General features: G+C 44.4%; 99 protein-coding genes (2 of these 99 cut by a window edge). 50 read left to right on the top strand and 49 right to left on the bottom strand.

What is annotated here, in order from left to right; genetic code table 11:
* The 3 genes from F0228_RS06985 to F0228_RS06975 form a co-directional block, all read left to right on the top strand.
* A protein-coding gene (locus tag F0228_RS06985; RefSeq protein WP_171730538.1) for an ABC transporter substrate-binding protein crosses the window boundary here: on the top strand, positions 1 to 81 show its end. Its footprint begins 810 nt before the window's first position; only the last 81 of its 891 coding nucleotides appear in the window; its start codon lies beyond the left edge, outside the window; the stop codon is at positions 79 to 81.
* Positions 82 to 184: 103 nt separating this feature from the next.
* A complete protein-coding gene (locus F0228_RS06980; protein WP_061032210.1) occupies positions 185 to 1,222 on the top strand; it encodes an iron ABC transporter permease in 1,038 nt (345 codons plus the stop codon).
* Entirely contained in the window at positions 1,222 to 2,004 is a 783-nt protein-coding gene (locus tag F0228_RS06975) for a heme ABC transporter ATP-binding protein (RefSeq protein WP_171762060.1), read from the top strand. Before F0228_RS06980 ends, F0228_RS06975 begins: the two co-directional genes overlap by 1 nt.
* A 394-nt stretch (positions 2,005 to 2,398) precedes the next feature.
* Here F0228_RS06975 and F0228_RS06970 read toward each other — a convergent pair whose 3' ends face one another.
* The gene (locus F0228_RS06970) at positions 2,399 to 2,860 is read right to left on the bottom strand and encodes a TetR/AcrR family transcriptional regulator (protein WP_061032208.1); all 462 of its coding nucleotides are present in this window, start codon (positions 2,858 to 2,860) and stop codon (positions 2,399 to 2,401) included.
* Positions 2,861 to 3,390: 530 nt separating this feature from the next.
* Between F0228_RS06970 and F0228_RS06965 the strand changes: the two genes are divergently transcribed.
* The gene (locus F0228_RS06965) at positions 3,391 to 3,690 is read left to right on the top strand and encodes a YfcZ/YiiS family protein (RefSeq protein ID WP_061032207.1); all 300 of its coding nucleotides are present in this window, start codon (positions 3,391 to 3,393) and stop codon (positions 3,688 to 3,690) included.
* A 37-nt stretch (positions 3,691 to 3,727) separates the two neighbouring features.
* Here the strand turns inward: F0228_RS06965 and F0228_RS06960 are convergent, their stop codons facing one another.
* Positions 3,728 to 4,024: a YnjH family protein gene (locus F0228_RS06960; RefSeq protein WP_061032397.1), complete on the bottom strand. Its 297-nt coding sequence runs from the start codon at positions 4,022 to 4,024 to the stop codon at positions 3,728 to 3,730.
* 122 nt (positions 4,025 to 4,146) lie between these two features.
* Between F0228_RS06960 and F0228_RS06955 the strand changes: the two genes are divergently transcribed.
* Positions 4,147 to 4,746 carry a hypothetical protein gene (locus F0228_RS06955; protein ID WP_008215701.1) on the top strand — a complete coding sequence of 200 codons (600 nt, stop codon included), beginning with the start codon at positions 4,147 to 4,149 and terminating at the stop codon, positions 4,744 to 4,746.
* A 103-nt stretch (positions 4,747 to 4,849) separates the two neighbouring features.
* On the opposite strand, the gene F0228_RS06950 is transcribed toward F0228_RS06955, so the two are convergent.
* The gene (locus tag F0228_RS06950; RefSeq protein ID WP_032498059.1) at positions 4,850 to 5,956 is read right to left on the bottom strand and encodes a 1-acyl-sn-glycerol-3-phosphate acyltransferase; all 1,107 of its coding nucleotides are present in this window, start codon (positions 5,954 to 5,956) and stop codon (positions 4,850 to 4,852) included.
* A gap of 175 nt (positions 5,957 to 6,131) precedes the next feature.
* Between F0228_RS06950 and F0228_RS06945 the strand changes: the two genes are divergently transcribed.
* Positions 6,132 to 6,758 (top strand): AraC family transcriptional regulator, encoded by a 627-nt coding sequence (locus F0228_RS06945; protein WP_116871306.1) that lies wholly within the window; start codon positions 6,132 to 6,134, stop codon positions 6,756 to 6,758.
* A 151-nt stretch (positions 6,759 to 6,909) separates the two neighbouring features.
* On the opposite strand, the gene F0228_RS06940 is transcribed toward F0228_RS06945, so the two are convergent.
* Both F0228_RS06940 and F0228_RS06935 read right to left on the bottom strand, forming a co-directional pair.
* On the bottom strand, positions 6,910 to 7,401 hold the full coding sequence (locus tag F0228_RS06940; protein ID WP_116871305.1) for a hypothetical protein: 492 nt from the start codon (positions 7,399 to 7,401) through the stop codon (positions 6,910 to 6,912).
* 22 nt (positions 7,402 to 7,423) lie between these two features.
* Entirely contained in the window at positions 7,424 to 7,945 is a 522-nt protein-coding gene (locus F0228_RS06935; RefSeq protein WP_061032204.1) for a nicotinate-nicotinamide nucleotide adenylyltransferase, read from the bottom strand.
* A 109-nt stretch (positions 7,946 to 8,054) separates the two neighbouring features.
* Here F0228_RS06935 and nadE point away from each other — a divergent pair, with 109 nt between their 5' ends.
* Positions 8,055 to 8,885 (top strand): ammonia-dependent NAD(+) synthetase, encoded by an 831-nt coding sequence (nadE, locus tag F0228_RS06930; RefSeq protein ID WP_061032203.1) that lies wholly within the window; start codon positions 8,055 to 8,057, stop codon positions 8,883 to 8,885.
* A gap of 88 nt (positions 8,886 to 8,973) precedes the next feature.
* On the opposite strand, the gene F0228_RS06925 is transcribed toward nadE, so the two are convergent.
* Positions 8,974 to 10,830 carry a hybrid-cluster NAD(P)-dependent oxidoreductase gene (locus tag F0228_RS06925; RefSeq protein ID WP_171730537.1) on the bottom strand — a complete coding sequence of 619 codons (1,857 nt, stop codon included), beginning with the start codon at positions 10,828 to 10,830 and terminating at the stop codon, positions 8,974 to 8,976.
* Between the two features lie 293 nt (positions 10,831 to 11,123).
* The gene (locus tag F0228_RS06920) at positions 11,124 to 11,897 is read right to left on the bottom strand and encodes an EAL domain-containing protein (protein ID WP_061032201.1); all 774 of its coding nucleotides are present in this window, start codon (positions 11,895 to 11,897) and stop codon (positions 11,124 to 11,126) included.
* A 237-nt stretch (positions 11,898 to 12,134) separates the two neighbouring features.
* Between F0228_RS06920 and F0228_RS06915 the strand changes: the two genes are divergently transcribed.
* The 3 genes from F0228_RS06915 to pyrC all read left to right on the top strand — a co-directional run bounded on the left by F0228_RS06915 (position 12,135) and on the right by pyrC (position 14,583).
* A complete protein-coding gene (locus F0228_RS06915) occupies positions 12,135 to 13,091 on the top strand; it encodes a helix-turn-helix transcriptional regulator (RefSeq protein WP_061016446.1) in 957 nt (318 codons plus the stop codon).
* A gap of 112 nt (positions 13,092 to 13,203) precedes the next feature.
* A complete protein-coding gene (locus F0228_RS06910; protein WP_017059962.1) occupies positions 13,204 to 13,362 on the top strand; it encodes a YqaE/Pmp3 family membrane protein in 159 nt (52 codons plus the stop codon).
* A gap of 192 nt (positions 13,363 to 13,554) precedes the next feature.
* On the top strand, positions 13,555 to 14,583 hold the full coding sequence (pyrC, locus tag F0228_RS06905) for a dihydroorotase (RefSeq protein WP_086712817.1): 1,029 nt from the start codon (positions 13,555 to 13,557) through the stop codon (positions 14,581 to 14,583).
* Between the two features lie 155 nt (positions 14,584 to 14,738).
* On the opposite strand, the gene F0228_RS06900 is transcribed toward pyrC, so the two are convergent.
* Positions 14,739 to 15,644 carry a DUF808 domain-containing protein gene (locus tag F0228_RS06900; protein ID WP_061016442.1) on the bottom strand — a complete coding sequence of 302 codons (906 nt, stop codon included), beginning with the start codon at positions 15,642 to 15,644 and terminating at the stop codon, positions 14,739 to 14,741.
* Positions 15,645 to 15,818: 174 nt separating this feature from the next.
* Between F0228_RS06900 and F0228_RS06895 the strand changes: the two genes are divergently transcribed.
* Positions 15,819 to 16,745 (top strand): M14 family metallocarboxypeptidase, encoded by a 927-nt coding sequence (locus F0228_RS06895; protein ID WP_171730536.1) that lies wholly within the window; start codon positions 15,819 to 15,821, stop codon positions 16,743 to 16,745.
* A 197-nt stretch (positions 16,746 to 16,942) separates the two neighbouring features.
* Here the strand turns inward: F0228_RS06895 and F0228_RS06890 are convergent, their stop codons facing one another.
* The 10 genes from F0228_RS06890 to xsc all read right to left on the bottom strand — a co-directional run bounded on the left by F0228_RS06890 (position 16,943) and on the right by xsc (position 29,182).
* On the bottom strand, positions 16,943 to 18,550 hold the full coding sequence (locus F0228_RS06890; RefSeq protein ID WP_105058422.1) for a BCCT family transporter: 1,608 nt from the start codon (positions 18,548 to 18,550) through the stop codon (positions 16,943 to 16,945).
* A gap of 455 nt (positions 18,551 to 19,005) precedes the next feature.
* Positions 19,006 to 19,578 carry a malate synthase gene (locus F0228_RS06885; RefSeq protein ID WP_061032195.1) on the bottom strand — a complete coding sequence of 191 codons (573 nt, stop codon included), beginning with the start codon at positions 19,576 to 19,578 and terminating at the stop codon, positions 19,006 to 19,008.
* Between the two features lie 247 nt (positions 19,579 to 19,825).
* Positions 19,826 to 20,746 (bottom strand): cache domain-containing protein, encoded by a 921-nt coding sequence (locus F0228_RS06880; protein ID WP_105058423.1) that lies wholly within the window; start codon positions 20,744 to 20,746, stop codon positions 19,826 to 19,828.
* 11 nt (positions 20,747 to 20,757) lie between these two features.
* A complete protein-coding gene (locus F0228_RS06875) occupies positions 20,758 to 22,098 on the bottom strand; it encodes a TRAP transporter large permease (RefSeq protein WP_017064290.1) in 1,341 nt (446 codons plus the stop codon).
* A gap of 37 nt (positions 22,099 to 22,135) precedes the next feature.
* On the bottom strand, positions 22,136 to 22,678 hold the full coding sequence (locus F0228_RS06870) for a TRAP transporter small permease (RefSeq protein ID WP_171730535.1): 543 nt from the start codon (positions 22,676 to 22,678) through the stop codon (positions 22,136 to 22,138).
* Between the two features lie 163 nt (positions 22,679 to 22,841).
* Positions 22,842 to 23,843: a TRAP transporter substrate-binding protein gene (locus tag F0228_RS06865; protein ID WP_171730534.1), complete on the bottom strand. Its 1,002-nt coding sequence runs from the start codon at positions 23,841 to 23,843 to the stop codon at positions 22,842 to 22,844.
* Between the two features lie 117 nt (positions 23,844 to 23,960).
* On the bottom strand, positions 23,961 to 25,427 hold the full coding sequence (locus F0228_RS06860) for an FAD-binding oxidoreductase (RefSeq protein ID WP_105058424.1): 1,467 nt from the start codon (positions 25,425 to 25,427) through the stop codon (positions 23,961 to 23,963).
* A 48-nt stretch (positions 25,428 to 25,475) separates the two neighbouring features.
* Positions 25,476 to 25,901 carry a nuclear transport factor 2 family protein gene (locus tag F0228_RS06855; protein WP_171730533.1) on the bottom strand — a complete coding sequence of 142 codons (426 nt, stop codon included), beginning with the start codon at positions 25,899 to 25,901 and terminating at the stop codon, positions 25,476 to 25,478.
* A 285-nt stretch (positions 25,902 to 26,186) separates the two neighbouring features.
* Positions 26,187 to 26,993, bottom strand: a complete 807-nt coding sequence (locus tag F0228_RS06850) for an FRG domain-containing protein (protein WP_171730532.1) — start codon at positions 26,991 to 26,993, stop codon at positions 26,187 to 26,189.
* 377 nt (positions 26,994 to 27,370) lie between these two features.
* Positions 27,371 to 29,182, bottom strand: a complete 1,812-nt coding sequence (xsc, locus tag F0228_RS06845; protein WP_061032189.1) for a sulfoacetaldehyde acetyltransferase — start codon at positions 29,180 to 29,182, stop codon at positions 27,371 to 27,373.
* A 264-nt stretch (positions 29,183 to 29,446) separates the two neighbouring features.
* Between xsc and F0228_RS06840 the strand changes: the two genes are divergently transcribed.
* Both F0228_RS06840 and F0228_RS06835 read left to right on the top strand, forming a co-directional pair.
* Positions 29,447 to 30,427 carry a MoxR family ATPase gene (locus F0228_RS06840; protein ID WP_171762059.1) on the top strand — a complete coding sequence of 327 codons (981 nt, stop codon included), beginning with the start codon at positions 29,447 to 29,449 and terminating at the stop codon, positions 30,425 to 30,427.
* Positions 30,428 to 30,430: 3 nt separating this feature from the next.
* Positions 30,431 to 32,152, top strand: a complete 1,722-nt coding sequence (locus tag F0228_RS06835; RefSeq protein ID WP_171762058.1) for a cobalamin biosynthesis protein CobT — start codon at positions 30,431 to 30,433, stop codon at positions 32,150 to 32,152.
* Between the two features lie 50 nt (positions 32,153 to 32,202).
* Here the strand turns inward: F0228_RS06835 and F0228_RS06830 are convergent, their stop codons facing one another.
* Positions 32,203 to 32,970, bottom strand: a complete 768-nt coding sequence (locus tag F0228_RS06830; RefSeq protein WP_171762057.1) for a sulfite exporter TauE/SafE family protein — start codon at positions 32,968 to 32,970, stop codon at positions 32,203 to 32,205.
* A 74-nt stretch (positions 32,971 to 33,044) separates the two neighbouring features.
* A complete protein-coding gene (gene pta, locus F0228_RS06825; protein WP_171730527.1) occupies positions 33,045 to 34,118 on the bottom strand; it encodes a phosphate acetyltransferase in 1,074 nt (357 codons plus the stop codon).
* 154 nt (positions 34,119 to 34,272) lie between these two features.
* On the opposite strand from pta, the gene F0228_RS06820 reads away from it, so the two are divergent.
* Positions 34,273 to 35,061, top strand: a complete 789-nt coding sequence (locus tag F0228_RS06820) for an IclR family transcriptional regulator (protein ID WP_008215739.1) — start codon at positions 34,273 to 34,275, stop codon at positions 35,059 to 35,061.
* 87 nt (positions 35,062 to 35,148) lie between these two features.
* On the top strand, positions 35,149 to 36,576 hold the full coding sequence (locus F0228_RS06815) for an NAD-dependent succinate-semialdehyde dehydrogenase (RefSeq protein WP_171730526.1): 1,428 nt from the start codon (positions 35,149 to 35,151) through the stop codon (positions 36,574 to 36,576).
* A gap of 240 nt (positions 36,577 to 36,816) precedes the next feature.
* On the opposite strand, the gene F0228_RS06810 is transcribed toward F0228_RS06815, so the two are convergent.
* Positions 36,817 to 39,003: a malate synthase G gene (locus tag F0228_RS06810; RefSeq protein ID WP_171730525.1), complete on the bottom strand. Its 2,187-nt coding sequence runs from the start codon at positions 39,001 to 39,003 to the stop codon at positions 36,817 to 36,819.
* A 118-nt stretch (positions 39,004 to 39,121) separates the two neighbouring features.
* The gene (locus F0228_RS06805; RefSeq protein WP_061032182.1) at positions 39,122 to 40,075 is read right to left on the bottom strand and encodes a LysR family transcriptional regulator; all 954 of its coding nucleotides are present in this window, start codon (positions 40,073 to 40,075) and stop codon (positions 39,122 to 39,124) included.
* 130 nt (positions 40,076 to 40,205) lie between these two features.
* On the opposite strand from F0228_RS06805, the gene F0228_RS06800 reads away from it, so the two are divergent.
* Together F0228_RS06800 and F0228_RS06795 are read left to right on the top strand one after the other, a co-directional pair.
* Positions 40,206 to 41,804, top strand: a complete 1,599-nt coding sequence (locus F0228_RS06800; RefSeq protein ID WP_061032181.1) for an isocitrate lyase — start codon at positions 40,206 to 40,208, stop codon at positions 41,802 to 41,804.
* A gap of 234 nt (positions 41,805 to 42,038) precedes the next feature.
* A complete protein-coding gene (locus F0228_RS06795) occupies positions 42,039 to 42,638 on the top strand; it encodes a hypothetical protein (protein WP_061032180.1) in 600 nt (199 codons plus the stop codon).
* Between the two features lie 96 nt (positions 42,639 to 42,734).
* On the opposite strand, the gene F0228_RS06790 is transcribed toward F0228_RS06795, so the two are convergent.
* Positions 42,735 to 43,127, bottom strand: a complete 393-nt coding sequence (locus F0228_RS06790; protein WP_102425312.1) for a cystatin domain-containing protein — start codon at positions 43,125 to 43,127, stop codon at positions 42,735 to 42,737.
* 205 nt (positions 43,128 to 43,332) lie between these two features.
* Entirely contained in the window at positions 43,333 to 45,762 is a 2,430-nt protein-coding gene (locus tag F0228_RS06785; protein ID WP_105058434.1) for a M9 family metallopeptidase, read from the bottom strand.
* A 420-nt stretch (positions 45,763 to 46,182) separates the two neighbouring features.
* Between F0228_RS06785 and F0228_RS06780 the strand changes: the two genes are divergently transcribed.
* Together F0228_RS06780 and F0228_RS06775 are read left to right on the top strand one after the other, a co-directional pair.
* Positions 46,183 to 47,400 carry an acyl-homoserine-lactone synthase gene (locus tag F0228_RS06780; RefSeq protein ID WP_105058435.1) on the top strand — a complete coding sequence of 406 codons (1,218 nt, stop codon included), beginning with the start codon at positions 46,183 to 46,185 and terminating at the stop codon, positions 47,398 to 47,400.
* The gene (locus tag F0228_RS06775) at positions 47,393 to 50,014 is read left to right on the top strand and encodes a hybrid sensor histidine kinase/response regulator (RefSeq protein ID WP_105058852.1); all 2,622 of its coding nucleotides are present in this window, start codon (positions 47,393 to 47,395) and stop codon (positions 50,012 to 50,014) included. The genes F0228_RS06780 and F0228_RS06775 overlap by 8 nt, the downstream gene beginning before the upstream one ends.
* A 123-nt stretch (positions 50,015 to 50,137) precedes the next feature.
* Here F0228_RS06775 and F0228_RS06770 read toward each other — a convergent pair whose 3' ends face one another.
* The 4 genes from F0228_RS06770 to kduD form a co-directional block, all read right to left on the bottom strand.
* The gene (locus F0228_RS06770; RefSeq protein ID WP_116871286.1) at positions 50,138 to 51,331 is read right to left on the bottom strand and encodes an MFS transporter; all 1,194 of its coding nucleotides are present in this window, start codon (positions 51,329 to 51,331) and stop codon (positions 50,138 to 50,140) included.
* A gap of 100 nt (positions 51,332 to 51,431) precedes the next feature.
* On the bottom strand, positions 51,432 to 52,184 hold the full coding sequence (locus tag F0228_RS25810; RefSeq protein ID WP_239930536.1) for an AraC family transcriptional regulator: 753 nt from the start codon (positions 52,182 to 52,184) through the stop codon (positions 51,432 to 51,434).
* A gap of 345 nt (positions 52,185 to 52,529) precedes the next feature.
* Positions 52,530 to 53,168, bottom strand: coding sequence for an RpiB/LacA/LacB family sugar-phosphate isomerase (locus tag F0228_RS06760; protein WP_116871285.1), 639 nt, complete (start codon positions 53,166 to 53,168; stop codon positions 52,530 to 52,532).
* A 53-nt stretch (positions 53,169 to 53,221) separates the two neighbouring features.
* Entirely contained in the window at positions 53,222 to 53,983 is a 762-nt protein-coding gene (gene kduD, locus F0228_RS06755) for a 2-dehydro-3-deoxy-D-gluconate 5-dehydrogenase KduD (protein WP_116871284.1), read from the bottom strand.
* 317 nt (positions 53,984 to 54,300) lie between these two features.
* Here kduD and F0228_RS06750 point away from each other — a divergent pair, with 317 nt between their 5' ends.
* The 4 genes from F0228_RS06750 to F0228_RS06735 all read left to right on the top strand — a co-directional run bounded on the left by F0228_RS06750 (position 54,301) and on the right by F0228_RS06735 (position 58,303).
* A complete protein-coding gene (locus F0228_RS06750; protein ID WP_171730518.1) occupies positions 54,301 to 55,632 on the top strand; it encodes an MFS transporter in 1,332 nt (443 codons plus the stop codon).
* Positions 55,633 to 55,755: 123 nt separating this feature from the next.
* A complete protein-coding gene (locus F0228_RS06745) occupies positions 55,756 to 56,637 on the top strand; it encodes a DMT family transporter (protein ID WP_171762056.1) in 882 nt (293 codons plus the stop codon).
* A 234-nt stretch (positions 56,638 to 56,871) separates the two neighbouring features.
* Positions 56,872 to 57,123 (top strand): hypothetical protein, encoded by a 252-nt coding sequence (locus tag F0228_RS06740; protein WP_171762055.1) that lies wholly within the window; start codon positions 56,872 to 56,874, stop codon positions 57,121 to 57,123.
* Between the two features lie 190 nt (positions 57,124 to 57,313).
* Positions 57,314 to 58,303 (top strand): zinc-dependent alcohol dehydrogenase family protein, encoded by a 990-nt coding sequence (locus tag F0228_RS06735; RefSeq protein ID WP_171730516.1) that lies wholly within the window; start codon positions 57,314 to 57,316, stop codon positions 58,301 to 58,303.
* Positions 58,304 to 58,427: 124 nt separating this feature from the next.
* On the opposite strand, the gene F0228_RS06730 is transcribed toward F0228_RS06735, so the two are convergent.
* From F0228_RS06730 to F0228_RS06720, 3 genes are all read right to left on the bottom strand, one after another.
* Complete coding sequence (locus F0228_RS06730) at positions 58,428 to 59,375, bottom strand: iron ABC transporter permease (RefSeq protein ID WP_102425656.1); 948 nt, start codon at positions 59,373 to 59,375, stop codon at positions 58,428 to 58,430.
* Positions 59,376 to 59,461: 86 nt separating this feature from the next.
* Positions 59,462 to 60,424 carry an ABC transporter substrate-binding protein gene (locus F0228_RS06725; RefSeq protein ID WP_171730515.1) on the bottom strand — a complete coding sequence of 321 codons (963 nt, stop codon included), beginning with the start codon at positions 60,422 to 60,424 and terminating at the stop codon, positions 59,462 to 59,464.
* On the bottom strand, positions 60,421 to 61,215 hold the full coding sequence (locus F0228_RS06720) for an ABC transporter ATP-binding protein (protein ID WP_116871548.1): 795 nt from the start codon (positions 61,213 to 61,215) through the stop codon (positions 60,421 to 60,423). Before F0228_RS06720 ends, F0228_RS06725 begins: the two co-directional genes overlap by 4 nt.
* A gap of 353 nt (positions 61,216 to 61,568) precedes the next feature.
* On the opposite strand from F0228_RS06720, the gene F0228_RS06715 reads away from it, so the two are divergent.
* The 8 genes from F0228_RS06715 to F0228_RS06680 all read left to right on the top strand — a co-directional run bounded on the left by F0228_RS06715 (position 61,569) and on the right by F0228_RS06680 (position 69,116).
* The gene (locus F0228_RS06715; protein ID WP_171730514.1) at positions 61,569 to 62,279 is read left to right on the top strand and encodes an ABC transporter ATP-binding protein; all 711 of its coding nucleotides are present in this window, start codon (positions 61,569 to 61,571) and stop codon (positions 62,277 to 62,279) included.
* The gene (locus tag F0228_RS06710) at positions 62,266 to 64,776 is read left to right on the top strand and encodes an ABC transporter permease (protein ID WP_171762054.1); all 2,511 of its coding nucleotides are present in this window, start codon (positions 62,266 to 62,268) and stop codon (positions 64,774 to 64,776) included. Before F0228_RS06715 ends, F0228_RS06710 begins: the two co-directional genes overlap by 14 nt.
* A complete protein-coding gene (locus F0228_RS06705; RefSeq protein ID WP_171730512.1) occupies positions 64,776 to 65,906 on the top strand; it encodes a lipocalin-like domain-containing protein in 1,131 nt (376 codons plus the stop codon). Before F0228_RS06710 ends, F0228_RS06705 begins: the two co-directional genes overlap by 1 nt.
* A 473-nt stretch (positions 65,907 to 66,379) precedes the next feature.
* Positions 66,380 to 66,793, top strand: a complete 414-nt coding sequence (locus tag F0228_RS06700; protein ID WP_105058445.1) for an RDD family protein — start codon at positions 66,380 to 66,382, stop codon at positions 66,791 to 66,793.
* 30 nt (positions 66,794 to 66,823) lie between these two features.
* A complete protein-coding gene (locus F0228_RS06695) occupies positions 66,824 to 67,234 on the top strand; it encodes a cytidine deaminase (RefSeq protein WP_105058446.1) in 411 nt (136 codons plus the stop codon).
* A gap of 110 nt (positions 67,235 to 67,344) precedes the next feature.
* Complete coding sequence (locus F0228_RS06690) at positions 67,345 to 67,722, top strand: DUF4440 domain-containing protein (RefSeq protein ID WP_105058447.1); 378 nt, start codon at positions 67,345 to 67,347, stop codon at positions 67,720 to 67,722.
* 57 nt (positions 67,723 to 67,779) lie between these two features.
* A complete protein-coding gene (locus F0228_RS06685; RefSeq protein WP_105058448.1) occupies positions 67,780 to 68,265 on the top strand; it encodes a GNAT family N-acetyltransferase in 486 nt (161 codons plus the stop codon).
* 125 nt (positions 68,266 to 68,390) lie between these two features.
* Entirely contained in the window at positions 68,391 to 69,116 is a 726-nt protein-coding gene (locus tag F0228_RS06680; protein ID WP_105058449.1) for a hypothetical protein, read from the top strand.
* 120 nt (positions 69,117 to 69,236) lie between these two features.
* Here the strand turns inward: F0228_RS06680 and F0228_RS06675 are convergent, their stop codons facing one another.
* The 3 genes from F0228_RS06675 to F0228_RS06665 all read right to left on the bottom strand — a co-directional run bounded on the left by F0228_RS06675 (position 69,237) and on the right by F0228_RS06665 (position 72,476).
* Positions 69,237 to 70,031 (bottom strand): endonuclease, encoded by a 795-nt coding sequence (locus F0228_RS06675; RefSeq protein ID WP_128165012.1) that lies wholly within the window; start codon positions 70,029 to 70,031, stop codon positions 69,237 to 69,239.
* A 199-nt stretch (positions 70,032 to 70,230) separates the two neighbouring features.
* Complete coding sequence (locus F0228_RS06670) at positions 70,231 to 71,478, bottom strand: hypothetical protein (RefSeq protein ID WP_116871277.1); 1,248 nt, start codon at positions 71,476 to 71,478, stop codon at positions 70,231 to 70,233.
* Between the two features lie 209 nt (positions 71,479 to 71,687).
* Positions 71,688 to 72,476: a helix-turn-helix transcriptional regulator gene (locus F0228_RS06665; protein ID WP_061032159.1), complete on the bottom strand. Its 789-nt coding sequence runs from the start codon at positions 72,474 to 72,476 to the stop codon at positions 71,688 to 71,690.
* A gap of 99 nt (positions 72,477 to 72,575) precedes the next feature.
* Here F0228_RS06665 and F0228_RS06660 point away from each other — a divergent pair, with 99 nt between their 5' ends.
* From F0228_RS06660 to F0228_RS06645, 4 genes are all read left to right on the top strand, one after another.
* Positions 72,576 to 73,469: a DMT family transporter gene (locus F0228_RS06660; RefSeq protein WP_061032158.1), complete on the top strand. Its 894-nt coding sequence runs from the start codon at positions 72,576 to 72,578 to the stop codon at positions 73,467 to 73,469.
* A 191-nt stretch (positions 73,470 to 73,660) separates the two neighbouring features.
* Entirely contained in the window at positions 73,661 to 75,283 is a 1,623-nt protein-coding gene (locus F0228_RS06655; protein ID WP_171730511.1) for a peptide ABC transporter substrate-binding protein, read from the top strand.
* 361 nt (positions 75,284 to 75,644) lie between these two features.
* On the top strand, positions 75,645 to 76,148 hold the full coding sequence (locus tag F0228_RS06650; RefSeq protein ID WP_004737700.1) for an acyl-CoA thioesterase: 504 nt from the start codon (positions 75,645 to 75,647) through the stop codon (positions 76,146 to 76,148).
* Between the two features lie 279 nt (positions 76,149 to 76,427).
* Entirely contained in the window at positions 76,428 to 76,673 is a 246-nt protein-coding gene (locus F0228_RS06645) for a hypothetical protein (protein WP_032498029.1), read from the top strand.
* Between the two features lie 587 nt (positions 76,674 to 77,260).
* On the opposite strand, the gene malG is transcribed toward F0228_RS06645, so the two are convergent.
* The 3 genes from malG to malE all read right to left on the bottom strand — a co-directional run bounded on the left by malG (position 77,261) and on the right by malE (position 80,999).
* Complete coding sequence (malG, locus tag F0228_RS06640) at positions 77,261 to 78,151, bottom strand: maltose ABC transporter permease MalG (RefSeq protein ID WP_171762053.1); 891 nt, start codon at positions 78,149 to 78,151, stop codon at positions 77,261 to 77,263.
* Between the two features lie 11 nt (positions 78,152 to 78,162).
* On the bottom strand, positions 78,163 to 79,734 hold the full coding sequence (gene malF / locus F0228_RS06635; protein ID WP_061032155.1) for a maltose ABC transporter permease MalF: 1,572 nt from the start codon (positions 79,732 to 79,734) through the stop codon (positions 78,163 to 78,165).
* A gap of 80 nt (positions 79,735 to 79,814) precedes the next feature.
* Positions 79,815 to 80,999 (bottom strand): maltose/maltodextrin ABC transporter substrate-binding protein MalE, encoded by a 1,185-nt coding sequence (gene malE / locus F0228_RS06630; RefSeq protein WP_061032154.1) that lies wholly within the window; start codon positions 80,997 to 80,999, stop codon positions 79,815 to 79,817.
* Positions 81,000 to 81,662: 663 nt separating this feature from the next.
* Between malE and malK the strand changes: the two genes are divergently transcribed.
* Positions 81,663 to 82,775 (top strand): maltose/maltodextrin ABC transporter ATP-binding protein MalK, encoded by a 1,113-nt coding sequence (malK, locus tag F0228_RS06625; RefSeq protein WP_008215804.1) that lies wholly within the window; start codon positions 81,663 to 81,665, stop codon positions 82,773 to 82,775.
* Positions 82,776 to 82,972: 197 nt separating this feature from the next.
* On the opposite strand, the gene F0228_RS06620 is transcribed toward malK, so the two are convergent.
* Entirely contained in the window at positions 82,973 to 83,173 is a 201-nt protein-coding gene (locus F0228_RS06620) for a hypothetical protein (RefSeq protein ID WP_004737706.1), read from the bottom strand.
* A 212-nt stretch (positions 83,174 to 83,385) separates the two neighbouring features.
* A complete protein-coding gene (locus tag F0228_RS06615) occupies positions 83,386 to 85,302 on the bottom strand; it encodes a methyl-accepting chemotaxis protein (RefSeq protein ID WP_008215806.1) in 1,917 nt (638 codons plus the stop codon).
* A 456-nt stretch (positions 85,303 to 85,758) separates the two neighbouring features.
* On the opposite strand from F0228_RS06615, the gene F0228_RS06610 reads away from it, so the two are divergent.
* The 6 genes from F0228_RS06610 to F0228_RS06585 are packed head-to-tail and all read left to right on the top strand — an operon-like array spanning position 85,759 to position 92,752.
* Positions 85,759 to 86,715 carry a MoxR family ATPase gene (locus F0228_RS06610; RefSeq protein WP_102425566.1) on the top strand — a complete coding sequence of 319 codons (957 nt, stop codon included), beginning with the start codon at positions 85,759 to 85,761 and terminating at the stop codon, positions 86,713 to 86,715.
* 10 nt (positions 86,716 to 86,725) lie between these two features.
* On the top strand, positions 86,726 to 87,652 hold the full coding sequence (locus tag F0228_RS06605; protein ID WP_171762052.1) for a DUF58 domain-containing protein: 927 nt from the start codon (positions 86,726 to 86,728) through the stop codon (positions 87,650 to 87,652).
* The gene (locus tag F0228_RS06600) at positions 87,649 to 88,134 is read left to right on the top strand and encodes a DUF4381 domain-containing protein (protein WP_171762051.1); all 486 of its coding nucleotides are present in this window, start codon (positions 87,649 to 87,651) and stop codon (positions 88,132 to 88,134) included. Before F0228_RS06605 ends, F0228_RS06600 begins: the two co-directional genes overlap by 4 nt.
* Entirely contained in the window at positions 88,127 to 89,119 is a 993-nt protein-coding gene (locus F0228_RS06595; RefSeq protein WP_171762050.1) for a VWA domain-containing protein, read from the top strand. Before F0228_RS06600 ends, F0228_RS06595 begins: the two co-directional genes overlap by 8 nt.
* Positions 89,112 to 91,070, top strand: a complete 1,959-nt coding sequence (locus F0228_RS06590) for a VWA domain-containing protein (protein ID WP_171762049.1) — start codon at positions 89,112 to 89,114, stop codon at positions 91,068 to 91,070. Before F0228_RS06595 ends, F0228_RS06590 begins: the two co-directional genes overlap by 8 nt.
* 2 nt (positions 91,071 to 91,072) lie before the next feature.
* Positions 91,073 to 92,752: a BatD family protein gene (locus F0228_RS06585; RefSeq protein ID WP_171730506.1), complete on the top strand. Its 1,680-nt coding sequence runs from the start codon at positions 91,073 to 91,075 to the stop codon at positions 92,750 to 92,752.
* Positions 92,753 to 92,821: 69 nt separating this feature from the next.
* Here F0228_RS06585 and F0228_RS06580 read toward each other — a convergent pair whose 3' ends face one another.
* The 5 genes from F0228_RS06580 to F0228_RS06560 form a co-directional block, all read right to left on the bottom strand.
* Positions 92,822 to 94,966: a GGDEF domain-containing protein gene (locus F0228_RS06580; protein WP_105058459.1), complete on the bottom strand. Its 2,145-nt coding sequence runs from the start codon at positions 94,964 to 94,966 to the stop codon at positions 92,822 to 92,824.
* Between the two features lie 336 nt (positions 94,967 to 95,302).
* Positions 95,303 to 96,052, bottom strand: a complete 750-nt coding sequence (gene pstB, locus F0228_RS06575; RefSeq protein WP_004737715.1) for a phosphate ABC transporter ATP-binding protein PstB — start codon at positions 96,050 to 96,052, stop codon at positions 95,303 to 95,305.
* A 93-nt stretch (positions 96,053 to 96,145) separates the two neighbouring features.
* Positions 96,146 to 97,009 (bottom strand): phosphate ABC transporter permease PstA, encoded by an 864-nt coding sequence (pstA, locus tag F0228_RS06570; protein ID WP_032498030.1) that lies wholly within the window; start codon positions 97,007 to 97,009, stop codon positions 96,146 to 96,148.
* Between the two features lie 15 nt (positions 97,010 to 97,024).
* Positions 97,025 to 97,954 carry a phosphate ABC transporter permease subunit PstC gene (gene pstC, locus F0228_RS06565; RefSeq protein ID WP_008215818.1) on the bottom strand — a complete coding sequence of 310 codons (930 nt, stop codon included), beginning with the start codon at positions 97,952 to 97,954 and terminating at the stop codon, positions 97,025 to 97,027.
* A gap of 112 nt (positions 97,955 to 98,066) precedes the next feature.
* Entirely contained in the window at positions 98,067 to 98,888 is an 822-nt protein-coding gene (locus F0228_RS06560) for a phosphate ABC transporter substrate-binding protein (protein WP_102424660.1), read from the bottom strand.
* 468 nt (positions 98,889 to 99,356) lie between these two features.
* Between F0228_RS06560 and F0228_RS06555 the strand changes: the two genes are divergently transcribed.
* Entirely contained in the window at positions 99,357 to 101,000 is a 1,644-nt protein-coding gene (locus F0228_RS06555; protein ID WP_171762048.1) for a methyl-accepting chemotaxis protein, read from the top strand.
* 99 nt (positions 101,001 to 101,099) lie between these two features.
* Here F0228_RS06555 and F0228_RS06550 read toward each other — a convergent pair whose 3' ends face one another.
* Positions 101,100 to 101,993, bottom strand: a complete 894-nt coding sequence (locus F0228_RS06550) for a lipase secretion chaperone (RefSeq protein ID WP_171762047.1) — start codon at positions 101,991 to 101,993, stop codon at positions 101,100 to 101,102.
* 38 nt (positions 101,994 to 102,031) lie between these two features.
* Positions 102,032 to 102,973, bottom strand: coding sequence for a triacylglycerol lipase (locus F0228_RS06545; RefSeq protein WP_105058462.1), 942 nt, complete (start codon positions 102,971 to 102,973; stop codon positions 102,032 to 102,034).
* 410 nt (positions 102,974 to 103,383) lie between these two features.
* Between F0228_RS06545 and F0228_RS06540 the strand changes: the two genes are divergently transcribed.
* Entirely contained in the window at positions 103,384 to 104,631 is a 1,248-nt protein-coding gene (locus tag F0228_RS06540; protein ID WP_171762046.1) for an SGNH/GDSL hydrolase family protein, read from the top strand.
* A gap of 149 nt (positions 104,632 to 104,780) precedes the next feature.
* Here F0228_RS06540 and F0228_RS06535 read toward each other — a convergent pair whose 3' ends face one another.
* Complete coding sequence (locus F0228_RS06535; RefSeq protein WP_061032142.1) at positions 104,781 to 106,112, bottom strand: DEAD/DEAH box helicase; 1,332 nt, start codon at positions 106,110 to 106,112, stop codon at positions 104,781 to 104,783.
* A gap of 361 nt (positions 106,113 to 106,473) precedes the next feature.
* On the opposite strand from F0228_RS06535, the gene F0228_RS06530 reads away from it, so the two are divergent.
* Positions 106,474 to 106,740: an Lpp/OprI family alanine-zipper lipoprotein gene (locus F0228_RS06530; RefSeq protein WP_061032141.1), complete on the top strand. Its 267-nt coding sequence runs from the start codon at positions 106,474 to 106,476 to the stop codon at positions 106,738 to 106,740.
* A 156-nt stretch (positions 106,741 to 106,896) separates the two neighbouring features.
* On the opposite strand, the gene F0228_RS06525 is transcribed toward F0228_RS06530, so the two are convergent.
* A complete protein-coding gene (locus F0228_RS06525; RefSeq protein WP_116871267.1) occupies positions 106,897 to 107,892 on the bottom strand; it encodes a L,D-transpeptidase family protein in 996 nt (331 codons plus the stop codon).
* Positions 107,893 to 108,240: 348 nt separating this feature from the next.
* On the opposite strand from F0228_RS06525, the gene deoD reads away from it, so the two are divergent.
* From deoD to F0228_RS06505, 4 genes are all read left to right on the top strand, one after another.
* Positions 108,241 to 108,951 (top strand): purine-nucleoside phosphorylase, encoded by a 711-nt coding sequence (deoD, locus tag F0228_RS06520; protein ID WP_048661021.1) that lies wholly within the window; start codon positions 108,241 to 108,243, stop codon positions 108,949 to 108,951.
* An 82-nt stretch (positions 108,952 to 109,033) separates the two neighbouring features.
* Positions 109,034 to 110,503, top strand: coding sequence for a hypothetical protein (locus tag F0228_RS06515; RefSeq protein ID WP_061032393.1), 1,470 nt, complete (start codon positions 109,034 to 109,036; stop codon positions 110,501 to 110,503).
* 186 nt (positions 110,504 to 110,689) lie between these two features.
* On the top strand, positions 110,690 to 112,159 hold the full coding sequence (locus F0228_RS06510; RefSeq protein WP_061032139.1) for a hypothetical protein: 1,470 nt from the start codon (positions 110,690 to 110,692) through the stop codon (positions 112,157 to 112,159).
* Complete coding sequence (locus F0228_RS06505; protein WP_061032138.1) at positions 112,159 to 113,739, top strand: GGDEF domain-containing protein; 1,581 nt, start codon at positions 112,159 to 112,161, stop codon at positions 113,737 to 113,739. The genes F0228_RS06510 and F0228_RS06505 overlap by 1 nt, the downstream gene beginning before the upstream one ends.
* A 96-nt stretch (positions 113,740 to 113,835) precedes the next feature.
* Here F0228_RS06505 and F0228_RS06500 read toward each other — a convergent pair whose 3' ends face one another.
* A complete protein-coding gene (locus F0228_RS06500) occupies positions 113,836 to 114,738 on the bottom strand; it encodes a DMT family transporter (RefSeq protein ID WP_171762045.1) in 903 nt (300 codons plus the stop codon).
* Between the two features lie 248 nt (positions 114,739 to 114,986).
* Here F0228_RS06500 and F0228_RS06495 point away from each other — a divergent pair, with 248 nt between their 5' ends.
* On the top strand, positions 114,987 to 115,343 hold the 5' portion of the coding sequence (locus tag F0228_RS06495) for a DUF3302 domain-containing protein (RefSeq protein ID WP_061032136.1). The gene runs 39 nt beyond the window's last position; 357 of the gene's 396 nt are visible here — the first part of the coding sequence; its start codon is at positions 114,987 to 114,989; its stop codon lies beyond the right edge, outside the window.

Below are 115,343 nucleotides of genomic sequence, written 5' to 3'. Positions count from 1 at the left end.
GGCAGTGCTTTGGTTGGTGGGCTTGGCCTAGAAAGTCTCTCTGAAGCCAAGCGTTTAAACGCACTTATCTACCCGCTATAACTCGACCACCCTATTTCTGCTATCGCTAATCCACTCCCCCTCACCACAGACTCACGTTGTTAGTAAAGGGGGTTAAAGTTAGAGATAGATATTGAGGCCCTTTATGTTGTTACGATCCGTCCCACTGAAAACATCGATGTTCGGCCTAGGTGCAACCCTAGCTTTTGTCGCACTGTACTCGATTACTGTTGGGCCAATGAACATTAGCTTAGCGGACAGCGCCACAAGCTTAATTCAACCAAACAATGACTTAGCACCTCACATCAACTTGGTGATTCAAGAAATTCGCTTACCTAGAACCATCTTGTGCATGCTGATTGGTGCAATCCTCGCCTTGTGTGGCGCAGTAATGCAGGGTTTGTTTAGAAACCCACTTGCAGAACCTGGCATCATCGGTGTGTCTGCGGGCGCAGCATTAGGTGCAGCATTGGCGATTGTTTTGTTTTCTGAGCTTTCACTTCAATACCCGGCATTCATGAACTTTGCCGCAGTGCCTGTATTTGCCTTTTTGGGTGGCGCTCTAACCACATTGCTGGTTTACAAACTTGGTACTGGCAAATTCGGCACCTCAGTGACTATCATGCTATTGGCAGGTGTGGCGATCAGCGCACTTTCAGGTGCAGGGATTGGCTTCTTAAACTTCATCGCAGATGATCAAATGTTGCGTGACCTGTCGCTATGGTCGATGGGGTCATTAGCAGGCGCTAAATGGTCAGGGATTATACTTGCTGCTGTCACCCTCGTTGGGCTATTCGTCGTTTTCTACCGCCAAGCAATGTCTTTGAATGCCTTACTCTTAGGTGAATCAGAAGCGCAACACCTAGGCATTCCAGTTCAAAAACTGAAACGACAGCTGATTCTACTGACGGCTGCAGGCGTTGGGATCACCGTTAGCCTGTCCGGCATGATTGGCTTTATCGGGCTGGTGATCCCTCATTTAGGCCGCATGTTAGCGGGTCCTGATCACCGAGTTCTATTGCCATTGTCAGCGGTGCTAGGTGCACTACTGTTAACAGCGGCAGACATGTTCTCACGCGTTGCTCTTGCACCAGCCGAATTACCGGTAGGTATTGTCACTGCGATTATTGGCGCGCCCTTCTTCTTGTACCTACTATTCCAACAGAAAGGGAGAATCCTTTAATGTTTCCTGCAGCGTTAAAAGCAACCGACATCGAAGTGAAGTTCGGCAGCAAAGTGATTTTAGATGGCGTTTCTATTGAGATTGAAGCAGGAAAGGTAACCACACTACTTGGGCCAAACGGCGCAGGCAAAAGCACACTGCTCAAAGCCTTATGCCAAGAGATATCAAGTATCGGCGACATTCAATATTTTGGGCATGCTAAAGACAAATGGCCTTCACACAAGTTGGCGAAACATCTGGCTATGCTTCCTCAACACAGTACGTTGACCTTCCCATTTTTGGCACGCGAAGTTGTCGAGCTTGGTGGCATTCCACTGCAAGAGTCAAACAAAACACTGACCAACATCGCGAACCAAAAAATGGACATCGCCGATGTATCTCACTTAGGAGAGAGGCTATACCCTTCTCTGTCTGGCGGTGAAAAGCAGAGAGTTCACTTGGCTCGAGTACTCACCCAACTCCACCACTCTGGCGATCAATGCATCTTAATGCTTGATGAACCCACCTCTGCATTAGATCTTGCCCACCAGCACAACACGCTAAAGATCGCGAGAGAACTTGCAGACAATCATAATGCTGCCGTTATCGTGGTATTGCACGACCTCAACTTAGCGGCTCAGTACTCAGACCGATTGGTGGTTCTGAAAGATGGCAACCTAGTGTGCGATGGCAGCCCTTGGGAAGCACTCAAGCCGTCAATGATTGAAGATGTTTATGGATATAAAAGCATCGTAGAAAAGCACCCTACGATGAGCTTTCCTCAGGTACACCCCGCACACTAAACTCGATTCAGATCCTGCTCATTTTGAGCACCCTCTCCTAATAACAATTAAGTCACTATAAGCTTCGATTTTATCGAGGCTTTTTATTGGCTCATAGCCTCTCTCTCGCCTTAAACTCAATTTTATTAGCAACCATAGCAATGAACTCCAAAACGCCTCACTAAGAGCGTTTGAGGCTCTATAAGTGAACATTATCAATTAGGGTTGCTTAGCTTTTCACAGTAAGGGCGAAGGAAGGGCATGAATGTAAACGGTTAAAAAGAAAAGAAATAACGACCTTGGATACAAAGAAATCAGATAAAGAAAGCGCGGTGAGTACGATGGAAAAAGAACAAGAGTACAAACGATAGGCACAAAAAAAGCTCCCGTAGGAGCTTCTTTCAGAATGCGTTGATTATTGGCTCATACGAATCAATGATTTACCAATCAACCACTCAAGTTCTTTACCGCTTGTATCGCCAAACTGAGTCTCGGTCAGCTTGTAAAGACGATCAATACCGTTCGCCGCAAATTCGTGCGCGCTTTCAGCAGTAACGATATGATGGAAAAGTAAACGTAAGATTGCTAGGAACTCCGCGTCTTCAAGCGCTTTAACCCAGCTAGCTGAAAATGCATCAAGACCATTTTCGAAATCAATGTGCTCCATGAACATCTTAAAGATTCGACCGTCTAGAGCAGCTGTGAAATCTGTTTTCTTTGGAAAGTGGTGGCTTATACCTGTACGAGAAACGCCCGTTTGCTGACTCAACGTCGTGTATGACATCTTGTCGTAACCCAACCTTAGTAACTGGTCTACAACGGCATCCATGATCTTCTGGATTGTGATTTCTGTATCTTCTTTACTACGCTTTGGCATATTCAGGCTCTTCTCTTTGTAAATCCATCTAACTCAATCAAATGAAGTCAGAATGAAAATTGTTATCAGCATTATGTGAGCAAGGCATTTTTTCGCAAGTATTTCCATTAAAATACCCGCCAGTACTTCGCATAAACAACTTTACAGTGCTGCCTCTTTGGGCACTTTGTCTAATTATTCTTCGAAAGTAACCTTACCGCTCTAAGTGGTTAATCTAAAATAACTACTTAGAATATCAAATACCCAACAATAAATTCATTGTATAAATACCTATCAAGCAATAGATAGTCTTATAAAATTAGTCACGACGCAACTAACTGAATGATATTCTAACAAATTAATGACACTGCTTTTCAACAAAACATGAGATAGATCACATACATATTTGTCGGCGCGAATGTACATATTCATTTAATCCCACAACAAACAACATAGCATACCAGTACAAATTAGTTCAAAGATTTTAATTTTTGTAGATACAGTTCAAATTGCTCGTTAGAATAACCTCAGATTTTGTAAGAGGATTATTTATGAGCCAAGATATTGGTAACAACGACGTATGTGAAGCTTGCGGCTGCGCGGGCGAAATCGGGTTCATCATCAAAGAAGGCGACGATGTTGCTGAGGTAACGGTTTACGGTAACTCAAAAGCCCTAATTGAAACTGAATTTGCAAAGTACGTAGAGCTAGCAAAGCAAGTATCTAGCAATGTTGAGTATGAAGCGTCAGAAATGACCGAAGAAAGTACTGAATTGCATGCACGCTTCAAGTTCGAAGTAAGCGCAGAAAAGATTATTTTCGAACTTAAGACTCGCTCTCTAGCGCGTTAATATAAGCATTTATGCTCTTATATAAAGACGAGTAAAATTACTCGTCTTTTTTTATTTGTATCCAAGCAAGTGCCCCATTCGTTTCAAAATCGTTTTCCGCAGCACACTGAATCACAACACCAGAGACTTCGAGTACCGCTCCAATACTGTATGCCTTGTCATCGTAATAACAAACTCGTTGCTGTTGACCGCTTTGAGTAACGACCACCGCAGCCTTCCCCGGCGTTGAAATTACTTTATTCGCATTGGCAGGCATTGAGCAAAACATTGCACTTGCTACCAAGACGCTCTTAATTATTTGTATATTTACTCTAGTCATCCATTTACCTGCCATTGTCGCTGAATTTCTGATTGGCCAAACGATTTCTATTTTATCTACCGCCAAATGGGTAAAACACTGTGCGAGAATAATTTTTCCATTATAGTGTTAACGTCTATCGTAATAAGAAGCCTGTTATGCTCAGAATAATTGCACTTATTATTGGTTCTTTAACCATAACAAATGTCAGTGCAGAACCAATCGATCACTATCAAATATTGAACCATCTGGACAATTACGGAAACTTATATCTCCGAAATAAGCCTTACACAGCGCTTCCAACCGGTTTAGTGGTCGATGGTAATCTTAATATCGAAAACACCCCGATCACACGTTTACCTAAAGGGCTTGATGTTAACGGCAGCCTCAAGGCTTCTAATAGTCAGCTAACCAGAGTAGCAAGTGGTGTAAAAATCAAAGGCTACGCCGACTTCATGGGGAGCAAAATCACCAGCTGGCCTAAAGGTGTAAGAGTCGGCGGGTTCATTAATTTCACTGACACTCCATTGCAAAGGCTGCCCAACGGCCTGCGAGTGAGAGGCGACCTCAGTGTGATTCGCACCCCTTTAACCGAACTGCCGAATGGCATTGTGATTGATGGTGACCTGTATATCGGCGGCTCAGCAATTACTGCATTCCCAGAAACGATGACGGTGAAAGGCAATATCTATTTAGGTGGCAACACCGTCACGACTTGGCCAACAAATTTAGAACTTGGCGGTGCAGTGGCGCGCTAGCCTTGCCTATGGCTTAGCCTCTTACCATCAAAAAGTATAAGTAAAAAACAAAAAAGGAGCTCAAGGCTCCTTTTTCAATTCAATCAATTAAGCGAAATCTTCGTTAACCAATGTTCTTCACTGGGTTCGCGTAGCTGTCGATCAAGTACTGACGCGCACCTTTTGGCAACGTTGCTAGCTTGTCTTCGAACTCTTTCTTAACCGTAGCTGTGATCGAGTCATCTTCTTTCTCTGCCGCCAGCAGGTTTACTGGGAACAGCTTGTAGTTATCATGGATCTGACGGTCAATCTCTTCAGCCAATGCTTCTGGAGTCTCAAAGTCTTGATCGATAACCTGACCAAATCCAACGTGGATGCGCCCTTTATTACCCACGATACCTTGGATAATGCTCTCGATATCTTCAAATTCGCCTTTTTCGTAACTGCCGTTTACATCTTTTTCAAACAGCTCGATCGCTTTAGCCGTATCACAAGGATCATTCTCATATGAGATAGAGACAGGGACAATCTTCAGTGACTTCACGTATTCAGGGAACGCCAGCTTCTGCTTACGTCCTTCAACATGAAACATTTTAAGGATTGCAGGATCAGTGAAGTCATTACCGTCTTTTGCACGGCCTTCTTTCTGAGCGATCCAGATAGAGTTACCAGTATCTAAAGAGTGCTTAATGTAAGAAGAGAGCTGGCCTAACGCTTTCATCATTTCACGCGGCCCTTTAAGCGAGCGCTTAACGATAAAGCTCTTATTCAAGCGCATCAACTCTGTCGCACACGGCTTCTTCAAAAGGTTATCACCGATCGCAATGCGACAAGTTTGGTGATTCTGTTGATGCAATGCGTAGTTCACCAACGCTGGATCCATAGCAATGTCACGATGGTTTGATACAAACAAGTATGCTTGATTCACATCCAATGACTCTAAGCCTGTGTACGTCACACCGTTTGTGGTGTTCGCTAGCGTGTCACGTAAGTACTTTTTCACTTCAATCTGAATGGATTCAACGCTAGTCAGCTTGCTCCACTTCATTTTTAAGTAAACACGTAGAATTGGGCTCATTAATGCTTGGAACCAAGCTGCGTGATTTGAAAAACGGTAGTTCAGAATCGCACTGATGAACTCTTCATCATTAATAAGACGGTTTAGTGCCGCTGGAATTTCATCATCGCCGTAAGGGCGAATATCAACATATGGATCGGTTGGAGAGGTCATTTTTTCATTCATATAATAAAAAGCTGGCTCATTCTACGCGTTGTTTTGACTTCTCGCAGCTACAGAGCCCATACTTTTGACAAGGTCAGACCAGAAACAGTGAAAATCCCCTGTTATTGTTGGCATTCTTTAAGATTAACGGTAATCTTGACGCCCCAAAATTAAGGTACTATCTATGAACTTCGCTATTGAATATACATCGGCTTACTTTTCACACTTGGTGATCACACCACGCAAGAAAGTACTAAAACATAGCCTTGTATCGGTTCAAAGTGGCTTGGTTTTGATCAAACTGGGTAAGCAAGAGTACGCTGTTGAACCTGGCCAAAGCATTTGGATTCCCTTTGACTGCTTAACTTCGTTGACTTACTTCCCAAACACTCAAGTTAGCCGTGTCGATTTCTCAGTGCGACTGACAGATGCCTTCCCGCGCCAAGCTGGTTACATCACGCAAACTAACCTCTCTTTGGCGTTGCTAGAGAAACTAGAGCTGACTCACGGCCGAGCTTCAGGTGCGAACAATACCGAGCAAGCGTGTAAAGATATGCTCTCTGTACTCAAGCAAGAAGTGTTGGCATTCAAGCCACTGCTTTGTGAAAGTGCGTTGTCTCAACGATTCAATCAGTGGAACATTGATGACTCTAACCTGCCACAAGAGCACACCTTAGTCATGGTAATGCGCGAAGCTAAGAAGCGCATGCAATCAGGTCAAAAGCGCTCTGCCGTAATCGACGACTTATTCTCAGGTAAAGAAGAAGAGTTTGAACAGTTGTGTATGCTGGTGTTTGGTGATGACCTATAGTCACTAATCAGAGCGATCGTCGCTAAGAAAAGCGAGAACCTAGATACTAAAAAGCCGCAAAAACTGAGTTTCTGCGGCTTTTTTAATTCTTAGTACTAATTCAGGTAAAATAGAAGCTAAGTTAGCAATCTTGAAGAACAATAGCGTCCTTCTAAAACGGTAACTCGACCTGCATCATCAAATCGGCATCTCTTGAATCATGCCAACGATAATCAAAGCGCATACGAGGTTGCCCTTCTACTTTCTCTCCGAAGCCAATGCTTAATTGCAAACCGTGATTCAAAAGCCACTCTTCAGTAGACATATCATATTGCGCATCTTCTAAGTCTTCAGGAAACCACATCCCTAAGCCAACATAATTTGACTCAAGGCTTTGAGTTAACAGTGGTGCATCTTTGGTTTGAAGTACCCAGTCAGACCAATAGTCTGGTGTGCTCTCGGCTTCGTCTTCACTCATACCAGTGATTTCCAGCATGCGCTCACCAAAAGACTCAATGCTCGTAGAAAGATCTAGACAGCTATTCTCATCATCAGAAGTCAGCATGATTGAATCTAAGCTAAAAAAGTCACATTCAGCCTGTGCAGGTAAACTGCATGCTGCAATGATCATCGTCGCTGGTATCGCGCGCTTTAGCATAGTCATCAGACCTCTTGAATTAGTGAATCTACATTATTGTATACAGTCCACTATCTTGCAACATCTTTGTAACTGACTTTGTGCTCAGTTTTGATACATCGCTTCCACTTATCAACGCATTACGAATGTCTGTGCTACGGATCTTCACCTTCTCTGGGCAAGCCATTACAGACCATCGCTCGGTAATCTCACCTGATTTATAGAAAGATGAGAACTTGAAGAAGTTGTCCGGTCCGATAACAAACGTGAGTTCAGCGTCACCATGTAACTTTTGTAATTCACTGAGTACAGCATAAGTTGTCACACTTTCACCGGGCGTAAACAAACTCTTTTCGATCAATGATAGTTCAACTTGATCCAATGAAAGATCACTAATAAATGCGTTAACTAACTGACATCTCGTATCAAAGTCTAGCATCTCTTTTCCCCAAGCATGGGCAATACTTGGTACCAGAAGAATCTTGTCGAAATGAGCCAGTGAATCAATCACACTTTTATGCCCTAAGCTCGGCGGATTAAACGCACTACCGAAAATGGCTATTTTTTCCATTATTAATTGCTGCCTTCTCTTTCTAAGCTTGTGCAAAGAGGTTTTTAAATCGAATGATTTAGGTATGATAACACTAGATTTTTAATTTGCTTGCAGGAAAGGAATACGAATGGAACAGTTAATTCGTGACGAAATGCGCGTACTACCTTCAATTGACCCTCACTTCGAAGTGACTCGTCGTGTGGACTTTATCAAAACGAAACTTCAGCAGTCAGGCTGCAAGTCCCTGATCCTTGGTATCAGTGGTGGCGTAGACTCGACTACCTGTGGTCGTCTAGCACAACTGGCTGTTGACAGCTTGAATGAAAACTCTGGCAGCAACGACTACCAATTCATCGCAGTTCGCCTACCTTACGGTGAGCAAAAAGATGAAGATGAAGCACAACTTGCTCTCTCTTTTATCCAGCCTTCTCAATCAGTTTCTGTGAACATTAAAGCAGGTGTTGATGGACTTCACGCGGCTTCTCACGTTGCACTTGAAGGAACGGGTCTACTACCAACAGACTCTGCGAAGATCGACTTTGTAAAAGGTAACGTAAAAGCTCGAGCTCGTATGATCGCGCAGTACGAAATCGCAGGTTATGTAGGTGGTCTTGTGATTGGTACTGATCACTCAGCAGAAAACATCACTGGCTTCTACACCAAACACGGTGACGGTGCCTGTGATCTAGCGCCTTTGTTTGGCCTGAACAAGCGTCAAGTTCGTGAACTTGCAGCAACGCTAGGTGCGCCAGAGCTATTGGTTAAGAAAGTTCCTACTGCCGACCTAGAAGAGCTTGATCCACAGAAAGCCGACGAAGCAGCATTGAACCTTTCTTACGATCAGATCGATGATTTCCTTGAAGGAAAAGAAGTCCCTCAAGATGTGTCAGACCGCTTAGTAAGCATCTACAAAGCGACACAACACAAGCGCCAACCCATCCCGACGATCTACGATTAATAGTCTAAATTAATCTCAGAATCAAAAAGGCCGTAAGTTCAGTAAACTTCCGGTCTTTTCTATTCTATGTGCGGAATAACTTAACTAGTTAATCAACAACTTCGATATCGGTTTGAGGCACACTGCAACACGCCAGTATCTGTCCCATGTTCCGTTCATGTTCTTGCAGCGCTGGTACATCCGGTTGATGAACTTGTCCTGACTCAAGGGTCACTTTACAAGCACCACAGAAACCTGCACGGCAGCTTGATGCAATAGGCACACCGGCCGACTCGGCTTGCTCTAGTAAGGTTGACTGGTTATTACCTTCGAAAAGATAGCCGTTAACACTCAGTTGTAATTGCTTCACGGCTTCTTCAGTAGCCTGAGCGACACCAAATGCTTCTTGATGATAATGCTGAGGGTTAAGCCCCATTTGAATCAGCAGTTTCTTGGCATTATCCATAAAGCCATCAGGGCCACACACGAACGCTTGGCGCTTGTGTAACTCATCAATTTTAGCGACATGAGACACGCTTAAACGACCAGACAAACCATCCCACTCTTTCGTTGGTTGGCTCAATGAATAGATCACACGTAAACCTTCATGCTCTTTGGCGATCTGGTCAATCTCTGCTTGATAAGGGATATCTTCTTCGCTGCTGCATTGATGATAGAAAACCACATCATTAATCTGACCATGGTCTGCTAAATAACGAAGCATCGACAGCATAGGCGTGATACCGCTACCCGCAGAAAGCAATAATAAAGGGTGCGTTGGGTTCTCTTCTAAGTAGAAAGCACCATCCGGGTTTTGCGCCACTAAGGTATCGCCAACTTGGAAATGGTCGTTCAACCAATTAGAGATCTGGCCATCATTGACGCGCTTCACTGAAATCGCTAAACGACCCGCGCGAGATGGGCTCGAAGATAACGTGTAACGGCGAGACACTTTTTCGCCATCAATCACCATTTCAATCGGTAGGTGCTGCCCCGGCTGATAGCTTGGTAATGAATGGTTCTCTTTCGCTGGCTCTAGCCAGAAAGTTGTAAAGTCTCGAGCGATCTCTTCACGCTCGACGCAAGTTAAGTGCAACGACTCTACCCATGTGTCTTCATAGTGCTCTTTCTCTTTGGTTTCGAGTACTTCCACCACGTCACCCGCTTTCACCAGGCCTTCATTTTTCGCTACAAGGTTCTGGCCAAAGAAAACACCACCGCGTTCATTAGCTCTGAATTTAGAAAAGGTATTGAGCGGCTCTTTTGTCGTTCTAAATTCGCCACTCTCAACATCGACTGTCGTTAAAATACAGCGCTCACAAGGCTTCACCGCTTCGAATTCAACCTCACCAATTCGGATACGCTTCCAACCGTCTTCGGCAAAGGCTTCTGTATTTGAAACAACAAAGTTAGTGCGGAACTGATCCATGGAATGCGTTTCAGGACTACGACGATTCAGCTCATCAAGAGAGGCTTGGCTGATGATTAACATTGGGTAGCCATCGGCAAAGCTCACGTTATGACCAAGTTTTTCACGAACACGATTCGATTTTTCGCCCGAAAACAGTAATTCAACACGCACGCCCAACACATCGCTGAACCAATCATCGGCTTCATCACATGTCGTGTATGCCGTGAAGCTGTCTTTCCACACCGTTGCTGGTGCTTCTTGCATCTTGAAGTTTGCATACTTGAGGCGCAGCGGCTCTTTGCCTTCGTAAGTAAAAATCAAACCATCTGGCTGCAAGCTTGAAGACACCTTGACCATTTTCGGATATTTACGCGCCGTAACCATTGAGCCGTCAGCCAATGCCAGCATGAAACGTCTGTCAAAAGTGAGACCTTGTTTTTCAACCCAAGCAGAAGAAAGCGCAATGCCGCCCACTGATTTAACCGGAAACACATTGATTTGAGATAAGGAAGGAGCTTGCTCTGAAGCCTTTCGATCTAGAGGTGACTGCGACATAACGATTCCAATGTTTTGTAGTTTGTCCCAATGCTAACAAATGGTTATAAATAGATAAACTGGCAGCTATTAAACACTTGATACTAAGTAGACATAGGTAAAATGTTAGAGTCACAATATGTTCTAGTAGATCTACAATCTTAGAAGCTAACGACGATGATGCCAGACAAACTAATATCGCCCCTTTGTTATCCAACAGCATCAATATTTTCTTGCTATAACAACCAACAAAATTCAACTTCAGCTCCAAGTCCCCTTACGGTTCAATAAACACAATGAACCCAAAACTACATTTAAGGAGATGAGCAATATGCTGTATGTTTTTTTGACAACTGATTCAGTGAGCCCGGCTTACCCAAGTAATACCCTTGGAAGTAAGCTATGCCCTGTGCCTTGGCAAAACGCAGGTCTTCATAACTTTCAATCCCTTCTGACAGCAATTCAATTTGATATTTTCGAGATAAAAACCTAAGACGCTCCCAAAAAGCCGAATGCTCACTCCTGTTTCTCATTAAAGACCTATCAATCTTTAACACGTTTGGTTTAACTACACTAAGTAGAGCTTCACCAACGTTATATCCGCTGCCATAATCGTCTAACGCAATCTTAATCCCAAGGCCTCGACATACTCCAAACTGTGAGACCATCCGTTTCTTATCTATACCTTCTGGATATTGTTCATTTTCTGTAATCTCAATCCAAAGGGTGATACCTAACTTATTGCATGCCTGCCAAATTGGGTAAATATCACGAATAAAAGTAAAGCTCAAAACATGTAATGGAGAGATATTAATCGTTAGAAACTCTATATCAGTCTTACGAGACAAAAGCTCTTTCGACACAGCGAGTAAGAATTTTTGTGTAAACCATGCAATCTTCTCAGAGTCTAATAGACAGCGGATTGACGATTCAACGTCATGCCCTCTTTCCCAACGTAATAAAACCTCAGCACCGACAGTTCCATTGCCATTAGTTATCGGTTGAAAGACAGGGTAAAACAATCCCTGGTCAACATCTTCAATAAGTGCTTCGGCTTGCAAATTTTCAGACAACATGCTCGTATTCATAAACAAACCTCTTTTTGTGATTGATCGATACTACAGAGCAATAGATGGCAATATTTAGCACGAACAAATCACATGTTGCTTTGAATGCCTATTTCCTGACACCAGAAGAGGACGAGAACACAAGCAGTTAAATGAATTTATGAGTCAGCTACCTTTAGGTATGTTACTAAAAAGACGCCATAATCCATCTTGACTAGCTATACTTCAATGAAGTCAAATTACACATAGAGATAATGGATGTTTGGTGACTATTTAAAGGAATTGAGACTCTCACTTGGCCTTACTCAGAATGAACTTGCTGTTAAGTTAAACCTTGCAGATGAAGAGTTTCGCTCTGTAGACGTAGTAACGCTAAGCCGCTGGGAAAGAGGAAGAACTAAGCCAACGCTTGCCAAGTGCCTTAGAATCTTGCGTTGCTTACAACTTGACTTGAGCGATTTTTATGAATTAATACCAAACCCAAACGAATCAAAATTATTAAATGAATTTTCTAGACTACGTTTTAATAACCAGCTGAGCAGGCTTTCATCGTCAAATTACGAAACGACGCAAAAGCCACAAGTATGTTTGATTACTGAGTTGCCACTTCTTCTGAAAGACGATGATAAAATACTATATAACCTTAAAGCTTTTTACGAAACGGCCAGCTATATTCCCAAAGGTCTATTCGACATCAATTTATACGACTATCAGCAAAACAAACGAGCTATTTTCAAAAGGTTTACGACAAAAAGTGGGCAACTTATAGGCCATTCACTTAGTTTTATCTTTGAAAGTGAATATTTTGACAAGGCAATCCATTCCAAAAACTTCAACATCAACCTAAAAAAGACTGTCAGTTATAAAAGTACGACTCCACTAGCCGTCTGTAACTATAACCGTTACTCTACTAGTTTCGAGGTGTTTAGGTGCATGTTAGTTTCTCAGTATATAAATCTAATCCGCTATTCAAATGTGCAACGTTATTACTTCTTTAATGCCCTACCTGAAAGTGGACAAATTTTAGAACAACTTGGATTCACGAAGGTAGCGTTTGATATTGAGTCAGATACCGGAGGTTTTAAATTGGGTAACCGAGCATTCGAACATTGTTTGTATGAAATTGATACTGCGACACTTCTTTCTCATCCTGAAATAATAACTCTTATAAAAACAACACAGTGGAATAATCAGAACTTAACACAAAGTAATTAAGCAAACCCAGAAAGTGCATACACTGTGATACCTACCAGATTAGAACCCCATACGTTCTATAATGTGAACACGGTTATCGCATTGAACTTTCATTGAATAAAAAGGATTTATCATGAACAAACTCGTCATTATCATTTTATGTGTACTGCTTCCGCCTGTTGGTGTGTTCTTCGCTCGTGGTGCAGGTAAAGATTTGGTGATTAATATCATTCTTACTTTCTTCTTCTGGGTTCCAGGAATGATCCATGGTCTGTGGGTAGCCACCCGCTAACCCTTATTAGCAAATAGATACCGAATAAAATATCCATAAAAACAAGCTCCTAACCCTGAAGAGTTAAAAATAGGATGAAATGAAAGTGCTTTTCCACTATCATCCTGTCGCCTAAACGTAAGCGATTGCTTTCACAGATTTCGCCGAGTTTAGGCTCCAACTACATAACACTTCAAATGGTGGGAGCCTTCAATGACACAACTTACGATTACTCGTCCTGACGACTGGCACGTTCATCTACGCGATGGCGAAGTATTAAAAGATACAGTGCGCGATATCAGCCGCTACAATGGTCGAGCGTTAATCATGCCAAACACCATCCCACCGGTAACCGATACCGAAATGGCTTTAGCTTACCGTGAGCGCATCATGGCAGAGCAGCCAAGCGAGCAATTCCAGCCTCTAATGGCACTTTACCTAACAGACAACACAACACCTGACGAAATTCGCAAAGCGAAAGAGTCTGGTGCAGTAGTGGCAGCAAAGCTTTACCCAGCAGGCGCGACGACTAACTCTGATTCAGGCGTAACGTCAGCGCAAAAGATTTACCACGTGTTAGAAGCAATGCAAGAAGTGGGTATGTTGCTGCTGGTTCATGGTGAAGTAACCACTCACGATGTTGATATCTTCGACCGTGAGAAGCAGTTCCTAGACACAGTGCTAGCGCCGATTGTGAACGACTTCCCTAACCTAAAGATTGTTCTTGAGCACATCACAACCGCTGACGCAGCAAACTTCGTTAAAAACGCGAACGACAATGTAGCGGCAACTATCACCGCTCACCACCTGCTTTACAACCGCAACCACATGTTGGTTGGCGGCATTAAGCCACACTTCTACTGCCTTCCTATCCTGAAGCGTAACACTCACCAATTAGCGCTTATCGAGGCTGCAACAAGCGGTAGCAAGAAGTTCTTCTTGGGTACAGACTCTGCACCACACGCAAAAGGTGCAAAAGAGTCAGCATGTGGTTGTGCAGGTTCTTACACAGCGCACGCTGCCGTTGAACTGTACGCAGAAGTGTTCGATTTAGAAGGTAAGATCGAGAACCTAGAAGCGTTTGCAAGCCACAACGGCCCTGATTTCTACGGTATTCCACGCAACACAGACACTATCACTCTTGTTAAAGAAGAGTGGAACGTTGCTGAAACCATGCCTTTCGGTTCAGACATCGTTGTGCCAATCCGTGGCGGCGAGACGATTGCTTGGTCTGTAAAGTAAACGCTTGGTCGGTAAAAATAAGCGCTTATATTGTAAAATAAGAGCGTGGTGTTAATTAAACACGATCCATTAGATTAAAAGGGGCACCATAATGATTATGGTGCCCCTTTTTCGTTTCGTAGAGAGATAATTTTATTAAGATCAATAATGAGAGATTACTTACCGCGAATTTTCCCAATCGCAGTCCAAACAGCAACAACGATCAATCCAGCTAAGACACCAATAACACCGTTCAATAGCGTTGGTACAACCGCTGTCGCTATCGTATGTCCACGAAAATCCATAATAATTGGCTCAATTAAGTGATGAATCGCAGGAACGTTGTGCACCACAATACCACCACCAACCAAGAACATCGCAGCCGTCCCAACCACCGCAAGCGTCTTCATTAACTTTGGCGCAAAGACAACAAGCCCATTGCCAAGCTTTGTTTTTACTGCACTACCGTTAGATGTGCGTTGAAGGTAGAAACCTAAGTCGTCCAACTTAACGATCCCTGCTACTAAACCATAAACACCAATCGTCATCACAACTGCAATTAAACTTACGACAAGAACCTGAGTAAGGATACTTGTACCTGTCACAGTACCCAGTGCTATCACTATGATTTCTGCAGATAAGATGAAGTCGGTACGAATCGCGCCTGCGACCTTTCTCTTCTCATATTCCTCTATGGATTCACCAGTACTTGTGTCCTCCCCCTTTTCATCGTCTTGATGAGCATGAGGAAAGAGCTTCTCTAAGATTTTCTCGGCACCTTCAAAACAAAGAAACAGACCACCAATCAAAAGCAAAGGCATGATCAGCCAAGGAATAAAGGCACTGATCAATAATGCCGCGGGCACCAAAATCAACTTGTTTTTAAATGAGCCTTTGGCAACCGCCCACACCACTGGGATCTCTCGTTCAGCAGAAACACCAGATACCTGCTGAGCGTTCAGCGCTAAATCATCCCCCAACACACCAGCGGTTTTTTTCGCTGCGACCTTGGACATCAGTGCGACATCATCCAGCACGGTTGCAATGTCATCCAGTAGCGTTAATAAACTTGCTCCAGCCATTTTATGGTCTCTTTTAAGGGATTAAACAATTGATAAAATGTAACACCATCAATCCACTCATCAAAGTTATGAGTCTGTAAAAAATAGAGTCACAAGTTGTGTTTTCTATTGCCGTCTCAGCTAGACAGGACTAGTCTGTCTTCATCTTTCGCGAACATAAAAGAAGAAGTATAGATGAAAAGTGAATACTCCTACCCAATTGGTGAGCCAGGACAAAAATGGCAAGAAGCAGAACGTCAAGCATGGTTCGCTCAAAGAACCGTTAAGCGTGAATACCAGCAAGAAGTCGTGCCAAAAATCCAAGCATTGGCAGACCGCTTTGACATCGAGCAATACGGCGCATTGAGCTACGATGAAGGTCGCTTCCCGCTTTTCGCAATCAAAAGCAAAAACTGGGACGCATCAAAACCAACTATCCTTGTAACCGGTGGGGTTCACGGTTACGAAACCAGTGGTGTGCATGGCGCTATCAAGTTCGCGGATACTCAAGCAGAACAATACTCAGCGCACTTCAACATTGTTGTTGCACCTTGTGTGAGCCCTTGGGGTTACGAAGTGATCAACCGTTGGAACCCAAATGCTGTCGATCCAAACCGCTCTTTCTACGACGGTACGCCAGCAGAAGAATCAGCAAACCTACGTGCGTTAGTCGCTTCTTTACCAGAAGTGTTGGTTCACGTTGATCTACACGAAACGACGGATTCTGACGAAACAGAATTCCGACCAGCACTCGCAGCACGTGATGGTATTGAGTACATTGAAGGTATGATCCCTGACGGCTTCTACACGGTTGGCGATACAGAAAATCCGCAGCCTGAATTCCAAGCGGCGGTAATTGCTTCAGTTGAAAAAGTAACGCACATTGCGCCAGCAGATGCAGACGGCAAGATCATTGGTTCTGAAGTTACTCAACATGGTGTAATTAACTACCCAATGAAGAAGCTTGGCTTATGTGGCGGTGTGACTGATTGTAAGTACGGCACAACCACTGAGGTTTACCCGGACAGCGACAAAGTGACAGACGAAGAGTGTAATGACGCTCAAGTTGCTGCGGTAGTCGGTGCTTTGGATTACGTAATTCAGCACGAATTAAACGCGTAAACTAATACCTAGCTCCCTAGAGCTAATCCCTAAAACTAAAAAAGAGCCACAAGTGACGATTCACTTATGGCTCCTTTTGTCCTTTCTGCTTGTCTCTAATTTCTTCTCAGGCATAAAAAAGCTCCCTTACACAATGCAAGAGAGCTTTGAAATCACGCTTAGCGAGGAGTCATTCACTAACTCCCTGCTTGGTTTCTTTAGTTAGCCGTTTCGCTAACGCTTGCTTGCTCTTTATCTACTTCAGTCAGTAGACCTTTCAACAAGCTGAAACAACCAATCAGAAGGATGATCGTAAACGGCAGTGCTGCAATGATCGTGATCGATTGCAGAGCTTGGATAGATTGAGTACCACCAATCCACAGCATTACCATTGCAATAGCGCCTGAGATAACCGCCCAAACCACTTTCTGTTTCACTGGTACTTCTAGTTTACCACCCGCTGTCATGCCATCAATAACAATCGAACCTGAATCCAGTGTCGTAACGAAGAACACAATGATCAGTGCAACAGCAATAACAGACAGAATGCTGCCGAACGAGTACGCATCTAACATATGGAACAAGCTTAGCGATACATCTGTGATGCCTTGGTCGAGACCGAGTTGACCCACGTGGCTGATCACCTGCTCGATAGCCACGCCACCGAAGATAGACATCCAAGCCGAGGTTACTAATGTCGGAATAATCAGTACGCAAAATAGGAACTCGCGAACCGTACGACCTTTAGAAATACGCGCTACAAACATACCAAAGAATGGTGCATACGCTACCCACCACGCCCAGTAGAATACAGTCCAGCCGTGCAACCATGTGGTGTCTTCACGACCTGAACTCTGGCTCAATGCTACGATATTTTTCACATACCCTGTTGCTGCAGTCGCGACAGAATCAAGCACAGTAGTGAAGTTAAGCACAGCAATAAGACCTAAGAACACAAATGCAATAACCATGTTTAGGTTACTTAGGAACTTAACACCACCGTCCATACCACGTAACACAGAGATGATCGCTAAGCCCATGATCAGAACGATGATAGATTGCTGAAGGAAGATGTTGTTATCCAAGCCAAACACGTGGCTGATACCACTTGCTGCTTGTGTACCACCCAAACCTAACGAAGTCGCCAAACCAAACAGAGTAACCAGTACTGTTAGCACATCGATCACATCACCCGTTTTGCCCCACACTCGCTCACCCAAGATTGGGTAAAACACTGAGCGCATAGATAGTGGTAGACCTTTGTTATAAACAAAATACGCTAGGCAAAGTGCTGTCATGCCGTAGATAGCCCAAGCATGGAAACCCCAGTGGAATACCGTTGCACCCAGCGCTAACTCACGACCCGCTTCTGTAAAAGGTTCTGCATTAAGCGGAGTACCAAACCAGTTGGTAAAGAACGCGGTTGGCTCAGCAACACCCCAGAAAATAAGTCCAATACCCATACCGGCTGCGAATAACATCGCTATCCAAGAGGCCATTGAATAGTCTGCTGTTGCGTCTTCGCCACCTAAACGAACTTTACCTAGAGGTGAGCATGCCAAAATAACAGCAAAAATTAACATGATGTTAGCTCCCCACATAAATAGGAAGTCAAACTTTGATAGAACTGCACCCTTGATGGAATCAATTGCCGCTTTGGCATCTGCTGGAGGCAGTGCAAGAAGGGTGATGATGAAGAGAAGAGATAAGCCGACTGAGGCTACGAAAACTGTGTTATGGACATCCATGCCCCATTTACTGACGTTGTCTTGACCCACTTGATAGTCAGTAGAATCAATACTGTACTTTTTTGATTTAAAACTCATAAATTATGATGTTCGCATATCCGATTCAACGAATATAAGGACGCTCTCCATATCCAACTACTACTTGATTGGCTCGCCGCACCGCCTAAATAAAAGGCAATAAAAATCACAATAGTTAGTGATAAATGGACTTACTGGCTCAATCCCAAGGCGCGCATTATAGCACAGCTCAAAGCATTTTGACTGAGATTTCGCTCAATAGTCGCCCAAACCACCGTTGATAATGATAGTTAACCTAATAAAAACAGAATAAAATAAAAGAACAAAATTATTTAAATACAATAACTTAAACCAAAAACACACACTGTAACGTCACATCCAAAGTTTCTGCATATAATTTTGATAATCGCCCAATTTACTTATAGCTCTAATAAAAAAACCCGCTATAGGGGCGGGCAAATTACCAAAGGTAAAAGAGAAATGGATGTTAGCGCTGCGTGCTGCAGCGCTCGACATTAGAGTGCGAAACAGAATCCAAGATTGTAGTCATCACCATTTTTCGCCGTGAACTCTTTATCTTCACTTGATGCATTTGGTCGGCCGCTTTCATCGCCCTTCACTAGGCTAACCCAGTGTCTGATTCCAGAAGAAATACTTGCGTCTGTTTGACCGAAGGTAGTGCATGTCTCTAGTTGGATATCTTCAATATCAACAAGCTCAAGGTTACCTGTGCCTTTCCGAGCGCCCATCGTCACTTCAACGTGCGTACCGCTTTCATCGCGAAACAGGATTGATGATGGTTTGGATTTATCACCTGTGTATGCCACAAAATGCTTAGCACGTTTCAGACCTGTGTGTTCACCATTTTTGAAGTAAACCTGAACATGTCGGTAGTCAATCTCATAGCTCACAACATCTTCATGAGAGCCCGACTCAAGAGGAAATAGAGTATCTAGCAACTGTTTCGCCATCTTCTGCTTTTCGAGTTGCTTGTCTGCTTTCACCATTTCGACGGCAAAGACAGCTTCAGCAATAAAAGTTGAATGGTTTCTGTGAAGTTCTGTTTTGTCTAGTGTCAGCATATTCATAGTCTATCCCTCGTACGGCTTTAAATTTCACTCGGGTCAAACATCCTAATTGACCCTTTTCAGATTTGTTCTTTACTGCTTGGTTTCCATGTTTTTCATACTACTGTTATTCTTGAAACAATTTCACAACAAAAATTACACACTGTGAATTTTACTAAATTGCTTTTTTACACACTCCTATTTTTAGGGGCAAAATGAGCATTAAGTCATTAATTTAAATAGACTTACACTCACCGCACTCTCATTTTTACGTCTTGTTTGATTTTGTGTAATATCCAACCCCTACCAGCTTGTTATCGATGACTCGATAGTAGGTATGCTTGGTTTCGACCTTACTCGATAATGGATTTAACCAGCGGTAGGTGTACACACCACGGCCATTTTCGCGTGCAAGATTCAACATATCGGTGAGTATCGGCTTATCATCTGGGCTCAGGATTTCGTTGTGTGATCGCCCAACTAACTCCGGTGACACGCCATGAGCTAGTAGCTTTCCAGAACTCATGTCCATCACAAACACATACAAATCTCCTTCCACAAAGCTGCCTTCAGCGTCATTGAACTCAACCAAGCTATCTTGTTCAGACTCCACTATCGCAGTCATCGCTCTCGCCAATAAATTCTTTGCCTCGGCCGCACTCGAACGTTCAGGGTAATAACCGACAGCGACAATCACATCGCCTACTCGCTCAAAGAACGTAGTTTTCGGTTCACCCATACGATCAGTCGGGTTCGTCCAGTGATATTTCACCTCGCCAAAACCGTTATGGACCGCTTTTGTGATCATTTCTCGGAAAAATGGATTGCCGTAAACATCTTGTGTGTCCAATACACTGTCGCCCACCAGCACCATGGAAGAGCCGCCACTGGCAAGAAATTGACCATCAATTCCGAGTGCAAACACGTATAACTCACCGTCTATGTACTCAGGGTCACTCATGAAATCTTTGACGCTTTCATCCCCCTCGGTTTGAACGTGGATTACCGCTTTCGCCAGCAGAGTCTTGGCTCTTCTCTCTGCCTCGCTCACCACGTGGGGCTCAGAAATATCAAGCACATTAACAGGCTTAGCTTGTTTCTCTGTTTCAGAATGTTCGGCACGTAAACTAATGCCACTCACGACAGCAAACACAGCACAGCCAATGAGAATGATTCTGGATAAATTCATGGTTATCTCTCCTAATAGCCCACTAAGGACGGAAGCCAAAGCGTAATTTGTGGGAAGAAAGCGATAACGAAAACGCCCACAACAGAAGCAAGAACAAAGGGATGGATCTTCGCGGTGATTTGCTCAACCGTGGAACCCCCTATTCCCGAGGCAACAAAGATGTTTTCGCCAAGTGGCGGCGTAGCAAAGCCTATCGATAAGGTACATACGACCACAATACCCACGTGGGTAGGATCCGCGCCTAACATGTACATGATTGGTAATAGAACCGGCACGATGATCATAATCGCGGCTAAGGTTTCCATGAACATACCGATGAACAACAGCAAAGTAATCGTAAGCGCCCACACCATGTACATGTTGTCAGTAAAACTGAGCAAAGATTCAGCCACCACCACTGGAATTTTTTGTTCAATCAACAAACGACCAAACACAGTAGCGGCAAAGAGGATCAACAACACACGCCCGGTAATCCACGTCGTGGTAGATAGCGATTTCATAACGCTTTTAAATGACAATTCGCGGTGAATAAAGACACCCACAAACAGCGAATAAAAAATTGCCACAACCGCTGATTCTGTTGGTGTGAACATACCGCTGTAGATACCACCTAGAATCAAGAATGGTGCCAGTATCGACCATAAACCTCGACGCAAGTAATGCCTTACATCACCAAATGACCACGTTTCAGTTAACCCTTTATAGCCTTCTCGCTTAGCAATGAAGTAGTTGGTTACCACCAGCGTCGATGCCATGATGAAACCCGGCACAACCCCAGCGACAAAAAGTTTTGGAATCGATAAAGAAGCAAACTGGCCGTGTTGAGCGATGGCTTCTGGCGGTGCCATTAAGCCCATCGCAGAAATACCAAAAATAACCAAAGGAATGGATGGCGGAATGATGATTCCCAAGCCACCAGATGCGGCCGTTACTGCCGATGCGTAGCTCTTATCGTAGTCACGCTTAACCATCGCGGGCACCATTAGCATTCCGACCGCGGCGGTTGTTGCAGGGCCCGAACCTGAGATAGCACCAAAGAAAAGACACGCCATTACCGTTGCCGCGCCAAGGCCGCCTGTTACGGGACCAGCTAAGCTTTCTGCGATATCCACCAGACGTTTGGAGATACCCGCCGCCTCCATCAATGCGCCCGCAAGAACAAAGGCTGGCAGTGCCATGAGCGGGAAGTTACCTACAGAGGTAAATGCGATTTGTACTAAAGCGATGGGATTTTTGTCGAGCAACATATAGGCCGCCATTGAAGCGCCGGCCAGTGATACTGTGATTGGTGCACCCAGAATTAACAGGGTTAAGAAGCCACCAAATAAAATTAGAGTTAAATAGGATTCCATTATTACATCTCTCTATTACGACTATTCTCTGTGATGACTATTGCGCTGACTTTTGTGCCGTCATTTTTCGCAGCTCTTTGACTTCTGGATCTTCGTTGGTTGCGCCTTTGCATAAACGCTCATAGTTGTTCCAGATAATTCGAATCATCATTAGGGAAAACGCGATAGGTAAAATCATGTAGAAGTACTTCATCGGGATACCTGTAGTCTGAGACTTCCAAAACAGGTTCATTTTGTTAAACACGAAGTCATAACTGAGATAGACAAAGTAACCGTTAAAGCAAAGCCATAAGAAATCAGCGATAGTTTCACTGACGGTTTGCACAATGGGCGGAAAGAATTTGAAGTGAAAGCTCACTCGGTTGTGTGCTGACATCTTGGCCGCCACAACTGCCCCTAGATAAGCGAACCAAACGAACATATAAGTAGCGACTTCATCTCCCCACGGGATAGAGTAGTCGAATAGCTGACGCGTCAGGATTTGTGTAAACAGCAATAGGACAAAGCTTGCAAGCAACAAACAACATGTATATTCCTCAATGTTGTTCAGGTGTTTTTTTATTGTTTTAGCGACTGACATATAACCTCCAATGTTGATTTTCACATGACAACCAGTCGCTCACGGTCCTAAAAGATCAGGTACAGAACAGCTCAACGAGTACAGCCATGTAAATGCCCTATCTCACTGTTCTATCGCTAGGTGATTAAGTCGCGGAGAACAGCAGATAGGGCGAATCTAATCGTTACTTTCTACCTAGTAACTCAAGAACGTCGTCTAGCTTGTCTTTGCCTCCGATGCTTGAGTAGAACTTAGGCCAAACTGATTTAGTCACCTTGCTGATCCACTCTTGCTCGTTGTCTGCTGGGTCTGTGAATACCATGCCTTTCGCTTGTAGCTCTTCGCGAATTTGATTTTCCGTGTTTTCTAAATAAGCGAAGCTGTGCTCTGTCGCTTCCTGACCAGCTTCAAGAATGATCTTCTGCATTTCAGGTGTCTGTTGTTGGAAGACCGTTTCACTCACGATGAGAGGTTCTAAAGAGAAAATGTAGCGAATGTTGGTCACGTACTTTTGTACTTCGTTAAACTTCATCGCATGCACTGTGATGTAAGGGTTATCTTGACCATCTACCACGCCCTGTTGCAGGCCAGTAAAGGTTTCAGACCAAGCCATTGGCGTTGGGTTTACGCCCCATGCTTGGTAAGAAGCAATCATGATTTCGTTACGAGGAACACGAATCACGAGCCCTTTAAGATCTTCTGGGGAAGCGACAGGCTTTTTCGAGTTAGTCAAAACCCTAAAGCCAGAATAAGCCCAACCGACAATACGAACACCAGCATCACGAATCGTGTTATCGACTAAGTCTTGGCCTACTTGACCTTGAGTCAGTAGCACAGCTTCTTCTGCGCTTTGAATCACGTAAGGCATGGTCAATAGACCAACGGTTGGAGAGAAAGGCGTCACGTTGTTGATCGCCAGTACAGAGAAGTCGAGAAGACCGATTGCCGCATCATTTACGGTGTCTTGCTCATTACCTAATTGGCCGTTCGGGAACAGATCGATTTTCACTTTACCGTCTGTTTTTTGCTCCATGAGTTCATAGAACGATGTCGCTAATTCCCACTGCGTACCACCAGCAGCATCGCCGATGGCCATTTTAAAATTCGCTGCTGCCGCGGTATGAGATAGCACCGCTGTTGCTACAATGGTGACACCAGCAATAATTTTATTTTTAATAAATTTCATAGTCTTAACCTTTCCTTTCATACAGACTTCCTGCCTGTACTTTGCTCACAAGGTGACCTGGTACAACTTTCCTGGTCGTAGTTCTATTTCCCTATTTTGGAAACAATGTTCGGGTAGTTACAGCCTTTCATCCTTTAACGAATACCACTGATAAAGGAACCGCTGCCCCATTCTTCGAAACGGCGCAAACATCTCTGATTCCACCACTTCCCTCACGTTGGGGAACGGAAGTTTTGATTCAAATATTGGTAGTTCGAGCGTGTGACCTTCGCCTGCAATCCACTGAGCAAGACGCTTACCCGCTTGAGCGGAATACATCACGCCATTACCGCCATAGCCAAGGGCGTAGAAGATGGATTGTTTTGGATTCGGTTGATAGATCCTCGGCATCATGTCGTGGCTGACGTCCACCCAACCCCACCATGAATAATCGATTTTGATCTGATCGAGAGACGGGAATTTCCGAGTCAGGTCCGCTCTCAACATGTCTTCATATTTCTTTTCAGGTGCGTTCTTGCCACTGATAGCACTGCGTGTACCTATCTGTACCCGGTTATCCGGTAACAAACGGTAGTAGTGGCGCAGAATTCGAGTATCAGTAATCACCTGATTAGTTTTGAAGTTACACGCGACGATTTCGTCTTGAGTTAGCGGACGTGTGACCATTGAGTTAGACAGTACTGGCAACAGGCGATTCTTAAGTTCTGAATGCAAGCCTTGGCTGGTATACCCACCCGTACAAACACCGACAGAACGCGCCTTCACAACACCACCTGGCGTCTTCAGGTAATGCACACCGCCACGAGTCTCCCAGCCCATAACGGGACTCGATGGGTGAACTTTAACACCGAGTGCTCGCGCCTTTCTTAAGTAACCAAACGCCAGCTTCCCAGCATGAATGCCAATCCCTTCTGGCTCATGCATCGCACCTGCCGCTTCTTGATCACCAACGTAATCACGCTTTACGGTTTCTGCATCTAAGATCTGCGCATCGTAGTCAAACGTGTCGCGCAACAATTTGGCTTCTTTCTCGAGTGTTGCCATCACTTTTGGACGGTGAGCAACATATAAATGACCGCCAGGTTGTGGGTCACAATCGATGTCTTTGATCAGTGACTTGAAGGTTTCCATGCCATCGACACATTCGCGGTGCATCTTTAGCGCCGTTTCGAGGCCCCAGCGTTCAATCCATTGTGAACGCTTCAAACGCCCTGAGGCACACTGCGCTTGACCACCGTTTCGAGTGCTGCATCCCCAGCTTGAACGGTTCGCTTCAATCACTGTCGCTTTAATGCCATACATCTCAGCAAGGTGTATCGCAGTGCTTAGGCCGGTAAAGCCTGAACCGATAATCGCCACATCGACATCCATGTCCGATGTGATTGGGCCATCGTCTTCAGGTGGGGAACCTGCAGTATCTACCCAATACGTTGGGGCGTATTCTTTACCATGACCTGGCGTTTTATCCTTCAATGGATCGTACTTTGGATCGTATCTATCTTTTGCTTGTGTACTTTCTTTTGCTTGGGTGTTTTTCACCTTTGGCTGCACATCGGCAGCCGGTTGTTCCATTACTAAACTCATAATTCGACTCTCCTAGTCATAACACGTGAACGGGTTGCGATTTCGTGTCTAGCTTTTGGGAGTCAAAAGAGGTCGTGTTTTACGGAAGGCATTTTTTACGCTGATTTTTCCACCTTTCAGAGTAAACACATCGACCATGCGAGCTTCGATAATGCTGCCATCTGGGTTCGTAGCAGAAAACGTTGATTCACTCACAGCGCGATCACCGCACACAAAGTGGACAGGGTCACTCCAAGCAGCGTCTGGAAAATTCTGCCAAACCAATTCAAAGCTATTTCGAACCGCTTCGTACCCTTCGATAGTGTTTCCAACTAAGCCTTCACCAGCCACAGTATGGAACACACAATCTTCAGTCATGAACGACATTAACGCTTCGATATCATGGTTATTCCAAGCATCACTGAATGACTGTAAAAAGGCGGTGTCGACTTGGTTTTCCAGCACGAACGTCTTTGCATTGGTTTGCATATTCATATTCCAGAATCCTTTATGTTTACGTTATTGGTTTAAATTTCAGTAGCTTTGCGCCACTTTTTTATTAGAGTTTTTAAACTAGAAACCTGATTAATTTAACAACTTGATAACAAGTCGCACAACTCTAACTTCGAGTAGTGTTATATACAATCTCTAAGCTCACAGATTTCGTATTTTTATAAATTTAATTAGTGTTCTAAGTTTATTTAAACAAGACTTCACTCTATTTAAATAATTAAAATCAGACTTGAGCGAAGCCTTAATTCTCAATAAAGATATTAGTCGTTAGTCGAAGTCAAAATCTTGATGGTACTTTCGACCATATTGTTCCAAAGTTCTATTATGAGTATTAACTTGTAATTCGATATTACTTCCATCTTTACCCATAACCTTATTTCCATCGACGTGTGATTCACTTTTCAAATCAACCAGTGTCTCTTCGTTATACTCTGTAGGTTCATTTAACACATTCATGGATATTAACTCCTTTATCAGATTTACTTTGGCTGACGGAAGAACATGAACGGATACTAGACCGTTTGAATATCCTTGCTCGTCGTACAAAGGTTGAATGGCATCATTGCAACCTTCCTTAAACGGATGAATGGAATACCATTTGTCCTTACGTTGTTCTTGCTTATCACAATCAACAACATGAAATATCTGAGTTTTCTCAACACCACATGGTGTGAAGAAATCACTAACTCTTTCAAAATCAATTGCTTTAGTAATATTAATGCAGCCTTTACTCTGGCTATGACACAAAGCCCACAGCGCACTAACCAGGTTATCGCTCCATTCAAGTAAACGAGTGGGAAATCCCTGCTTCTTTGCTAAGCACATCAGCAACCAATCATTTATGTCGTGAGAGTGCAATGAATGCCCACCATAGATACGAACCGTTAAAAGCAAATCTTGTTCGACTCGGCGTAAGTTCTTACGATTAGAACGACCCAAGCTAGGCATTAAGTTATTGTTTTCGTAATCACAAACGTTATAAATCAACCCACAAGGCTCATTGCACTCGCTAATAAAAGAATCGATTATTTGATAAAGTTCTTTGAGTGAGCTTATATAACGTTTATTGTTCATGTTTATTTTCTACCACTCACCCATATAAATAATCATTCTTAGCTAAAAAATAAAGGTTAATGACTCTTCGAATACTCATACTAAAGTCGAACAAATCCAGTGACTCATCAATAATTACTATCTTAATATTCGGTTAATAATAACTATTGATAAAACCTCAGTTTAGATAAAATATTGTGTGGAGTAATCGCTATTTGGTTAGTGCTCTAATATTAAGAGCAATGAACGTGAAAAATATCACTTAATGCAAAAAGAGTTTTCTTTCACGTTCAATTTAATATCAAAAACCACCACTTAGTTTGCTTGCCCGGCCCCGACCTCGATGGCATTCTCCTTAACACTTTCGATAATACGGTGCCGGACAAACTTCCTATTGGTTATACGTAATCTTTGTATTTATCTAGGAAACGAACCGGTTTAGACAATGCGTCTCGACGGAACGGGTCACCCAGTTCTTGAGTACACATGATCTCTATGATGGTTGTTTTACCTTCATTCATTTGCATGTCGATGGCTTTTTGTAGAGTTGGGCCAACATCTTCTAGCTTATCAACCGTGATACCTTCAGCGCCCATTGCTCGAGCGATCTCTGCAAAGCTTTGGTTATCCAGTTCACCTGCCACAAAGCGTCGGTTGTAAAAGTCGACTTGGTTCTTCTTCTCTGCGCCCCATTGACGGTTGTGGAATACTACCGCAGTCACAGGAATGTTATGACGAACACACGTCATGGTCTCCATCAGGCTCATGCCCCAGGCACCGTCGCCAGCATAAGAGATAGCAGGGCGATGAGGTGCAGCCGCTTTCGCACCAATAATGGTCGGGAACGCGTAGCCACAGTTACCGAAACTCATTGCCGCAAAGAAGCTGCGCGGTTTTTCAAAACGTAAATAGCTGTTTGCAACCGAGTTGATGTTACCGATATCCGTTGAGACCATTACATCTTCTGGCATCGCCTTTTCGAGTTCACGAAGTACTTGGCGTGGGTGAAGGTATTCGCCACCAGAGAAAGGAGTCTCATGCGAGTTTTCTTCAATCATGTCCAAGCTGAACGAGTCACGTTCGTGCGTCCACTCATCAAGCTCTTTTTCCCACAGCGCTTTTTCTGTTGCGACTGTGTCTTGGCGAGCACCTTTGTTGTCATCACATAAGAGAGCACGACCTTCCAATCTCTCGGTTAGTGCCACTGCAGCCGCTTTCGCATCACCACAAATACCGACAGAGATTTTCTTAACCAAGCCAAGCATCTTGTTGTCTGCATCAATCTGAATGATTTTCGCGTTCTTCGGCCAGTAATCCATACCGTGTTGAGGCAATGTGCCAAATGGACCAAGACGTGTACCGAGAGCAATAACCACATCCGCTTGAGCCATCAATTTCATTGCAGCTTTCGAACCTTGGTAACCTAGTGGACCACACCATAATGGGTGACTTGCTGGGAACGAGTCATTGTGTAGGTAGCTGTTTACTACTGGCGCGCCCAGTCTTTCAGCCAGTGCTGCACACTCTTGAACCGCATCAGCCATTACCACGCCGCCACCAGAAATGATGACTGGGAATTTCGCTTCAGCAATCAAGTCTGCCGCTTCGTTCAGAGATTTTTCACCACCTGGGCCACGGTCTAAGCGTGCTGGTTGAGGGATCTCAGTTTGAGTCTCACCGTAAAAGTAGTCACGTGGAATATTAAGTTGAGTAGGCCCCATCTCGCTCATTGCACGGTCAAAGCATCGACCCGTGTATTCCGCCATACGGTCAGGGTGCGTTACATGCCCTTGATACTTAGTAAACTCTTGGAACATTGGAAGTTGGTTACACTCTTGGAAACCACCTAAGCCCATTGTTTTAGTGCCGGTCTCTGGCGTCACAATAACAACAGGGCTGTGTGCCCAATACGCTGCTGCAATTGCTGTTACACAGTTACTGATACCCGGACCATTCTGGCCGATAACCACACCGTGGCGACCAGAGACTCGAGAGTAACCATCTGCCATGTGAGCAGCACCTTGCTCGTGTACCACTGGGACCAATCGAATGCCAGCCGGAGCAAAGATATCCATTGCATCCATAAATGCCGAACCCATGATGCCGAACATATCGGTGACATCATTGGCGACCATAGTTTCAACGAACGCTTCTGATGGTGTCATTGTTACTGTGCCGGAAACAACCGTACGTTTTTCTTGCTCACTCATTCTTCCATTCTCCTTGAGTTAACCTAAATTTCATTTTTCGGAATGAATTGTCTCTTTTTCGAATTCAAATTCACCTTAGTAGTAGATTTTTTGCGCGTCAACTTTTTACGTTAAAATGGAACAATTCATTCTAATTAATAAAACTGGATCACATTATTGGTAGTTTTTCGTACAAAAAGTGCCGTTAACTCCAAGAGAGAGGTTAATAATCGATAGCAGTTCAAAAATCACAGCAGTCATGGAAGCGATAATGGGGAATAAAGAATGAACAATGAGGAATTGCGACCAACGCAACAGGTAAGTGTAAGAGAGCATTTCGGCATCGATAGCGACTTAACGGTATTGGCCTTTGAGAAAGCGGGAGAGTACGTACCGAAGATCGATCCCAACTACTGTTTTGATCCTGAAGTCACGCTCGCAATATTAGCGGGCTTCACATCTAACCGTCGCACGTTGATACAAGGCACACACGGAACCGGCAAGTCTTCTCATATAGAGCAAGTGGCAGCACGATTAAATTGGCCATGTTTGAGGATCAACCTAGATGGGCACTTAAGCCGATTGGATTTCATTGGCAAAGATAGCATCGTCATTAAAGATGGAATGCAGGTAACGGAATTTAAGGAAGGCATTCTTCCACAAAGCATCCAGCAGCCTATCGCATTGGTATTGGACGAATACGACGCGGGCCGACCTGATGTGATGTTTGTGATTCAGCAACTCTTAGAGCAAGACGGCAAATACACTTCTCTCGAGCAAAACCGAGTGATCACTCCCCACCCTTCTTTCCGCCTGTTTGCTACTTGCAATACACTCGGTTTAGGTAACTTTTCCGGTTTGTACTCCGGTACTCAAGTGCTTAACCATAGCCAACTTGACCGATGGAACATCATCGCGACACTTAACTATTTAGACCCACAACATGAAACTAAGATCGTGTTGTCAAAGCGCCCTGAGCTAAACGATGAAAGCGGTCAACAGTTAGTAGAGAAAATGATCGCCACCGCTGGTTTAACGCGAAATGGATTTAGAGCGGGCGACTTATCGACGGTTATGTCGCCAAGAACAGTAATTACATGGGCTGAGAATATTCGAATATTCAACAATGTAGCCACAGCCTTTAGGCTGTCGTTCCTCAACCGTTGTGAAGATGAAGAGAAGGAGCTGGTTCGCGAATATTACTTCCGCTGCTTTGGTGAAGCTCTAGAGGATCATGCTCAGAGCTATGCTCAGTCGGAGTCTTAATCGATGGCTAATATTTCCTCCCAACAGAAAAAGATCCTCGATATTGGCGTATCGGTTGCCAGAGCGATCAGCGGTGAGTTGAACCTGAATTACCGAGGAGCGCGCCTCTACAACGGTAGTCGTCCTTGTTATCACTTATCGGCACACACCAACGATCTCACCTTTGTGTCACGCCATGAGCTCATCAACAGTAAATTATCGATGAACGGTAAAATTGACTCCTCCGCATTGAGGTTGCTGCTTTCTGATGCTGAACTTCACTATTCATTGCGCCCCAAAAATGAAGTTGAGCGTTTACTGTTCGATTTTTGCGAACAGGTACGAATCGAGTCACAAGTCCCAGCTTACCTAAAAGGCGTCTCTAAAAGTATTCAGTTCAACTTTGCGTATTGGAGCGATCAATATCATCAAAATGGCTTTACTGAATCCCGCATTGGTATTTTGTTATTCACATTAATGCAGGTCATCCACACGCGTTTAACGGGTGTCCCAGTCTCGGAGCCCATCGCTGAAACCATTGAATCTACTCGAGCAGGCATCGTGCCTATATTCGGCAGCAGTCTAAAGCAATTAAAAGTGCATCGAGCCGATCAACATCGGTTTGCGCACTATGCCAACGAGCTCGCGTCTCTGGCACATGACCTTATCAGCGAAGAACAAGAGAGTGAAAGCTCAAGCACACCGACGATCGAAGAAGACATTAAAATCCTCGCGCAACTTGCTTTAATCGTTGATGGTGACATAGAAGATGAAGAGATTGATGCGGACATCACTGGCAGTAGTAAGGTCTTCGAATTGTCAGGCGCTAATTATCAAATATTCAATTCAGAATTTGACCAAGTGATCGCCGCAGATAAGCTCGTCCGGCGTGCCCTATTATTCGAACTGAGGCAAAAACTCACTGATGACTTGATGACGAGACAAGTGAATACCCGACGCTTAGCCGCCATGCTGTCTGGTTTTGTCGCCACACCACAACGAGTTCGACACCAAGAACACCTAGAAGAAGGTATCGTCAACGCCACCTCCATCACTAAGCTCATCACATCTCCTTCAGACCGTACGGTTTTTTATCAACCTGAAATTGGCCCGTCTCATCAATGTGCCATCACGTTTTTGATGGATTGTTCAGGGTCGATGCAAAAACACAGTCATAAACTCAGCCTACTAATGGATACGATTCTCAAATCCGTTGGACTCGCTAATATCCCCTTTGAAATTATCGGCTTCACCACCAACAACTGGAACGGTGGCAAGGTCTATCGTCAATGGCTGAAACAAAACCAACCGAAACATCCCGGGCGTTTAAACGAGGTTAGACATATCGTATTTAAGGATTTTGATACGCAATGGAGGCGTGCTCGACTCGGTATTGCAAGCCTTCGTAAAGCGGACATCTTCAAAGAAGGAATTGATGGCGAAGCGGTTCAGTTTGCCAGCCAGCGATTGCAGCAGCACAGCGCACAACGAAAGATCTTATTTGTGTTTTCTGACGGTTGCCCGATGGACACCGCCACCAGCACAGCCAATGATCAATTCTATTTAGATAACCACCTCAAACAGGTGATTGATCGCGAGACGACCAAGAATAATATTGAAATCCACGGCGTAGGAATGGGGGTAGATTTAAGCCTCTATTATCGCAGCAACATCACGTTGGATACTCAAGAGAGCTGCTTGTTTGGACTATGTAGAGGAATCTTTGAGATGCTAAAGCGTGTTTAGACGGTGAAGCTTCGGCTAGCGAGTCGCTAGCCTCATTGATAGAGCGTGTATTACGAAGAGCCCAACAATGACCATGCCGACACGGCCATCAAATATCCACCAATTACCATCAATACACCAAACACCAACTTCCTCAGTTGATCATTAGACAAGGGTGGCGGAAAGCGCCGCGCAAACATGGTCACAAGCGCCACGACGGGAATAGCAATCGCAGATAGCCACAATATGCTTGCTTCCATATCGCCTGCAGCGTAAACATTCACGGTACGAGACATCGACGTGCAAGCGAACACCATCAGCAGTGTACTTCGCACCAGATCGAGCGTAAAAGGCTGCCGATAGAGATGGTAAACAATCGGTGGACCCGCCATCCCAAACAGCCCGCCCGCGAGACCAGAGCTAAAACCTGACACCAAAAAAAACAAGGTTGTAGAGCGCTGTGTTCTGGTTTTAGGTTTGAACATAAAACTCAAGCCTGCGAATAGCACCATAGCGCCCAACAAAGCTCGTAGGATATGCGTTGCAGATTCGCTCAATTCGCCCAGCAAGAACACCCCAAGCGAAACGCCAGGGATAATACCGATCACTAACACCACAAGGATTTTGAGCTCGCCAAGCAACGGCTTGCCCATCAAAGCAACCAAGCAATTGAACAAGGTCACGATACTCACCACAGCGGCAATAACATTTAGGGAAACTAGATTAAGGCTGACCGTCAAACCAATCACAATGATGCCTAATCCAAAGCCCGTGACGGTTTGAAAATAGGTGCCTAACGCAATGGTGACCAAAATGGCGAGTAAAACCGGTAACTCCATTAGCAATCCTAATTCGATACTTGTTATTTAGTGTGAGGGCGAGATCTAGGTATTCAGCTATGACCAATTAAGGCTTAATACCTAAACTCAAATCCTGATTCTTCTTTCTCTTCAACATTAGCTTCGGTATCAAAAGTTGAGTTTGCTGCTTTACCTTGCTGCGCTTGAACTGCTGTCACCGCAATCACGTTAAAAATGTCTTCCGCGCTACAGCCTCTCGACAGATCATTAGCCGGTTGATTCAACCCTTGGAGCAAAGGACCAATGGCGACCGCACCACCTAACCTTTCTGCCAACTTGTAACCTATATTGCCCGCTTCAAGGTTGGGGAAGATCAACACATTGGATTGACCTTTCACTTGGGAATCAGGCAACTTTTTAGCCGCGATTTCGGTGACAATTGCGGCATCAAGCTGAACATCTTGGTCAACCGCAATACCAGGGCAACGCTGTTTCACGATCTGCGCAGCACTGCGCACCTTGTCCACCGACTCATGTTTCGCACTACCGTTGGTGGAGAATGAAAGCATCGCCAACTTAGGCTCTTCCATTAGCAATGCCTGAGCACTTTGAGAAGCGGCTACCGCGATTGATGCCAGCTCCGTTTCATTGGGGTTAATCACCAAGCCACAGTCACTGAAAATCAGGCCACCTTTTAAGTTATGGAAAGGCTCACACAACATCATGAGAAAGAAACTCGATACCAACTCGCTATCGGGAGCAGGGCCGATGATCTGCAGTGCAGCTCGCACCACATCAGAAGTGGTATACACCGCACCATTTACCGTGCCGTCTACTAACCCTTCCCTCACCATCAAGTTGGCAAAAATAAGTGGGTCTTTAACCTTCTCCAAAGCATCTTCATACGTCATGCCTTTGGCTTTTCTTAACTCATATAGGCGCTCAGCTAATACGACTTTCAGAGCCGACGTTTGAGGTGAAACAATGTGAATACCGGCAAGATTAATATGATGCAACTGCGCGGCTTCAATAATCGCCTTCTCATCCCCCACTAGCGTGATATGGGCGAGCTGTTTGTCTATCGCTAATCGTGCTGCGGCGAGCACTCGAGGATCTTCCGCTTCGCTCAACACCACGCGCTTACGATCTAAGTGAGCCTTATCAATAATCCGTTCAATTGCCTTCATGATAAAATTCCATTTATTGAGATTAATTGTTCCATAATTTGACTTTATATTATTGAAATAATAAAAAAGGTCAAATATTATTCAGATAATTGAAGGAAATTGATTTGCTATGTACACTCTTACACATAGACATATCGCAAGGATGAATCACTGTATGCAAACAGAAACACCACAAGTTCAAGGAGATACGCCCACTCTTCGACTTTTTGCTCTATTAGAGGTAATCGCACAGAAAGACGAATTCATTTCTCTTCAAGGATTAGTCGAAGAAACCGGGCTACCGAAACCGACGTTACACCGTATGCTGCAACAACTGGAGTCAGCAGGCATCATTCAAAGAGATGGTGACGATAAGCACTACAGCTCAGGTATTCGACTCAGAAAACTGGCCGAAAACCTACTCTTCAATAGCACTATGCACAGTGCAAGACGCACGATTCTTGAAAACCTGCGTGCAGAAGTTGGCGAAAGCTGCAACCTGACAGCGCTATCAAGCGGCGAGATCATCTACCTTGACCGTGCAGAAACGGAAGCCCCACTTCGTTTCCACCTCCAACCAGGTTCTCGCGTTCCTGTGCATTGCTCGGCTACCGGCAAACTGTTTTTGGCTCACATGTCGAAATCACAGCGCAGACGACTGATCGAGAATGTGCCTCTGACGCAGTACACAGTGAAAACCATTACCGACTACTCCGTTCTAGAACAAGATATCGAAGAAGCGAAGATCCAAGGCTATGCCATTGACGATGAAGAGTTTCTTCCAGGTTTGGTGTGTATTGCGGTACTCATCCCATCACCAACCGGTCAATCCAACCTTGGTTTAGCAATTCAAGCACCTGTGATTCGAGTGAAGCCAGATGAAGCGATTAAGTTTTTGCCTGCACTGCAAAAAGCAGCGAAAGCACTAGCGAAAATCGAAGCAGACAACTGGGGCCAACAATAAAGCGTTAGAGGCTATCTGGCTCCTGGTCAGCGGTAAGTTCACTCACAAGGTCAACACGTGTTAAGTAATCATCAATAAGGAACCACAATGCTCAAAATCAACAACAAGCAATTACTCTCTTTTATGGTGACAGAAGCAGACAGCGCGGTTGCGGTCACCAACCCAGCAACCGGTGAGGTTATTGGCTATGCGCCAATCTCTACCGAAGTGGAATTAGATAACGCCATCAAGCGTGCACATAAAGCACAGAAAGAGTGGGCACAAGTGCCAGCTAAAACTCGCGCTGCGCTTTTGAATAATTGGTATAAGTTGATCCTTGAAAACAAAGATGATCTTGCTCGCTTAATGACTATGGAACAAGGTAAACCATTGGCTGAAGCCACTGGCGAAGTGGTTTACGGCGCAAGTTTTATTGAGTGGTTCGCCGAAGAAGCTAAACGTACCTACGGCGACTCGATCCCTAGTACGGCGGCAGATAAACGCTTAGTCACCATCAAACAGCCGATTGGAGTGGCCTGTGCCATTACGCCATGGAATTTTCCAGTTGCGATGATCACCCGTAAAGCAGCGCCTGCATTAGCGGCTGGCTGTAGCTTCATTGTGAAGCCTTCTGACGAAACACCACTTTCTGCGTTTGCGGTCGTTAAACTGGCTTACCAAGCTGGAATCCCTGAAGACCTTATTCAAGTGGTTTTAGGTAATAGTCCGGAACAAATCGGCGAACTGTTTACCTCACATCCATTAATCAAAAAGATCTCATTTACCGGCTCTACCCGTGTTGGCAGCATCTTGATGGCACAAGCCGCCAAAGGCATCAAACGTACCTCAATGGAACTTGGCGGCAACGCACCCTTTATTGTGTTTGACGACGCAGGCATCGACGCTGCCGTGCAAGGAGCAATGGCATCTAAGTTCCGTAATGCAGGGCAAACCTGTGTTTGTGCTAACCGGTTCTATATCCACAGCAAGGTACACGACGAGTTTGTGGCTAAGTTCGACCAAGCAGTACAACAGCTTAAGGTCGGCAATGGCTTAGATGAAGGCGTCAACATTGGCCCAGTCATCAGTGAAAGAGCAAAGCAAAATATCCAAGGCTTAATTGACCGAGCGATTGAACAAGGTGCACAGCCAGTGACACCAACTCAATTACTCGATGGCCAATTTATTCAACCCGTCATTCTTAAAGACGTGAAACATGACATGGACATCGTTCAGCAAGAGATTTTTGGCCCTGTCGCTCCAGTTATGAAGTTCGACAATGATGAAGAACTCATCGAGATGGCGAACGATACGATTTATGGTTTAGCGTCTTACTTCTACAGCCAGAATATTCACCGTGTGTGGAAGGTAGCAGAAGCGCTGGAATACGGTATGGTTGGCATCAATGACGGCTTGATCTCTACTGAAGTAGCACCATTTGGTGGGGTGAAACAGTCGGGTATTGGTCGTGAAGGGGCAAAAGAAGGCATCGATGAGTACATGGATATTAAGTATCTATGTTTTGGGGGAAATTAAGGTTTTGGTGGAACTTAAGGCTTCGGTGGAAACTAGACTTTTCTCTTCGCTCCTCTAACCCTCTAAAAACGAAAGCTAAAAAAAAGCCGCGCTATTATTGCGCGGCACCTTGGGCTCGGTTAAGGGGTGTTTCTTTTTTTAGTATTTTACATTCTCTGTTTTTATTATTCGTTCACTCCGCTATTTCAGCGGATTTGGCTTTTTGTGCTTTCGCTTATCTGCGATTCAACACTTTCCGACTCAAGCACTCTGCGCTTTCAACTTTAGACGCATCGCGTGTAACACTGGCTCGGTATAACCGCTTGGCTGAGCACAGCCTTCAAACACCAACTGACACGCTGCAGAAAACGCAATGCTGTTTTCAAAATTAGGCGCCATATTCTGGTAGCTTGGATCCCCAGCGTTTTGCTCATCAACAACAGCAGCCATGCGCTTCATTGTTTTCATAACTTGGGCTTCATCGCAAATGCCATGGCGTAACCAGTTTGCAATGTGCTGGCTTGAAATACGCAGCGTGGCACGGTCTTCCATGAGTCCTACGTTATTAATATCAGGAACTTTCGAACAACCTACACCTTGGTCAATCCAACGCACCACGTAACCTAGAATACCTTGCGTGTTGTTATCCAATTCATTTTGAATATCTTGTGCAGTCAGCTTTTGATTACCCAGTAGAGGAATAGTAAGGATATCGTCAACGTTCGCTCTCACACGCTCGCGCAGCTCTTTTTGGCGACTCGGAACACTGACCTTGTGGTAGTGTAAGGCATGCAAAGTAGCCGCGGTTGGCGAAGGAACCCAAGCGGTATTAGCACCCGCTTGTGGGTGACCAATTTTGGCATCCATCATCTTCGCCATGTTATCTGGTTCTGGCCACATACCCTTACCAATTTGGGCTTTACCTTGCAGGCCACAAGCTAAGCCCAGATCAACGTTTTGATCTTCGTAAGCGCCAATCCATGTCATGGTTTTCAATTGTGTTTTAGGTGCAAATGGACCCGCTTCCATACTCGTATGAATCTCGTCACCCGTTCGGTCCAAGAAACCAGTGTTGATAAAAACAACTCGATCTTTAGCGGCGCGGATACACTCTTTCAAGTTCACAGAGGTACGGCGCTCTTCATCCATAATGCCAACTTTGATAGTAAAGCGCTCTAACCCTAATGCATCTTCAATGCGACCAAAAAGTTCATTGGTAAATGCTACTTCTTCAGGGCCATGCATCTTAGGTTTTACGATATTGATGCTGTTAGCTGTCGAGTTTTGATAAGCACTGTTGCCTTTCAAATCGTGCATTGCGATCAGTGAAGTGATCATGCCATCCATGATGCCTTCAGGTACTTCATTCCCTTCATCATCAATGATCGCTGGGTTCGTCATTAAATGACCAACATTGCGAACAAACAACATGCTTCGGCCTTTAAGCGAGATCTCACCACCCGTTACGCTGGTGTACTGACGATCTGGATTCAAGCTACGAACAATAGTCTTGCCATTTTTTTCTAATGACTCTTGTAGATCACCTTTCATCAAACCTAACCAGTTACGGTAAGCCAGTGCTTTATCTTCACCATCGACAGCGGCTACTGAGTCTTCACAATCCATAATGGTAGTCAGTGCAGATTCCACCAGCACATCTTTAATACCGGCTGCATCAACGCTGCCGATTGGTGCACTAGGATCGATTTGAATTTCAATATGAAGGTTATTGTGTTTAAGCAGGATACAAGAAGGCGCACTAGCGTCCCCCTGATAACCAATAAATTGATTGCGGTCGATTAGCGTGACTTCTTCGCCGTTATCTAGAGTCGCGGTAAGCGTGTTGCCGATACTCACGTTACTGATGCTGTATTTAGTCACGTCTTTATGAGAAACGCCATTGAGCGGTGCGGCATCATCAAGGAAACCACGAGCATAACTCACCACTTTGGCACCACGTACCGGGTTAAAGCTGCCGCCTTTCTCGGCGCCATCACTCTCGCTGATCACGTCTGTGCCGTAGAGCGCATCATATAGACTGCCCCAGCGCGCGTTTGCTGCGTTAAGTGCAAAGCGCGCGTTCATGATAGGCACTACAAGCTGCGGCCCAGCTTGTGTTGCGATTTCAGGCTCAACATTGGCAGTCGTTACTTGGAAGTCATCGCCTTCAGGTACTAGGTAGCCGATCTGCTGTAGGAACTGTTTATATTCTGCAGCATCCAGTATTTGACCCGCACGCTCTTGGTGCCACACATCGATTTGATGTTGGAGATCTTCACGCTTGATAAGCAATGCTCGGTTCTTTGGTGCCAGATCTTTAAGGATGGTTGCAAAAGACTGCCAGAAGTCTTCTGCAAGAATACCCGTGCCAGGGATGACCTGTTCATTAACTAATTGGTAGAGGGTGCTATCTATGCTCAAGCTTCCCTGTTGAATACGACTGCTCATAAAATCTCTCTCAAGTTAATCACTGACTACTCACTTAAATTTACGTAACTGACGAAAATTTAGCTAATTTATGCAGCTTATAATGGACATTCACAAAAGAAATACCATAAAAATAGGGTTATTCTGTCACACCACTTTCGATTTCATTGGCGACACTTTTTATCAAGCGACGCATCCACTGGTGGTCTGGATTGGTTTGTAACAATGGGCTCCACGCCATCTTCACTTCAAAAGGTTCGATGGCAAAGGGAGCGGGTTTGATCAATAACTTAGGGTTGTTACGTTGCAGCTGTGCCGCTTTGGTTGGGATGGTAAGGATCAGGTTTTTCTGTTGCGCGAATAGAATCGCTGACAGGTAATGTCGAGTGAACACAGTAATGTTTCGGGTCTTACCAATACGCATTAGCGCTTCATCGATCCACCCTAACTTCTGCGCCTCACTTGGGTTAATCCCGACCCCCGTACCCATACCGGTTTTACTCACCCAAATGTGTTGCGCTTTTAAATAAGAAAGAATATCGAAATTGTCAGCTATCGGATTATCGCAGCTAAATAGGCAAGAAAAACCGTCGTGCCAAAGGCTCATCTGGTGAAAGGATTGAGGAATATCGTCGAAGCGGTTAATGATGATATCAACGGTCCCCTGCTCTACATCCTGATAACTCACGTCACTTGGCGTCATAATATCGAGTCGTATTTTCGGCGCTATCTCACTCAACCTTCTTAATAGCGGCTGGATAATGGTGGATTCAGCATAATCACTCGCCATGATACGGAACACGCGTTCACTGTCTTCTGCATTAAATTCCGTCGTCGGCTGCAAGGTCTTCTCTACATTCGCCAAGATGTTGCGAATCAAAGGTTGCAACTTTTGCGCTCTCTCGGTTGGCACCATTCCTTCACTGGTTCTCACCAACAATGGATCCTCAAATAGATCGCGTAATCGGCGCAGTCCATTACTCATTGCAGGCTGAGTAATACCTAACTGATTCGCTGCACGTGTAACGTTTCTTTCACGTAGCAACATGTCTAAATACACAAGTAAATTAAGGTCTATACGAGCAATATTCATATAAAAAATACCGAATATAATAACTATAAATTAACAAAATTATCACATGTGTGGTTATTCTTTGTCCATAGCAAAGTTTTAATCCAAGCCAATTTGGCAACCATACCCCACGTGAAACTAAGGAATAGTTATGTCGCAAATTACACAAGATATCGAAATGATAGAAGTTGCAAAAAGCGCTGCAGGTGCTCCATGGGATGCAATCAATGCTGAATCTGCTGCTCGTATGCGAGCTCAAAACAAATTCAAAACAGGTCTAGATATCGCGCAATACACGGCAGATATTATGCGTGCGGATATGGAGGCTTACGATAAAGACAGCTCTCAATACACTCAGTCTCTAGGTTGCTGGCACGGTTTTATCGGCCAACAAAAGCTGATTTCTATTAAAAAGCACTTTGATGGTAAAACAGATCGCCGCTACCTATACCTTTCTGGTTGGATGGTTGCAGCACTTCGTTCAGAATTCGGCCCACTTCCAGACCAATCAATGCATGAGAAAACGTCAGTTGCAGGCCTAGTTGAAGAGCTATACACCTTCCTACGTCAAGCAGATGCTCGTGAATTAGGTGGTTTATTCCGTGAACTAGATGCAGCTCGTGAAGCTGGCGATGTCGACCTACAAGACCGCATTCAAGACAAAATCGACAACCACGTAACACACGTAGTGCCAATCATCGCCGATATCGATGCAGGCTTTGGTAACGCAGAAGCGACATACCTAATGGCTAAGCAGATGATTGAAGCAGGTGCATGTTGTCTACAAATCGAAAACCAAGTTGCCGATGAAAAGCAATGTGGTCACCAAGATGGCAAAGTAACCGTACCTCACGCTGATTTCCACGCGAAACTTCGTGCACTTCGTTACGCTTTCCTTGAGCTAGGCATCGACAACGGCATCATCGTTGCTCGTACCGATTCACAAGGTGCAGGCCTAACCAAAGAAATCGCAGTAGTGAAAGAGCCAGGTGACCAAGGTGACATCTACAACTCTTACCTAGATGTTGAAGAGATCGATGTAGCTGACATGAAACAAGGCGACGTTTGCTTCAACCGTGAAGGCAAGCTGGTACGTCCTAAGCGTCTACCATCTGGCTTGTACCAATTCCGTCAAGGTACTGGTGAAGACCGCTGTGTATTTGACTGTATTGAAGCAATTAACGCTGGTGCCGACCTACTTTGGATTGAAACAGAGAAGCCTCACATCGGCCAAATCAAAGAGATGATGGATGGCGTTCGTGAAGTACACCCTAATGCGAAACTGGTATACAACAACTCTCCATCGTTCAACTGGACACTAAACTTCCGTCAACAAGCATACGACGCAATGGTTGAAGCTGGTGAAGACGTTTCTGCCTACGACCGTGCTAGCCTAATGAGTGCTGAATATGACGAAACTGAATTGTCTAAACGAGCTGATGACAAGATTCGCACATTCCAAGCAGATGCGTCTCGTGAAGCAGGTATCTTCCACCACCTAATTACTCTACCTACTTACCACACTGCAGCGCTGTCTACCGACAACCTTGCGAAAGAGTACTTCGGTGACCAAGGCATGCTGGGCTACGTTGCTAACGTTCAACGTAAAGAGATCCGCCAAGGTATCGCATGTGTTAAACACCAAAACATGTCTGGTTCAGATATGGGTGATGACCATAAAGAGTACTTCGCTGGTGAAAACGCACTAAAAGCAGCGGGTGAACTGAATACATCGAACCAATTTGATTAATCGCTAGCACTTTTTTGATTAATCGCTAACGCTAAAGCCTCCCCCGCCCTTCTCTCTTACTTAGGTAAGATCCGGGGGAAGGCTTTGAGATAAAGCTTGTATGGCCGGCTTTATCTCAAAGTCTCAGATTTGTGCCCTAACCCACGGTCAGCTAAGCAACATCTGTTTAAGCTAACCGTATTCATGTTTTATTAGATTCCTGTTTGTTGAAATTTCTTTTGATTGAGAGTGCCTATGACTTCAATACCTAAACACCTACAAGATGCAAAAACACTGCTATCAGAAAATGGTTTCGCAACAGGTGATACTTGGTATCACGGAACCTCTTCAGCATTAATCGCTTCCATTAAAGGCCAAGGGCTAAAACGCTCGGGCGATAAAGCACTCAACCAAGCCGCCGTAAAAACCATGGCAACCATCGGCAATAACTACACCGAATCTGTAGAGCCTGTGTTCCTAACTCAGAGTAAAGAGCTTGCGTACTACTGGGCACAACAAACGGTGAGAGAGCGCAGCGTTCGTTTTGAAGGTGAGGAACAACCTGTTGTATTAGAGGTGAATTTATCTGAAAAACAACGCGCTAAAGTAAGACCAGACGTTGGCGCAATGAGCTTGCTGATGATGAGTGTGGGCGAGCAGTTCATGGCTCATCTCGCCAAGGTTTACCAAGATAACAAGATTGCAGGCCCTGATATCGATCTTCGTACTGCAGACCGCATGGATTACCTAAATAAACTGGGTATGGCATACATCGATGAAGATATCAGCCGAGCTTGCGTTGTTGAGTTATCCGAAAGCGAAGTATCAGAACCTGAATTATCTGAGGCGGAATAAACCGTTACGAGCTTACGACAAGACACTAGTCAAAAAAATGGCTCCCAATCGGGAGCCATTTTTGTGTGAGACGTTATATTTGATAGCTAGCTTAGACTACTGACACAAACGGCCTTGCTGCGCGGCCTGAACCATTTCGATATCGCCTTGTAGAGAGCGGTATACAATCGTATTCCACACTTCACCATTATCCATTTCAAACTCAATCGCGTAATTCAAACCAGCCACCACTTGAGTTCGAACACTCAAGATTTGTTGAAGCTTTGCAGACGTGTTCATTTGGCTAAGCACGGCGTCTAGCGCTTGCTCTGCTTGTGGTGTGACTTCACTTTTCGACCAACCACCAGTTAGGTTTTTAGTACTACAGATCGGATTCGTATTCTCTTGTGATTGACTCATCACTTCACCATTCTGACTGCATCCAGCCAGAGCAACCACGCCAACTAAAGTCGCTACTCCAAGTAGTGATGTTAATCGTGCTTTCTTCATAAATCCTCACTAAATAAATCATTCAGTTTTAACAAGTGATCACACCGTTATCTCGGTGTTTCATATGCTTACAAGCTTAAACCGCTAATGTCATCACTTCATCAGAGATTATGGTGTAACTACTCTATTAACACAGAAAACTGTCAGAAAAACAAAGCCGAGCACTCATACTCGGCTTGTTATCTATATATTCGAGATTTGCGCCTTAATGAAAATAGACCAACATCTCGACATCATCACCTTGCTGTTCTGCACTTAACAAGAAATGTAAGTACCCTTCCTCAGTCACAGGTATTTGTAGATACTCATTGCTGCCACGATAATCCGACGCATAGTCATGCTGCCCAACGGTTGGCCAATATGCACCGCTTGCAAACAGATCAACATTACCTTTCTCTGCTGGATCATTATTTTGATCGATTAGCCATACGCGAACTTCTTGTACTCCCTCTGGAACATAAACGGCAGCGTAACGTTGTTGATGAACAGTAAACAGATGAGCTTTACCAGATTCTAATACCACAGGTGTTAGGTCATCTTGCTCTGGAGACGGTGGAACGGGTTGTTCTGTTTCTAACGATGCAAGCAATGTAACACCACTAAAACCGGTACGCCCAGTCACGCTCATGTAGTAACGGCCTGGCTTAATATATCCCGTTGTCTCTGGCTCAAACGTCACCAACTCATTACTGCCATTACCATACTGGCTGAACTCAAAGTCATAGTAATGCGCAGCGCGGTTGTAGCTCATGTAGAGATCAGCATCCCCTTGAGGTTTCCCTTGAATTGACACCTCAAAGTGTATGGTGTTCTCAGGGACGTCTACATAGAATAGCTGCTCACTGTATGCTTCACCGCTCAACACTAGGTTTTGGTTGGCAATAAGAGTCTTGATTTGATCACTTGGTTCTGTCGGATCCGTGGGTTCTCCAGGCTCAGGTTTATCTTCACTTGTTACCGTATCTAGCCAACGTTCAAATTCACCGTCGTACTGTTGGCCAAGCACTTTTACCTGCTTTGCCCATTCAGCAAACTGACCAGAACGAGACAGCGCCAGTAAGCTTTCCACTTCATTTGGATGCTCTTCTAGCATAAAGCGGGTCGCCAAATACCCCCATCGGTAAATACGGTTTGAATCATGAGAGTAAGTGGTCGCAAGTACATCCGATAGGCGCATCTTTCCACTATCAATTAAGCGAATTGCGGCATCATAGCCTTGCTTGTAATGCATATACTCGGCGAACCCTTCCAACCACCACACCACATAACCATGAGCCAAGTTATCATTAAATGAACCATGTAGATTGAAGCGCGCATCTAGGTAGTGCGTGTATTCATGTTCAAAATTCAGAATGGAGAGCTCATCCCCATTGTCGTAACGGTAAGCCACGAAACGCGCTACATTCTCCAAGTCGGCCGGATTGCCTTCTAAGTACTGACCACCGTTATCCGTCGTATTACCAAACAGGAATGAAGAGTAGTCAACATAACTGCCTTTACTACCAAACACCGCGATCTCAACATTATGATTGTTGTCATCAGCCACCGGTTGCTGCCCTGTATTGGCAACTTGGTGAAAGTCTGCCTCTTTAGCTGCCAATACATCACACGCCTTTGCAGCTTGTAACTCAGTTAAATCTTGAGAGCGAAGAATTGCAGGGCCTGGGCACTCGTAGCGGTTAGGTAAGATACGTTGAGCAACGTCGCGTTTCGCCTGTTCAAGATCGAGTCCGTTCAACCCCTCTGGTGCAAAATATCCCAGCATTTCTACCGCCGCTAGCCATAGTTTATCGTGCTCACTACCCAGAGGATTTTGCACTATTACATCTTGCATCACCTGCAACGCTTTATCTTTAGTCGCTTTATCTGGGCTTGCTAGCAATCTTCCCGTCTCGCGCACCGCGTTATAAACCAAAAAGCTCGCATCTGTATCCAAAGCCCAGCGATTGTCACGAGCAAACCTCGCTAGTGTATCTATATGTTGAGTGTTGTTTGCTAGGTAATTGTAGAAGTCATCTCGAGCAGCATGCCCGGCCATCGCTCTGAATAGATTATTGAGCCCATCAACCCAATGTGAGTCTTGCGCCGTTTGACGGTTGAAGTGGCTAAGTGCCGCAAGTTGTGCATCCATAGTGAGTGGAAGTTGCTTCACGTTGTCGACCATAAGCGTCAGGCTCTTCAGCGCACCAACTTGTTCTCGCCCTTGATTTAGCGAATTAGGATTAGCAAGAAATGCATTGGTTGAATGCGCAAAGCGTTCACTTAAAGCCTCAGAGAAATCTTCTTCTCGCGCGTTATAACGAACGTAATAAGCTGCACGAACAAATTCACCTAAGTTTTCAAGTTTGCGTGCTTGCTCAGCTTCGCCTCGGTAACGGGCTATCTCTAAGTTAAGTAGATTACTGATTTGGTTCAGACTAGCTTCGCTGTAGATATTGGCTAACGAATTCTTCGATGCTGAGAACCAAGATCTATAGCAACTGTTGTCTGCTAGTGAAACGGCATGAGCGAGATCAGATGACAACTGAAGCTCAGGCACCTCACACTGATTTTCAGCGAAAGAGAAAGTAGATGCACTAGAAAGTAAGCAAGCTAGCGCCAAACGGTGACGTGGGAATAAAAGAGTTTGAGACATAATTATATTTATCAATTGTATGCTTGGCTCGTCGTTATATTCCCTACAATTATAAAGGTGAATTTAGTTGCGTATTAATTATGAGATTGCTTCAAAAAATAGATATTTGGTATCAGTTTATAAAACCAAAGGTTTATGCTCGCTAGCTAAATGTTAGGCTAGATCTATGAATAGCACCTAAGTTATTGAGAAAAAACTAATTTAGCACTTCATAAACTAGAAAAAGTTCGGTTGTTAAGAAAATACGCAAGTAGTAGACTTGCGCTCGATTATGCAACTTGTTTTCATTTCATAGACACAAGCAACGTCATTTATACACAACGAAAATAACGTTACTTCAAGGCTTACATAATATAAGTGTCAGGAAATAAGTGCAGATCGAATAAAAATAATTATATAAACCTAGGCTAGATTCACACCATGAAATTACTGACGTCTTTAGACTCGCTGTTGGCTAGCGATGAGTCTATTGAAAAGAAACAACGAGTATTGATCGATCTCGTTATCAATACTTATCAGCCACAACAACGCACTACTCTTTTCCAAACCGTTACTGATTATCGCCGTAACCTCCTAGGTTCTTTGTACCCAGAGCACCAACACAAAAGTCTTTCAGTATTATTTGAGTTGATGGATTATCGGGACCTGGTTCAACGGTATCCGAGTACTTTAGCTCCTGATATGGTTCTGTTAGAAAGAGCGGCCAGCCAATTCTATATGTCTTGGTTGGACTTTTGGTGTGAATGTGAAATTGCCGCAATAAAGACAAAATCGCCGCTCAACGATAGAGCTATCTCACGTATCGAGCTACCGATTAAAGATTGCGCGTACTACGGCGCGATCATTGAACACATCGAATCCGACTCTCTCATGGTACAGACACCGTGCCACCCACAAGCGATGCCAATCAGTGATGCTATTGCTTTGAGTAACCTAGAAACCTTCATAAAAGGTGAGAAATGGTTTGAGATGCTGCCTCTGCTGCACCTTTCACAATCTGGGAAGCACTTTATCTTACTTAAGCACCCTGTTGATGAAGCCTTTCCAACGCTGGTCTCTTCAGCGCTGATTCAAGACTGGGCAAAAAATGATACTTGGTTAAGCTATGCCCCCCCCTTCAGCAACGAAAACTGGCAATACTGCTTGCCCGAGCACGGCTACCAGCAACTCTCAGAGTTACAGATTTTTACACCTTCAATACTTTCAAAGTGTTGCTCTCTGCCAGAGTTCGACAGTACCTTCCACTTACAGCTGTCGGATACTAAAGCCATATGTGAAGTATTACGCCTAACCGTCAGCGGCAATACTCAGCAAAAACTCTACTTCCTCTACCTTGCTCAAAAAGAACTCATGAGTGTACTGCATCAAGTAGGTTACAAGGCTGGCTTCACTATCATCGAGCAACCTTTCATGCTCCAGTTTTATCAAGCTATCGATCCTAAAGCCTATTTCCACTCTGGGTTCTGTGAGCTAAATAACGACGGTACCACTATTTATCGTGGCTTTTGGAATTTTGAAAAGATGGTTAACGTATTCAATGACACTGATTTTCGTGGCTACAAACACGCCGTGCGTAGCAGTAGAAAACTAAGAGTTAGAACAACGTCAAGCTCGGAAAAAAAAGATGAACATGTTTGATTTCGGCTTGGAGGCGATTGTCTACGCTAAGGCGATAACGCTTCTCGCAACCGTTGCCATCGTAGTCATGTGGTTAATCTACTATTGCTATTGTCTTAAGCAAAAAGGTAAAACCATTGCAGGGACTCACCACGTCCCGTACATCGCTTATTCGGTTTGTATTGTTGCTTGGATAAGCAGCAATGCCTACTTCCATACCGATTTATTGCTGGAACTTGGTTCGTCCGTAGCCGTGTTCGCTGCTAAATTTGCCAACCTCGCCTCTTGCTTTGCCTTTGCTTTTGCATATTTTTTCTCGTGCCAGCTTGCAGCTGAACAACGTAATGGCAAGGTACACCTATGGCAACAAGCCATCTTCGTCAGTTTTAGCGTCTATTCCTTGTTTATCAACCTTAGCCCGAACTTAACTGTTGAAGACGTCACCATTTTTGGTCCAAGTCTGTTTGTCATCGAGTTCGGCCCGCATACGCCTTACTTCTTCACTGGAATGATCAGCTTAGTGGTGTTAACCCTTTGCAATCTGGTAGCGATGCGCGCCAACAGCAGCAAACTGGTACTCGCCAAAACCAGCTATATGATCGCTGGTATCTTGGTATTCATGCTGTCTACTGCAACCATTCACCTCGGCATGACGTACTTCTTAAGAGATTTCTCACTGACTTGGTTACCACCAGCACTATCAATCAGTGAAATGCTGTTTGTAGGCTACGCGCTTTTAACCTCTCGCTTCTACAGTGTGAAATATCTTGCTTACATGAGCCTTAATGCGTTGTTGGTCTGTGCAATACTGGTAATACCCTTCGGCGCGATCTTCATCCCTCTGACTGACGATAATCAGTGGCTAATCGCAATCCCGATCTGCGCGCTGATTGGCATCACATGGCACGTCCTCTACAAGCGTGTCAGCCGCTATGCCTCTTTCTTTGTTTACGGAAACAAGAAAACACCAGTACAGCAAATACTGGCCTTAGAAGAAGACTTTAAGCTGTCGATTGATGATGCAATGCGCCGTTTAGGTCAGCTGTTGCAAATCCCTGAAGACAAACTTCGCCTTGTTAATAGCAACTACAACGAAACCTTCTACGAAGACTATCTTTCAACCAACAAGTCAGTTCTAGTGTTCGACGAGTTATCGCAAGAACTTGATTACACAGCGCCTTCCAAACTTTCGCTCAAAGCTCTCTATGACAAAATGAGCTCAAACAACACCGCTTTGGTTATGCCGCTGTTTGGACAGGGAGAATCGGTCACACATCTGCTGGTGTCGTCCCACAAGAGCAACGATCAAATGTTCTCTAATGAAGAGATCTCAGCGCTGCAAACCCTGCTTACCCGCGTTCAAAGTACTATCGAAGCTGATAGGCGCATTCGTCAAAGTAGAGCGCTCGCCAACTCCATAGCCCATGAAATGCGTAACCCACTTGCTCAAGTACAATTGCATTTCGAGGTCTTGAAACAGCACATCGAAAACCAAGCCTCAGCAAAGCAGATCCAACTTGATATTGAGAACGGACAAGCCGCAATTCAACGTGGGCGACAGCTCATAGATATCATCCTAAGAGAGGTAAGTGACAGTTCTTCTGAGCAAGGTCCTATCCTGATGACTTCTATCCACAAAGCCGTAGATCAAGCCGTCAGCCACTACGGGTTTGAGAATGAAAAGATCATCGAAAGGATTCGTTTACCACAACATGCTGACTTTGTTGCGAAACTAAACGAAACCTTATTCAATTTCGTGATTTTCAATCTGATCCGTAACGCGATTTACTATTTTGATTCGTACCCAGATAGCCAAATCGAAATCAGCACCCAGGTCGGTTCTTACGAAAATATCCTCACTTTCAGAGATACAGGACCAGGTATTGATGAGACGATCACACACAAGATCTTCGACGACTTCTTCTCTTACCAGAAAAGCGGTGGTAGCGGCTTAGGGTTAGGCTACTGTCAACGTGTTATGCGCTCGTTTGGCGGCAGAGTCGAGTGTAAGTCGAAGCTTGGTGAATTTACTGAATTCCACCTGTATTTCCCGGTTGTGCCCAATGCACCAAAAGCTGATGCGTTACGTACGCCTTATTTCAACGACTGGAAGCAAGGCCAAGTAAATATCGAAGAGACTAGCGAAGAGAACAGCGAAGCCAGCCCGCAAGTTCAGAGCACTCAAACGGAACAACACAGCGCGGACTCACTGGCAACACCAGTGACAACCAACGGGATAGCGCCAACCGTGCTCATCGTTGATGATAAAGAGGTACAACGCACCCTTGTTCAGATGTACTTGAGCAGGCTCGGTGTAAATAGCTTACAAGCTAAGAATGGTGAGAATGCAGTTGAACTGTTTAGAACCCATCAAGTCGATTTGATTCTCATGGATGTACAAATGCCAGTCATGAACGGCTTTGACGCAAGCCAGATCATCAAGGCACGCTCACCTAATACGCCAATCATCGCGCTTTCTGGTGAGTCAGGGCAACGTGAGTTAGACATGATCAATCAGTTAATGGATGGTCGATTAGAGAAACCAACATCACTAGATGCACTGCAAGTTGTACTTGATAAATGGCTGTACAAAGGTACGGCAACAGAGGCTTCCAAAGAGGCTGAAAGTGAATAGTTGGTAACTGACAAGCTCATTAATAGTTAATCAAAAATCCCCTCAAAAGTTTATTTTGAGGGGATTTTTTATGGGCAAAGTTAGATGGTTACATATTCAATGATTTATCTAACTCAAACTTGGTTAAGCGACTGGCACTTCATCCGGTTTTCGCTGACACATGTACATAATAATAATGGCGGCACAGCTAATCAGAGACAATAACCAACAGCTCAAAACCATCACCTCGTGAGTTGCTGGAACGAGGGACAAACAAAACGTAAAACCAAAGGCTCCAACCATCTGCAGTGCACCGTAAATAGCACCAACCTGCCCCTTATGACTAGGGAACAAATACAATGCCGAAACGCCAGCTATCGCAAGCAAAAATGCAGAGCCAAAAGCCATCACCGCAAACCCGAATAACATTGTTGAGTAGCTATGTAGTGAAAGGCTTAATGTTATGACAACGCAACCCATAACCTGAATCAAACCGCCATAAACTAGAGTCATATTTTCGCTGATGCGATGCTTAAGAAACTGGTTCCAAATTAATCTTGATGCGACGCTACTCGCTATCAAAAGCATTGACCCAACGCCATAATCTGCGGCCGTTAAATCAAACTGATTCTGAGCAACAAAAGAACCTGTAACTTGGAAAAGCAGTAGGCAACTTGTCCCGCTAAACATCATTGCCAAGTAACACAGGAACGGTACGTTCGATGTGATGAAAGCATAGTCTTTTAGTATCTGTTTAGGCTTAATGGCATCAGGGTTCTTGTGGCTGATCGTTTCACGCTTCATGAACTTAATAATCAATAATGTTGCAATCGATAAACACGCCATGAAGATAAAATTACCTTGCCAACCAAAGTGTTGAGTCAGGTATCCCCCAAAAATGAGCGTTAAACCTGGTAGGCTCATAAAAAGAATCCCATACCAAGCAAGTATCCCCATGAGTTCCGTTTTTTCGAAGGCATCTTGGAGTATTGTTCGGCAGAGCAGATAAAGGCCACCAACCCCCAAGCCTTGGACAACCCTACCCAGTAATAGAATATCTATGTTATCAGCTATGAGACAAGTCATTGAACCAGTGACAAAAATCACAGATGAAAGAATAGCGATGGGCTTTCGTCCATACCGCTCGGACAACGGCCCACATATAAGTTGGCTGCATGCTAAAGCAATAAAAAACAGACTCAAAGTCTGTTGTACTAGCGCCTCAGAAGTACCGAGTTCACTTTGTATATCTGGAAAGCTTGGCGTATACATGCTCGACGCAAAAAAATAGCTCGATGCCATTAAGATGCTGATAAATATATTGGTTATTTTAGACACTCGTTTTCCCGTAAACGTTAAGAACAGAGCATCATGTTAAATTGGTCTTCGAACTTAGTTTTTGGGTGAAACGCCACGATGTTTACAAATGGCGCCAAGTTTAATTCTGCGGTGATTTTTTCTGATGTTCTTTAAATGCAGTAGAGAAAGCGGATAGGCTTGAGTACTCAAGTTCGAATGCAATGTCAGTAGCACTAATTCCTTTTGCCATCATTTTCTCAGCACGGTCCATCACTACTTTTTGGCGAATCTCCCTGAAAGATGTTTTGAAACTAGCCAGAAAAAGTCGGTTTAAGGTACGAACGGAAGCCCCAGTTTGATTAGATAAATCTGAGATAGACATTTTGATGTTAGGTTTGTTTGATAGCGCTTCAATTACCATTAGCAGCCTTCTGTCCATCCCTCCCTTTGCAATTAGGGGGTTATTGGTTGGCTTACAAAGGTTGCATTGGTCGACTAGAACGTGCACATAGTGAGTCGTGAGCTTTTGAGCTGGGCCTCCATTTTCCCACACACTGAATAACTGAGCGACAATAGGTGATACGTCCAACATGCATATTTCAGTGATATTAGGAGTTGAAGCTTGGGGTAGGCGAAGTAAGGAAACATGTGATTGTTTTAAATAATCAGCACGATGTGGTACGCCAGCTGGAATGTAAATTAAAGAGCCAGGCATTGAGAGCAGACTATCCTTGTCAGTAGAGATTATTTGGCAGCCTTGGTGTATAAAAACTAAGTGAGGATAGTCATGAGTATGTACCTCGCCTGAGTAGTGCGATTCATGATGCTTAACCATGACTTGATAGTCGTCCAAATTAATTATTCCATCCATTATCTTATTGATAAGCTTCAAGTATAGCCTCTATCCTATGTAGATATTCCATCTATCTCTTTAAGTTATCTAATTCCTGTTACCTCATTCTATCTCTTAGCAAACAGAACCATTTGGGTTTACGCGTCAATAGCTGTCGATTACGCGACAATGATTAAGAGCCAAGGACTCAATAGTTTCTCGCTAAACCAGAAACCTTGCAGCCTAACTTCAAGCGAGGACTGATCATCTAAAGCTCATCATATAGACCTGTACACACCAAAAATAGCTAATCAGCCTCACAGAGCAAAAAACAAAAGAGGAGCCTCAGGGCTCCTCTTTCTCTTTTCTATCTTCATCTAGCAGCCAAATAAGCTCTTGATTAAATTAATCTAAAAGTGAACGAACGTAGTCTGCAATGTCTGGGTTTTGGCAATGATCAAAGAAGCATTGTTGGAAACGCTCACTGCCAACCGCTGTTTTCACCAGATCTTGATCGATTGATCTTAGCGAATCAATAAAGTTATCTTTTACCACCGCCGCCTTCACTTCATTTAAAATGGCTGCATTACGCTGTTGTGGCTCTGCACGTTCTAGTGGATAACCTTGGCCACGCTCACCAGTGAAAGCCTTTTCGAATATGTAACGGATATTCAGCTCACCAGCCCAACCAAAGCCTTTAGCAAAAGCAAGAGCGATAGCATTGCCGTTGTTGATTTGATTAAACAAGAAAGCATCTGATGGTTCTAGGCAGTAACCACAAACCACACCCGGATGCAGGTTCAATGACATCAAAGCCCCTTGGCCTGTACCGCAACCAGTCACAACAAAGTCCACAGCCTTTGAGTTGATCAGAATACTCGCCATGATACCGAGATGGATATACGTTAAGTGGTGATCGTTCTCGTCTGTCATACCTAAGTTGAAAACATCGTGACCAATGCCACCCGCCACTGACTCTAGTTCAGCTGCAACCATGGCATTTTTACCAGCCTGACTGTTTTCCATCATTAAAGCGATTTTCATTTATCTTCTCCTGCAAAATTGCTGAAAATTCAATATTTAGAATAAAAAACCAATTAGCGTGCTAACCAACCACCGTCAACAGCGATGGTGTAGCCGTTAATGTAGTCCGATGCTGATGATGCTAAGAACACACAAGGGCCTGCGATGTCTTGCGGTTTGCCCCAACGTTCAGCCGGAATGCGCTCAAGGATCGCTTGATTGCGCACGGCATCTTCACGCAGAGCTTGAGTATTGTTCGTTTCCATATAACCGGGGGCTATAGCATTCACATTGATGTTGTCGCGCGCCCATTCGTTCGCCATCGCACGTGTCACTCCCATCACTGCACTTTTTGAAGCCGTATAAGAAGGAACTCGAATGCCACCCTGGAATGACAGCATCGATGCAATGTTAATGATCTTTCCACCAGAACGTTGAGCCTTAAACTGCTTTGCAACCGCCTGAGACATAAAGAACACTGTCTTGGTGTTCACATTCATTACGTCATCCCAATCTTGTTCTGAGAACTCAATAGCATCTTGGCGACGAATAATTCCGGCATTGTTCACGAGGATGTCGACTTGACCAAACTCAGCCAAAGTGCGCTCTATAACCCCGGGAATGCACGCTTGATCGAGAAGGTCAGCACGAACGTTTAGGAACGTATGGCCTGCTGCATTCATTTTCTCAATGGTCTCTTCAGGCTCTGTACGGTTAACACCGACAACTCTGCAACCTGCTTCTGCTAGGCCTAATGCAATACCTTGCCCAAGCCCGGTGTTACAGCCCGTCACTATCGCTACTTTCCCTTCCAGATTGAATGACTCTAAGATCATGCTCGCTTCCTCAATTACATTGGATTCATTGCGTATCATTATTACCAACAATTAAATCATACAATAAGATGTAAATGCGAGAGCGACGTTCTAGAAGTTCGATCTTGAACCAAAATCCGTCTTACACGTTGAAACGAGCACAACAAAATGAATGGATGGGATAATGATTTGAAGAGGAGTAAATCTGTAACCGATGAGGAATAGAGAGCCTGAAGATTCTTTAAATCAGATAATTTTGGATTATGACAACAATTCCATGATTTATAAGGCAAAAAGGTTTATACATAATAATGTGTTATCTAATCGACTAATTCATCATGACGCTCAAAGAAATCCTAAAAATTCCCAATGTCCGCTACTTCTTGATGTTCAGAAGCAGCTACTTTGCGCGTTTTTACTACCCTATATTCACCTTACTTTATTTAGATTACGGCTTGACCCTGTCTCAATTCGCCATGCTCAACGTAGTTTGGGCGGCGACAATCGTGCTTGCAGAAGTGCCATCAGGGGCGTTCGCCGATACCTTAGGTCGCAAAAAACTTGTAGTGCTGTCTTCGATTGTGATGTTCATTGAGATCGCCATGATCGCACTTGTGCCAACCGGAGACGCTAACTTGGTGTTCATGGTATTTTTGGTCAACCGGATACTCAGCGGGTTAGCCATGGCATTGGCAAGTGGTGCTGATGAAGCACTGGCGTATGACACTTTAAAGGAACAAGGCAATGAAGAGTTGTGGCCTCGTGTGTTGCAAATCCAGCTTCGTGTCGCCTCAAGTGTAGGCATATTTGTCACCTTAATTGGTGCGGCGATGTACGATGTGAATTTCATGGCGAACATCTTTCATGCTCTTGGATTAGCAGAGCCAGAAAGCACCAAAGACCTGATGCGTATTCCTGTATTTGCCACGCTATTGGTCGCGCTACTCGCGATTTATGCTGCGGTAAACATGCGTGAAGAGAAGAAAGTGATACCAAATGGTCAAACGAAGTTAGCAACGACCATCGCCAGCCTCAAGTTAACCGCTGATACAGGTAAGTGGGTACTCGCTACGCCCTACGTGCTTTTCATACTGCTCTACTACAGCCTGTTCGAACACACATCGCGCATGTTCCTCACTATGAACAGCCAATACTATCTTGCCATCGATATTCCAATTATTTACTTCGGTTTTATTGGCGCGGGAATCAGTCTATTGAAAATCATTTTAGCGGGTCAAAGCCGTAGACTGGCAGAAAGTATCGAGCCGAAAACCTTTATTATCGTCATGGGCTTAGCAAGTATCGCTACCTACTATTGGATCAGTTTGGGTTGGTCAATCTATGGGGTAATTCCTGCACTGGTGCTTATCTTTATCATCATGACGATGAACATTTTTATCAGTTACCACCTGAACAAAAAGACCGAGTCGCATAACCGTGCCACCGTTCTTAGCTTTAAAGGTTTGATGTTTAACCTCGGTTATGGGCTGATCGGTATTTTGTATGCTTACTACTACAAATTGGTTTCTAATAATTACTCCGAGCAAGAGATAGAGCAAAACCTCGCGTTCTTGGCGTCGCTATCTTCGTTCTGCTATTACTTCGCCTTTCTGTTCGTAATAATCAGCGGGTGGTTCTACTGTAAAAACAAGAAGACACCGATCTTTTAAGTTTCAGTGCCATGCCAAATCGGAGCAAAGGTGAAGCTCTGCTCATAAAAAGACCGCTTTCACTTTTTAACAGGTAATTTTTTGTTAACATAATCATTAAATTACCTCACACACGGAAGCGCCATGTCTTTTAGTTGGATCGCCTTTACCCTGCTTGCTGCCTTTAGCCAATCTTGGCGTAATGCCTTTCAAAGCAAATTAAGTGGCACCATGAGCGTGGCTGGTGTGACGCTAGCAAGATTTATATGGGCAGGTCCGATCGCCCTGCTCTACCTCTACGCTTTATATCAATGGCAGCCAGTCTCCGCACCGAACTTTTCCGGTGAGTTTATTTTCTATATCGTTGCCGCAGCAATCATGCAGATCCTCGCGACCGGCTTGATGGTGATGCTATTTAAGCTCGAAAACTACGCCATAGGTGCAGGGCTTGCCAAATGTGAAGCTCCTGTTTCTGCTGTACTTTCCGTGTTGTTCTTTGGTACAGCGTTGAGTGTTACAGGTTGGATAGGCGTATTGATCGGCACATTGGGCGTGCTCATCATGAGTAGCGCTTCTGGTTGGCGAAGCCTCTCTCCTAAAGTCTTTTGCTTGGGTATGGCATGTAGCACCGCCTTTGCCTTGACCTCGCTTTGGGTACGTGAAGCGAGCCTAAGTATTGGACTCCCCTTCCCTCATAGCGCTGCTTGGGTGCTGTTTTTGGTCATTAGCCTGCAGACATTAATTATCTGCACATTTCTCCTGATTAAAGAGCCAGATACATTGCGCCTGATATTCAAAAAATCAAAACTGGTTGTGATGACAAGCCTAGCGAGTGTGATTGGTTCTCTTGGCTGGTTTAGCGCGATGTCTCTTCAAGCCGTGCCATACGTGAAAACATTAGGCCAAGTCGAAGTGGTCTTTATGGTAATAATCTCCTACTTCTGGTTAGGGCAGAGCATTGCCCGCAAAGACATCCTTGCGCTGATATTGCTTTCCGTCGCTGCAATCCTTGTGATGTGGCAATAAAAGCTATTGTTGCAATAGAAAGCTTCGTGGGAATCAAGAGTTATTTGCTAATAAAGAGCTACGTGGGGCAATAAACAGTAAGGTTTATGCCCACTTTTCAGTTACTCTCTCCAAACCTTTACGCCGTCTAAAAATCATACGATGGCGTAAAATGATAAGAACCACCTTCCCATAATTTTTATAGTGCGCCTATCAGCTATCCACATATAACTTTAGCCAATAGGAAAACAATCTATGAAAACATTTGTTCAAATCACTCTAGCCACGATCTTTGCGACAACGTCAATGATGACACTGGCAGAAACAACAAACGGCGCTCACTCTCAAGCCGAAGCTACAACCGTAAAACATGAATCGATGACAGTAACGCTTAACGATAAACACTTTGCGGCTACGGCAGCTACAGTCAATGCAATAAGTACTACACAGACAGCCACACAAGCGTCAAACAACAAAACAAAGTCAGCACAAGAATCCGACATATAGTCTCAAAATCAGTGACACGAAAATGAGTTACTTGGTTGAACAGCACCAGTCTGGCATTATGAAACAGCATTGATGGGAATAACTTACCAGTTCCCAGCAATGCATATCCTATTGCCAACACCAGACTGCTTGTGAACGCGCTATCTAGAAAGCGAATACGTTCACTTAACCCAACTTAAGTAATCGACTCATGACAGATACCAAAAGAAACACCCGAATTAGCCAGTTCCGATTCGGGCAGCCGAAAGAATCTCTCAAGATCGAGCATGTCACTTTAGGGGCACTCGATATAGATAAGGTTCGAGTACAAATTGAAGCGACCAACATCAACCCTAGTGACCTATTGTCGATTTACGGTGTTGGGCAATACAAACACAGCCACCAGCCGCCCAGAGTGCCAGGGTTTGAAGCAGTAGGTACGGTTGTAGAGTCTAGCCACTCTGAGTTTACTGTGGGCCAGCGAGTGCTGGTGGCAACAAGTGGAACATGGCAGAAATACGTCGATGTTTCACCTGACAACCTTTTCCACCTGCCTCAACATCTAGATAACGGATACGCGTGTCAGTTGTACATTAATGCACTCACCGCATGGATACTGGCCACTGAAGTAGCAAAGTTGACCCAAGAAGATGTGTTAATCATCAACGCTGGCAACTCAGCCATTGGTAAGATTTTCTCCCAATTATCACAATCGCTTGGCTTTCAAATCATCGTTGTGACGTCACAACCCAAACGCGCTCTTACGACTTCAAAACATGTGTTGGATGCCAAAAATGACTTAGTTGCACAGATCCAGCAACTAGGACTACCGCAACCAACAGTTGCATTTGATGCGATTGGCGGTTCTCCAGGAACCGAGCTTATTCATACGCTGGGCAAACAAGGGCGTTTCATCAACTATGGTACGCTTTCTCTGGATTTTTATGAGCCGCGTTTCTTCGAGTATGCTAAAAACCAAGCTATCGAGTTCAGCACCTTCTTCTTGAGGTATTGGGAAGAAGCTGAAGGAAAAAAAGCACGCCGTGACCAATTCGAGTCCATGCTCGATCACTTCATCAAGAACGAGATTCAACTCGATGTCGACCGTTGCTTTCCTTTAGAACAAGTTCAGACCGCGATTGATCTTATCGAATCTAAAACCACACGATTGGATGGCAAGATCATCTTGCTGCCTGCTTAAGTTGAAGAGATTTAGAAATGCACTTTCAACCACCAGAGTGATGGTCGAAAGTGCCAGTGTGAAAATAGTGGTTAGAATTCCATAGGCTCTATGGTTAGTGAATTTTCCAGATTAAACCAACAAGCTACTTGCGCCAGACAAGATACAAAACAAACAACCCACCCAGCGCCGCAGTTACAATCCCGACAGGAAGTTCTTGTGGTGCCAATATCGTCCTACTTACCACATCCCCAAAAAGCAAAAGCACCGCCCCCCAAAGTGCGATCAAAGGAATGGCTCGTTTATGGGTTACCCCAGAAAACGGTCGAACAAGATGAGGGACCATCAAACCAATGAAGCCAACCACGCCTGTCATTGCCACGATCGATGCGGTGCAAAACGCGCAGCAGAGAAAAATCTCACTTTGTAGGCGATGAACGTTGATGCCCAATGAGCTAGTCGTTTGCTCACTCACTAATAAAGTGTCGAGTTCGCGATAACGCTTAACCACTAAGGCAACCAGACACAGCACACCCACCAGAGCAAAAATCAAATTATCCCAACGAGCAAGCCCTAGACCTCCCATCGTCCAGAACAAAATTGAGCTCGCCGCTCTTTGATCGCCGGAATAGATTAAAAAGCTGGTGATTGCTCCAAATAGGAATGAAATCGCCAAACCACACAAGATCAGGTTGTCGTTACCCTTTTTCTTCTGCATAGAGAACAGAATCAAAACTGCTGTGGCTGAAACAATACCTCCTGAGAACGCCGCCACCGGCAATGACCAAATGCCCAAGGCATCACCCAATTGAGTGATCACCAATACTGCACCAGCAGACGCACCTGATGACAAGCCAAACAGAAATGGATCCGCTAAGTCATTGCGTGTCGACGTCTGGAGTAAGGCTCCTACCATCGCCAGCCCCGCACCAGCAATAACAGCCAATAACGCCCTAGGTAACCTAAGGTCGAACAGTATTCTGCTTGTCATATCAGGGCTTGGATCATTAAAAGAGATCAATCCAACCATCACCTCTTTAAAAGAAAGAGGGACAGAGCCAAATTGTAAGCTCATCATAAAGGCGAGCAACATTGCGCCGATACCCATCAACCAAGCTACTCGATATTTATCAAATAAAATCAAAAGACTACTACTCTTTTCGATCATAACCTTGCCTGCTATTCAGAAACAAACGCGGCTGCAAGTTTCTCAATAGCATCAATATTGGCTGGCCCAGGGGTTAGCTGCTCATAACGCAATTTGACATAGCGACCAGCAGTCACCGCATTGGTGTATTTCATTAACGGATGAGCTTCTAGAAAACGTTGCAACGAATCGGCGCCACTTGCAGTTTGGTAGTCAAGAAGAATGATGACATCCGGGTTGGCGCTAGCCACATTTTCCCAAGAAGTTCGTGCCCAGCTGGCTTCCATATCACCTGTAATATTTTGTCCACCGGCTGCTTCAATCATTGCATTAGGCATTCCGTACTTACCTGAAGTAAAAGGCTTGTCTTCACCGGAATCAAACAGAAAGACTTTTGGACTAGGTTTTCCTGACGCTTTTTGTTGTTCAGCGACTTTTGCAATTCTCTCTTTCCAACTATTCACTAAAGCCTCGGCCTCTGACTGTTTATCGAAAATAACGCCTAGCTTTTCCATATCATCATAAAGTAAGTCCATGGTAGCGCCTTGCTTTTGGCTCTGAGTATGAATACAGCTTTCCGACAACACTAAAGTATCAATTCCATAGGGTTTCAGCGTTTGAGGCGTCACTTCTCCCCCTACTTTCATCCCGTAATTCCAGCCAGCAAAAAAGAAATCGGCATCCGAGGCAATCAATGTTTCTAATGACGGGTACTTAGGGGCAAGCTCTGGAATATCGCCTAAGCGTTGTTTGAATGAACCAGACATCTTGTACCAACCAGTAATGCCCGTCACACCCACCATGTCCTCCTGAAGGCCAAGAGCAAATGCCATATCAGCCATGTTTATGTCATGCACGACCGCACGCGAAGGGTGCTTCTCAATCGTTAGTGGGCTCCCGCAATTATCTACCGTAACCGGATATTGAGTGCTTGTTGCATGGGCAATAGATAAAGGTAAAAGACACAAAAGACTAGAAATTACAGGCCACTTCATTGGGCTGCTCCTATTAGAGATAAATTAGAGTGATTGGATGCAGCTTCAAAATGATGGATGGTGCTGCACATATTGGGGTGATTGAACGACAAAACTCGCAATCCAAAAACGGGAACCATATAGCGGTCTTGGATGACCGTATCTGGCGATGCAAATGTGACCATTTTTTGGTCAGACATAAGAAGAACTTTATCGGCAAATGGGGCGACTAAGGGCAAATCATGCAGAACGACAACTGATGCAATGCCGCGTTGTTTAATAAGGCTCAGAAGTTCAAGGCGAGCCAGAGGATCAAGGTGATTCGTCGGCTCGTCTAGCAATAAAAGCCTAGGCTCTTGTGCAAATGCTCGCGCAATACTTGCACGTTGTTGTTCACCACCCGATAACTCACCAAAGCTATGTTGGCTTTTATGTAATAGCCCAACATCTTCCATTGCCTGTTTAACTGCTCGCTTGTGCTCTTTCGCACTGCAGCAAAAAGTATGCGGCGTACGGCCCAAGCCAACATATTCAGAGACACTCAAACGGGGATCCACATGCTCATGTTGCGTAACCACCGCGACCTTTTTCGCTACTTGCTGCCTTGCTAGACTTTCAAGTTCGATACCAGACAACAACATCTCACCGGCAACGGCTTTGTACTCGCCTGTAATTCCTTTTAGTAAGCTAGACTTTCCACTTCCATTCGGCCCAATGATGGCAATACACTCCCCATCATTCACGTCAAATGTCACATCCGAGACCGCCCTCCAGTTTGCTAAACCATTGGCGCAGAGCCCCTTCACTGACAATACAGGTTTATTCAATTTCCCCACCGAGTATCAAAAAACAACTTTTGGTTATGTTATAACATAACAATAAATTAAAAATATAGTTATTAATAAATAATCTTAGGAGGTGCCAATCAACGCGAGAAACCCCAAGTACCCTAACCGAGCCTAGAGAATAACAACCTATTTAGGGGGTACTTATCCAGCTACCAACTGATCCATTCCTTCAACAATCAAGTACAAGTTACTAATAATTCGATATAAATCGCTCTAATTACTGAAATTGTCGTCTACAGTTTGAGAGAGTCTATCGTGATAGCAATCGCCAACACATAACACCTTTGGTGATCGTTTTTTGATTACAAGGAGAGGAAATGGAAAGCCCAGTTGTCACACTGCAACAGGCCAGTAAGAGCTTTATTGATGGCAAAGAGAGCCATCAAGTACTGGACAATATCGACTTCAATCTAGGGACTGGTGTCAGCGTTGCTTTGACTGGAGCAAGTGGCAGTGGGAAGAGTACTCTACTCAATTTAATTGCGGGCTTTGAACCACTTTCAAAAGGCGAGTTGTGGCTCGATGGTGAAAATACATCAGCGTGGAAAGACCAACATTGGAGCCGTTTCCGCCACCAAAAGCTCGGCGTTATCTTTCAGCAGTTCAACCTGCTCACCCCACTCAACGTAAAACAAAACATCGCCTTTCCATTGCATTTAAACCAACAGAAATGGGGAGCTTGGTGTGATTACTTAGTCGACGCATTAGGTATCAGTGAACTACTTAATAGACACGTATCAGCCCTATCTGGTGGACAACAACAGCGTGTCGCTATCGCTCGAGCGTTGGCTCATAAACCTAAACTTTTGCTTGCAGATGAGCCCACAGGCAACCTAGATCATAAAGCAGGGTTGGAGGTGATGAGATTACTAAGTGAGATCACAACACAAGGCAACACCGCTGTATTATTGGTGACACACAGCCCTGAATGCGCCGATTTTATGCAGAGACAGCTGGTCTTGGACAATGGAAGTCTCAAGCATATAGACCAAAACCAAGCCAGTGAGATGACTCATGCTCAAGGCTAATGCTACTAACGCGCCTACTCGCTTCAAGGTTGCGCACACCAAACTGACGCTAAACCTATTCGCGGCGCACTATCGTCAGTCACAATTGCAAGCCGCGGCGATCTTGATTGGCATTGTGCTAGCGGTCACCTTGTTTGTCGCAGTACAAGCCATCAACTTGAATGCCAAACGCAGCTATGCAGAATCCACCGAACAACTGAGCGCTCAGGCTCAGAACCTAATCATTCCACCAGCAGGACAAAACTACCTACCTGAGTCGCTCTACTTCAAGCTAAGACAAAACGGACTCAGCGCGGTACTACCTGTGATTGAAGGGCGTGTGAGAGACGAGCAAGGACGTCGTTGGTCAATCCAAGGTAGTGAGCTCATCGCCGCTCTTACCTCAAGAGCTCGCTACTCCAAAGAGAACGAACAAAGCATATCTCTTTTTGATAATGCACTTCCCCTACCTCAACTCTTAGCAGGCAAGCCCATAGTAATGATGAGCCAGTCGCAGCATCAAAGCTTAGACGAAGTGGAAACGCTGATCCTCGATGACATCGTTACCCAAGTGGTTGTGCTGCCTGATGAGTGGCAACTGGGGAGTCGAATGCTGATGGACATAGGATTCGCTCAACAACTGCTCAACAAACAAGGTCAACTGAGCTATATCGCCGTTTTTAATGTCGAGAACCAACCACAAGATAACTGGCAGAGTCTCATCGCAGAACAAGGGCAATGGATCACTAACAACCAAAGTACCGATCTCGGCTCAATTACCGACAGCTTTCACCTCAACTTAACTGCCATGAGCTTGCTGGCGTTCTTGGTAGGTTTGTTTATCGCTTATAACGGTGTGAAATACAGTTTACTGAAACGTAATCGACTACTGGTTCAAATTCAGCAAGCCGGTGTGGCACCAAGCATGGTATTTTCAGCTTTGCTTATTGAGCTTACCGTTCTGGTAACCCTAGGTGCTTCACTCGGTTTCATTTTGGGGATTCAATTGAGCCACTGGCTCCACCCCACCGTGGCGATCACGCTAGAACAACTTTACGGTGCAACACTTCTGCCTGGCACATGGCAGTGGTCATGGTTAGTTCAGGCCTTATTACTCACCTTAGCTTCCACGCTTGTTGCCTGTTGGCAGCACTTTAAACAACGCATTCAACAACCGCTCTCTTCTCATGGAGGCTTTTATCAAGCGCCAGAAGCTTCAAACGAAAACCAACTGTTTATCATCGGAATAACACTCACGGGTATCGCATTAGCTGGCTTGTGGTTTAGTGAACACCACCGCTTCACCATGGCGTGGCTTGGCGTGTTAGTGGTATCTATTCCTCTGTACCTACCTAAAACGCTCAGCGTATTAGCAAATTGGAGTGAACAGCGCACTCAGTCGGGGTTGATGCAGTACCTGTTTGCTGAATTGAGAGAGCTCATCTCTCCACTATCCCTTGCCATGATGGCGCTGCTTCTTGCTGTAACGGCTAACATGGGAATGAATACCTTGGTAGGCAGCTTTGAATCCACTCTAAAGCAATGGTTAGAACAGCGACTGCATGCCGACATTTATGTTAGCCCAGCTCAAGGTGAAATCGCCAACGTAGAACGTGCATTAGAGCAGTTTGAAAACGTTGAAACCGTCTATAAGCAATACTATGTCGACGATAACTTGCAAGGCTTACCCACATTACTCGGCACCAAAGACGAAGATACATTAGCGCAGACCATGGTGTTCCAATCTCAGCTTGATAACTTTTGGCAACGCTTCTATCAGGGTGAATTAGTAGCGATCAGCGAACCCACGGCGGTGAAGCTTGGTTTGTCTTTGAATAGCGAACTTAAGCTCGACTCTATTCCAAACAAATCACTAGTCGTCGGTGCTATTTTCCACGACTACGGCTCACCCAATGGCGAGGTATTGCTTGCCCCTAATTTATGGCTTGAAAGCGGTTTTACTACCTTGCCGACTAGCCTAGGGGTTAAAGTCTCTGGTGACCAACAACAAGTCTACGAACAGCTGCGCCAGCAATTGAACTTGCATCCAAGTCAGCTCTACGACCAAGCTCAGATCAAATCCCTCGCTTTAGACATCTTTTCACAAACCTTCGCCATCACTCGTGCGTTGAATGGCGTCACCTTGATGGTTGCCGTCATTGGCCTATTCTGTGCGTGTTTCATGTTACTCGATGCACGTAAGGCTGCTATCGCAAGGTTGTATGCACTTGGCGTAAGCCGCAAAAAGTTAATGGCGATGGTTCTCGGGCAAATAGTTGTGCTTGTGACCTTTACTTTGGTTATCGCCATCCCACTTGGTGCGATGGTTGGCTACGTGCTAACAGACATCGTCACCCTGCGCGCCTTCGGTTGGAGCTTAAATTACCAGTGGAACTGGATTGATGCGCTCAGCATATCCGTCATCACGATTGTTGTGGCGGTGATTGCAACACTCATTCCTCTATGGCGATTGGTCAGTAAGCCTGTGGTATCCAGTTTGCAAAGTGAGGTGTTGTAATGAACATTGGCTTGAAGAGTAAGTTAATCAGACTATCTGCCATCTCACTGGGTCTGCTATCTCTATGGGGTTGTGACAAGGTCGATCCGAATTCCGCACAAAACATGGGATCAATACTCGGCGGGAACAGCGAACAGCAGAGTGATCAATTCAGTCCCGTCATTAAAGGCGTTGAACTCACCTTCCCTGAAGACCATCAAGCGCACCCGAGTTTCCGTCATGAATGGTGGTACCTAACCGCAAATCTCATCGATGAAGACGGTAATGCTCTAGGCGTACAATGGACACAGTTCCGCTTTGCCGCAGATCCAGAAAACAGCGTCGAGCAAAACAAGTCAACCGCATGGCAAAGCCAACAGATCTACATGGCGCACAGTGCCGTCACCACCGAAGACAAACACTACGCCGATGAAAAATGGTCACGCGATCACGCAGAACTGGCAGGAGTAAACACATCACCATTTCGCGTCTATCTTGATGATTGGCAATGGACATCTTCTACTGATGACTTATTCCCTGCCACATTGGATGCTAACTCAGAGCAGTTTGGCTACTCGTTAACACTGACTAGCGACGCTCCCTACCAAAAACAAGGAGAGCAAGGCTACAGCACTAAAAGCAGCGATGGCAAAGTCGCTTCCTACTACTACAGCCAACCATTCATAGATGTATCAGGCGACGTGACGATTGATGGCGTGACGCATCAGGTTTCAGGCAAAGGTTGGATAGACAGAGAATGGAGCTCGCAGTTCTTACTCGACTCTCAACAAGGCTGGGATTGGTTTGCACTGAGACTCAGTGATGAAACGAGCCTAGTCGTATTCCAACTGCGAAACTCAGCAACAGGCGAAGCCAGTTATGCTCACGCAAGGCTGATGCAGCAAAATGGTTCTGGTACTGCCATTTCGCAGCAAGACATTACTCTCACTGCAACCAAACAAACAGTAATTGATGGGCGCGATTATCCAACAGAGTGGCTGGTTTCAATTCCAAGCCAGCAAATAGAACTGACAGTCTCGGCACTCAACCCAAACGCAAAAATGCCACTATCGGTTCCCTATTGGGAGGGTCCAATCTTAATTAAAGGAACACACTCAGGTACAGGGTATATGGAGTTGACCGGGTATTAGGTATGTCTGAGCAGTCATAAAGCAATGACAATAAAAAGACATGAATTAACCAGCCACCTATTCAAATCGAACGCTCTTGTCACAGCGTAAAGTCATATTCGCTACAACATCAAATAATTAAGTACAACCAAGTCAATAAGTTAAATCCACACCTAACAACGCAACCACTCAATAGTGAGATTCCGTTTTGTGAAGCGATCATGCATCGACGTCTGTTTAATAAATACTAACAAGTATAAGTTTTATATATATTACCAAGAGTAAAAACAACAAAAGCTAATAGCTTAATATTTGGCTACGCGGTTCATTCTTTACAGGCAACACCATCACGATTTTCAGGGTCATCATCCAAATTAATTGACCCTGTATGTTAGAGAGTATCGGTCCAAGGAGGTCACAGCGCGCTAAAACATAGCTAGGTGGACCTGACATTATCAAGCAACTCAAATATCCAATTCATATAAAGGGAAAAAGTGAAAAACAATAATGACAGTGTAATTACAGCGCATAAGCTAGCAAGCCCAGGGCGTCGTTATGTAGGGGAGCTCATCGATACTTTCATTAGTGCTATCATATTCATGCTCTTTCTTTCGTTAGGTAATTCAATCGGCTTATCTCAAGATATAACAGGTTGGTCAGCGAGCTTGATAGCAGCTTCGTACTTCCTACTTTCTGATGGTTTGCCGAGAGGTCAAAGTCTTGGCAAGAAACTACTGGGAATTTCGGTTATAGATTCGGTTACAGGAGAAAGTTGTAGTTTAACACAATCACTCTTTCGTAATTTGCTATCACCATTGCTTGGCATTATCGACGCATTTTTTATTCTTGGTAAAAAGAGGCAGAGAATAGGTGACAAGTTGGCGAAAACGGCCGTCATCATTAACTAGCTACAAACAGTGGCAGCTCGAGAGGATACTATGGAACAAGAAGAACAGGAGTTATATCACGCTGCCGTTGACCTGATTAAAAAACGGTATCCGCGAGGCTGGGGCGGGGCTGCGGCTGTAAGAACGGAAACAGGCAAAATTTTAACTAGTATTGCTCCCGATACGAAAAATGATGCACTTTCTCTTTGTATGGAGGTCGGCGCCTTTCTGGAAGCGCATAAATTGAACGAAAAAGTCACGCACTCTCTGTGTATCTGTCGAGAAGACGAGAGTAGTGAGTTTTTGGTGCTATCTCCTTGTGGAGTCTGCCAAGAAAGACTGGTTCATTGGGGAGGCGACGTTAAAGCAGCTATCTCAACAAAAGAGAATAAGCTGGTGTTCAAAACTATCCGTGAATTAATGCCACACCACTGGTCGTTAGTAAATGGAACCACTCTATAACAAAACGCTTATTACCAAGCCTCGAAGCCCCTAAGCACTCTATACAATGCTTCTAGGGATGGTACGTAACATGATAACTGGTAATTTGAAATCTACGCTAGGGAGCTCTATTGGACATTTTAATTCAGCAAGAAATCGATCTTCATCAATATGAAGTTCGACAAAACAACAATGATATTAAGCGTTTAATACATCCCGATTTTTCTGAAGTCGGTCGCAGTGGCGATAGCTATGACTTTATGTCTATCGTCAAAATGATGAGAGCAGAGGAACCTTCCACCTCAAAAATTCACTCACAAAACTACGAATGCCTTTTACTAAGCCCTTCGGTACACTTACTAAAATATCAGACTGCTTTGGTAAGTGAACTTGGTGATGTGAGTAACTATGCCAAACGTTGCTCTATATGGGTTTTGACTGAGGCTGGTTGGCAGCTTAAATATCACCAAGGCACACCATGTTTACCTTTCGATCTAACCTACAGTTAAGACATCGCATCTACCCCTTGAATCTCGATTTTATTTAAGTACATAGTAAGGAGATACATGATTAAACTTAGAGAAATGCGCCATGAAGAGTACCCCGCTTACTGCGACTATTTTATTGACGATTACAGCAGTGAAATAGCGAAAAACTATGGCCACTCTATGGAGCGATCCGTTGAGCTAGCTAAAAAAGATCTACATCGTTGCTTCCCGAATGGCCTTGAAGGAAACGAGCATTCGCTTCTTTGTATTGAAGCTCAGTTAAATGGACAAGCATGTCTCGTCGGCTACCTTTGGCACTCCATTAATACAGAAGATAAATCTACCTTCATCTACGACTTCTACGTATCTAATTTGTACCGAGGTGCTGGCTATGGAAAGCAAGCTCTGAGCCTATTAGAGCAGCAGCTTAAGGAGCATGGTATTGAACAAATAAAGTTGAGAGTTGCATACCATAATGAAAGAGCACTGAAGCTCTACCAAGCAGTGGGCTTCTCTATTACTGGTTTTAATATGTCTAAGAAAATAGGAGCTGTTGAAGCCTAAACCCACACAACCGAGTAATAGAACAGCTAAACATAATATTTGAGTGAGGATGAATTTAATCCACTCATCTCTATGGACTAAGTTCTGTACTTACCTGTTGTCTCAATAAGTATCGAAGGAAACCTGTGAGCGAAGATATTTACAGCAAGATGTGGCAACGCTTTAAAGTTGCATCTGAAACCGACCAATATGAACTAGATTCACATCTATTAGATCTCCCCAACGACACTCGAAGAGGGATCACTGCTCTAGCCTATCTAAAACAAGGCAACAATGCTCTTCTCGATGAAATAATGAGATTTCAAGAAGCTGTACACATACTCGAACCCGACCAATATTATCATCCTAGGGAGGAGTTGCATTTAACCATTCTTTCCATCATTTCATGCGTTGCTAACTTTGAAATAACTCAGGTTAATGCTCAATCCTACATTGAGGTTTTCAATAAAGTTGTAGGTTCAATTGCACCTATTGAGATTGAATATAAAGGCATAAGTGCTTCTGAAAACTGTATCATCCTCCAAGGCTTTCCTATAGGTAATGGACTTGAACAGTTCCGAAACAAGTTGCGTGAAGCGTTAGTAGAAGAAGGGCTACGAGTCACTTTCGATAGTCGATACAAACAGGTCACTGCTCACAGCTCTTTGATTCGCTTTAGATCACCAATCAATAATGCTCAGCGACTTTTTAACCTCTGTGAACAATATCGAAATCATACGTTTGGTCGGATTATTCTTAATGACTTCGAACTGGTTTTCAATAACTGGTACCAACACTTGGATATCACTCAATCGTTATCTAGAACCTGCATATCACTCAACACAAACACGAAGAGCATGGCTGAAGCTTAACGATGTTGCTTATCGATACACTAAGTGTTCTCTACTGCAAATAGCACTCACTAATAAAGTTTCCGCTAGATAAAAAGCCATCACTAGGATGGCTTCTTTGCATTGGCTTCAGTTTATATATCAACCGTTACAGCGGCTGTCATATATGTCATTTACCCAGCTTGGGTTATCAATGAACGGGTTACGGTTGCCTTGCCATTTAACGGCTTTTTCATGGCGATTACGTTCCCAATCATCGACAGGATCTGCGTTATGCCATTGTAGTAATGTGCACAGTTTTCCAACCTTAGGTTGCCCTGAAGAGCTCGACGTGTCGTCGACTAAGTACAAGTCAGGCATTTTTGCGTTATTTCCTTCATAGCGTACGGCCATGTAGAAAAGCGAACGGGCGGTATCCCCTTTCACTGCATCGCGAGGTTCAAAGCTGTCGTAATCCGTCTTGTTAAGCGGTGATTTTTTCAATGGCGCTCCACCAAAGTCGAAGTCTTTGTTCGAACGAATTGAGTTAATCTCTGCGTCGGTTGGTTGTAGGTGATGAATGTCAGTGTAACCCCACTGATCTTTGCGCTTGAAACCAAAAGATTTTGGCCAAAGGTGTTCACGGTTCCAAGCATTCTTGTCGTTGTTGCCTGATGATGTAAAGTCTTTGGATTGTGAACGACCGCTATAATACAAAATCACATTGTTCGGGTTATTCGGATCTTCGTTGGTGTCTTTCAATGCAGACCACACCTGAGTGTAAGTGAGTTGCTTTTGCCCGCGAGCAGCAATCACACCGAGCATATCTTTTAAGGCATTCCCACTTAGCCCCTCTGCTTCAAGGTAGTAACCATCAGGGTAGCTAGTATTAGCAAGCGCAACTGGACTAAGAGCCGTCGAAATCAGCAAGAGGCTTAGATTTAAACGCATTTTCATTGTTTTTATTATCCTTGTTATTGTTGTTATTCACCCACCATTTATGAGTGCCCCCATACTCTACAAAACACAATTTATATGCAATCGGTTTGTTTTGAAAATAATATGGGTGGTGCAATAAAATAGCCGAACGCATTCTTCATTTGCGTTCGGCTAATACTCATTTGATTAGGTTGTGGGGCAAAGTGCGACAGTAAACCTACTGCGTCAAGTCAGCTTTAATCTGGTCAACTTGATTCACCAGAGAAGTATCCTGGAAATATTCACGGTGTGTTTTTCCTAAGTACAGCTTCTTGTTTTTAACGCGTTGATCCAACTTATCTTTAATAACGGTGCCTTGTACCAACTTGTTGTTTAGCTCGTCGGCGATAGCAGAGCTGTCTGATACTTTGTTTCCTTTCGTATCATAATAACGAACTTTGCCGATATTCTTATCAAATGGGTCGCAATACGCAGCACCTAAGTCACCGTCACCAATAATGCGTTTGTATTGAGCTTCGCTGATTGGCTTCTCTTGATTTGAGACCAGCTGGCTTCCTCGAACACACCAGTTAATTCGAGTACCTACATCTGGGAAATACGCAGAAATTAAGTTAATGGCATAATATGTATCAGGGTCTGACGATTTTGACTTCCCATATCTATCAATCACCTTACCGCCCACAACTTGGTACTCAACTTTCCCATTGTCATAAGACTCCAAAAAGTAGCTGTTTCTAAACATCTTGCTGAAACTGACGTTATCAACAGAACGCCCGCTATCAGATTTAAAGCTTTTCAGTTGTTGTTTATGCTGAATACTACCCGTTGTAATGTTGGTCACGAGACCAATCACTGTGTTTTTCGCAGAATCAGTTTGCCAAGCGGTGTAGTTACTTATGTTTTGTTGAGGTGTGTTTGTAGTAGCATCGGCGTCAACACTGTACTTATAACGAAGCTCAGTAATGTCTTCGCCAACTTTGCTTTCTTTAGCATACGATTTGTAGCGGCGAGCTTCGCAATCTTGAAAATTTGCATCATAGTAAAAATAGCTGATCCAATCTTTTGCTTCGATCGTTTGCTTGGTGTTAACGATATTCTCTACTCTACCGTCTGCGAGATAAATGCCACGGAAGTCTTTAAGATCTTTTCGTTGCTTAGCCGATAGCCCCTTGTTGAATTCATCTTCCCAACCAATACTATAAATATTGAACAGGTTCAGGGACTTTTCGCACTGTTTGATATCAGTGCTACCAATGGTATTTTCCGAATACATAGCAGGTCTGCTAGCGAATTTCTTTGCTGCATCATCTTTGGGATCAGCCACGCTACCTTTGGCGGGAGTGACCGACATTTGAGGCACTACGGTTTGTTTCTTTTGAGTCGGGGGTGTCGAACCGCCGCCGCCACCTCCGCATGCAGTAAGTGTGGCAACTAACACTGATATGATTGAGATTTGGAACTTCAAGGTTTTCCTCGATACGTTGAGCAAGTGGTAAATAAATCATCACCGAATTACCGAAAGAAAACTAAACGCTTATATAACCAAATTAAAACCATAAAAGAATCAGGTCTAGAATCAAGCTAAAATCAATTGAGTTTAGCCAAATAAAACAATGGTTTAGATATAAAAATCATAACCTCCACACTGTTAATCGAAGGAATTAACTAAACCTATTACAACAAACGGTTCTTATACTGCTCTGGTGTTTGTCCTGAATACTTCTTAAACATACTGATGAAAGGGCTGGCTTGGTTGTAGCCTAACGTAAGCGCAACTTCTTTAACCGACTGCCCATTTCTTAGCAGATCCATTGAGTATAAATAACGAACGCGCAAGCGCCACTCGGTAAAGCTCATACCCAGTTCGCTTTGGCAGTGACGCGACAAAGTACGCTCGGTAGCATGTACTTTCTCCGCCCAATCTTTCAACGAAATCTCATCCGTTGGGTTCTCTTCTATCGCCGCTAAAATAGGCGCAAGGTACTTGTTGTCAGTAGACGGTAGGAAGTGGTGTTCAACTTGGCGCTCTGCGAGTTGATCCAATAAGACCTGGACCAATCTCTTGTCTGGTTCGGTTTGTGCGACGTTGATATCACGTTGACGAAAGTCATCAATAATCGAAGAGACTATCGGCGTGATCTTAATGAGGCTGGTCTTTTCTGGTAGGTGCTGAGTTAACTCTGGTGCGATATTCAGTGAACAGTAGTCCAAAGGTTTACGGTTATAGCTGCAATGCCTGACCCCTGCAGGTACCCAAATCGCAAGGTGTGGTGGTGCTAGGAAGCGCGTATCCTCTGCTTCCATTTCAAGAATCCCACCACTGATCAGTTGAACTTGTCCCCAAGGGTGACTGTGGACACGAGTTTCGGTATTCGATAAGAACGCTTCGAAATTCATAAATACGTTGGATGGTGCCTTATCAATTGATAAGGATGGGTGCAGGTTTCTTGAGTGTTTTTTCAATCTTGTCTTCCTATCGCGCCTGATGTCTTTTTAAAGATATCTGTAAGTATAACGACCTGTCAAACTAGCCGCATCAACTCATTTTGCGATGGAATTCACATGCATTATCTTTTACCTTTTTTCACAGTCTGTATCTGGGGTGCCAATGCGATTGTCAACAAGCTCGCTGCAAGCACCATCGAACCGAGCGCGATGAGTTTTTACCGTTGGTTTATTGCGATGTTAATTCTGACTCCTTTCTGCATTCGCTCGGTTATCAAACAGTGGCCAATCATCAAACCAAACTTATCCAAGCTGGCTTTCCTTGGCTTTCTAGGCATGGTGTTGAACCAATCTTTAGGTTACTACGCTGGCTTAACCACTTCCGCTTCGAACATGGCTTTGATTACATCATTAGTGCCATTGATCAGCGTATTTCTTAGCGTTCCACTACTTAACAAGTCGATTTCAAGTTTGAGTATTGTAGGCGGTGTGTTGTCTCTATCAGGCTTAGCGTTAATGCTTGGTAAAGGCGATCCCCTATTCTTCATCCATCAAGAGTTAACGCAAGGCGATGGCTACATGTTAATCGCAGCTTGTGTGTACGCTTCTTACTGCGTGTTGCTAAAACGTTGGAAAATGCCGATCAGCAACTGGGTAGTCATCTACATGCAAGGGATATTCGCGGTCGCGATGTTGGCACCACTTTGGTTAACGAGCGAACAACTCGTCCCTTCACAACAAGCTATTCCTTTGATTGCTTACGCAGCTATAGCGGCTTCCATTTTGGCACCTTGGATGTGGGTTAAAGCAATTGACACGATTGGCGCTGATTCAAGTGCGATGTTCATGAACCTAATGCCTGTCGTCGCGATTGTATTAGCATCGACATGGTTAGGCGAAGAGATTAACCAGTTCCATATCATTGGCGGTATCATGGTCGTTTCTGGTGTTATCCTTGCTCAAGTAAAAAGAAAACCGAGACTGGAAGCGCCACTACCTCAACAAAGTTAGGCAAAATTCCCATGCTTTAAGCTTCCTACACACGAACAAGTTTCACTTAAGAATGCCTGCGTTACTCCGCAGGCATTTTCGTTTTTTCATACCGCTTTCAAATTCCATTAATGCACACTTGCTGTATTGCAACCTTTGCCCGAGTCATGTTTAATGCATTGAGTACTGTTTAAGTTGTAAAAGGAATTACAATGACTCAACCAAAGCTACCTCTGATTATCTCATCACTTCTCGCACTCTCTTCCACTTCAGCTATTGCCGCTTCTGTGCCCTCTGGTACTTCACTCGCCAAAGAACAGCATTTTGTTCGTGGTAATGGTGCAGAGCCAAATACGCTAGACCCTAGCTTCGTCAACTCTGGCATGCCAGGAGACATTATCGTCAACGATATGTTCGAAGGCTTTGTTATCGAGAACAGCGATGGACAAATTATTCCAGGACAAGCTGAAAGTTGGACATTCAGCAACGGTGGAAAAACGGTCACATTCGTTTTAAAAGACGACCTTAAATGGTCAAATAGTGATCCTGTGACCGCAGCAGACTTTGTGTTTGGTTGGCAACGTGCCGTGTCTCCTAAAACGGGCAATAACACCGGTTTTGTTTTCTCGACGGCAAATATCGTCAACGCCAGTGAAATTCTAGCTGGAGACAAAGATCCCTCAGAGCTAGGGATTAAAGCACTCGACGATCGCACGGTAGAAATATCCTTATCGAAACCTACTCCCTACTTCATGAGTTTAATGAGTATTAAAACCTTCTTCCCTCTGCCAACTAAATTAGTAGAAGAGAAAGGAGAGCAATGGACTCGTGCAGAAAACATTGCGACCAATGGTGCTTACACTCTCAGTAAATGGGTTGCCAATGAATACGTCGAAGTGACGAGAAATCCAAACTATTGGGATAACGATTCAACGGTTATTAATAAGGTAACCTACCTAGGATTATCATCTCAAAACGCTGAGCTTATTCGTTATCAGTCTGGTGAGATTGATATGACCAATCGCGTACAGCTTGAGTACTACCAAAAACTTGTCAAAGAGAGCCCAGAGCAAATTAAAGCGCAAGCTTTGCTAGGTTCTTACGTCTACTCGTTCAATACGCGTCAGGCACCATTTGATGATGTCAGAGTACGTCAAGCACTAAGCATGGCCGTCGACCGTGAGATACTAGTAGATAAGGTAACAGGGCAAGGTGAACCCGAAGCCTACAGCGTGACACCGAATAATATTCCTAACTACACGGCGCCGAAATCAGTATTTGAAGCATTAAATAGTGTCGAACGCCAAGCCAAAGCGAAACAGCTACTTGAAGACGCTGGATACAACGGAGCAAACCCTCTGAAATTCACACTCACCTATAACACCAGCGAGAACCACAAAAAAATTGCCATCGCAATTGCCTCGATGTGGAAGCCTCTCGGGGTGAACGTTGAATTACAAAACATGGAATGGAAAGCATACGTCGCAGCAAAAGGAACCGGAGACTATCAACTTGCTCGTTCATGGGCATTTGGCGATTACCCAGAACCTTCTGCTCTTCTAGAAGCATTCACTTGCGATCACACTGCAAACGAAAGCGGTTTCTGTAATCCAGAGTACGATGAGCTTTTACAGCAAGCAAGCAAGACGGAAGATCAGGCTAATCGCTTTGCTTTATACCAGCATGCTGAGTCGATATTAAACGAATCTGCAGCAGTTATGCCTCTATATCACTACAATCACACTCGATTAGTGCGAAATACCCTCAAAGGCTTCCCAAACAACAATCCGAAAGGAAATATCTACGCGAAGGATCTATACTTCATACAACAGTAAAAGTGAGCTCAACAATAAAGACTTTTAACTACCACTTTGGTGGTAATGAAGATAGAATCACTTTAACGAACCAGATAAAACAACGGTTAGTTGGCTAACATTATAAAGGTACCGCGATGAGTACCTAACAGCTTAAAAACACCTAGCACTGCGCTAGGTGTTTTTTTTCAGTATCGAACTCCATGAGCCTAGTCCGCAGCCTCATAAGCCCAACAAACAACAACCTTCACCTGCTTGTCATCCGTTTGAAAAAATACTCGTAACCTTGAGATTATCCGCTTTAAATTATTTCGTCTTAAGTATATTGTTATTAGCAAGTAACACGCATGTTATGCAATAAAATAATAATGAAGGAAGACACATGAGCAGTAACAATAGCCGACAAGATGGTAAACGAGACGTTACTCTGCGTTTTTTAGCTGAACCCGGGGATGTGAACTTTGGTGGTAAGGTTCATGGTGGCGCAGCAATGAAATGGATCGATTTAGCGGCCTATGCTTGCTCTGCAGGATGGAGTGGCAAATATTGCATTACAGCCTACGCTGGTGGTATTCGATTTGTTGCCCCAATCCATGTAGGTAACTTGGTAGAAGTAAGTGCAAAAGTCATCTATACCGGTTCCTCTTCTATGCATATTGCTATCGATGTACAAGCCAGCGATCCTAAAGAATTGAATAACCGACTAACCACTCACTGTATCGTTATTATGGTTGCGGTGGATGAAAATGGTAACCCGACTAAAGTCCCAGAATGGATTCCAGAAACACCAGAAGACATCGAACTAAGAGATTCAGCTATTCGCCTCATGAACATGCGTAAGCAGATCGGTGAAGAGATGGAAGCGCACGTGAAGTACCTGAAATAAGGTTAATCATTAGCCCTACAGTATCATTTAACAGCTATTTTTCAGCCCAAATAGTTTCAATGCCAGGTACTCGCTTGGCATTCGTTTATCTAACCCTACCTTCCTATCTAATAAGCCCCAAAAGCACTCTGTTACGGCCATAGAGCGTGATTCTCTGCCAACACTTAGAATGAATTGCCCTAAGCTCAATGATTTATTTTGACTGTAATAAAGTCGTCATTTTGCTCTGGTTAAATACCGCCAATCATAATGGATGTATTAAATTTCCCGGAGCCACACTTGAGCGTCACACGCCCCACTCTTAGCGAAGCTACACTGAACAATTTGAAGGCTGTTGAGTACCAATGGGTTAGAACTTTGTACGTCGAAGGCTACGACAGTAATGAGATCAACCACTACATCCAAACCTGTTTCGGCGGTGACTCGACATTTGCGGATCTGTTTCGTCGCGTGGCCTTGGACCAAGAAAGTATCTATGTATTACTGCAACACCTTGGATGCGCTCCTTCAAGTAAAGAGTTCTGACTCAATACTCAACCAAACACTTCACAAAACTAATATCCAAAACACCTTATATAAGCACGTGAAATAACGAGTAAAAGCTCTAAAAGGCATAACTGTGTCTATGTCCTTTTTTTATGCAATATCTATAGTTGTTGCATACAAATCATTGAAGTATCACGCAATGGAATATTAGCAATATATCAATAGACTATTAGCCCCTTATACTGAATGTCTGATTTGTGAGACTAGTTCATTTCCTCAAGTAACCGAGATGATGCAGTCAATGTTTAGGAGAGATGTGACTCGAAACTTTGAATACTCAAGCCGTTGTAAACATAACAATCGCGCTGGGTAGACAGTGAACGAGCAAAGCTGACACAAAGGCAAGATTAAAAACAGCAGGCATAAAAAAACCCAAGTAAATACCTGGGTTAGAGTTACAAAAACCACTAATCATTAATAGCGTAAGGAACCTGATTAGTAGCCAGCTATGCGTAACCTGAGGGTTATTTTTATTACTGATCGGCGGCCAAACCAAATGATGTAATAAAAATGCCAATATAGAGCGACCACGAAGGTCGCTCTTTTTCTTTCTTATAGGATACAGCTTATCCTTTTACACCACCTGCCGTCAAACCGCCAACTAACCAACGTTGAGCAAGTAAGAACACGATAGTGATAGGAAGCGCTGAAAGCACAGCCGCTGCCGCAAAGTCACCCCATAAGTAGTTTTGAGGGTATAGGTATTGCTGCATACCTACTGCTAGCGTGTAAGAGTTCACATCAGTAAGTAGGATAGACGCTACTGGAACCTCACCAACTGTCGCAATGAAAGATAGGATAAACACAACTGCTAGAATTGGCACAGACAGCGGTAGTAGAACCAGTCTGAATGCTTGCCATGGCGTAGCACCGTCTAGTGCTGCCGCTTCTTCTAGAGAGTTATCAATCGTCTCAAAGTAGCCTTTAATCGTCCATACGTGCAGTGCGATACCGCCTAAGTAAGAGAAGATCAAACCACCGTGCGTATTCAAGCCTAAGAACGGTACGTATTGTCCAAGTTTGTCGAACAGTGCGTAAATTGCCACAAGAGCCAATACCGCAGGGAACATTTGGAAAATCATCATCGCTTTCAGGATTGTGTTCTTACCTTTAAAGCGCATACGAGCAAACGCGTAAGCTGATGTCGTAGACAGTGCCACAATCAGAATCGATGTAATACCTGCAACTTTCACAGAGTTCCACAACCAAGTCAGTACTGGGAATGGTGGTGCAGTTACCGAACCATCAGCATTCGTTACTGAGATACCTAGTGCAAGTTTCCAGTGCTCCAGAGATGGGTTATCTGGAATCAAGCTACCTGTTGCGAAGTTACCTTCACGGAACGAAATTGCGATGATCATCAGTAGTGGGAAGATAATCATTGCCAGGAAACACCACAACAGTGCATGTGTTGCCCACACTCGGTATTTAAGGCCTTTACCTTGTATCATAGCCATTGTCGTGCTCCTTAATCTTGAGACAGTTTAGTGAAACGAAGGTTTAGTAACGCTAGTGCACCAACCAAAAGGAAGATAAGCGTCGCGATAGCACTTGCTAGACCAAAGTCTTGACCGCCGCCGCCTTCGAATGCAATTCGGTAGGTGTAGCTTACAAGCAAGTCTGTGTACCCCGCTGGCTCAGAAGTACCAATCATGTTCGGGCCACCGTTTGTCAATAATTGAATCATTACGAAGTTGTTGAAGTTAAAGGCAAACGCTGCAATCAGTAGCGGTGTTAGCGGCTTAATCATCAATGGGAACGTGATACGCTTGAAGTTATCCAAGAAGTTCGCACCATCGATTGCTGACGCTTCGTATAGGTCATCAGGAATCGCTTTAAGCAGACCCATACACAGAATCATCATGTAAGGGAAACCTAGCCATGTGTTTACAATCAACACCATGGTTTTCGCAAGAATCGGGTCAGAGAACCAGTTCGGGCTTAGACCGAAGATATTCTCAAGTACCATGTTGATCTCACCAAAACTCTGGTTGAATAGACCTTTAAAGATAAGAATCGAGATAAACGCTGGTACTGCGTAAGGCAGAATCAGTAGAACTCGGTAAACGGAACGGCCTTTCAGCTCTTCCCACTGTACGATGTTTGCAAGCACAAGGCCGATAACCAGTGTGAACGCAACTGTACATACAGAGAAAATAACCGTCCAAATGAAGATACTAATGAAAGGTTCTTTAATACCGTCATCTTTCCACACACGCTCAAAGTTATGTGTGCCGATGCCAACTACAAAGCCAGGTGAGATTGTGTTGCCCGTAAATTCGCCATTTGCGTCAACAGGTTGATAGAACCCCACATCCATATTTGGCTTTAGAACATCACCGGTTTCATTATTAACCAGTGTTTCACCATCTTCTTGAAGTGTATAAAGCGGAGCAACTGAAGCAAACTTACGTAAGCCACTCATGCGGATGTCATCACCGTTTGGCAGGTGGAAATCAACACCGCTGATCGCTGCTCTATTTTGGATGATCGCTTTGATCTTCTCTTTTTCACCTTGAGTCGATTCGATAACTGATAGGTCCATGTCTGTCGCTGTCATACCTTCTAAAGAAAATACGTCAGTCGCTAACAGTTGATCGCCATCTTTAACCACGATCTGGTGGCCGTTATCTGTTTTGTACAAAGTGAATGGGTAGCTTTCGCCGCTTTGGAAAGAGCGGTCTAGAAGAACGGTTTGTGTACGCTCTAGAGAGAGTTGGTTTTTTGCGCTGTAGTTAGTAAACGCGAGCCCTACGGTGTATGCCAATGGGAAAAGAATGAACAGAATCATTCCGGCAATACCTGGGTAGATATAACGGTGGGCGTAAGTTTTCTTACTACCAAAAATGTAAAGTGCCAAAGCCGTTAAGATCACAGTAAGCAATGCAAAAGCAAGCTCACCGCGAGAATACATTAGAATTGTAGCGTAGCCGTTAATTAAGCCAACGCTACCAAGCAACCCCCATTTGATGAAGACGCTTTTACTGCCTGGAAGGCTTGATGGTGCTGGGATAGCATCTGTACCTTGAACTGACTGCATAGAGGAACCTGCTAGCGATATAGATAAAAATTGAAAAGTAAGGAGAGGTTGCCCCCTCCTTAAAAGGTAGTGCTTAGTTATTACTTAGTCATGCGAGATTCAGCACCTTTCAGTGCTTGGTCTACTGTTTGACGACCATCAACTACGTTGCCGATCGCTTCTTCCATGCTGTACCAGAACGTTGTGAACTGAGGGATGTTAGGCATGATTTCGCCGTTCATCGCGTTGTCCATTGTTGCTGCGATACGAGTGTCGCTGTCTAGTTGACGTTGGAAAGAGTTTAGAGCAACAGCGCCTAGTGGCTTGTCGTCGTTTAGGCTCTTCATACCTTCATCAGTCAGAAGGTAGTTTTCCATGAACTCAACCGCTAGGTCACGGTTTGGAGAAGCTGTGCTGATACCACCAGCCCATACGCCAACGAAAGGCTTAGACGCTTTACCGTTGAATTTAGGCAGTGTTGCTACGCCGTAGTCTACGCCAGCTTTCTCGATGTTTGCCCAGCCCCAAGGACCGTTGATAGTCATTGCAACGTTACCCGCAACGAATTCAGACTCAGCTACTGAGTAGTCCATGTCTGCTGAGATAACTTTGTCTTGTACCATCTTCTCGATGAAACCTAGAGACTTCTGAACACCATCAGTCGCTACGCCCGCATCTTTAATGTCGTAACCTTCTGCAGTCTGTTTGAATGCGTAACCGCCGTCAGCTGCTAGTAGAGGCCATGTGAAGTATGCGCCACCACGTAGAGGCCACATGATCGCTTTCTTGCCTTCTTTTTGAAGTTCAGCGTTAAGTGCTGGGATCTCTTCCCAAGACTTAGGTGGGTTAGGAACAAGTGCTTTGTTGTAGATTAGAGAAACTGACTCAACAGCAACAGGGTATGCGATTGTCTTACCTTCGTAAGAAACTGCGTCCCATGCGAAGTCTACGATACCTTCTTTTGTCTCTTTAGAAGGTTTGATATCAACAAGAAGACCTGCTTCCGCGAAACCACCGAAACGGTCGTGTGCGTAGAAAATCATATCTGGGCCGTCACCAGCAGCTGCAACTTGAGAGAACTTCTCTTCTAGTTTGTCAGGGAAAGCTACTGTTACTTTAACACCAGTATCTTCTTCAAAGCGTTTGCCTACTTCAGCCATGCCTTCGTAAGCTTTGTCACCACCTACCCAGATTGTTAGTTGTCCTTCTTCGATAGCAGCGTTTGCACCAAAAGAACCCAGAGCAACTAATGTACCTAGAGCTACAGCGCTTAGAGCGTTTTTCATGTGAATATCCTTTTTATATTTATACGTAGGGCACATCTAACAAGACGAGCCAGTTTTCGACGGTTATGATCTGAGAAAACAGCCCCTAGCTCATCATCCTAGCCACTACGCCCTAGCTATTATGGCTTAAATTCGTGATCACCATCCGGTCAGATTAGAGACTAGAATCACAAAACACATACTCATCGTGATCAGCATCACCGTTATGCGGTGGATTTATTTGAACTGGATCGCCAATTATTATTAAACCCCTATATCTACTCCTCCCCTCCTACTCCCCCTAGTTAATTTTCCATTAGGAGGATGTACGCTTACGCTAATTCACCGAAACTGCATCCATCCAAGAGTGGATAGTAAGAACCCTTTACCAGCGAGTGTTGTGTTTCATACATAATGCATTAAGTTGGCTTCACTGCCCGCTGTTGTCTTTATTAAGCATCGAGCTAAATCTGTGATGGAATCACGGGGGAGGTTTAGCTGGATGTGGGGGAAATAGGCACCAGTTTGGCTATGACGGGTGGGCTTGGTTACAGAATCCAAGTCTCACCCACTTTTTTCTTACTCACTCAATACTTACCAATTCCTACAGTTACTGCTGACCCAAAAATTTCTTATAATGATAAGCAGTAAAACTTAAAATTTGATCGATCGAGGACAAGCTAGATGGCGAGTGTCACGTTAAAAAACGTTTATAAATCATATGGTGATGTACAGATTTCTAAGGACGTAACCTTAGACATCAACGAAGGTGAATTCGTAGTATTCGTTGGACCATCAGGTTGTGGTAAATCGACGCTATTACGTTGTATCGCAGGTCTAGAAGACATTACGTCTGGTGATTTGTACATTGGCGATCAACGCATGAACGACGTTGAGCCATCTAAGCGTGGCGTAGGTATGGTGTTCCAATCATACGCGCTATACCCTCACCTAAACCTTTACGACAACATGTCTTTCGGTCTTAAGCTAGCGAAAGCGGACAAAGCAGAAATTGATAAGCGTGTTGAGCATGCGGCTGAAATCCTACAGCTTGGTCACTTACTAGAGCGCCAACCTAAAGCACTTTCTGGTGGTCAACGCCAGCGTGTTGCAATTGGGCGTACTCTGGTTTCTCAACCAAACGTATTCCTACTGGATGAACCGCTATCTAACCTAGATGCTGCTCTGCGTGTTCAAATGCGTTCACAAATCACTAAACTACAACGCCAGCTTGGTTGCACCATGATCTACGTTACCCACGACCAAGTGGAAGCGATGACAATGGCTGACAAAATCGTTGTACTTGATGGCGGTTACGTATCTCAAGTTGGTAAGCCACTTGACCTATACCACTACCCTCAAAACCGTTTCGTTGCTGGCTTTATTGGCTCGCCGAAGATGAACTTTATGTCTGTACACATTGAACAAGCGGAAGCAGAGCGCGTACTGGTACAGCTTTCAAACGGCATGACTTTCTGGATCCCTGTTGATGGTACAACCGTTAACGTTGGTGACCGCATGTCACTAGGTGTTCGTCCAGAGCACTTGATGTCTGCAGAAGCGGGCGACGCAACGATTGAAGGCGAAGTGATGATTGTTGAGAAGCTAGGTAACGAAACTCAAGTTTACCTAAACCTTGAAAGTGCAGATGCTGATGTTATCTACCGTCAACCAGACACACTAACGGTTGAACCGGGCGACAAGCTTGCTATCGGTATCCCAGCGCACCGTTGTCACCTGTTCCACAGCGATGGCAAAGCATGTCGTCGCCTGTACAAAGAGTACGGCACTGAATAAGCGCTAAGCCTTTAAGATATAACTTGCCCAATTCAAATCCCTCTTACGCTGTAAGGGGGATTTTTTCTTTAGATTCGACCTGTATCAGTAAGCAATAAAAAAGGCCTAGCGTGTGCTAGACCTTTATCTGTTTAGTTTGAGCCTCAGCTCAACCAATCATTTAACGCTGTAACCCAACAACTAGGTTTGTTTTTAACTTAGTGAATTGGCGTATCATTCTTTTTGTTGAACTGACCAAAGTGCGCTTCTAATACTTCAGGTGTCAGTTTGCCTTCCGCTTCTAGTCGCTTGAACTCAGCAACAATCGCTTTCTGCTCTTCAAGTGATGGCAGTTTTACTTCTGGCTCATCGCCCATCTCTTGAGTCATCTGCTCTAGTTCTTTTTCAAAATCGCTCATGATACATACTTACCTAAATATTAAACCTAATCAGATTTTACTCATTTCCGCTCTATGATGCTAGGTTGATTGAAAGCAAAGCCCGAAACCAGATCAAGCTAAAGGCAGTTAGAAGCAAATGAGTCCACCAATAAAAAGAGCCGGATTCACGATGAAATGAATCCAGCTCTTCGTCTATATCACTTTCTAAGCCATGTTACAGCTTGAAAGGATTAAAGCTTGAATGAACCAACCATCTTATCTAGGCGAGAAGACAAGTCACGAAGCTCTTGGCTCGCCTCAGCGAGTTGCTCCGCTGTGCCCGTTGTAACTTCGTTGATCGCGTTGATCTCTTCGATATTCTGATTAATGGTGTGAACCACCGTTGATTGCTCTTCAGTTGCTGTTGCGACTTGCGTGTTACGGTCTGAAATATCAACGATACGGTCAGAAATACCACCCAATACATCAACCGCTTCATCCGATGCTGATACACCTTCAAGCGTAATCACTTTACCCGCACTCATTGCGGTTACCGCATCTTTTGCATCGCTTTGCAGTTGGTTGATCATCTTCTGAATCTCTTCCGTTGAATCTGCAGTACGACTTGCTAAATTACGAACTTCATCCGCTACTACCGCAAAACCACGACCTTGCTCACCGGCACGCGCAGCTTCAATCGCAGCATTCAATGCAAGTAAGTTGGTTTGCTCTGATATATCACGGATAACACCCAGAATAGAGCCAATGTCTTGCGTTGTTGAAGCAAGCTGCTCAACCACTTGACCAGTGCTTTCGATGTCTTGTGCCAAACGGCTTATCGCATCTTTTGCTTTGTTAACCACAGAGCGACCAACTTCAGTATTACCCGAAGCTTGTGTTGCCGTTTCAGCTGCGGTTGCGGCGTTCGATGCGATCTCGCTGATGGTCATACCCATTTGGTTGATCGCTGCCACCACTTGAAGAGTTTGGTCACGTTGCTCTTGGCTGTTGTCATGGGTGATGTGTGCTTTGTTAGAAACGCTCTCTGCCGCCACTTGAAGCGCTTGGCTTGTAGAGCATACCTCCTTCATCGACTCATGGATCTTTTCAATGAACCCATTGAAGCCTTTTGAAAGCTGAGCGATTTCATCATTGCCTTTCACTTCAATACGCTGCGCAAGATCACCGTCACCTTCACCAAGGTCACTGAAACGCTTAGCCAATAGCTTGATTGGCTGAGTGATGCTGTTCGCTAGTACTACGCCCATCAAGATAAATGCTAATGCCACTACCGCAGTCATGATCAGCATCTTTTGGGCTGTCTCATCTAACTCAGCAAACACTTCACCTGTTGGAACAACGCCAATAACGAACCAATCCATTGACGACACGTACAAACTTGCGACAAACAGTTCTTGGCCTTGGCTCTCTGTCGTGATCAGGTTGAAACCTGACTTATTCAGAAGTTGGCTTGCTTGAGGGCCATAAAGTTGTTGAAGAGAAGAATCACTGCGAGAACGCTCACGGTGAATCTGCACGTCACCTTGGCTGTCGGTTAAGAATACAAAACCAGTATTCTCAATTTTGAAGCCATTAAGAAGGCTCACCATGTCGTCCATCGATTTTGATAGACCAGACATCGCCAAACCTGAAGGCTGTTGGTAGTTAGCGAACATCTTCACTTCACCGTTGGCTTCTTGGAACATGCTCACCATGGTTGGCTGCCCAGATTGAGTAAAGCCAAAGAACCAACCATCTTGTTGTTGATTAAGCTGGCGTAGGAAGCCATTTTGGTTCCAGTAATACGCCGTTTGACGGTTTGCTACTGAAGCATCATTTAAGTTGTATTGGTTACGCACATTATTCAGTTGTTTAACCAACTTACTCTCTAACGCTGGATCGCGATCTGTCGACTCGATTGCATCAGAAATAAATTCATTTGAAGCGATTTGCTCAGCAGCCAGTAATAACTGGGAAACTTCACGGTCAATCTCACCATTGATTCGCTCTAGCATTCCAGGAAGTTCAATATCGACCAATCGATGACTCAATACGTCTCGTGCTTGTTGCTGTGCCATCGCGCCAACAATAACCGTAGAGGCAAGAACCGCAAAAGTAATACCTAGTACTACCTTTTGCTTAATACTCAGAGAGTTAGTTTTAAACATATTTGGACCTTTTAAAAAGAATCGCTCTTCATTTGTATCCCAAAAACAGGGCTTTTTAGTGCACTCTTAAGCTAAAATGCACAGTCTGAGTTATGTATCGACCAATACCCATAAATCTAAAGAGTCATATCGCAAAAATTTGCAAAACAATGTAATAAGCAAAATCATCAAAAATCGTACAGTATCGGCACACCAAATATGCCGTCATTCGACCGTCATCGACCCTCTACGCAATTAAAACTTCCACACACATACACAACTACCTCAGTAAGCACTTTGGTGTATAAACATCGATTGATATGGTAAAAACCACCTATCAAACGCGTTTCTCGCTAAGCGCTTGTAAATCATTCCAAATTTGAAAAAATAAATTACGTAGATGTACCGGAACTTTTTGCTTTCGAAAAGTGACCAATACTCACAATAAAAATCAAATGGATACCCAGAGAGTCCAAAATGCACAAAACGAATTTCGAAGTCCTTCAAAACTATTTAGAGTCTCAAATCATTGGTCAGCAAGAGCTCGTCAAACAACTGATGATCGCACTACTTGCTGATGGTCATATTCTGGTTGAAGGTCCTCCGGGGTTAGCGAAAACCCGTGCAGTCAAATCACTCGCTGATTGTGTTGAAGGGGATTTCCACCGCATTCAATTTACCCCTGACTTACTGCCTGCGGACTTAACGGGTACCGATATCTTCCGACCAGAGACAGGGGAATTTACGTTCCAATCTGGACCAATCTTTAACTCGCTTATCCTGGCGGATGAGATCAACCGTGCTCCTGCAAAAGTGCAAGCGGCGATGTTAGAAGCGATGGCGGAAAAGCAAGTCACTGCAGGCCGAAAAACCTACGCCCTGCCAGACTTGTTTTTAGTGATGGCGACACAAAACCCGATTGAGCAAGAAGGCACATACCCACTGCCTGAAGCTCAATTAGACCGCTTCCTGCTGCACCTAGAAGTTGAATACCCAGACATGGAAAGCGAGCTTGAGATCCTGCGACTCAACCGCGGTGAAGCTCAAGGTAACGAATCGGTACAACCACAAGAAATCTCTCAGCAGACTATCTTTGAAGCGCGCCAAGAAGTACTCAATATCCACATGGCAGATACCATTGAGCAGTACATCATCAGACTAGTAATGGCGACTCGCCAACCTAAGCAGTACAGCGACCAACTGGATCAGTGGCTAGATATGGGCGTGAGTCCGCGTGCGACCATTGCGCTCGACCGCTGCGCTCGTGCACATGCTTGGCTTGCGGGTCGCGACTATGTCACACCTCAAGATGTTCAAACGATGGCATTTCCTGTCTTGCGTCACCGCTTGCTTCGTAGCTACCACGCACAAGCTGAAGGTGTCACAGCAAACCAAGTGATTGCACACCTTATTTCGTTGGTTGGTAGCGCATAGGGACACGCGCATGAATAATTTATTACCGAACCACAGTGACGGCGTGATGCTGAACCTGGACGAACTGCTGCAGTACAAAGCGCAGTCTGTTCGATGGTTGCCTCCAGCGAAAAGCCTCTGGTCACAGCTCAATGGTCAACACGAAAGCAACCGCAAAGGTCGCGGGATGAATTTCTCAGAAGTTCGCCAGTATCAAGCGGGCGATGACATACGCAGCATTGACTGGCGAGTAACGGCAAGAACAGGCAAAGCGCATACTAAGTTGTTCTCTGAAGAGAGAGAACAACCTGTCATCTTGTACTTAGATTTATCAAGCAGCATGATTTTCGGCTCAACCCTATTGCTGAAATCAGTTCAACTTGCGCACTTTGCTAGTCAATTGTGCTGGTTAACCGTCGCTCAAAAAGACCGAATTGGCGCAGTCATCGATACCGGCAAAGAAATCATAGAAATCAAACCGAGTGGCAGTAACCATGCTCCTTTGCGTATTTTGCAAAAAGTCATAGAAATCAATAATGCAGCGCTAACCAACGACGATAATCGTTGCGATACCACCTTGGAGCATGGATTGAAGTCTCTTCATCAACTTTGCCCAAAAGGAAGCGATATTATTATGCTCAGTGACTTTGTGCGTTACCAAGAAAGTGACTACTCACTTATCAGCCAAATTCGCCGACACAACAGAGTACGTCTGGTACATTTTTATGATCCGCTAGAGCAAGGTCAAACGGCCTATAAAGGCTCAAAACAAGTCACCGATGGCAATAAAACGCAATGGTTTAACTTCTCCTCTACGAAAGAGAAGCAAAAACTCAATCACGCGTTCTCATTAAAAAAACAGCAGCTACAACAGCTGAGCTTATCTCTCGCGATACCCTATAGCTCGTTGTCGAGTGCACTGCCATTGATGAGCCAGATATCAGGAGCTCAGTCATGAAGCAGCCCTTAGATTTAAGCCCTGTGATCACACCAGATGCACCAACATGGTGGCCTCTAGCGTGGGGTTGGTGGGCAGTGATTGTCACATCCATCATCTTGATTGCCCTTGTATTTTTCATTGTAAGACGCAGAAAAAACAATCAACAGGCGAAGCAAGAAGCGCTGTCTTACTTCACCAATAGTCAGTCTTCAGATCGTTTATCTCCAAGTGAAGCACAACGCATCCTTCGTCAGGCTGCATTGAGCTACTTCCCACGAGAAGAAGTAGCAGGCCTAGCTGGTGATGATTGGTTGAAGTTCTTAGACGCACAATTGAAAAAACCGTTGTTTGTAGAGAAACAAGCTCATTGGCAACAGTCACTCTATCAAGACCCAACTTCAATGAACGAAGAACAATATAAAGTCCAACAACAATTGGTGACTGACTGCGAAACTTGGATTCGCAAAGCCCTTCCTCCAAAGCGAGGTCGTTATGAGTAATCTCCTAAGCACTAACTTACTAAACATTGAATTCGTTTGGTGGTGGATGTTTTTCCTCGCGCCATTGCCGTTTCTCGTTTACTTGTTCTCACCTAAAACAGAATCAAGCGGTGCTCTTAAGCTTCCATTTTTACCAGAAGACAGTAATACCAAAACGCCAAGCACCCGCTTGCCAAAGGCGCTGTCCGTCATTATTTGGCTTCTGCTGGTAACGGCGAGCGCTCGTCCAGTTTGGTATGGCGAACCTGTTGAGTTTCAACCAAAGCACCGTGATTTGATGTTGGTTGTCGACCTCTCCTACTCCATGAGCCAAGAGGACATGCAATTCAATGGCGCGTACATCGACCGCTTATCGGCAGTGAAGCATGTATTGAGTGACTTCATTGAACGCCGCAAAGGCGACCGAGTTGGTTTGGTGCTCTTTGCCGATCATGCCTACCTACAAACACCTTTGACTTTGGATAGAGACACGCTGTCACAGCAACTCAATCAAGCAGTCCTGAGACTGATCGGTAATCAAACCGCGATTGGTGACGGCATTGGCCTGGCAACCAAGACCTTTGTAGATAGTGATGCGCCTCAACGTGTGATGGTTCTACTCAGCGACGGCAGTAATACCTCCGGAGTGTTAGACCCATTAGAGGCTGCAGATATTGCCAAGAAGTACAACGCAACCATCTACACCGTCGGTGTTGGCGCAGGCGAAATGATGGTTAAAGAGTTCTTCATGACTCGTAAAGTAAACACCGCTCAAGATTTAGATGAACGCACGCTAATGGAAATTGCCAAACGCACTGGCGGCCAATATTTCCGGGCGCGTGACAGCAAAGAGCTGGCAACGATTTACGACACTATCAACCAACTAGAACCCGTGACAAATGCGACCAAAATATGGCGACCACAACAAGAGTGGTTTGTATGGCCTTTGTCGGCTGCCATGTTCTTCGCATTTATGCTGTTAGCCATTAGGAGAAACAATGTCTAACTTTACTTTTATCTACCCATATTGGTTGTTAGCACTTGCTGCCCTGCCCGCTATTTGGTGGCTCAGCAAGAGACAATCGAAACAAGGGTTATTGGCGTCTCATATCGCGCGATATTTAGCCCCAGAATCAAGCAAACCGTCTAAAAACCGCAGTACTTACTTTGGTATCTGGTGGTTGGTTGGTGTTATTGCGCTAGCCGGACCAAGCTTTCAAAACAATGAGCAGCCTAGCTTTGAAAAAACACAGGCACGAGTTGTGATGATGGATATGTCGATGTCGCTCTACGCTACCGACATAAAACCAAACCGTTTAACGCAAGTGAGATATAAAGCGCTCGATCTACTCTCATTGTGGAATGAGGGCTTAACCGGAATGGTCGCTTACGCTGGCGATGCTTATACCATTAGCCCACTAACGTCAGACATCAACACCATTAAGAGCCAAGTACCGAACTTGTCTCCGGATATCATGCCTTACCAAGGCAGTAATGCCCCCGCAGCGGTTAAGCTTGCCATTGAGATGATGACTCGTGCAAAGATCTACCAAGGTGATTTGGTGCTCATTGCCGATGACATCGATGACCAAGAAAAGAAAGAGATCGACTCGCTACTATCTGGTGGCAATTGGACGCTATCTATCTTAGCTGTGGGCAGTGAAAGTGGCGCACCAATCTCATTACCAAGTGGCTCGATGATGCAAACCGACTCAGGACAGACGGTAGTTGCAAGAACCAACTTAAAGAACATGCGCGATCTGACACGCAGCTATGGTGGCGCCTTTACTGAGGTTCAATTTGATAATTCGGATGTTGAACATATTGCGAGATATCTCGACCGCATAGCAACAACGACGGAAGTAACCAAAACCAATAACTCACTCAACACCAGAGTGAACAATGGCTTTTGGTTACTGCCGTTCCTATTACTCCCTGTACTTGGGCTGTTCAGGAAAGGGGTTATTTGGTGCGGGTTAGCTATGGTTTTGTCTTTTAGCCAACCGAACACGGCGTTTGCAAGCCCATGGAAAACCGACGACCAAGTAGGTTATCAGTTTTATCAAGATGAAGATTTCCAGCAGGCTGCGGAACAATTCAAACAGCAAGAGTGGAAAGGCATCTCACAGTACAAAGCGGGAGACTTCGAAGCGGCTGAGCAAACACTACAAGGTTTAACTGATGAAAGTGCTCGTTACAACCTTGCGAATGCTCAAGCACAGCAAGGCAAGTACGATCAAGCGATCGAAGAGTATCAACGCATTCTCGAAAACAACCCTGCTCATGAGTATGCGAAGAAGAATCTAGAAATCGTGAAACAAGCCCAGAAGCAACAGCAACAGCAACAGCAACAGCAACAGCAACAGCAAGATGATTCTGAGTCCAAAGACCAAAAAGACCAAGGCCAAGACCAACCGAATCAGCAAGGTCAGCAAGGTCAGCAAGGTCAGCAAGGTCAGCAAGGTCAGCAAGGTCAGCAAGGTCAGCAAGGTCAGCAAGGTCAGCAAGGTCAGCAAGGTCAGCAAAATGATTCTTCGCAAGGCTCAAAGGATCAACAGCAAAACTCTGCAGACAATGAAAACTCGCAGAGCAAAGCTGATAGCCAACCTCAAAGCACAAGCCAAGAGCAAGCAGAAGACCAATCGAGTGCAAATGCAGGCGAACAAGAGGGCGAGCAATCTAAGCAGCCAAGTACAGCAAACCAGTCTGAGGAAAAAGGGCAGGATAAGTTGCAGCCTCAAAGTGCAAGCGCTCAGCAAGCTTCAGATAAGAAAGGTGATAAAAATGCTCAACAAGCTGTAGCACAGGCCTCAGGGCAACCGCTATCGAATGACCCGGATATGCGAAAGCTTGAGCAAGTAGAGAGTGCGCGTGACCCAAGCCAACTGCTTAAAGCGCAAATGATTTTACAAGCACAACAAAAAAGTGCTCCTAACAACCAGAACAAAAAGTGGTAACCATGCGATTTCTAAACAAGCCATTTTTATCCATAGCCCTAACGCTGCTGTTGGGCGCTTTCTCGTCATTTTCAGCACTGGCGGCTAATGCCGTAGCAAGTGTTTCACAGAACAGTGTCACCAAAGATGAAGTCTTCCTACTTAGAGTTACCACCGACGAGAAGGTCTCTTCTGATGCTCTGGATCTCGCCGCGCTTCAGCAAGACTTCTATGTTGGCACACCAAGCTTTGGGTCATCGATGCGCATCATTAATGGTAGCCGTTCGGTGTCAAGCGAGTGGAACATCACCCTTGCTCCACTACGCTTAGGCCAGGTACAGATCCCTAGCTTTGACATTGAAGGGGCTAAAACCAAGCCTATCACCATCAGTGTCGCCGTTAATAAAGCGGCGCCAACTCAACATGACATGGCTGAGTTTCAACTTAATCTAAGTAAGAACTCACTATACCCACAAGAGACCGCAGAGCTTGATGTAAAGCTGATCATTAAAGCGGATCCAAGAAGGCTTCAAGATCCGATAATCGCGCCACCGAGCTCTTCAGGCTTAGATGTGGAACCTATTGGGGAATCGAAGCAATTTCAAGACGTTCTCAATGGAAAGGAGGTGACGGTAGTTCAACAGTCATTCCGTATCTCATCGCAAAAAGCAGGTCAATTTAAGCTGAACGGGCCGAAGCTAACAGGAGCTGTTGTCTACTCAACCAACAACTCTAGTACAACACGTTTGTTCCAACTCGACACACCCGTTGAAACCTTAGATGTCACCGTAAAGGATGTGCCAAAAGGCTACAAGGGTGAGTGGTTACCAACATCAAACTTCAAATTGATACAGCAATGGTCTGATAGCCAAGGTAACGAATTAACCGGTAACAAAGGATTAGAAGGCGATAAGCAAGCCATCGAAATGGAAGCGGGTGATTCGTTAACCCGTACTATTACCATGACGGCGAGTAACTTAACGCAGCACCAACTCCCAAAACTGAATATCACCTACCCTAAATCGGTTCGTGTTTATGAGGAAAAACCGCAATTTGGCACAACACAGTCCGGCGATGCGGTGGTGGTGTATAAACAGGTTCTAATCCCAAAAGAAGCAGGAAACATCTCACTTCCGGATGTTTCCCAAACTTGGTTCAATACTGATGCCCAATCAGAACAAACCAGCAAAGCTCAGGGCCTAAAGCTAACAGTAACAGCAAGTGATCGTGTTGTATCAAGCACACCTCCTGTTGCTAGCGCGCCGCTCCAACAAACAGCGCCAAAGGTGATTAACGTCGATAACCCAGGGTTCTGGCCTTATCTCACCGCCCTATTTGCTGCTTTATGGTTGATTAGCTCTGCGATGGCCTTCTACTTCTGGTCACGCCGCGGTGTAACGACAAAACCAACACACACTGTTGAACGTCAATCAGATACCGAAGAAGCGCTTATTGAAGCGCTAAGAACGAAAGATGGCGTGATGACCAGAACCTTATTTGAGCAATGGAAATCTGAAAATACAGATCTAAGTGATGAGACGTTACAAGCCGTTGAAGCCGAACTCGCCAAGCTAAACCAAAGCCTTTATGGTAAAGCCGGTTCACCAGCCCAAACCTGGAGCCCTGAGCTGGCAATCAAAGCAGTGAAGAAGCCCAAAAGAGTCGCGAGTAAAAAGCAGAATAGCTCGCTAGAAAAGCTTTAGTCGACACTGCTCATCAAGAACAGTAAAGCACAAAGGCCGTTGATCATATGGAGATTAACGGTCTTTATTTTAAGAAAGAGAGACTGTGACTTTTTTACGTTTTAATGCAGAAACAATTCGATTTCGCCCCGAATCTTTGGCTTGATACAAGGCTTTATCTGCCTTGCCGTACAACAAATCAAAGTCGAACTGATGCTGGTCAGACGTTATCGAGGCATAACCAACGGATGCGGTTAAATAGGGGCTGGTACTACTTTCACAATGCAGGATTTTTGCCTCTTCAATGCATTTTCTAATCGACTCTGCGCGTTGCTTTGTCTCTGAGTGATTCGTGCCAATCATCAACAACATAAACTCCTCTCCGCCAATCCGACAGAAGGTTTCTTTATCATTGTGAACATGGGCATTCAGTATCTCACCTACTGTCCTCAGAGCCGCATCCCCTTCAGTATGACCATAGACACTGTTGTACAAACCAAAGTGGTCGAGGTCGACGAGAATCAAGCCAAATGTGATTTCGTTCTGTAAGGCAAACGCCCCTTGATCGTCACCGTTCAAGTCTTCTAAAACCTGCGACAACATACGGCGGTTTCCAAGGCGCGTCAGAGGGTCGAGTTTAGAAATGATATCTAATTGCTCATTAGCCAACTCTAGCTCTTGGGTGCGCTTACTGACTTCTTGCTCCAGTGTTTCATTGAGCTTTTTAAGTTCTTCTTGAGCCATGGTTCTTTGCAGCACCTCAGCAAGGCTCGAAGCAAAGATACGTATGACCTCACGAAGCTGTGAGGTAAGCGGGCTACGAGTTAGCAAGTTATCGGCAGCGATAAACGCAATAGGCTCACCCGTGTTTGTGGTGAGCATAGTCATGGCCGTCCAACCAACGCCGACAATATTGAAATCATGGTAAATAGGGACCGATTCTTCGAAGGCGACTTGATTCGGGCAAGCACGCGCTGCGGCTACAATGTCACGTTCCACCAGCTCAGAGCGATAATAGGACTCATCGACAATATCGCCTTTGATGTCGGTACCCCAAGTACCCTGCATGTAACTGCACTTTTTGTCTGTTAGGAAAACAGCCAGTCGATCGATACCTAGATGTTGAATCGCAAAACTAACGGCAGACTTACAGACTTCACTGACGCTATCGCATCGAGACAGCTCAACCATACTCGAGTGCAACATACGTATGTTCTGCTCTTGGCGCTTGCGAATATAGATCTGAGAAAGCAGAGAGCCAAAAGACTCAAGCATCTGCTTTTGATAGTTAGTAATCGGTGAACGATGAATGTAATTATCCATGGCAATCCAACCAACAGGCTTGTCCCCTTCACGCAAGATGAGCATGCCATTCCAGCCCTGCCCGACCACCTTACCTTCTGTATACAGAGGCGCATTATCGATGATGACTAGATTAGTATGGTTATCAGACAGCGCTTCAATGTATTCCGCTTCAAGTTGATGCAAATCGTATTGAGTATGGTGTTCACTGTTGGTTTTACCCGCTTCGTCAGTGCCATAAGTGCCACTGAAGCAACGCTTTTTCATATCAAGCAACATGAAGATCGCACGATCAAACCCTAACCTATCTCGCACAGCCTCAACCGATGCTTTATACAAAGCGTCTAGTGATTCGGGATTAGAAAGCTCAAGCGCGACCTGATGAACCAACTTCATGTTCTCAACAAACAGTTCACGTAGCTTTATCTCATCTAAATATTGAGCTTCACGAGTGTCTCTATTTTTGATTTCAAGCGCCGCATTCTTTTCGGCACGAATACATTGCCAACGGGCAGCCGCGAGCTGTAACACATCAAGATCTTGGTCAAAGGTTTGATTAACCTTCTCAGCATTGCAATTTTGAACAATTAAATAAGTTCTGGAGGCAGGCGCGTTGTCGAGCATCATGATAAACGACTCCCCACCAAGCACTTTCATGTGTTCCCAATTACAGGTGTTGATTGCCATCGGTAACACACCGTCTGCGGTATCAAACTGTGAGACCCACGGCCAAAATGTAGAGGGGTAGCTCGCCAATGAGGTTAGGTCGCCATAAGAAAAAAGCGGTAATGCGTCGCTCTCCGGCGTCGGTTCAGCAAATATTCCTATCCCTTTTGGAGTAAGTACCTTAACTAGATAGTCAAAAAGAGACTCAGCCAACAGACGGTGGTCGCGTGTCGCAGATATTTGTTTTGCAAAGGCTTTAACAGGCACAGCTTCCTTCCATTGGCGATTAAGAATAAAGCAAAAATACAGAAGGCTTGATATGCAATCAATGTAAGTAAAAATGAGATGTTAAGCGGGTCGCAGTTTCACCTTTTACATTATCACAAGCATGAGAAGGACGACAAAAATGGGATTCTCTGCCCAAATTTTCATCGACATTGGGGCTTTTTTAGAGGCATAAAAAAGCCCCACCTAAAGTGGGGCAAAACTTCCATCGCTTATAGTTATAGTGATAATTCTATTGATCGATTCGATTATCTAACCTGCGTTTCAGTTAGTGTGCAAAGGTATCTAATCGCTTAAACACCGCACGTAAATCATCGATTAACCAAAGTCACCGTTTACGTAACCTTTAGTACGATCATCTTTTGGTTCACTGAAGATAACACTGGTTTCGTTATGCTCTACAAGCTCTCCCATAAGGAAGAAAGCGGTACGGTCTGAGATACGACGCGCTTGCTGCATTGAGTGCGTTACGATAACGATAGTGAAGTCTTTCTTCAGATCTTCCATCAATTCTTCAATCTTGTGTGTCGCGATTGGATCTAGAGCCGATGTTGGTTCATCCATCAGGATTACATCTGGTTCCATTGCAATCGTACGTGCGATACATAGACGCTGTTGTTGACCACCAGACAGACCAAATGCATGCGCTTTAAGACGGTCTTTTACTTCATCCCACAGTGCAGCACTGCGTAGCGAGCGCTCAACCACTTCATCAATGTGTTTTTTGTCTTTGATACCTTGAGCACGTAGGCCGTATGCCACGTTCTCGTAGATGCTCATTGGGAACGGGTTTGGCTTTTGGAATACCATACCTACGCGGATACGTAGGTCAGCAACATCGATATTACCGTAGATGTCAGTGCCATCCATATCCAGCTTACCCTTAATCGTAACGCCTTCAATTAGGTCATTCATGCGGTTCAAACAACGCAATAGTGTTGATTTACCACAGCCAGACGGGCCAATCAGAGCAGTAACCTGGCGAGTTGGAATTGGCAGGTTGATAGATTTAAGCGCTTGGTTGTCGCCGTAAAACAGATCTAGGTTCTCAATATCAAATTTGTTCATGTTCGTAATCTCTAAATTCTTAAATTCGTGTCTAACTTGATGCTTTCTTTATCACGGGGGCTCTCTTTATTATTGAGCCAGTGGCTAGTGAGCTTAGTAAGTTGCCGTGTTGAAGCGTCTCGCAATCAGTTTTGTAACCATGTTGATCAAGAGAACCAATACGATTAGGACTGTCGCCGTGCCGTAGGCTTGGTTCCACTCATCGATAGTAAATAGCTCTGTTGTCAGCTTATATAAGTGAACCGTTAGTGTACGTCCAGAATCAAATACAGATTCAGGAACACGTGCCACCATACCTGCTGTTAAGAACACAGGCGCTGATTCACCAATTACACGACCAATACTAAGAATGACCGAAGTTAAGATACCTGGCATTGCGCTTGGTAAGATCAAACGCCAGATAGTGTAGATTTTTGAAGCGCCAAGGCCATATGAGCCTTCACGGTAAGTTTGTGGTACTGCCATCAATGCTTCTTCTGTAGTACGAATGATTACAGGAAGAATCAGAATACTTAGCGTTAGTGCACCCGATAGAATCGAGAAGCCAAGACCAAGAATCGATACAAAGAAAGTCATACCGAATAGACCGAAGATAATCGACGGAATACCCGCTAGAGACTCAGTACAGAACCGAATCGCTTTAACCAGTCGGCTACCAACTTTCGCATATTCAGTTAGGTAGATTGCCGTCATGATACCCAGTGGTGCTGCAACGGCAATCGATGCAATTACCATGTAGATCGTGGCGATGATCATTGGGAAAATACCACGCTCTTCACCAGTACGAGTGTAATCGTCAGTGATGAAGTTCCAATCTACGTATTGCAGACCGTTCGATAGGATGTACCAAATAATCCAGAATAAGAAACCAACAGTGACTGCTGCTGCCGCCCAGATAAAACCCTTTAGGATGTTATCTTTAGTTTGACGGGCTTGTTTTAGTTTTACGAGATCCATATTACTCATCCCCGCTTACTTCGATTTTTCACGGTTAAGATAAAGTAGAGCACCATTTAACATCATGATGAACACTAGAAGTACAACACCGGTTGCGTAGAGTGCATTTGCGTGAACGCCACTTGCGTAAGACATCTCAATCGCAATGTTTGCTGTTAGTGTACGAGCCGAGTCCAAAATACCTTCTGGCATTGCTGGAGCGTTACCCATCACCATGATGATTGCCATGGTTTCACCAAGTGCACGACCGATACCTAGAATCACACCAGTCATAATGCCTGAACGAGCAGCAGGAACGAGCAGCTTAAAAATCGTATAGATTTTAGAAGCACCCAGTGCAAGTGAACCTTCTTTGTACGTACGAGGTACCGCACGAATCGAAGTTTCAGAAACCGTAATAACGGTAGGAAGAATCATGATACCTAGAACGATGATACCTGCCAGAATAGTGTTACCCGCTGGTACAGAGAAGATGTTCTGAATCATTGGAACGATGATTACTAGACCAAAGAAGCCGTAAACTACCGACGGGATACCCGCTAGAAGTTCAACTGCTGGTCGAATAATATCTGCAAGACGCTTAGGAGCAATCTCAGCAATAAAAATAGCGGTTAGTACACCTACTGGAACACCAACAACTACAGCGCCTAGTGTCGACACAATCGATGCAACAATCATAGTTGCAACACCGAATAGAGCTGGAGGTAACCAGTCAACACCCAAAACGATGCCAGAAACACCGGCTTCTTGGAATGCAGGGATACTCTCTGCAACGATAAAGTAAGCGATAACGGCTAGTGATACGATGCCGATTACAGCACTCGATAAGAACAAGCCGTGGAAGATTCTTTCTCTCCAGTCAACGCGCTTCTTGGTGCGCAGACTCGGCTTATTGATTTGAGTCGCTTCAGTATTCATAAGCTTTTCACTATTTGCGATGGTCATATATAAAATCTCAAACTTTGTGGCTCAAAAAGAGCTCGAAATAACCAAAGTTGAAAGAAAAGGCTCAGCCTAAAGTCAGGCTGAGCAATAATTTAAAGTGAGTCAGTTAAGATTAGTTAACTGTGATGTAGCCTTTCTTACCAGCGATAGCTTGAGCTTCGTCTGCAACCATCCAGTCTAGGAACTGTTGAGTTTCAGCTGTTGGAGCGCCAGACTTGTAAAGTACTAGGAAAGGGCGAGCAACTTTGTAAGAACCGTTCTTAACGTTATCTACAGTCGCTTCAGCGCCGTCGATAGTTAGAGCTTGAACAGATTCGTCAACTGTACCTAGAGAGATAAAGCCGATTGCGTATGGGTTGCTTGCTACAGAAACTTTAAGTGCGCCGTTACCGTTAGCAACTTGTGCACGTTGAGAGATAGCCGATACTTTCTTATCGCCGATCTTCTTCTTAAGCTTCATGATGTCTTCGAATGCACCACGTGTACCAGATGCAGTATCACGAGTGATTGCTACGATTGGCTTGTCTGCACCACCAACATCTTTCCAGTTAGTGATGTCGCCTTTGTAGATTGAAGTGATTTGCTCAGCAGTAAGAGCAGATACTTCGTTATTTGGGTTTACAACAACTGCGATACCGTCACGAGCGATAACTAGCTCTTTCAGGTCAGCAGATTTCTCTTCTTCTTTAAGGTCACGAGAAGAGATACCTAGGTCAGCACTTCCATTTTTTGCTGCTTTGATGCCTGCAGAAGAACCTGGAGCTTGAATTTCGATGAACACTGGTTCGCCTTTATTCATGTAGGTTTCTGCAAAAACTTCAACCAGTGGAGAAGCACTGTTAGAGCCAACTACAGAGATAGTTTCTTTAGCTGAAGCTGTATTCACTGTTAGAGCGCCTAGAAGTGCGATTGCACCGATAACTGTCTTTTTCATCACAAATTTCCTTTAGTGGCGTTATTGCCTTAATGTTGTGTTTGCTTGAACGGTGCCCACTTTAGAATCCGAATGTGACAGTTGTGTTTCACTAAATTGAAGCCTATATGACAACTGCAATTTATTTTCTTGTTTTCTCCTTATTAGATGCCTTCGAGGTAATACATTGCCTTGTTCTATAAGCACTAAGTATTTATTCCAACCAAATTAAAACAACCCGCTCAAATAACCATCAATGCTGATTTTTACGTAGAACATGGCCAACTCTCCCCTTATTAGCCTTACCTTTACAAAGGTTAAAAGGCTTAATTGAACGATAAATAATCAATATTTATCAAATACCTATCGCATATATCTAAATCGAATCTATTACTGATTGAATTGTCATTCTCAGAAGTTAGAATCACCTGCTAATAACAATAATAACAATTGCTTCTGCTCATTTATTTATTCAAAGAGGGACATTACATGCGCCAACTTCTCAGTGGCTTATCTATAAAAATACAAATACTAATACCTGTACTCTTTTCCGTCGTATTGCTTTTGACGGGGGTTATTATCGGTGGTGACAAACTAGAAAATGCCTTTAAAGAGGTATCTAACGCAACAGACCAACTGATCCTACATAAAGAAGAACTCAGCGAAATCGTCGACAACAGCTACGGTATGCGCATCAAAGCGATCTACAGCTTGTTCAATGCAGATGATGTGAAAACGTTAGTTCAAACTCTTAATGAAAAGCGCGACCTAAACACTCGTCTATTAAACTCCTTAAATACTGTGCCGGGGATGCAAGACGAAGTGGCAGCAATGAGTAAGGCGATGAATCACTATGTCGACTTTTCTCGTACAACAATGCTTCCTTTGCTAAAGGCAAAACATGGTAATTCAGCTCTGTCTTCTGACTTCGATGCACGTTACCAAGTGGCTATTGACCAATACCGTCATGCAGGTAACGAGATGGTACAAGCCATCAATACCCTATCTAAAAAGCTCAACTTACTTGCAACGCAAGAAGTAGACATCAATGGTCAGCAACACACCAATACACTTAATACGGCAACGGTAGCTCTATTAGTTATCCTTTCAATCGCATTAGTCATCAGTTGGGTACTCGCAAGCATCATTGTTAAGCCGATCAGCAATATTCAAGCAACTATGCGCGAAGTCGCAAATGGTAACTTGCTAGTAAAAGCAGAAGAGTACGGCGACAACGAAATCTCTCGCTTAGCAAAAGACGTAAACCAATCGGTAGACCAACTGCGTGACACCGTAAGTTCACTTTCTCGAATCAGTATTGAAGTCGCTTCTGCATCCACAGAGCTGGCTGCAGTAATGACGCAATCAAGCGTGAACTCAGATCAAGAGAAGCAAGAAGTTGAGCAAGTTGCTTCTGCAGTGAATCAATTGGAGAGCACAGCTTCTCACGTTAACGAAAATGCAGTTCAAGCAGATTCGGCATCTAAGCAAGCCGACGAAATGGCAACGCACAGCATGAGTTTGTTTAACGAAAGCAACAAAGCCAATGAGCAAATGGCTATTCAGCTTAGTGAAGCAGCGAATGTTGTGGGAACACTGAAAGAGCACTCAGAACAGATAGGTAAAGTGATTGAGGTGATTCAAAGCATCTCTGAACAGACCAACCTACTTGCGCTGAATGCAGCTATTGAAGCGGCGCGTGCGGGAGAAAGTGGTCGTGGTTTCGCTGTGGTTGCCGATGAGGTTCGAATGCTAGCGGCACGTACTCAAGACTCAACCAAAGAGATACAAACCATTATCGAAGGTTTGCAGGTTCAATCTGGCAATGCGAACGAGAGCATGAGCAGCTCACTGGCGATGCTAGAGCACAACCAAACACTTGCAGCTGAAGTAAGCGAGGCTCTTTCTGGTATTGCCAACTCGGTAACAGACATGACGGAAATTAACACTCAGGTAGCCTCTGCAGCCGAAGAGCAAAGCCAAGTGACGTCAGACATCAACCGCAATATCTCCAACATCTACAGCTTAGTAAGCCAGAACGTAACCGGGATTACTCAAGCTGCTGCTGCAAGCCATGAGCTATCGAACCTTGCAGAGCAACAGAAACAACAGTTGGGTTACTTCAAGGTTTAGGGTTTGACTTTATAGTCGAAACAACCCGCCTCGTAGCAAAAAACCAGTCACTCGTGACTGGTTTTTTTATTCATAGGCTCTTTCATTGAACGAACCTCACTACTCAAGCTCTGCGTCCCAAATCCGTTCTATCGCTTCTACTCTTCGGATCTGCTTTGAAGGAAAGTGGGCAACTCTGAGTTCCGCGATTGTCTCTTGTCGTTCGACTTGTGATAGCCCTGCGTCGTCTAAAATATCTTTTCGTTCCGCTAAGTAAATCTCTAAAGTCCCCTCAAAATCAGCTCTTTGTTGGTCGAGCTCTTCAAGCCTTTGCGCGGCATCTTCACCCACCAGTTCATTTCGCTTCAAGTATTTCTCTTGCTGTTCAAGCCCTTCAGACTTGGATAATTGTTGAAGCAACACCTGATTCTTGTGGCTCGTTTGGACGTAGTCTGCTTGCTCAGAGATTAAAGAATCTAACCGTTGTTGGTATTCCAGCTCACTCAGCCCTTCTAGCTTCAATCGAAGCTTCTCTAAAGCAACCTCCCTCATTTGGTTATCGTGAGTAAATAAGATACTTATCTCGCTCGGGCTAAAAAACTGAGCCTGGAGATCAAGTAAGGCTTGGTTTAAGCGTTGCAGATCATCGACAGAGAGCGAGGTGGGGTCGAACTGAACGTCCAATGACGTCAATGCCGACTTGTAATCAAGATATTTGGCAAACAAGGCTTCATCGATAATTGCACCTTTTGATTGAGCATGGTGCTGAGCAACGTTGTTACGAATATCTTCAAGGGTTAGCTCTGTTTGTCCAGAGACGAAGTAATCCATAGTGTCTTTGGCCGATGCACTATCAATATCAGTATCTTGTTGAGAGCTCACTTTCAACGAGGAGATACTTTGTTGTTCGTCACCGCTTGGGTTTAAGCTCTCTTCCACTGGATATAAAATAAAGACCGCCGCTGCACTCATCAGGGCTATCGTGGTTATCGAAAAAATGGCGGCCTTATTCATTATATTTCCTTATTGTGTTAACGAATCATCAGTACAAGCTACAAGCCTGCCAACTTCAATCGGTTCGCGTGCTGGCGATACAATGTTACCGGGTCAGTCTCAAACAAATGATGGATGCCCAACAAACCGTTGATCTCATCCAGATGATTCATTTTGTAATCATCCCCAATCACTTTACCTAGGTGAGCACTACAAGCTCCAACAAGCCCATCATTTGGTTCGTTAAACGCTAAACCTAGCACTGTCATCGCCGCATCGGTCGGGTCCAAAAGATTGGTAAAAGTGGAAGACCCTGTCCATGAGTAGTAATAAACGCCGTTACTGGCTTGCCACTCACCATCACCACATGCAGAGGTTGGAACCCCTTCAGGATAAAATTGATTGAAAGCAAGAGAACCTTCTGTCGTCAACGCTTCTAGTGATGCCAAGCCATCTTGTTCGAGGTCTGAGCCACCAGACAATAGATTGATGAGTGTCGTCAAACCACCCGCCAACTTAACCGCAATTCCCTCAGTGACAGACCCTTCAGGTACGGTTCCACGAACTAAATCCGCTACCTTTGAACCTTTATGAACGCCGCCAATACTCGTTACCGATGCGACAAGGTCTGGTCTGACAGAGGCCACATACCGCGCTGTGGGGCCACCATGACTGTGCCCGACAAGGTTAACCTTATTTGCTCCTGTTGCCGCTAAAAGTGTCTCGACCTGAGCCAATAATTGCTCTCCCCTAACCTCTGAACTATTCGTCGCTGATACTTGTGCAACGTATACGCTCGCGCCATCTTTGGTTAAAGATTCAGGCACCCCATAAAAGTAATCCACACCCGCTAACGTATCGAACCCAAATAAGCCATGTACCAACACAATGGGATATTTGGTTTCCGTGTATCCACTTACCTCTAATGCCGAAGCGCTTGTTCCTGCATAGGCACCCAAACTGGATAGGCAGGCGATTGTCCAAATTAATATCTTCTTCAATGCTCTTTCCTTAAACAAGTTAGACCTCTGATGAGTAAGAGAAACGTAGGTGATAATTTTATAAAACTAAAAAGAGTGACTCGAGATTTGTGATGTTGAACTGGAAATAAACAATAGGGATTAACATTAGGCAGGCGAAGATCAATCAACAAAAATAACAATAAGGTATTGATTAAATTAACATTTAATGGAGATTACGTGTTAATCACTTACTCTCGAGGTTTGAGAGCAATAACCAAAAAATCGTTGGAAGTTTGACATTTATGCCAGTTATTAAACACCAAGAAGCTGAATGTGTTGACGGTAATTATCAATTATCGATATAGGTCGTACCGGCCATTTACTTACTCAGTTATCAACAATAAACAACGTTTATTCGGCTTACCTACACATAAAAAGAGAATACAGTAATGAAAAATACGGCTTTATTACTCGCGTTAACAGTGCCGTTTGGTGCTTATGCTGCTGAAAATTCAACACCAACACCGGAATCTATTTCCTCTGCTCAAGTACTCAGCACACAAGATTCAGAAACCTACTCTTACGTCCGATGTTGGTATCGCACAGATGCCTCTCATGACTCAGCCGCTACCGATTGGAAATGGGCGAAAAAAGAAAACGGGGACTATTACACGATCAACGGATATTGGTGGTCGTCCGTCTCGTTCAAAAATATGTTTTACAGTGATACTCCGCAATCTGAAATCAAACAGCGTTGTGAACAAACACTCGATATCCAGCATGATGCCGCAGACATTACCTACTTTGCCGCAGATAATCGCTTCTCTTATAACCACTCAATTTGGACCAATGACAACGCTATTCAAGGAAATACGATAAATCGCATTGTTACTTTTGGTGATAGCCTTTCTGATACTGGAAATCTATTTAACGGATCTCAATGGGTTTTCCCAAATGCGGACTCGTGGTTTCTAGGGCATTTTTCTAATGGCTTAGTCTGGACAGAATACCTAGCAAAAGCCAAAGACGTCCCTTTATATAATTGGGCTGTAGGTGGCGCAGCAGGTACCAATCAGTATGTCGCATTAACCGGGGTATATGACCAAGTCACGTCCTACTTAACCTATATGAAAGTCGCCAAAAACTATCACCCAGAAAACTCGCTGTTTACGCTGGAATTTGGGCTCAATGACTTTATGAATTACGACCGAGAAGTCGCTGATGTCAAAGCCGATTTCAGCAGTGCTCTCATTCGATTGACTGAATCTGGAGCCAACAATATCTTGTTATTCACATTGCCTGATGCGACAAAGGCGCCTCAATTCAAGTACTCGACAGAACAAGAGATCATCAAGGTTCGTGGCAAGATCATTGAGTTTAATCAATTCATTAAAGTACAGGCCGAGTATTACCAAAACATGGGGAAAAATGTGGTGCTGTTCGATGCAAGTGCACTGTTTGCAAGCATTACCGACAACCCACAGCAGCATGGCTTTAGAAATGCGAGTGATGCTTGCCTTGATATCAATAGAAGCTCTGCAGCTGATTATTTGCGAAGCCATAGCTTGACCAATGACTGTGCTACCTATGGTTCAGATAGCTATGTATTTTGGGGCGTAACACATCCTACTACCGCTACTCACAAGTATATTGCCGACCATATCTTGGCATATTCGTTCTCTTCCTTTAATTTCTAGTGATTTAGCAACTGATCTGTATGTTCAGATGCCAAATGAAATACTAGGTATCAGTGGCTTACATAGACTACAGATACAAAAAAACCGCCTATTTAGGCGGTTTTTATTTATCTAAGTTTTATCAATAGAGCCTTTAAGCTGACTAGTGATTACTCGTCGTCCACTTTTGGCGCGACTTTCTTCTTAGGGATAAATACGCTATCACCCACAGCCACATTTTGATGGAAACTCTTATCGCGTTTAACTGGCTTCTTCGCTGTCTTCTTCGCTTGAGGTTTGCCCGCTTTCTTAGCTGGACCGCCCTTCTTGAAGGCTGGCTTACGAGGCTTGATGCCTTTGAACTTGCCTTTTAGCCCTTCAAGAACAGAGAAGTTAAGGTCTTGCTGCAGGTAAAGCTCAACACGCTTGAAGCTGTCCCAGTCTTTTGGACCCACCAAAGAAATTGCATCACCTTTATTACCAGCACGACCGGTACGACCAACACGGTGAACGTACTCTTCAGTGTGCTTAGGCATATCAAAGTTGATAACGTGGCTTACGTTTGGAATATCAATTCCACGTGAAGCAACGTCTGTTGTTACCAAGATCTTGTAAACCGCACGCTCAAACTGGCTCATGATGGCATTACGTTGCGTTTGGTTTAGATTACCACTCAGTGCAACCGCTTTTAGCTTCTTCTCGTTAAGCTTGTCGGTTAGACGATCAGTGTCAGCACGAGTTGCCGTGAAGATCATAACCTGACGGTACTCAGCCTCTTCCAGAACGCGGTCTAAAATCGCCTCTTTATGATCCAAGTGGTCACAAAGGTAGAACTTCTGCGTGATATCAAGGTGCTGCTCATTCGAAACACCAACAGAAATACGCTTAGGAGCGTCTAACATCTCATTCGCGATGTCGTTCACTTCAGCGTGATCAAGTGTTGCAGAGAACATCAAAGTTTGACGACGACGGTGCTTCGCAGCGTTTGCAATGCGACGAAGTTCAGGAGCAAAGCCTAGATCAAGCATACGGTCTGCTTCATCAAGGATAAGCGTTTCAACACCATCTAGGAACAACGAGCGGTGCTCTAGGTGGTCAGCAAGACGACCTGGAGTCGCAACGATAAAACGAGGATACTTACGCAGTGCTTTCACTTGGTCGTTAAAGTTCTCGCCACCCAAGATAAGCGCCGCTTCGTAAGACAAACCACCCAGCATGCTACGTAATTCACCGTAAACTTGCTTAGCCAGCTCACGAGTAGGAGCCAAAATTACACCACGAGGATCACGAGCAGAAAACGCTTTGGTTTTTAATGCCTTGTGAATCATTGGCAGAACAAACGCCAATGTCTTGCCTGAACCCGTTTTTGATGAAGCCAATAGATCCTTACCGGCAATAGCAACAGGGATCGCTTTCGATTGGATCTCTGTCGCTTTCTTAAAGTCGTAATGTTTTAAGTTCTTCAGTAAGCGGTTATCTAAGCCTAAATCTTTAAAGTGCAAAGGACTCTCCAGTCATGATGGTATTGAATAAAATTATTTTAACGCGACATGATACCGCGAAAATGCTTTATAAGGATAGAGATCACAGAAAATTTATCCCTACTAACAAAGTTGTCTAGAACATTGTATGCGTTGCTAGCAAAGGGTTAGCCCCATTCAATCGACGAAAAAGTCCTTCAAAAGCGGCCATCTCATAAGTGAGACAGAACGTGATGCTTAGCTAATTCCCTCAAAAATTTAGCAATTTCTTTAGTTATTGTTTTTGCAGTTAAAAAATTAGTCGCTACAATCATTAATGAAGCGACTATATGATAAAGAATGTATAGCGCATTTTTTGATGGTAAATAAGCAAGGAGTTCTTATGAATAAGACGTTAATCGCAGCTGCAGCCTCAGTTTTCATTCTAGCTGGTTGTTCTTCAGAGCCAGAAGAAGCTGCAGTATCAGAAATGGATCAACTAACTAACCAAGTCGCTCAACTAACAAGCGAAGTTGAAGCTCTTAAGAGTGACAAAGCAGCAGCAGAAATGAAAGCTCAAGAAGCTTCTGCAGCCGCTATGGCAGCAAAAGAAGAAGCGGATCGTGCTAACGACCGTATCGACAACATCGCTGAGTCTTACACTAAATAGTTTGATATCTAAGCGCGATTAAGCTGTAGATTAAATAAGTCGCAAAAAGCAGTATATAGAAAGCACCACCTCTTAACGGATGTGGTGCTTTTATTTGGGGAAAACTAAATAGGTTAAAAGAAGAAAGTAAACCGACTCTCAACAAAAGCCTACGAGTTAAAATTCAATCACAGGAGGTGCGATTTCAACAGGCACACCATTTTGAGCAAAGATAACCGCTTTGGCTTTTGAGTTTGGTAGATCGGCATCTTCAAGCCACCATTTCAACTCTACCGGGATTTGTAGTGATTTTTTAGAACCATCACTTCGAGTCAATGGCTCATGCGCTTCAACAAACACACTTCTATCTGGCTCTAATGAAACCTTGATCGGCTCATTAATAATGGTCACTTGCTCACCACGGTTTACCTGTTCAAAAAGCCACTCTATATCTTTAGGCTCCATTCGGATACAACCTGAGCTAACACGCAGACCGATACCAAAGTCTTTGTTAGTACCGTGTATAAGATAATCCCCCGCACCATAAGCAAGTCGCAATGCATATTCTCCCAATGGGTTTTCTGGCCCAGCTGGAACCACCCTAGGTAATTCGATCCCTTTCTCTAGATACTCTTCACGGATTGACTTCGGTGGTGTCCAGGTCGGGTTGGGTCTTTTTTGACTTATCTTGGTGATCATTTCTGGCGTATCACGTCCTACTCGACCAATGCCGACAGGGAATACGTGCACCTGGTTCTTCTCGGGCTCAAAGTAATACAGCCTTAACTCGGCAAGGTTAATCACAATTCCTTTTCTTGGGGTGTCCGGCAGAATCAAACGACTAGGGATACTCAGTACATAGCCTTCAGCAGGAAGGAAAGGATCAACGCCTTTATTTGCCGCCATTAACGAGAGAAAACCAATATCGTATTGCTTTGCAATGTTCGCTAGCGTTTCACCTGCTGCGACTTCGTGCTGTTGTATTCGACCTACAATGCGACTCTCTTCAGGAGGCAGTTCAAAGGTCGCCGCAGACACCCACGACGACACCATCCCAGCAGCAATCAAAGTACCTTTCACTGCAAACGTAGTTGCTCTCAATGCAAACGAAACGGTCTTGCGTATTTTTGTTGTCATGGAGTACAAAAGCGTCGAGTTAGCGCAATACAACATACAATTCCTTGGTTTACTGTCCTTATCAAAGTTTAGATTATCGTTGATTAAACGTCTCTACAACGAATTGTTACTTCAAACCCCATATGCAATCGATCTTTAATTTGAGTTTTTTCTTTAAATCACCTTCAATTATTCCACACAAAATCGATTGCCTTTAAGATTTCAACATATTTAGTTATCAATATTAATAAAACGATAATAGCAGAGCCATTTTGTGACTAGGGTCTCATGGAGCCTCGTTTTAACTCGCTAATATTGCCTCAACAAAACGAATTCAATTCAACAGAATCGGTAATTGATTAAATCCTGTTCCTATAATTACCGTTTAAACTTTGGAGAACGACCATGGCTACACCTCATATTAACGCTCAAGCTGGTGATTTCGCAGAAACAGTACTGATGCCGGGTGACCCGCTTCGCGCAAAATACATTGCTGAAACATTCCTTGATGACGTGAAGCAAGTTTGTGACGTTCGCAACATGTTCGGTTACACAGGCACTTACAAAGGTAAGAAAGTTTCTGTAATGGGCCACGGTATGGGTATCCCATCATGCTGCATTTACGTGCACGAGCTAATTGCTGAGTACGGTGTAAAGAACGTAATTCGCGTAGGTAGCTGTGGCGCAGTACGTGACGACGTTAAATTGATGGACGTTGTTATCGGTATGGGTGCTTCAACAGACTCAAAAGTAAACCGTATTCGTTTCAACAACCACGACTTCGCGGCAATCGCTGATTTCGGTCTTCTAGAAGAAGCAGTAAACCAAGCACGTGCACAAGAAGTTCCAGTTAAAGTTGGTAACGTATTCTCTGCAGACCTTTTCTACACTCCAGAAGCTGACCTTTTCGAAAAAATGGAAAAGCTAGGCATCCTAGGTGTTGATATGGAAGCGGCTGGTATCTACGGCGTTGCTGCAGACCTTGGTGCTAAAGCACTGACTATCCTAACAGTATCTGACCACATCATCCGTGGCGAGAAACTAAGCTCTGAAGAGCGTCAAAAATCTTTCAACGACATGATGAAAGTTGCTCTAGAGACTGCAATCAACATCTAACGATTTGATAAAAGATACATTGAAAGGCGTTACCCCGCAGCCAAGTTCACTTGGCTGCTCAAATAATCCCGAGGGGGAGATCGTGTCTAACGACAAGCTGCCAAAAGATGCGGATGGTTTGCAACTCAACTTTTGTAAAACATTGGCGTGTGACAACTTTGGCTTGAGCGATGCAAAACGTTATGTTTTGCAACACGCGAACCCTAAGCGTCCAGCGATGGTTTGTCGTGAATGTGGAGCTTTCCCCCCCTTACTTAACAATCGTGAAGTGTTAAGCGAACTTCATCGCCTAAGACAACTTCATAGCGATGGGCTCCCTGCTTGTCGTAATGACGATTGCGATAACTTCGGCTTATCGGTTCATACCCATAAACATCTTTATCATGCCTTCGGCTACAGCGGCGACAGGCAGCGTTATCGATGCAAAGACTGCCAATCAACGTTTGTTGACAAGTGGTCTGGTTCCAATAAAAAACTCCAGTTTCAAGAGAACCTCATGGGCTTACTGTTCATGGGCTATTCCGTACGTGAAATCTGCCGAAAACTAGAGATCAACCCAAAGACTTTCTATGACCATGTTGACCATATCGCGAGCCGATGCCGTCGCAAATTAGCGATGATCGATGCACGATGGGTAAATCATGCCAAAGACTATCAGTTCGCTTCCCATTATCAGCGCTTACAACCACAAAGTAGCAACGGAGTGGTTTGGATAGCGACGGGTGAGGCGCATTCTGGCTATATCCTTTGCCAACACGTGAATTACTCACAAAATGAAGAGCCATCAGGGAATGTCGATCACAACCCTTATGATGATGTGGCGCGCTTTGTATCTAAAGAGCACTCTTCAGAAGCGAATCTTGAACTGCCTCAGCGATCAGACAAACTCAAAGAGCGTATTGAACAGCAATACCAAGTCATTTTGGCAAGAGGCAATGTTGAAGACCCAATGGGTAACCTCACAACGTTTAGCTACCCTTCGAAAGGGGCGCTCATTCGACCGCCTTATACGTCTTATGCTCACTTCCTGCATGTGCTTGATATGTGTGATGAGAACAAACACGTTGCGATCTATATGCCACAAGATCCATTACTAAGATCTGCCGCCCTGAGCGTATGTTTGCCGCGTATCCAGAGTCAAAATATTGACCTTATGTATGTAGAAGAAGACGCAGGCTGGCAAGACGATCAAAGTTTTGAAAAGATCGATATCGTTCACATGAGTTGGTGGCGCGATCGCTGGGCTATTGCCAATCAAGGTGATAAGCAGAAAGGTATCTGCTACCTAACAGGCAGTAATCCGGAGCCAAAACAGTGGTTTAATACCGCATCAATTCAACAAACCAAGTTTTATCAAGAGCGTTTTCAGGTGCTTTTTGATAGCTTTATCAATGAGCCAAGACGTAAGCTTCGTCCAGGCGGCATTCTTCCATTACTCGACATATTCAGGGCTTGGCACAATCTGTGCTATCAAGATAAGCAAGGACTCACTGCAGCGCAGCGCTTAGGCGTAGCAGAGCACCCATTGACGTTAAAGCAACTACTTTCATAAAAACAAGCGCTCTAGATAATTATTCGGGAACTCATTGATTTTAAAGTAACAACATGAGGCATCCCCCATAATTGGAAAAGATTCATGTTCCTTTAGTGCTCTGAGAAAGATAATTGGTGCTTATCCTAAATCACACTCTTATAATGATTGTGTTATCAATATGTTCGATAATTATGGATCTAAGCCTTGGACAAAAATCAGTACCTTCTTGAAACAGAACTAGAACAACTCAAAACTCGCGTCGACTCTGAACCATTGGTGATCCTAGAGATTGCACAACAATGCCTCGTCAGATCCGAACAAGTTCTGTTTGAAGAAGGCGCGATTCAGTCGCTAATGTTGATGGCGAGATGTTGCTGGAACCTAATGGATTACCAAAAAGGGTTAAAGTACATTAAGGAAGCCTATAAGCGACAAAGCCGCTTAGATACCGATCTTTTTCTGCCCGAAATCCTCCATTTACACGCGCTCCAGTTCTGGGGACAAGCTAAGTACTACTCTGCACAACAGTTCTGGATCAATGCGTTAGAACAATCAGCGCTGGTCGATGAGGTCGAGATTCAAATCGAATGCCTCATTGGCCTTGGCAACATCTGGCGAATGACTCACGAATATAAGCTGGCTCGCTCTACACACCAGCTTGCCGTTAAAGTAGCCAACAACAGCCGTATTGGTTGGTTAGAAGGTAAAGCAAGAATCCTTCTCGCATGGGATTACTACCTACTCAACAACTATGTTGAAATGCTGTCAGTATTAGATGGTGCAGAGGAAGCGTTAAAAGAACATAAAGACAACACTTGGCACGCAGAAGTATGGGACTTCAGAGGCTTAGCTCTACTTGGCCTTGAGCGCTTAGACGACGCTGAACGTGCAACAGCCAAAGCGCACAACTTGGCAGTTGAACACAACCTAGTTTGGATGAAAGCGCACTCGTATATCAGTCGTGCTCGTCTAGAGTTGCTACGAAAAAGACCAGAGCAAGCTGCGGAACTGCTTAGGCTTGCGGAAGAGTCAGCAAACGAATTTGATAATGGTGAGCTACTCAGCCAAATCTGTTATCAGCAATCTTTGGTCGCAGAAGAAAACCAGGATTTTAAAGCCGCTTTGATCGCCTTTAAAAAGTACCGTCAATATTCTATCGGTATGCTTCGAGAACAGACTACTCGAGTTGGTCTAGATAAAGCGCGCAGCTCCAAACGCCAACTCGAACAGAGAGCGAGAAAGCTCATCAACCGTATTCGTGGCCAACACGAGTATGACCCTGAAAAGCATTTCTCTTATGTCGTGTCTGAAACCTTTTGGTGGGAACAGCTGGTTCTGTTCAAAACAGAGCTTAAGCGTTCAAACCACAGCATTATCATGTTCCAACACGTCGATCCTGACTATTTAGATGTCTGCACCGAAATCGCTCACACCTTATGTAATCAAGATGACTTCATTTCAAGGCTCAGTTCTGAGCGTGTTGCTCTCATGCTCTCTGAAAAAGGCGAAGCCGCAGAGCAAACCTTCCAAACTCTAAGTACCATGCTTGATATTTATCCATGGCATCGAAAAGGATTAAAAGGTTCAAAACCAACCGTCAGCCTCAATGACATTTTGACGTTCCCATTCACTCTTGAACAACTAGAAGAAGACGATGCCGAGGTAAGAGTTTGATGGAAACGCTACTAAGTAAAATCACCGATGCAGGTCTAGACCCTTCTTCCGTTTCAGGTGAAGAAGCGATCATATTCTGGAACCATATTCGCCAGCATGTTTCGACAACCAAAACCGAGCAAGCGCACTGCTATATCATTAGTTCGGAATATCGCGCTGAACTGCAGCAAACCCAAACCAGTATCGAAGAACTTAGACTGGCACTCAATCTATTAAATTTGCCAACAGATATAGAAGATATTCTGACCGTCAAAACCAGCCTAAGTGATCGCTTGGTAGAAGTTGGGGATTACACTTCGGCGCTTAATGAGTTCGTTAGCTCATCATCCATCGCGGTTGAACATGGCTATATCGATGAATACGTAATGGCAATTCTAGGCATGGGTAACCTGTGTGACGCTTATGGCGACCACAGTAGAGCCCTTCGTTATTACCAAAAAATCAATAGCATAGACCATGCGATAAGTAGTCGCTCGCTTCGTCTCAAGTTCAAACTTCATATGGTCGCAAGCTTACTGCTACTCAACCGCATTACTGCCGCTAGCGACTTACTCAATGAGTGTGAAGAACTCAGTATTCTGGTCAGTAACAAGCTGCTTACCGCTCAGATCTTGCTTTACCAAGCAAAAGTGTTGCGTGCAAAGAAGAAATATCACGAGGCGCTCCGTTGCCTGTCTAAGATTCAATACTCTGCTAACAACACGCAAGCAAGTTGGTTAGCAACCATGACACGTCTCGAGCTCGCTCATTGTTTAAGTGCCATCGGCAAACAAGAATACGCCAGCATGATCTTGTCGAGTACAGACAAGCGCATGAAGGTTTACTCATCCCCTGTACTTGCTAAACGTTTCTATGACTCACTTAGTGATGTATGCATGAACCAAGGACGTTTTCAGGAAGCACTAAGCTACGAGAAAAAAGGCTACCGAATTGAGACGGATCTAATGAAACAGATCCCAATCAGTGAGCTGGGAGCCAGCCAACTTCGTCGCCTGTCGAGATTCGAACTGCAACTAAAACTCATCCTCTCTGAACAAGAAAACAGAGAGCTAAAAGAGACAACCGAACAGCACAAAAACGCTGTGGCACAGCTCCAACAGGATGTGTTCACCGATCCATTAACCGGTTTGCACAACCGCCGATGGTTAGACGTGAAGCTAAAAGATATGTTGTTACACGACACCTCTTTCGCACTCATGGTTGTCGATATTGATCACTTTAAGTCGATCAATGATGAACTGAGCCACCTAGTGGGTGATAAAGCAATTGTGAGTGTCTCTCAAGAGTTAAGGTCATACTTCAAGTTCCGAGGCGCTTCCTGTGTCAGATTCGGTGGAGAAGAGTTCCTAGTCATTCTTGAGAATACCGACATGGCAAAAGCAGAAATGCACTCGGAGAATTACCGTGAGCGCATTTTCCAATTTGGTTGGCATGAAATACTCGGTGAGCGTGGCTTAACAGTCAGTATTGGTATCACGATGCATCGTGAGGGAGAGAATACACAGCGTACCTTCTATCGAGCAGACAAAGCCTTATATCGTGCAAAAGCAAACGGTCGAAACCAAGTCTGCACCGAGTAATGAAATAGTTAAAGTAGTGCCGAGCCACTTAAGCTCGGCACTATCCAATAACAAAACAATAGCTTGCTTCAAGCTTTATCTATTCATGAAAAGACGTTATTGATAGAAGAACAAAGATATTCCACCTACTGCGGCAAGCGTGCCTATAAGACTCTGTTTTGAGACCTTCTCCCCTTTCAACGCATAGATCACCAGAATAAAGACCGGACTGGTCGCTATCAATGTTTGAGCTATCGCGGGATTGGCATTTTTTAAAGCGATTTGTTGCAACCAAAGCGCGAGAAACGTCCCAACAAAAATTGCGCTGAGTAACCATAGCTTGTCGAGTTTAGTCATCTCCCACAAATCCCTTTTGATTGATGAGTAAGGTTTATTCTCAACAAAAGGAATAATAATCATCACCGCAAACACGCCGATTGCCAGGCGAATCAACGCCCCCAACAATGGTGGGATATCACCAGCGACCAAAGCATAGTGAGAAATGACCACACCTGAAGCTTGGCACACACTTGCTACTAGCCCGTATCCAATGCCGCTCCATTGCGCTTGGTTAGTTGAATCATCACTCACCGAATTAGATGGCTGAAATACTACGAAGGTCACCGCTAAAGTGGTGATGACGACACCGAGCCAACTTTGAAGTGTCAACGCAGCACCTAAGAACATCAAAGCCAGCACACCAGAAAGAGGCGGAGCTAACGATTCAAGCAGCAGTGTCTTATTGGCACCAATTCTTTTCAAAGCAGCGAAGTAAGCACTGTCACCAATTGCGATTCCAATAATTCCTGAAATCGCCAATATCCAAAAGTGATTAGCACTCAGTTCAAACTCTGGCATTTGGATGAGCGGCATCACAAGCAGCATCATGACTGAAGCAACCAAACCCTTGATGATATTGAGCTGCATTGCTGAGAAACGATGCCCAAATTGCCCATAAATCCAAGTCGCACACGCCCACACGATAGCGGCACCGATCGCCGCTATTTCACCTATATACATTTGTATCCATCCTTGTGGTTATGTGCATCCCGCATATTTCAACGATCACTATTGAGTCAGTATGACAAACAAGATAACAGAAATAACTCAATAAATTAGAGAGTGATTTTATAAGTTCCAATAATGACATCGCTCACATTAGAAGCAAAAACACATTATTTATAACTCGGTAAATCATTTTGATAACAATTACTTGGATGATAGCGTAGTATATTTATAACTAATATCTAACATCACAAGGATCTGTTATGTTTTTAGACTACTTTGCGCTCGGTCTACTGATTTTCGTAGCATTAGTCATCTTCTACGGCATCATCGTCATTCACGATATTCCCTATGAAATTGCGAAAGAACGCAATCATCCTCATCAAGATGCTATTCATGTCTCTGGCTGGGTTAGCCTTTTCACTCTACATACTATCTGGCCGTTTCTTTGGATCTGGGCGACATTATGGCGCAAAGATCGTGGGTGGGGCTTTGCCAAACTCGAAGAAGAACAGCACGACATTCACCACCGTGTTGATATCTTAATCGACCAAGTGAACACTCTTCAGGAAGAAATCTCACAACTCAAGAAAGCAAAGCCAGAGCAAAGTAAGCAAGAT

The organism is Vibrio sp. 99K-1 (assembly GCF_013114585.1).
Taxonomy (GTDB): Bacteria; Pseudomonadota; Gammaproteobacteria; order Enterobacterales; family Vibrionaceae; genus Vibrio; species Vibrio chagasii_B.
The sequence above is the reverse complement of the archived record's forward strand: the minus strand, read 5'-3'. Positions and strand labels throughout refer to the sequence as shown.

Excerpts from the sequence above, each read along its gene's own strand:
- F0228_RS06815 (WP_171730526.1), top strand. The coding sequence starts at position 35,149 with ATGCTCAAAATCAACAACAAGCAATTACTCTCTTTTATGGTGACAGAA.
- xsc (WP_061032189.1), bottom strand. The coding sequence starts at position 29,182 with ATGAGTGAGCAAGAAAAACGTACGGTTGTTTCCGGCACAGTAACAATG.
- F0228_RS06730 (WP_102425656.1), bottom strand. The coding sequence starts at position 59,375 with ATGTTGCTCGCCTTTATGATGAGCTTACAATTTGGCTCTGTCCCTCTT.
- kduD (WP_116871284.1), bottom strand. The coding sequence starts at position 53,983 with ATGATCTTAGAGTCATTCAATCTGGAAGGGAAAGTAGCGATAGTGACG.
- F0228_RS06790 (WP_102425312.1), bottom strand. The coding sequence starts at position 43,127 with ATGAAGAAAGCACGATTAACATCACTACTTGGAGTAGCGACTTTAGTT.
- F0228_RS06955 (WP_008215701.1), top strand. The coding sequence starts at position 4,147 with ATGCTCAGAATAATTGCACTTATTATTGGTTCTTTAACCATAACAAAT.
- F0228_RS06875 (WP_017064290.1), bottom strand. The coding sequence starts at position 22,098 with ATGGAATCCTATTTAACTCTAATTTTATTTGGTGGCTTCTTAACCCTG.
- F0228_RS06500 (WP_171762045.1), bottom strand. The coding sequence starts at position 114,738 with ATGTATATAGGTGAAATAGCGGCGATCGGTGCCGCTATCGTGTGGGCG.
- F0228_RS06585 (WP_171730506.1), top strand. The coding sequence starts at position 91,073 with ATGCGATTTCTAAACAAGCCATTTTTATCCATAGCCCTAACGCTGCTG.
- F0228_RS06835 (WP_171762058.1), top strand. The coding sequence starts at position 30,431 with ATGGCTAATATTTCCTCCCAACAGAAAAAGATCCTCGATATTGGCGTA.
- F0228_RS06710 (WP_171762054.1), top strand. The coding sequence starts at position 62,266 with ATGCTCAAGGCTAATGCTACTAACGCGCCTACTCGCTTCAAGGTTGCG.
- F0228_RS06620 (WP_004737706.1), bottom strand. The coding sequence starts at position 83,173 with ATGAGCGATTTTGAAAAAGAACTAGAGCAGATGACTCAAGAGATGGGC.
- F0228_RS06870 (WP_171730535.1), bottom strand. The coding sequence starts at position 22,678 with ATGTCAGTCGCTAAAACAATAAAAAAACACCTGAACAACATTGAGGAA.
- F0228_RS06900 (WP_061016442.1), bottom strand. The coding sequence starts at position 15,644 with ATGGCTGGAGCAAGTTTATTAACGCTACTGGATGACATTGCAACCGTG.
- F0228_RS06550 (WP_171762047.1), bottom strand. The coding sequence starts at position 101,993 with ATGAATAAGGCCGCCATTTTTTCGATAACCACGATAGCCCTGATGAGT.
- F0228_RS06960 (WP_061032397.1), bottom strand. The coding sequence starts at position 4,024 with ATGGCAGGTAAATGGATGACTAGAGTAAATATACAAATAATTAAGAGC.
- F0228_RS06750 (WP_171730518.1), top strand. The coding sequence starts at position 54,301 with ATGACGCTCAAAGAAATCCTAAAAATTCCCAATGTCCGCTACTTCTTG.
- F0228_RS06610 (WP_102425566.1), top strand. The coding sequence starts at position 85,759 with ATGCACAAAACGAATTTCGAAGTCCTTCAAAACTATTTAGAGTCTCAA.
- nadE (WP_061032203.1), top strand. The coding sequence starts at position 8,055 with ATGGAACAGTTAATTCGTGACGAAATGCGCGTACTACCTTCAATTGAC.
- F0228_RS06705 (WP_171730512.1), top strand. The coding sequence starts at position 64,776 with ATGAACATTGGCTTGAAGAGTAAGTTAATCAGACTATCTGCCATCTCA.
- F0228_RS06975 (WP_171762060.1), top strand. The coding sequence starts at position 1,222 with ATGTTTCCTGCAGCGTTAAAAGCAACCGACATCGAAGTGAAGTTCGGC.
- F0228_RS06830 (WP_171762057.1), bottom strand. The coding sequence starts at position 32,970 with ATGGAGTTACCGGTTTTACTCGCCATTTTGGTCACCATTGCGTTAGGC.
- F0228_RS06880 (WP_105058423.1), bottom strand. The coding sequence starts at position 20,746 with ATGAATTTATCCAGAATCATTCTCATTGGCTGTGCTGTGTTTGCTGTC.
- F0228_RS06595 (WP_171762050.1), top strand. The coding sequence starts at position 88,127 with ATGAGTAATCTCCTAAGCACTAACTTACTAAACATTGAATTCGTTTGG.
- F0228_RS06525 (WP_116871267.1), bottom strand. The coding sequence starts at position 107,892 with ATGTTGTATTGCGCTAACTCGACGCTTTTGTACTCCATGACAACAAAA.
- F0228_RS06655 (WP_171730511.1), top strand. The coding sequence starts at position 73,661 with ATGACTCAACCAAAGCTACCTCTGATTATCTCATCACTTCTCGCACTC.
- deoD (WP_048661021.1), top strand. The coding sequence starts at position 108,241 with ATGGCTACACCTCATATTAACGCTCAAGCTGGTGATTTCGCAGAAACA.
- F0228_RS06660 (WP_061032158.1), top strand. The coding sequence starts at position 72,576 with ATGCATTATCTTTTACCTTTTTTCACAGTCTGTATCTGGGGTGCCAAT.
- F0228_RS06780 (WP_105058435.1), top strand. The coding sequence starts at position 46,183 with ATGAAATTACTGACGTCTTTAGACTCGCTGTTGGCTAGCGATGAGTCT.
- F0228_RS06600 (WP_171762051.1), top strand. The coding sequence starts at position 87,649 with ATGAAGCAGCCCTTAGATTTAAGCCCTGTGATCACACCAGATGCACCA.
- F0228_RS06895 (WP_171730536.1), top strand. The coding sequence starts at position 15,819 with ATGAAAAGTGAATACTCCTACCCAATTGGTGAGCCAGGACAAAAATGG.
- F0228_RS06590 (WP_171762049.1), top strand. The coding sequence starts at position 89,112 with ATGTCTAACTTTACTTTTATCTACCCATATTGGTTGTTAGCACTTGCT.
- F0228_RS06810 (WP_171730525.1), bottom strand. The coding sequence starts at position 39,003 with ATGAGCAGTCGTATTCAACAGGGAAGCTTGAGCATAGATAGCACCCTC.
- F0228_RS06925 (WP_171730537.1), bottom strand. The coding sequence starts at position 10,830 with ATGTCGCAGTCACCTCTAGATCGAAAGGCTTCAGAGCAAGCTCCTTCC.
- F0228_RS06950 (WP_032498059.1), bottom strand. The coding sequence starts at position 5,956 with ATGACCTCTCCAACCGATCCATATGTTGATATTCGCCCTTACGGCGAT.
- F0228_RS06725 (WP_171730515.1), bottom strand. The coding sequence starts at position 60,424 with ATGAAGTGGCCTGTAATTTCTAGTCTTTTGTGTCTTTTACCTTTATCT.
- F0228_RS06605 (WP_171762052.1), top strand. The coding sequence starts at position 86,726 with ATGAATAATTTATTACCGAACCACAGTGACGGCGTGATGCTGAACCTG.
- F0228_RS06540 (WP_171762046.1), top strand. The coding sequence starts at position 103,384 with ATGAAAAATACGGCTTTATTACTCGCGTTAACAGTGCCGTTTGGTGCT.
- F0228_RS06795 (WP_061032180.1), top strand. The coding sequence starts at position 42,039 with ATGACTTCAATACCTAAACACCTACAAGATGCAAAAACACTGCTATCA.
- F0228_RS06735 (WP_171730516.1), top strand. The coding sequence starts at position 57,314 with ATGACAGATACCAAAAGAAACACCCGAATTAGCCAGTTCCGATTCGGG.
- F0228_RS06675 (WP_128165012.1), bottom strand. The coding sequence starts at position 70,031 with ATGAAAATGCGTTTAAATCTAAGCCTCTTGCTGATTTCGACGGCTCTT.
- F0228_RS06865 (WP_171730534.1), bottom strand. The coding sequence starts at position 23,843 with ATGAAATTTATTAAAAATAAAATTATTGCTGGTGTCACCATTGTAGCA.
- pstA (WP_032498030.1), bottom strand. The coding sequence starts at position 97,009 with ATGGATCTCGTAAAACTAAAACAAGCCCGTCAAACTAAAGATAACATC.
- F0228_RS06615 (WP_008215806.1), bottom strand. The coding sequence starts at position 85,302 with ATGTTTAAAACTAACTCTCTGAGTATTAAGCAAAAGGTAGTACTAGGT.
- malG (WP_171762053.1), bottom strand. The coding sequence starts at position 78,151 with ATGGCTATGATACAAGGTAAAGGCCTTAAATACCGAGTGTGGGCAACA.
- F0228_RS06800 (WP_061032181.1), top strand. The coding sequence starts at position 40,206 with ATGTCGCAAATTACACAAGATATCGAAATGATAGAAGTTGCAAAAAGC.
- F0228_RS06695 (WP_105058446.1), top strand. The coding sequence starts at position 66,824 with ATGGAACAAGAAGAACAGGAGTTATATCACGCTGCCGTTGACCTGATT.
- F0228_RS06885 (WP_061032195.1), bottom strand. The coding sequence starts at position 19,578 with ATGAATATGCTGACACTAGACAAAACAGAACTTCACAGAAACCATTCA.
- F0228_RS06940 (WP_116871305.1), bottom strand. The coding sequence starts at position 7,401 with ATGACTATGCTAAAGCGCGCGATACCAGCGACGATGATCATTGCAGCA.
- F0228_RS06555 (WP_171762048.1), top strand. The coding sequence starts at position 99,357 with ATGCGCCAACTTCTCAGTGGCTTATCTATAAAAATACAAATACTAATA.
- malE (WP_061032154.1), bottom strand. The coding sequence starts at position 80,999 with ATGAAAAACGCTCTAAGCGCTGTAGCTCTAGGTACATTAGTTGCTCTG.
- F0228_RS06760 (WP_116871285.1), bottom strand. The coding sequence starts at position 53,168 with ATGAAAATCGCTTTAATGATGGAAAACAGTCAGGCTGGTAAAAATGCC.
- F0228_RS06740 (WP_171762055.1), top strand. The coding sequence starts at position 56,872 with ATGAAAACATTTGTTCAAATCACTCTAGCCACGATCTTTGCGACAACG.
- F0228_RS06505 (WP_061032138.1), top strand. The coding sequence starts at position 112,159 with ATGGAAACGCTACTAAGTAAAATCACCGATGCAGGTCTAGACCCTTCT.
- F0228_RS06935 (WP_061032204.1), bottom strand. The coding sequence starts at position 7,945 with ATGGAAAAAATAGCCATTTTCGGTAGTGCGTTTAATCCGCCGAGCTTA.
- malF (WP_061032155.1), bottom strand. The coding sequence starts at position 79,734 with ATGCAGTCAGTTCAAGGTACAGATGCTATCCCAGCACCATCAAGCCTT.
- pyrC (WP_086712817.1), top strand. The coding sequence starts at position 13,555 with ATGACACAACTTACGATTACTCGTCCTGACGACTGGCACGTTCATCTA.
- malK (WP_008215804.1), top strand. The coding sequence starts at position 81,663 with ATGGCGAGTGTCACGTTAAAAAACGTTTATAAATCATATGGTGATGTA.
- F0228_RS06715 (WP_171730514.1), top strand. The coding sequence starts at position 61,569 with ATGGAAAGCCCAGTTGTCACACTGCAACAGGCCAGTAAGAGCTTTATT.
- F0228_RS06685 (WP_105058448.1), top strand. The coding sequence starts at position 67,780 with ATGATTAAACTTAGAGAAATGCGCCATGAAGAGTACCCCGCTTACTGC.
- F0228_RS06650 (WP_004737700.1), top strand. The coding sequence starts at position 75,645 with ATGAGCAGTAACAATAGCCGACAAGATGGTAAACGAGACGTTACTCTG.
- F0228_RS06805 (WP_061032182.1), bottom strand. The coding sequence starts at position 40,075 with ATGAATATTGCTCGTATAGACCTTAATTTACTTGTGTATTTAGACATG.
- F0228_RS06855 (WP_171730533.1), bottom strand. The coding sequence starts at position 25,901 with ATGAATATGCAAACCAATGCAAAGACGTTCGTGCTGGAAAACCAAGTC.
- F0228_RS06860 (WP_105058424.1), bottom strand. The coding sequence starts at position 25,427 with ATGAGTTTAGTAATGGAACAACCGGCTGCCGATGTGCAGCCAAAGGTG.
- F0228_RS06840 (WP_171762059.1), top strand. The coding sequence starts at position 29,447 with ATGAACAATGAGGAATTGCGACCAACGCAACAGGTAAGTGTAAGAGAG.
- F0228_RS06965 (WP_061032207.1), top strand. The coding sequence starts at position 3,391 with ATGAGCCAAGATATTGGTAACAACGACGTATGTGAAGCTTGCGGCTGC.
- F0228_RS06890 (WP_105058422.1), bottom strand. The coding sequence starts at position 18,550 with ATGAGTTTTAAATCAAAAAAGTACAGTATTGATTCTACTGACTATCAA.
- F0228_RS06530 (WP_061032141.1), top strand. The coding sequence starts at position 106,474 with ATGAATAAGACGTTAATCGCAGCTGCAGCCTCAGTTTTCATTCTAGCT.
- pstB (WP_004737715.1), bottom strand. The coding sequence starts at position 96,052 with ATGAACAAATTTGATATTGAGAACCTAGATCTGTTTTACGGCGACAAC.
- F0228_RS06820 (WP_008215739.1), top strand. The coding sequence starts at position 34,273 with ATGCAAACAGAAACACCACAAGTTCAAGGAGATACGCCCACTCTTCGA.
- F0228_RS06850 (WP_171730532.1), bottom strand. The coding sequence starts at position 26,993 with ATGAACAATAAACGTTATATAAGCTCACTCAAAGAACTTTATCAAATA.
- F0228_RS06945 (WP_116871306.1), top strand. The coding sequence starts at position 6,132 with ATGAACTTCGCTATTGAATATACATCGGCTTACTTTTCACACTTGGTG.
- F0228_RS06745 (WP_171762056.1), top strand. The coding sequence starts at position 55,756 with ATGTCTTTTAGTTGGATCGCCTTTACCCTGCTTGCTGCCTTTAGCCAA.
- F0228_RS06785 (WP_105058434.1), bottom strand. The coding sequence starts at position 45,762 with ATGTCTCAAACTCTTTTATTCCCACGTCACCGTTTGGCGCTAGCTTGC.
- F0228_RS06970 (WP_061032208.1), bottom strand. The coding sequence starts at position 2,860 with ATGCCAAAGCGTAGTAAAGAAGATACAGAAATCACAATCCAGAAGATC.
- pta (WP_171730527.1), bottom strand. The coding sequence starts at position 34,118 with ATGAAGGCAATTGAACGGATTATTGATAAGGCTCACTTAGATCGTAAG.
- F0228_RS06775 (WP_105058852.1), top strand. The coding sequence starts at position 47,393 with ATGTTTGATTTCGGCTTGGAGGCGATTGTCTACGCTAAGGCGATAACG.
- F0228_RS06915 (WP_061016446.1), top strand. The coding sequence starts at position 12,135 with ATGTTTGGTGACTATTTAAAGGAATTGAGACTCTCACTTGGCCTTACT.
- F0228_RS06920 (WP_061032201.1), bottom strand. The coding sequence starts at position 11,897 with ATGAATACGAGCATGTTGTCTGAAAATTTGCAAGCCGAAGCACTTATT.
- F0228_RS06560 (WP_102424660.1), bottom strand. The coding sequence starts at position 98,888 with ATGAAAAAGACAGTTATCGGTGCAATCGCACTTCTAGGCGCTCTAACA.
- F0228_RS06910 (WP_017059962.1), top strand. The coding sequence starts at position 13,204 with ATGAACAAACTCGTCATTATCATTTTATGTGTACTGCTTCCGCCTGTT.
- F0228_RS06980 (WP_061032210.1), top strand. The coding sequence starts at position 185 with ATGTTGTTACGATCCGTCCCACTGAAAACATCGATGTTCGGCCTAGGT.
- pstC (WP_008215818.1), bottom strand. The coding sequence starts at position 97,954 with ATGACCATCGCAAATAGTGAAAAGCTTATGAATACTGAAGCGACTCAA.